This is a genomic window from Micromonospora sp. MA102, from assembly GCF_025460765.1.
Classification (GTDB): domain Bacteria; phylum Actinomycetota; class Actinomycetes; order Mycobacteriales; family Micromonosporaceae; genus Micromonospora; species Micromonospora halotolerans.
Map to the genome: position 1 here is coordinate 1 of NZ_JAMWEG010000010.1, position 111,933 is coordinate 111,933.

Consider the following 111,933-nt stretch of genomic DNA (forward strand, 5'->3'; position numbering starts at 1 on the left):
GGGGTGGGGTGGGTGGGGTGGGGGGTTAGGCCGGGGTTAGGACGGCTTCCTTCAGGAGGCGGCGGGTCAGGACCAGGCGGTCGGCGTCGTCGTCCAGGCCGGGCAGGTCGCCGACCCGGGTCACCTCGCCGGCGAGCAGTGCGCGCAGGGCCGGCTCGCAGGTGCCGGGCAGGGTGATGGTGCGGTCGACGAGGCGCAGCGCCACCTTCCCGTCCCCCGTCGGGGTGAGCTGCCAACGCAGCCCGCCCCGGGGCGCGACCCGGCTGTCCGCGTCGAGCGCGGCCAGGGCGGCGGCCTGGGCGAGGGGCCGGATCGGCGCCGGGCGGGCGGCCGGCCAGGCCCGGTCGCGCAGCCGCGCGGCCACCGCGGCCGGGTCGGCCCGCAGCAGCCAGTCGCGCAGCGCCTCGACCGTCTCGGTCAGCTCCGGCTCGATGGCGTCCGGGTCGGCCACGTCGACGCCGAACGGCAGCCCGGCCCGCAGCCGGGCGTCCTCGGTGGCGAGCGCCAGCAGCTCCTCGACCAGGGCGTACCGGGTCAGCGCCCGGATGCCGACGGTCAGGTGCAGCGAGCTGCACTCCTGGGCCTGGGCGCTGTGCAGCCAGCCGCGCGGCAGGTAGAGCGCGTCGCCGGGTTCGAGCACCACGTCCAGCGCGGGCCGCCCCTCGGCGACCGCGGAGACCTCGTCGGCCCGGCCGCCCCACGGCTGCTTCTCCAACGGGTCGGGCAGCACCGGCGGGTGGATCCGCCAGTGCTTGCGGCCGTCCACCTGGAGCACGAACACGTCGTGGGTGTCGTAGTGGGTGGCGAAGCCCTGGTTGCCGGCCGGGGTCAGGTAGGCGTTGACCTGCAACGGCTGGGCCAGCGCGGCGCCCAGGTCGCGGGCGAAGTCGACAACCGCCGGCCAGGTGCGGTGCAGGCCCTGAAGGACCAGGGTGGCGCCGTCGGCGTACAGGGCCACAATCTTCTCGTCGAGGACCTGGTCGCCGATCTCGGCGCCCGCGCCGCCGCCGCCGGTGAAGCGCGCCGCCGGCACCAGCTGGCCCTCCTTGGCGACCCGCAGGAACGGGGTACGCAGGCCGCGCCGGCTGAGCAGGTCGTCGGCGTCGGCGGGGCTGAGCAGGTCGGTGAAGCCGGCCGGGTTGGGCAGCTCGGCGGCCCGGGACAGCAGCGGGCTGCGCCCCCAGTGGTCGGCGGCGAACTTGGCCGGCTCCACCGCCACGCAGCGCGCGAGGGCGTCGGCCGCGGAAGACGGAACCGCCGGGCGGCCATGGCCGCCCGGCGGGTCGAGGTGCGTCACGGCCATCCGTCAGGCGCTGCCGTCGGCGCCGCCGTCGCGCTGACCGGGGGTCGCGCCACCGTCGGCCGGGCCCTCGGCGCTGCCGTCCGCGCCACCGTCGTGCTGGCCCGGGGTCGCGCCGCCGTCGGCCGGACCCTCCGCGCCGGTGTCGGCACCCTGGTCCCGGCCGCGCTCCGCGCCACGGTCCGCGCCGCCGTCGGCGCCGCCGTCCTGCTGGCCCGGGGTCGCCCCACCGTCGGCCGGGCCTTCCGCACCGCCGCCACCGGTGGTCTGCATGTCGTCGTCGTTGAGTGCCATGGGTGCTCCCTCGGTGTGCCGCCCCGTCGCCGGGGTCCGTGTGCAGCGGGTGGTACCCCACGCCTGATCTTCTCTAACCACACCGTAGACGCCCGAACCCCACCGCACGGACGGTTCGCCGGGCCCCGGCGAGGTCGCCGCGCGGTGGGGCGCGTCCGGTGCCAGGATGGCGGAAAGGAAAAGACGGGAAGGGGTGGCCGTGGGGCAGCCGGAGCCGTTGACGCCGCTGGCCGAGGACTGGCAGCGGGCGCTCGCCGTGGTGGCCCACCCGGACGACCTGGAGTTCGGCGCGGCCGCCGCGGTGGCCCGCTGGACCGGGCAGGGCAGGCAGGTCGTCTACTGCCTGCTCACCAGCGGCGAGGCGGGCATCGACGCCATGCCCCCGGAGCGCAGCCGCGTGCTGCGCGAGGAGGAGCAGCGGGCCTCCGCCGCCGTGGTCGGGGTGGACACCGTGGAGTTCCTCGGCCTCCCCGACGGGCTGCTGGAGTACGGCGTGGCGCTGCGCCGCGCCATCGCCGCCGTGGTGCGCCGCCACCGGCCGGACATCGTGCTCACCAACAACTTCCGGGACACCTGGGACGGGGCGTACGCGCTGAACCAGGCCGACCACATCGCCTGCGGCCGGGCCACGCTGGACGCCGTCCGCGACGCCGGCAACCGCTGGATCTTCCCCGAGCAGCTCACCGACGGGGTGGAGCCGTGGTCCCGGGTCCGCGAGGTGTGGGCGGCCGGCTCCCCGCAGGCCCGGCACGGGGTCGACGTGACGGCCAGCTTCGACCGCGGCGTGGCGTCGCTGCGGGCGCACGGCGCCTACCTGAGGGGGCTGGGCGACGGCGGTTTCGACGCCGAGGAGTTCCTCGAAGGGCTGGCCCGGCCGGCCGGCACCCGGCTGGGCGTCCGGTACGGGGCCGCCTTCGAGGTGTTCCGGATCGACCTCGCCTAGGCGGCCGCGATGATCCTGGTCGGCACGTCGGGCTGGCAGTACCGGGACTGGCGGGAGCGCTTCTACCCGGCGAAGCTGCCGCAGCGGCTCTGGCTGGAGCACTTCGCCGAGCGGTTCGCCACGGTCGAGGTCAACAACGCCTTCTACCGGCTGCCCGAGCGGGACACGTTCGTGGCCTGGCGGGACCGCACACCCGACGACTTCTGCGTGGCGGTGAAGATGAGCCGCTACCTCACCCACATCAAGCGGCTGCGGGAACCGGCCGAGCCGGTGGCCCGCTTCCTGGACCGGGCGACCGGGCTGGGCGACCGGCTGGGGCCCGTGCTGGTGCAGCTCCCGCCCACCATGCGGGCCGACCCGGCGGCCCTGGACGCGACCCTGCGGCTGTTCCCCGCGCAGGTGCGGGTGGCCGTCGAGCCCCGGCACCCGTCCTGGTGGACCGACGACACCCGGCGGGTCCTGGAGCGGCACCGGGCGGCGCTGGTCTGGGCCGATCGGCTCAGCCGCCCGATCACCCCCCTGTGGCGCACCACCGACTTCGGCTACCTGCGGCTGCACGAGGGCCGGGCCCGCCCCTGGCCCCGCTACGGTCGCGCCGCGCTGGCCACCTGGGTGCGCCGGCTGGCCACCGCCTTCCCGGGCGGCGAGCCGGCGTACGTCTACTTCAACAACGACCCGGGCGGCGCGGCCATCGTCGACGCGGTGGCCTTCGCCGGGCTGGCCCGGCGGGCCGGGCTGCCGGTCACCCGGACGCCGCCGGCCCGCCCCGCCGGTGCGGCGGAGCGGGCCGGGAACGGACCCGGTCAGGGAATCATGTGACCCAGGTCCTTCGGCATGGTGGCCTTCACGTCCTCCCACTCGCCCTGGGTCACGTGCCGGCGCAGGGTGTCCAGCACCACCTGCACCACCCGCTGCGGGCCGCCCTCCACGTCGTACGGGAAGCCCTGCCGGACCTCGTAGAGGAAGTCGTCGCGGTTCAGCTTGATCGGCACGTTCTCCGGCTGCCAGCCGTCGAAGTAGATGCCGCGCACCAGCACCGGCAACTGCTGGGCGAACTCGGCGCTCTCCTGCACCGGCATCCGGTCCCGCAGCAGGTGCAGCACCGTGCGCAGCGCCGCGTAGGACTGGTTGCGCTGTGCCTTCGGCCAGCCGTACGCCGACTCGATCTCCTTGAGGATCACGTTCGTCTTGTCCAGCGAGGACTCGAACGCGGAAATCAACTGCTCAGCCATCTGCCCACCCCCGTGGTTCGTTCTCCCAGCGTCGGTCGTCGGTGCGTCGCGGCGGCCCGCTGGGCCCCCGCCAGAGCCGGGTCGGGCTGAACCGACCGGGCCGCCCGCCGCGCCGGGGCACGTCGGGACTCCCGACCACGTGCAGCACTCCGCCGCGGCGTCGATCCGCTACGACCCGCACCGTCATGACCCCACCTCCTCCTCGGCCGCGCGGTCGCGCCGGTCGACGGACCGCGCACACCGTCCATGCTGCTGGCCTGCCGGGTGAGGCGCCCTCACCCGGGCCGGGTGAACTCCTCAGCCGGCGTCGAGCAGGTTCGCGAGGGTGGTGGCGTTGCGCTGGGCGTAGTCGCGGTAGCAGTTGTTCATCAGCACGTGGGTGCGCTCGGCCTCGCCGGCCAGCTCGCGCAGCTTCGGCGCCCAGTCGCGCAGCTCCCGGTCGGAGTAGTCGTAGCCGAACTTCTCGTGGATGTCCTTGCTGGTCCACTTGTCGCTGTGCCCGTGGAAGCGCACCACCGCGAGGTCCGCGGTGGCCGCCAGCACCGGGGGTACGGACGACTTGTGTCCCTGCGGCATGTCCACGCAGACGAACGGCAGCCGGTGCTCGCGCAGGAAGCCGAGCGTCTCCTCGGCGTTGTCGCCGTCGAACCAGGAGGCGTGCCGGAACTCGAAGACCGGGCGCAGTGGGGCGCACCGCCGGGCCACCTCGAGCAGGTACTGCTTGTTGTCCCGCTTGATGGTGAACCAGGGCGGGAACTGGAACAGGATGGCGCCCAGCTTGCCGGCCTCGACCAGGGGGTCCAGGGCGGACAGGAAGCGGGTCCACACCTCCTCGTACGCCTGCGGCGGCAGGTCGTCCGGGTAGAGGTTCTTCTTCTCCGTCTCCGGGCGCAGGTCCTTGTAGAGCGCGGAGACCCGGGTCGGGTGCCCGGTCAGCAGGCTGAACGCCTTGATGTTGAAGGTGAAGCCGGGCGGGGTGCGGTCCACCCACAGCTGTGCGGTCCGCTCGGCGGGCGGCGAGTAGTAGGTGGCGTCCACCTCGACCAGCGGGAACTGCCGGGCGTACCAGGACAGCCGCTTCTCCGGGGTGTCGGCGTTCGCCGGGTACCAGCCGGAGTCGAGCAGGGTCCGGTCGGTCCAGGAGGCGGTGCCCACCTTGATGTCACCCATGTGGTGAGTCCACCGCTACCGGGACCGACCGGCAACTCCGGGCGCCGGTCAGGCCGCCCGCCGCTCCCGGGTCTGCTTGCAGGACACGCAGGAGGTGGCGGAGGGGAAGATCTCCAGCCGCTCCACGGGGATCGGCGCCGAGCAGCCCTCGCAGAAGCCGTACGTGCCCTCGTCGAGGCGGGCGAGCGCGTGCTCGAACTGGGCGCGCCGGTCGAGGATGGTGCGCAGCAGGGACTGGGCGGTGTCCCGCTCGGCGGTCTTGGTGCCGCTGTCGGCCTGGTCGTCGCCGGCGGTGTCGCCGACCTCGACCAGCCGGAGCACCTGGCTCTGCAGCACGGCCTGCTCGTACTCCGCGGTCAGCTCGTCGTACCGCGACGTCAGGGACTGCCGGATCTGGTCGACCTCCGCCTGGGAGCGGCCCGTGGCTGTCGTGTCGTGGACGAGCATCGCTGCCTGCCTTTCCTGGGGCCTCATAACGTCTCCGGGGCGCGAACGCCCCGGAACGTGGTCCGATGGATGCACGGCCGAGATCACCCGTGCTCTGTGAGCCGGGCGATTACCCGCCCGGCGCGTCGGCCAAACCGGGGATTATCGCGTTCTTCGTGGCCGTTCGTACCCGGCTGCGCCGCCCGGACCGTTCCCGTTCCCGCCGCCCCGGCCGCGGTCGTCCCGAAGCGGGCCGATCGCCCGGGTCAGCCGGCCTCGACGAGGGCGGGGTGCCGCGGGTCGTCGGCGCGGACCACCACGTCGGCGAAGGACGCGGGATCGACCTCGTCGGCGTACCGGGCGAACGCCGGGAGGGTCCAGCGCAGCTCGGGGTCGGTCCGCCGGTCCAGCGCCGCCGGGGAGAGCACCAGGTGGACGGCGACGTCGAACGGCAGGCCACCGCCGAGCAGCAGCGCGCCGCTGACCAGGACCACCCCGCCGGGCGGCAGGTCGACGTACGGGGTGCGGCTGGCCCGGTCGGCGGCGGCGTCCCAGAGCGACGGGAGCAGCCGGCCCGACCCGTCCGGCCCGGCCGGGTCGAGGACCTCCCGACGCAGGCCGGCCTCGTCGACCCACCCCTCGTAGTAGGCATCCGGGTTGGTCCGGCCGTGTTCCAGGCGGACCGAGGCGGGCCGGAGGAAGTCGGCGGCCCGGACGTGCAGGACCGGGCGACCGGCGGCGCGCAGCGGATCCACCAGGGCGGCGGCGAGGGCGTCCGGCTCGGCGGCCGGCGGCCCGTCCACGGCCACCCGCAGCCGGCCGGGCACGGCGGCGCCGGCGAGCCGGTCGGCCAGCTCGGCGACGAGCAGCTCGGGCGTGATAGGGCGGACGCGCATCCGACCATCCTGCCCGGCGGGACGGGTCACGGTGCGATCGGCCGGGCGGTCGCGGCTCCGTCCCTGCGGAGCGGGTCACGATGCGATCGGCCGGGCGGTCGGGGCTCCGTCCGGAGGGCGATCGGCACGTGACGGCCGGACCGGGGTGGGTGTCAGCCGGTGCGGTCGATGGTGACCCGCGCGTCGTCGGCGAGCCGGTAGCCGACGCCGTAGACGGTGGTGACCAGCGGGACGTCCACCCCGACCTTGCCGCGCAGGCGGCGTACGTGCACGTCGACGGTGCGGACGCCGGCGTGCTCGTAGCCCCAGACGGCATTGAGAAGTTGCAGGCGGGTGAACACCCGGCGGGGGTGGGCGACGAGGTGCAGCAGCAGGTCGAACTCCAGCCGGGTCAGCGGCAGCGGCTCGCCGTCGCGGAGCACGGACCGGGAGGCGGCCAGGATGTGCAGGGTCGGGATGGTCGGCGCGAGCGGACGCCCCGGTGCGCGGTTGGCCGGCACCGGATCGGGGCGGCGTTCCGCCGGGGCGGCACCGGTGCTGATCACGGCGTCGCCGCGTTCGAGCAGCTCACGGGCCGCGTCGAGCAGCCGGCGGGCGGCCGGGGTGAGCGACTCCTCGCAGGCCAGCGGGATGTTCAGGGTGACCGTGAGCATGGGCGCCGAGGTGTTGGCGGGCCGGCGCTGGCCGCCGGGGGGACGACCCGGGACCGCGGGTTGGGACGTATGCCATCCGGCGCGCGACGAGGCGGGGCTGACCGACATGGTCCTCCTTGGCTGGTCCGGGTATCTCCCCACGGCCCGGGACGCCGCTTCATCGATGCTTCCCGGCGCCTGTGCGAGGGTCAAGGGGCGGCTGCGTTGCATGAATGTGACAATTGACGAACACATCGGAGCCGAATGCTCGCTCTGCGTACGAGGTCCGTTGATTACAGCAGAGCGACGGGTTGACCCGGTACGGGGGGTCCCCGCGCGGTTCACAATGGCCGGTGCCGGGCCGGCCGGCGCGGAAACGTGAACGCGGCGCACCCGGATTCCGGGTACGCCGCGCACCGGCCGGTGGCGCCTCAGCGCTCGCGGTCCACCACGATCCGGGCCTCGTCGGCCAGCCGGTAGCCGATGCCGTACACGGTGGTCACCAGCGGTGTGTCGACGCCGAGCTTGGCGCGCAGCCGGCGCACGTGGACGTCGACGGTGCGGGCCACCGCGTGCTCGTAGCCCCAGACGTTGGCGAGAAGTTGCCGCCGGGTGAACACCCGCCGGGGATGTTCGGCGAGGAACAGCAGCAGGTCGTACTCGATCCGGGTGAGGGCGACCTCGACGCCGTCGTGGCGGATCCGGCGGGTGCCGGTGAGGATGCGTACCGTGCCGGGTTCCTCGGCCCCGGCGGGCGGTGCGGGCGGCTGCGGCGGCGCGGTGGCGCGGCGCAGGTCGAGCACCGCGCGGGCGGCCTGGTGCTCCTCGGGTCGGAGCAGGCCCTCGCCGGAGGCGGCGAGCTCGTCCAGCAGGTCGACCAGCCGCGCCAGGCCGGGCGTCAGCGCGCCGGCGCCCAGGTCCAGGGTGATGGTCAGGGTCGGGGTGGTACGCGGCCGGTGCGGCGCGACGCGGTCGGGGCGGCCCGGTCGGGCCGGACGGGAGGAGATGGCGACGACGGACATGGGAGCCTCCTGTGCGGGCGGTCGCCCCGCCCCACCGGGGCGTGCGGCGGGACGGTCAGCGGGGCGCCCGGCCGGCGGTCACCGGGGGCGCGGCGGGCGAGGGTCGGAGCGGCGGGGTGGGGCCGAGGGTGGGCAGGCCGGCGATGCGCCAGGCGGCGAAGCCGCCCGCCACGTCGGTGGCCCGGTGCAGGCCGAGGTCCTGGAGGGCGGCGGCGGCCAGCGAGGAGGTGTAGCCCTCCTGGCAGAGGACGATCACCGGCACGTCGTAGCCGACGGCCTGCGGCAGGCGGGCCGCGCAGCGCGGGTCGAAGCGCCACTCCAGGACGTTGCGCTCGACGGCGAGGGCGCCCGGCACGGTGCCGTGCGCGGCACGCTGGCCGGCGGGCCGGATGTCCACGAGCAGGGCCCCGCCGCGCACCGCCAGGTGGGCCTGCTCGGGGTCGAGCCGGCGCAGCCGCGCGCGGGCGGCGGCGAGGACCTCGTCGATGCCCCGGGAGCCGGGCGGTGGGACCGGACAGCTCCCGGTGCGGGTGGGGGTGTGCGCCATCGTGGCGTCCTTTCCAGCGGCGACGGTCGGGGGTCGGAATGTGGGGCGGCTCACCAGGCGACCCCGGCCTCGGCCACCTCGGCGACCAGGAGCCGCCCGGCGTCGAGGCGGTAGCGGGTCATCCGGCGCAGCGCGGGCCGGTAGACGTGCACGCTAACCGCCGGCTGGTCGCTCCGGTTGCTGACCACGTGGACGTGCCGGGGGCCGAAGCGGCGGCCGGCGCCGGCGGCGAGCTGGTGCGGGCGCAGCCGGCCGCCGACGACGGTCTCCTCGGTGAGGGTGCCGGCGACGACCAGGAAGGCGCCCGAGGAGCCGCCGTGGTCGTGCAGGTCGGTGCCCTGCCCGGGCAGCCAGCTCAGCGCCCACACCTCGTGCTCGGCGCCGGCGGCCAGCCGCGCGTACCACCGTTCGGCGCGGTCGAAGCGCAGCACCACCGGCCAGCCGGTCGGGTCGGCCCAGCGGGCGGCGACGGCGAGCAGGTCGGACGGGTCGGCGCTGGTCATCGGCGGTGCGTCCTCACGGTACGGGTGCGGCGTGCCTCCTCAGCATAGTCTTCAAACCCTATGGGTTTAGTAGGTAATACCGGATGCTGGGACGGATGGCTCCGCGCACCGGGAGGTCAGCGAAGGACGGGCGGGTCGACCCGGTAGCCGGGGACCGACGGCCAGCGCACGGTGAGCACCACCGACTCACGCTCGGCGTACCAGGAGTGGTCCACGCCCCGGCCCCAGACCACGTAGTCGCCGGGCGCGCGCAGCAGGACGGTCCGATCCGGCAGCTCGATCCGGAAGGCCCCGCTGATCAGCACCAGCAGGGCCGTACGCCGCTCGCCGGTGGCCCACCGCGAGCGGGTCTCCCCCGCCGGGTGCACGCCCCACTTCACCTCGACCTCGCTGCTGTGCCGGACGTCGCCGGGCGGCTTGAAGTGACCCAGCAGCCAGCCCGCGTCGGCCGCCCCGTCCACCGCCGCGTTGCCGACGTACACCCGATCGTCCATCCGCGCCTCCCGTGCCGGCTCGGCAAGCTACCAGGCGCGCCCGGCGGGCTCCCACTAGCCTGGACGGATGCCCCAGGAACTCGACGCCGAGACGCTCGACTTCGCCCACCGGATGTTCGACCTGGCCCGCGCCGGGGCGACCGACGAGCTGGCGGCGAACGTGGACGCCGGGCTGCCGGTCAACCTGACCAACGACAAGGGCGACACGCTGCTCATCCTGGCCGCGTACCACGCCCACCCGGAGACCGTGGGCGCGCTGCTCGCCCGCGGCGCCGACCCCACCCGGAGCAACGACCGAGGGCAGACCGCGCTCGCCGCGGCGGTGTTCCGCCGCAACGCCGAGGCGGTCCGGGCGCTGCTCGACGCCGGCGCCGACCCCGAGCACGGCGACCCCTCGGCGGTCGAGACGGCCCGCTTCTTCGACCTTCCCGAGATGCTCACAATCCTCGGCCGGAACTGACCGGCCCGGGCGAGCCGCCGGCGCGCCCGACGCGACCGGCGGCGGGGCGGTATACAGGTGCGGTGGAGGATCCCGTACCCGAGCAGATGCGCGCGGCGGCCGGCGCGCTGCTGGCGGCGCTCGACGAACCGGCCCGGCAGCGGGCCCGGCACGACTTCGACGACGAGCCGGCCCGCCGGTGGCTGGAGTACCGGCCCCGGCCCCGGCCGGGCGCCAGCCTCGCCGACCTGGACGTCACCGCCCGCAAGGCCGCCCACCGGCTGCTCGCCACCGCGCTCAGCCCCGCCGCGTACGCCCAGGCCATGGCCGTGGTGGCGCTGGAGGAGGTGCTCGACCGGGCGGAGGGCTGGGGGCGCGGCCGGCACAGCGGCGACTACTGGGTGGCCGTCTTCGGCGATCCCGGGCGCGACGACCGGTGGGCCTGGCGGTTCGAGGGGCACCACCTGTCGGTCAGCATGACCGTGGTCGACGACCAGGTCTCCCCCGCCCCGATCTTCCTGGGCGCCAACCCGGCCACCGTCCGGCACGCCGGCCGGCCGGTCTCCCGGCCGCTCGGGCCGGAGGAGGACCTGGCCCGGGAGCTGCTCGACGCGCTCGGGCCGGCCGGCCGGACCGCCGCGGTCGTCACCGACGAGGCGCCGGCCGACATCATCAGCGCCACCCGGGCCACGGCGCCGGGGCGGCTCGACCCGCTCGGCGTGCCCCGCGGCCGGCTCGCCCCGTCCGGCCGGGCGCTGCTCGACCGGCTCGTCGCGCTCTACCTCGACCGGCTCCCGCCGGAGCTGGCCACCCGCGAGGTGCGCCGGCTCGCCGGCGGGGAGCTGCACTTCGCCTGGGCCGGCCCGGTCGGGCCGGGCCAGCGGCACTACTACCGGATCCAGGGCGACGACCTGCTGATCGAGTACGACAACACCAGCGAGGACGGCAACCACGCGCACACCGTGCTGCGCCGCCCGGCCAGCGACTTCGGCGCGGACGTGCTGGCCGACCACCACTCCGCCGCACACTGACGGCGGCCGCGTCAGGGCGGCGGCCCGGTCAGGGCGGTGGCCCGGTCAGGGCGGTGGCCCGGTCAGGGCGGCGGCCGGGTCAGCGCTGGCGGGCCTCGATGAGGAAGCGCCGGGCGTGCGCCACGAACGGGCCCTCGGCCCGGATGCGCTCGTGCAGGCGGCGCAGCTCGGCGCGGTACCGGTCGACGGTGAAGCCGGGCACCGTCCAGACCACCTTGCGCAGGAACCAGACCACCGCGCCGATGTCGTGGAACACGGTGCGCAGGGTGGCCTCGCGCAGGTCCACCACGGTCAGCCCGGCCGCCTCGGCCGCGGCGACCGCCTGCTCGGGGTGGCGGCGCTCCGGCGGCGGCAACGGCCCGAGGATGGCCTCGCTCAGCTCACGGACCGTGCCGGCGCCGATCTGCTGGGACAGGTAGCTGCCGCCGGGGCGCAGCACCCGGGAGACCTCGTCCCACCAGGTGTCCACCGGGTGCCGGCTGACCACGAGGTCGAACGCGGCGTCGCGGAAGGGCAGCGGCGGCCGGTCGGCGACCTGGACCACGGTGGCCCCGACCCGGCGCAGGGTCCGGCGGGCGACCGGCACGTTCGGCGGCCACGCCTCGCTGGCGACCAGCAGCGGCGGCGGGACCGGGATCCCGGCCAGCACCTCTCCCCCGCCGGTGTCGATGTCCAGTGCGGCCCGGACGGTGGCCATCCGTGCGCCGACCAGGCGGGCGTACCCCCAGGGCGGGCGTTCCTCGGTGGCCCGCCCGGCCAGCCAGGAGAAGTCCCAGCCCTCGACCGGCGCGGCCGCCCCCTCGGCGATCAGCTCGTCGGCGTCCCGTTCGGTGTTCACCCGGCGAGCCTGGCGGCCGGGGGCGGCCGACGGCAAGGCGTTTTCAGGCCTTCGGGCGGATGATCTCCACGGTGGCGCCGGGGATGTCCCGCAGCGCCTCGAAGCCGGTCGGCTCCGCGGCCCGGCGCCGGTCGAACTGGCGCATCAGCCGGGAGCCCAGCCTCACCCCCACCGAGCCCACGGCCAGTGCGAGCAGCTCGACGGCCACCTCGACGCCGTTGGCGCCGCGCTGCGGCGCCTGGGCCCGGATCAGGCAGGTGAGCAGGAACAGCGCCGCCATCGCGGCGTTGACCAGGTTGAAGGTGATCGCGGTCCGCCTTGTCCGGTCGGCCCGGGCGTCCCACAGGTCGACCATCCCGGCGACCGTCGTGAGCGCCGCGGCCACCAGGGCGGCGACGGCCGTCCAGTAGCCCACCTCGCCGAGGAAGGCCGGGCCGCCGGCGACGTCGGCGAGGTCGAAGACCGCGGCGCTGACGAAGAGCCCGAAGGGGAACGTCACCAGCATCGGTTGGATCGGGTTGCCCTGCACCCGCAGCCGGCTCTCCATCGGTTCCTCCCCAGGTCCGAGCAGCTCACCAGTCCAGGGTGCTACCCGGGGCCCACCGGGACGAAACGAATGTCGCTCAGTTGTCCCGGGGTCGGGAGACGGTGAGCAGGAGCCGCTCGGCCACCTCACGCAGCGGTATGTCCAACGAGGACGCGGCGCTGCGGAGGACGTCCAGCGCCTCCGGCGCGGGGCAGCCGCGCTGCGTCATGATCACGCCGACGGCCTGCCCGACGACCCCGTCGGCCAGCGCCGCGCTGTCGAGCTGGTCGGCCCGTGCGGCCAGCCGCTCCCGGTTCCGGGTGGCGGCCAGCAGCAGCCCGGCGTGCTCGGCGAGGAGCATGGCGGTGAGCTGGTGCCGGGGGGTGAGCGCGCCGGCCGACTCGGCGTAGAGGTTGATCGCGCCGATCACCTGCTCGTCCACGTCCACCGGCGCGGCGATGACCCCGTGCACGCCCAGCCCGCGGGCCCGCTCCGACCAGGCCGGCCAGCGCGACTCGCCGGTCAGGTCGCCCGCCGTGATCATCTCGCGCCGCCGGATGGCGGTCAGGGCCGGCGTGTCCGGACCGTGCCGCAGGTCGTCCAGCTCGGCCCGCTCCGGGTCGGAGGCGGCCACCCCGGCGGGCTCACCGGCACGCAGCGCGGTGAATCCGCAGCAGTCCACCCCGGGTACGGCGTCCCGGGCGATCCGGACCAGCCGGTCGAGCGCCTCGTCGAAGTCGGTGACCGCGATGAGGCCGGCGGTCAGCTCCCGCAGCAGCGCGGCGGTCTCCAGCACCCCGAGCGTGTCGGTCATGGGGTCCCGCGTGTCGAGGTTCACCGGGCCGCGGCCTCCGCCACCCCCACGCCCGTCCACGCGGTGTGCCCGTCCGGCGCCGTTGCCTGTCCCATGATCGCTCTCTCCCTGACTCGAAGCCCCGGCCTACTACCCTCCCAAACCAGGATCGAAACCGCGCAAAGGGGTCCCTTCCGGCGCGGTAAGCGCCGGAAGGGACCCCTCGCGGAGGGTCAGCGGGAGCCGGAGATGAGCCGCCGCCCCACCGAGGCGATCAGCCGGTCCAGCTCCGAGCCGAACGGGTTGTCGTGCACCAGGTACGTCCACGTCGCGGTCGGCCGCACCAGCTTGGCGGCGTCCGGCTCCCACCCGTCGGAGAACTCGGTCTCCTCGAAGGTGGCGATGGTCCGCGTCTCGATCTCGGGGATCAGCGCGTTGAACGCCGGCACCGCGCTGCGGTGGAACTCGTCCAGCGGGTCGAGCCGGCCCAGGGCCCGCAGGTGCACGCCCTCGCGGACCTCGGAGAGCTCGGCCAGGTGCTCGGCCCAGAGCCGGTCCAGGTGGTAGAGGGCGATCTTGCGGGCCACCTCGGCGAGCAGGTCCTCGTCCATCTCGCCGGCCTTCTCCGGCACCCGCTCCAGCAGCATGAGCGCGGCGATGTCGCTGGTCAGCAGCCGCTCCCGGCGCTCGGCCAGCGCCTTGCGCTGCTGCTCGATCACCTGGCTGTAGCGCCAGGTGTTGCGGTGGATCTCGTGGTTGACGCCCTCGGCGACCCGCTGGGCGTGCTCCACGGCGTAGTCGACCTGCGGGTCGGTGACCAGGCCGTCGGCGTTCATCCGGGGCGACGCCGGGACGGTGTCGCCGGCGTGCCGCACGACCAGGTCGTCCTCCAGGCTGACGAAGAAGACCGAGCCACCCGGGTCGCCCTGCCGGCCGGCCCGGCCCCGGAGCTGGTCGTCGACGCGGCGGCTGTCGTGCCGGCCGCTGCCGATCACGTAGAGGCCGCCCAGCTCGGCGACCCGCTCCCGGTCGGCCTGGTCGCTGCCGCCGAGCCGGATGTCCACGCCCCGGCCGGCCATCTGCGTGGAGACGGTCACCGCGCCGTACGCGCCGGCCTCGGCGATGATCCCCGCCTCCTCGTCGTCGTTCTTGGCGTTGAGCACGACGCAGGAGACCCCGGCGGCGTGCAGGCCGGCGGCGAGCCCCTCGGACTCCTTCACGTCGAGGGTGCCGACCAGCACCGGACGGCCGGCCTCGTGGCAGCGCCGGATCTCGTCGATCAGCGCCTCTTCCTTCTCGGCCCGGGTGGCGTAGATCCGGTCCGTCTCGTCCTCGCGGACGCACGGGGTGTTCGGCGGGATCACCGCCACCTCGAGGCCGAAGAACTCGCGGAGCTGGTCGCCGACGAGGACCGCGGTCGCGGTCATGCCGCAGACGGTCGGGTAGAGCGCGATGTAGGCCTGGACCGTGATGGTGCCGAGCACCTCGCCCTCGGCGGTGGCGTCCAGGCCCTCCTTGGCCTCGACCGCCGCCTGGAGCCCGTCCGGCCAGCGGCGGCGCTGGGCCACCCGGCCACGCATCTCGTCGATCAGCTCGACCGACTTGTCCCGCACGATGTAGTCCACGTCGCGGTGCAGCAGGGCGTGCGCGTGCAGCGCCACGTTGACCGCGGAGAGCTGCCCGACGTGCTCCTCGTCGTAGAGGTCGATGCCGCCCAGCTTGGCCTCGACCGTGGCCAGGCCGACCGTGGTGAAGGCGACGCTGCGGCCGTCCTCGGCGATCGTGTAGTGCCGGTCCCTACGCAGGCCGCGCACCAGCGCGGCGGCGGCGTGCACCGGGTCCTGCTCGCCGGGGACCGCGCCCGCCAGGACCATCGGCACCCGGGCCTCGTCGATGAGGATCGAGTCGGCCTCGTCGACGATGGCGGTCTTCAGGGCCGGCTGGACCCGCTCGGACAGGTCGGTGACGAGCTGGTCGCGGAGGAAGTCGAAGCCGGCCTCGCTGACTGCGATGTAGGTGACGTCGCAGGCGTAGGCGGCGCGCCGCTCCTCGGGGGTGGACGCCTCGTTGACCCAGCCGACGGTGAGCCCGAGCAGGGCGTAGACCGGGCCCATCCACTCGGCGTCGCGGCGGGCCAGGTAGTCGTTGACGGTGAGCACGTGCACCGGGCCGTTGCCCATCCGGACGTGCCCGTAGGCCGCGATGGCCGCGGTCAGCGTCTTGCCCTCACCGGTGGCCATCTCGGCGACCTTGCCGGACAGCAGCGCCATGGCGCCGAGCAGCTGGACGTCGTACGGCCGCTGGTCGAGGCCGCGGCGGGCCGCCTCGCGGCCGATCGCGCACAGCTCCTCGTAGCCGGCGGCCTGCCCGGCCGCCTCGGTCAGCTCCGCGTCGGAGAGCTTCTCCAGCGCGGCCTCGCGGGCCTCGATCGCCGGGAGCAGCTTCTCCAGCGGGGCCAGGTCGACGGTCGTTCCCGGGCGCTGGAGGAACCGCCGGAACCTGGTCTTCAGACGTTGCGACACACCCATGAGCGGCAACGGTACGCGAACGGGAGCCGATTGTGACACCCGTGCGGCACGGTTGCCGGGGGGTGTCCGAATTGCGGGCTGTTTCCGCAGGTCAGGGCGGTTCGGGCGGTCAGCCGACGAGGAGCTGGTGGGTGGCCAGCTCGCGGTAGAGCGGGCTGGCCGAGGTCAGCTCGTCGTGGGTGCCGACGGCGACCACCCGGCCGGCGTCCAGCACCACGATCTGGTCGGCGTCCACCACGGTGGAGAGGCGGTGCGCCACGATCAGCAGGGTGCGGCGCACCGCGACGGCGTCGATGGCCCGGCGCAGCGCCGCCTCGTTGCGGGCGTCGAGGTTGCTGGTCGGCTCGTCGAGCAGCAGCACCGGCGGCCCGGCCAGCAGCGCCCGGGCGATCGCCAGCCGCTGCCGCTCGCCGCCGGAGAGCAGCACGCCGCCCTCGCCGACCTGCACGTCCAGCCCGTCGGCGGTCCGCTCGGCCAGGTGCCCGAGGTTGACCTCGTCGAGCACGGCGTGCAGCTGGTCGTCGGTGGCGTCCGGAGCGGTGATCAGCAGGTTGTCCCGGAGCGTGCCGGCGAGCACCGGGGCCTCCTGCTCCACGTAGCCGAGCCGGGCCCGCAGCGCGTCCCGGGGCAGGTCGCGCACGTCGACCCCGTCCAGGCGCAGCGTGCCGCCGGTCACCTCGTAGAAGCGCTCGACCAGGGCGAGCAGGGTGGACTTGCCGGCGCCCGACGGGCCGACCAGGGCCGTGCGGGTGCCGCCCGGCACGGTGAAGCTCACCTCGTGCAGCACCGGCGGGCCGCCCGGGTAGCCGAAGTCCACCCGGTCGAACTCCACCGCCGCCGGGCCGGTCGCGCCGGGCCGGGCGGTGACCGGCGCCGGCCGCTCGTCCGCCCCCTCCCCCGGCACGGCGAGGATCTCCTCGATCCGGGCCAGCGCGCCGAGCCCCGTCTGCAGCTGGGTGTAGGCGTGCACCGCCTGCCCCAACGGCAGCACCAGGAAGAACAGGAACATCACGAAGGCCACCAGGTCGCCCACGCCGATCGCGCCGGACGCCACCCGCGCCCCGCCCACAGCCAGCACCAGCAGGAAGGCGCCCTGGACGGTGACCGTGCTGGCCGGGCCCACCACCGCCTGGGCCCGGGCCACCCGCAGCCCGGCCGCGTACGCCTCGGTCGCGCTCGACACCACGGTCGCCGTCTCCCGCCGCTCGGCGCGGCTGGCCCGGATGGTCCGGGCCGCCGAGATGGCCCGCTCGACGGCGGAGGTCATCTCGCCGACCCGCTCCTGGGCCTGGCGGGCCAGCCCGCGAACCCGCCGGGCGACCGTCAGGGCGAAGCCGACGCCCACCGCGACGGCGGCCAGGGTCACCCCGAACAGCAGCGGGTCGAGCAGCAGCATGGCGGTGCCGGCGCCGAGCACCATGACCGCCCCGGTGACGGTCTCGAAGAGGCCGGAGGTGACCACGGCCCGCAGCAGCGTGGTGTCCGCGCCGACCCGGGAGAGCAGGTCGCCCGTGCGGCGCCGGTCGTACTCGGCGATCGGCAGCCGCAGCACGTGCCCGGCGAGCCGCCGCCGGGTGCCCAGCACGAGCCCCTCGGCGGTGCGCTGGAGCAGGAAGTCGCGGAGCCCGCCGAGCAGCGCGCCGACCACCACGAGGGCCACCAGGACGGTGACCAGCCCCGTGGCCGGGCGGCCGGCGGTGATCCGGTCGAGCACGCCCCGGGTGAGCAGGGGCTGGGCCAGCGCCGCCCCGGCGCCGGTGAACGACAGCACGCCGACCACCACGAGGGTGCCGCGGTGGGCGCGCAGGTACGGCAGCAGGGCGGCGAGCCCCGGCGGGCGGCCGGCGTCGGTGGTCATGGCAGCACCGTAACCGGGCCGGCCCAGGCTCAGCCGGTGAGCACCACCTGCAGCTCCGAGCGGCGCCGCTCGGCCAGGTCGGTGAGCAGCGCCGGCGCCTCCTCCAGCGGCACCACCGCGGAGACGAGGTGCTTGCGGACCAGGTCGCCGTACTGGCGCAGCAGCTCGATGGTCTCCGCGGAGAGCCGCTCCCGGTCCCAGGTCGGCGCCAGCCCGCGCGGCACCCGGCCGATCTGGGCGCAGCGCAGCGCCAGCCCGTTGTGGTGGAACTCCTCCCCGAGCCGGACCGCGTCCGCGCCGGCCTGGTAGAACGCCAGGTCGATCACGGTGCCCTGGGGGCGCAGCAGGCGCAGCGCGAGCTGGAGCGCCCAGTCCTGGCCCCGGCACTGGAAGACCACGTCCGCGCCCCGGTCGCCGGCGGCGTGGTTCCAGCGGGTCTTGAGCACCACGGCCGGGTCGTCCGCCGCCGGGTCGAGGGTCTCCAGGCCCAGCGCCTCGGCCACCTCCCGCCGGGCCGGGGTGGGGTCGAGGACCACCACGGACGCGGCACCGTGCCGCCGGGCGAACAGCGCGGTGAGCAGCCCGACCACCCCGCTGCCGACCACCGCCACCCGCCGCCCGCGCACCCCGTCGCCGAGCGAGCGGACGTCGGTGCCGCAGAGGTCGGCGGCGGCGTGCAGCAGGCCGTTGGCGCAGATCGGGCCCATGTGCGCGACGTAGACGCCGAGCAGCGGGTCGAGGTCGTCGGGCAGCGGCACGAACCGTTCGGCGACCGGGTCGGCCAGGTAGCCGCTGCGGTGGCCGTAGGTCATGGCGCCGACCGTGCCCACGGCGACGGCCGGGGTGCGGCTCTCCACCACCCTTCCGACCTGCATGTAGCCGAGCCGGGTGACCGGGTACGGCGTGCTGGCCTCGCCGGGCTGGAACAGCCCGAGGCCGGCGTTCCAGGTGACGTGCAGATAGGGGTTCGTGCCCTTGACGTAGCTCAGCTCGGTGCCGGCGGAGACCCCGCTGTAGAGGGTCTCCACCCGGAAGGTGCCCTCACGCAGCTCGGCCGCGTCCTGCTCGACCAGCTCGACCCGGCCCGGCCCGCTGACCACCACCACCCGGTCACGCATCGACGGTCACCCCCGTCGGCCCGGCCGGCGTCGCGTCGGCGACCGCGGCGGTGAGCCGCGCGGCCGGCCCGGTGGGCAGCGCCACCGCCCGCCCGGTGCGCGCCGACTGGGCCACCGCGAGGGCGAGCCGCTGGGTGCGCAGCGCCTCCGCGTACGGGACCCGGACGTCGTCGCCGACCCCCCGGACCGCGTCGACGAAGGCCCGGTCGACGGCCACCCGGGCGCCGTCCGGGTCGGCGGGCAGGCGCCGCTCGCCGTCGGCGTCGCAGACGGTCAGGCCGTCCTCGGCCAGGGACAGCGCCAGCCCGTCGGCGAGGATCTCCAGGCCGGCCCGGTGCTTCCAGCCGAGCACGCAGGCCGCCGCCAGGGTGCCCACCGCGCCGGAGGCGAAGCGCAGGGTGGCCGCCGTGACCGAGTCGATGTCCGCGCCCTCCACCGGCGGTGGGCTGCCGTCGCCGTACGCGGTCACCTCGGTCGCCTCGCCGACCAGCAGCCGCACCAGGTCCAGCACGTGCGCCGCCTGTTCGACGACCGGCCCGCCGGAGCGGTCCCGCCGGGCCCACCAGGCCACCGGCGGCACCTTGTCCAACCAGGCGCCGTTGACCATCCGCACCGGCCGGTCCGCGAGCAGCTGCCGGGCCTCCTCCACCACGTGCAGGTAGCGCCAGTGGTGGCCGACCGCGGTGAGCAGGCCTCGGCGCTCGACCAGCGCGGCGACCCGCTCCGCGGTCTCCAGGTCCACCGCCACCGGCTTCTCGACGAACATCGGCACGCCCGCGGCGATCACCGCCTCCTCGACCGGGCCGTGCGCGAACGGCGGCACGCAGACGTAGACCGCGTCCGGCCCGGCGGCGAGCAGCTCGTCCACGTCGCGGAAGGTCCGCGCGCCGTGCGCGCCGGCGAGCGCCGCCGCCGCCTCCGGGGCGACGTCGGTCACCCCGAGCAGTTCCACGTCCTCGAAGCCGGCCAGCACGCGGGCGTGGCGCTGCCCCACCCCGCCGGCTCCGACGAGTCCCACCCGGCACACACGCATGCTCCGACCCCTCCACCGCGAAAAACGGACCGTCGAGACCACTCCCCGCACGGCCGCGCGGCCAAACGTGTACCGGACGCGCAATCAGACGTTCACCGGCCGGGAACCGCCCGGAACCACCTTGGTGATCAGGTGTTCGGCATGATCCGGTTAGCACGGGCGGCGGATTGGGCAAACCAGGAGCCCGTGGATCCGCCACGACCTGGGAGCGTGCCTGTGCCGGATACAGCGTCGACCGTCTCACCCGTGGTGGAGGCCTGGGCCACATACCGCACCACGTCCGCCGACGACTGGCCGGCGCGCCGCCTGCTGCGCGCCAAGGGCGCGAGCCGGGTCAGCGTGGTGCTGCCGGCCCGCAACGAGGAGGCGACCGTCGGGGCGATCGTCTCGACGATCCGCCAGCACCTGATGGACCGGGTGCCGCTGGTGGACGAGCTGATCGTGGTGGACTCGCGATCCACCGACCGGACCGCGCAGGTGGCCCGGGCGGCCGGCGCCGAGGTGGTCAGCCAGGACGCCATGACGCGCGGGCTGCCCCGGCTCAGCGGCAAGGGGGACGCGCTCTGGGCCGGGCTGGCGGCGGCGGAGGGCGACGTGGTCGCGTTCGTCGACGCCGACCTGCGGGAGTTCCGGCCGCACTTCGTCACCGGACTGGTCGGGCCGCTGCTCACCGACCCGTCGGTCGACTTCGTGAAGGGCTTCTACCACCGGCCCCTGGTCCGCGCCACCGGGGTGGAGGCCGACGGCGGGGGCCGGGTGACCGAGCTGATGGCCCGGCCGCTGCTGAACCTGTTCTGGCCGGAGCTGGCCGGCTTCGTGCAGCCGCTCGCCGGCGAGTACGCGGGCCGCCGCGAGGTGCTGGCGCAGGTGCCGTTCGTCTCCGGCTACGGCGTCGAGACGGCGATGCTCATCGACCTGCTGGAGCTGGTCGGGCTGGACGCGCTGGCCCAGGTGGACCTGGGCGAGCGCAAGCACCGCCACCAGGACACCGCCGCGCTGGGCCGGATGTCGGCGCAGATCCTGCTGACCGCCTGGTCCCGGTTGCAGCGGCGCGGCTGGGCGGTGCCCGGCCTGGAGCCGACCGCCCTGCTGACCCAGTTCCGGCGGGGCGGCTCGGAGGCACTGCCCCACCTGGACCGCGAGATCGTGGTCAGCGACGTCTCGATCGAGGAGCGGCCGCCGCTGGAGCAGCTGCGGCACCGGGTGCCGCGGCGACGGGTCGCGGCGTGAGCGCCGCCCGAGGAAGGGACGCCGCACGATGACTCTCACTGTCCTGATGAACGCGGGTCCCTGGCTGTCGGTGCCGCCGCCCGGCTACGGCGGGATCGAGAACGTCGTCGCCACGCTGGTGCCGGAGCTGCGCCGGCTCGGCGTGCGGGTGGTGCTCGCCTCGGTGGAGACCAGCACGCTGCCGGTCGACGAGCGGATCTCGGTCTTCCCGGACGGGCAGTTCCACGCCCTGCAACGGCCGTACAACCAGGTCTGCGGGGTGGCCCAGGCGCACCTGCACGGGGTGGTCCGCGCGCTGCACGCCCGCGACGACATCGACCTGGTGCACGACCACGTGGAGGCGGTCGGACTGGCCACCATGGCGGCGATGGGCCCGGACGCCCCACCGGCGCTGCACACCCTGCACTGGGACCTGGCCAAGCACCCGGAGCTGTACGGCAACCTCGACGGCGGCGGCCGGGTGCGCGTCAGCGGCGTCTCGGCCAGTCAGCTCGCCCGCGCGCCGCGGGCCCTCCAGGACCACTCGGTCGGCCACGTGCACCTGTCCACCCCGCTGGCGGTGGGCGCGGACCGCCGGCCGCCCGTGGCGAAGGGTGAGCACGTGGTCATCCTGGGCCGGATCAACCCGGGCAAGGGGCAGGACCTGGGCGCCCGGCTGGCCCGGCAGGTCGGCTTCCCGCTGGTGCTGGCGGGTCCCGTGGGTCCGTACCACCGGCCCGAGGACCTGGCCGCGGCGGGCGACGAGGCCCGGCAGAACCCGGACGTCCGGTTCTTCTACGACCACGTCGCCCCGCACGTCGACGGCGACCTGGTGCGGTGGGTGGGCACGGTCGCCGGGCCGGAGCGCGACGACCTGGTGGCGGGGGCGCGGGCCTCGCTGTTCCCGCTGCGCTGGGAGGAGCCCGGGGGCACCGCGGTGGTCGAATCACTCGCGCTCGGGACGCCGGTGGTGGCCACCGCCCGGGGCTGCCTGCCGGAGCTGATCGAGCACGGCCGCACCGGCCTGCTCACCGCCGACGAGGAGGAGCTGGGCGACCTGGTGCTGGCCGCCGGCCTGCTCGACGAGGACGAGTGCCGGCGCGAGGCGGCCACGCGGTTCACCCCGGAGCTGATGGCCCAGCGGTACGTGGAGCTGTACCAGCAGGTCCGCCGGCTCGCCGCCCGGTCGTTGCAGCTCGCCTGAGCCGACGGGTCCCCCGGGGGCGTTTGCCCCCGGTGGGTCCGGGAATGCCGCCCGGTCCCTTGTCTGGCGAGGAGGCCGGCATGACGAACTCGATGGCCCACTCCCGTGGGCGGCGCAACCCGGCCGACGGCCGGGCGCCGGTACGCCGGGCCGCGGCGACGGTCGGCGTGCTCTTCCTGGTGATCGGCGTGCTGGGCTTCATCCCCGGCATCACCACCCACTTCGGCGACCTCAAGTTCGCCGGGCACGACTCCGACGCGAAACTGCTCGGGCTGTTCCAGGTCTCGGTGCTGCACAACATCGTGCACCTGCTGTTCGGCGTCGCCGGCCTGCTGCTGGCCCGGACCGTCTCCGGCTCGCGGGCGTTCCTGATCGGCGGTGGCGCGATCTACCTCGTGCTCTGGCTCTACGGCGTGGTGGTCGACCATGACAGCGGCGCGAACTTCATCCCGCTGAACGGCGCGGACAACTGGCTGCACTTCCTGCTCGGGGTCGGCATGATCGCCCTCGGGCTGCTCACCACCCGGGGCACGAACCGACGCTGACCCGGCCCGCCCGGGCCGGGTGTCCGGTTTCGCCCGGCCCACGCGGGGGTATCTCCCAGGCCCACGACGAGATGGAAACGAGGGCCTGGATGTCCACCCGGATCAGGTGCGAGGTCCGCGACGAGACGCCGGTCACCGTCGTACGGCTGGTGGGCACGCTCGACCTGGGCACGATGCGCTCGGTGCACACGGTCCTGGACCGCTGCCTCGCCGCGCAGCCGGACGCTCTGGTGGTCGACCTGGAGAAGCTCGTCGTCACGGACCCGCTCGCCCTGTCCGTCTTCGCCGCCGCGGCCCGCCGGGCCGCGGACTGGCCGGCGGTGCCGATGGTGCTGTCCGCCCCGCCGCAGGAGACGGCCGCCTGGCTCGCCGAGACGACCGCGTGCCGGGTGGTGCCGGTCCGCCGCGACTGCACGGAGGCGACCGCGCTGGCCGGGGCGGCTGCGGCGCCGCGCCTGCGGGCCCGTTTGGAGCCGGTGGCCGACGCCTGCCGCCGGGCCCGCGAGCTGGTCACCGACGCGTGCGCCCGGTGGAACGTCCCGGAGCTGGCCGGCCCGGCCTCGCTGGTTCTCAGCGAGCTGGTCGGCAACGTGGTCCGGCACGCCGGCACCCCCATGCAGGTGACGCTGACCCTGCGCCGGCCGTACCTGCGGGTGGCGGTCATGGACGGCAGCCCGGCCGATCCGCGGGTGGCGACCGACCCCGATCTGCGCGCCGAGGGTGGACGCGGGCTCATGCTGGTCCGCGAGCTGACCCAGCGCTGGGGCAGCACCCCGGCGGGCGCGGGCAAGGTGGTCTGGGCCATGCTACCGGCGAACTGACCGAATTCTCCGCTCTCGCCTGCTTTGATGAGCTGAGGGGACGGGTACGCGTGCCCGTCCTGTCTGTCGTCACACGGGGTGAGAAGCCATGCCGAAGCAGGTAGTCAGGGAGCCACGAGACCGGGGACCTGCGATCCTCGCGCCGGCCCGCTTCGGCGGCTACCCCGGCCCGGTCCGGGAGCCGATCAAGGGCAACTCGCTGTGGCGGCTGGCGCGGACCACCGACGCGAAGCTCATCGGCCTGCTCTACCTGATCACGTCCTTCGCGTGGTTCATCGTCGGCGGGATCATGGCGATGCTCCTCCGGGCGGAGCTGGGCCAGCCCGGGATGCAGTTCCTCTCCCCCGAGCAGTACAACCAGCTCTTCACCATGCACGGCACGATCATGCTGCTGCTGTTCGCGACGCCCATGGTGTTCGGGTTCGGCAACTACATCGTGCCGTTGCAGATCGGCGCGCCGGACGTGGCGTTCCCCCGGCTCAACGCCTTCGCGTACTGGCTCTACTTCTTCGGGGGCCTGATCGTCCTGGCCGGGTTCATCACCCCGCAGGGCGCCGCGGACTTCGGCTGGACCGCCTACACCCCACTGAGCACCGCGCAGCACAGCCCGGGCGTCGGCGGGAACATGTGGGTGGTCGGCCTGGCGCTCTCCGGTCTGGGCACCATCCTCGGCGCCGTCAACCTGATCACCACGATCATCACCCTGCGCGCGCCCGGCATGACGCTGTTCCGGATGCCGATCTTCACCTGGAACCTGCTGCTCACCAGCGTCCTGGTGATCCTCGTCTTCCCGCTGCTGGCCGCCGCGCTGTTCGCGCTCGCCGCGGACCGGATCCTGCACGCGCACGTCTACGACCCGACCACCGGCGGGCCGATGCTCTGGCAGCACCTGTTCTGGTTCTTCGGCCATCCCGAGGTCTACATCGTCGCGCTGCCGTTCTTCGGCATCATCACCGAGATCATCCCGGTGTTCTCGCGGAAGCCGATCTTCGGCTACACCGGTCTGGTGCTCGCCACCATCGCGATCACCGTGCTGTCGATGACCGTCTGGGCGCACCACATGTTCGCCACCGGCCAGGTGCTGCTGCCGTTCTTCAGCATCCTCAGCTATCTCATCGCGGTGCCGACGGGCGTGAAGTTCTTCAACTGGATCGGCACCATGTGGAAGGGCCAGATCACCTTCGAGACGCCGATGCTGTTCGCCATCGGCTTCCTGGTCACGTTCCTTCTCGGCGGCCTCACCGGGGTGCTGCTGGCCAGCCCGCCGGCCGACTTCCAGGTCACCGACACCTACTTCGTGGTGGCGCACTTCCACTACGTGCTCTTCGGCACCATCGTGTTCGCCGCGTTCGGCGGCCTCTACTTCTGGTTCCCGAAGATGACCGGGCGGATGCTCGACGAGCGCCTGGGCAAAATCCACTTCTGGACCATGTTCATCGGCTTCCACGCCACCTTCCTCGTCCAGCACTGGCTCGGCGCCGAGGGCATGCCCCGCCGGTACGCCGACTACCTGCCCAGCGACGGCTTCACCACGCTCAACGTGATCTCCACCCTCGGCTCCTTCCTGCTCGGCGCGTCCACCCTCTTCGTGATCTGGAACATCTGGAAGTCCTGGCGCTACGGCGCCATGGTGACCGTGGACGACCCGTGGGGCTTCGGCAACTCCCTCGAGTGGGCCACCACCTGCCCGCCCCCGCTGCGCAACTTCGACCGGATGCCGCGGATCCGCTCCGAGCGGCCGGCCTTCGACCTGAAGTACGGCCCGCTCGTCTCCGACCTCGGCCGTGACCTGCCGCAGCGCACCACCAAGCCGCCGCAGCACTTCATGGAGGAGCTGCGCCACGTGCCGTACACGCCGGAGTCGCCGGCCGCCGAGGGCGCGCACGGCGCCCGCGAGGCCGTCGAGTACCAACCCGCGCCGCAATCCGGCGCCCGCCCGGTCGACGTGCCGGAGCCGGAGGAAGTGCGGCGGCCCAGCTTCGACGAATCCGACGAGCCGGAGCAGACCCAGTTGGGTCCACAGCGCAGCACGCCGTCGAACCCCCGCTGGGAACACCCCCGTGGGCACGGGGACACCCCGGAGAACTGACCGGACAGGGAAGGGCCGGCGCCCGTCGGGCGCCGGCCCTTCTCCGCCCCGGGTACGCGTGCGCGGGCGACCCCGCCTCGGACACGGCACCGCGCCGGCCCCCGGGACGGGAGCCGGCGCGGTCCGGATCGGTCAGTCGGCGGCGGGCAGGCCGGCCGCGGCGAGCGAGCGGCGCACCGCGGGCTGCACCCGGGTCAGCCGCAGCGGCACCCCGGTGCGGGCGGCGGCGTCCCGGCCGGCCATCAGCGCGGCGATCCCGCCCGCGTCGAAGCCGCCCGCGCCCACCAGGTCGACCACGACCTCGCGGGGCTGCCCGGTGACCGCCTCCAGCATGGCCTTCCGGAGCCGGTCCGCGCCGTCCCGGTCGACCTCTCCCCCGACCTCGACGACCACCCGGTCGCCGTTCTGCTTCACCGAGATCCTCGCCCGGGCCGGCTCGGACTCGGCCGCGCCGTTCTGCCACGGTGGCGGGGCGTCGGCGAGCATCGCCTGGCGCAGCCAGGTCAGCGCCCGGGAGAGCAGCCGCGACACGTGCATCTGCGAGATGCCGAACCGGGCGGCGATCTCCGCCTGGGTCTGGTTGCCGTAGAAGCGCATGGCGAGGATCCGCCGCTCGCGCCACGGCAACCGGTGCAGCAGCCCGCTGACCGTGACCCGGTCGTCGACCGACTCCAGGGCGTTGTCCGACTCGCCGACCAGGTCGCCGAACTCGGCGGAACTCTCCCCGCCGACCGGCGCGTTGAGCGAGGCCGGGCTGTAGCCGGCGGCCGACTCCAGCGCGGCGAGGATCTCCTCCTCCGGCGTCTCCAGCCGCTCGGCCAGCTCGGCGACCGTGGGCGCCCGCGACAGCTCGCTGGTCAGCGCCGCCGTCGCCTGCCCGACCTCGAGGATCAGGTCACGCAGCCGGCGCGGCACGTGCACACCCCAGGTGCGGTCCCGGAAGTGCCGTTTGATCTCACCGACGATGGTGATCGCCGCGTACGCGGTGAACGAGCCCCGCTCCGGGTCGTACCGGTCGACGGCGTTCACCAGGCCGAGGCGGGCCACCTGCTCCAGGTCCTCCAGCGGTTCCCCGCGACCCCGGTAGCGGCGGGCCAGCCGCCCGGCGAAGGGCAGCGCGAAGCGCACCAGGTCGTCCCGTGCCTCCTGCCGCCGCTCGGGTGGCAGGGCGGCGATCCGTGCCGCGTACGCCAGCGCCGCCGCATCGAGGTCCTCCAGGCCCCGCTCGGTCGGTGGTGGTGTGGGTGTGGTGGTCTGTCCGAACATCCGCGCCTCCCTCAGGAAGGTCCCCCGCCCGGATCGGAACCGGTCGTGCGCGTGGTCGAGCCACGCACCGGGCCGGAAGTTGGGTTACGTGACGGCACGCCGGAAGCGGCGGCCGCCCGCCGCACGGCGTCGTGGGCCGTTCCGCGGCGAGCGGTGTTCCCGCTCCGTAGGTACTCAATCACGGTCCGCAGGATCGCGAGGATGTTTCGCCAGGTTGGCCGGCGACCCGCCGGCGGCCGCGCTCAGGAGACCAGTAACCCCTGGTGGGCGCCCGCGTCGCGCAGCGCGGTGAGGGCCTCGGCCATCCGCAGCGGCGGCGGCACGGGCAGGTCGTACGCCTGGTTGCGCAACACCTCCGTGGCACGGCGGGTGGGCACCGCGGTGACCGGGTAGCCCCGCGCGGAGCCCCGGTCCAGGGCGCGCCGGCGGCGGCCGAACCCGGCCACCGCGAGCCACTGCGGCAGGCCGGCGAGGGCGGGCGACCGGACCCCGGGCGGCTCCGGCAGCACGTCCACCGAGCTGAAGGGCTCGCTGCCGGCGAGCCACCACTCCACCCCCTGCACCCGGCGGCGGGTCGCGTTCTCGCACCAGTAGGGCACCAGGCCCGCCCGGAGCACCTGCCACGGGTCGAGCAGCCGGCCGCACTCGACCACGAGGCGGTCGCCGGTCTTCCCGGCCCGGCGCAGCCAGCGCCGGTACAGGTCGGCGGTGGCCGCGCTCAACGCGTCCGGCTGCGGGACGACGACCCGGTGCAGCGGGTGCCCGTGCCGGCCGCCCCACTCCCGGGCGTCGTGCTCGAAACCGGACTCCACGCCGTTCTCGGCGAACGCCGCCGGGGACGTGACGTCCGGCGGGGTCCAGCGCGCTCCGTCACCGCCCGCCGAGCGCAGCACCTGACGCAGCGCGTGCGCGTCCGGGTGGAAGTCGACCGGGTCGAGGCCGCTGGCCGGGCAGCCGACCTGGAAGCTGTGGCCGCTCCCCTCGTCCCGCACCGGCCAGGTGCGCGCGTCGTGCAGCAGCAGCACCGGCGCCCCGGGCTCCAGCCCCTCGGCCAGGAACCGGGCGTACGCCGCGGGCAGCGCCCGCCAGCGGACCGCGAGGCTCACCGTGGCGGCCGCCGACGCGCCCCGGCTGGCGGGGCAGTGCACCTGCCGGACGTGCACGCGGGCGTTGCCGGCGAGCATCCGGCCGGCCAGCGCGGCCCCGTGGTCGAGTGCGGCGTCCGGGCGGTCCACCGAGCCCCGGGCCCAGTGCGCGGCCACCTCGAACCCGGCCGGCAGCCACGGCACCCCGAGGGCCACCGCGAGGTGCGCGGCGGCGCCGTGCGGCGATCCGAGCACCGCGCCGGGCCAGCGGCGGGCCGGGTACTGGTCGACGAACCAGGCGGCCACCCGCTCGGCGTCCAGGTCGGCGACCTGCGCGGGGGTGAGCGCGGCCCGGCCGGCGGCCCGCGCCGCGGCGGCCCGCCGCACCGGCTCCGGTGCCCCGGTGAAGCGCGACAGCGGCCCGGCGTGGCCGAGGTCGCCACAGTCGTCCCCGCGCAGCGCGCGGGCCGTCACGGCGACCAGGAGCCGGGCGGCGCTGCCCGCCGCCACCACCCGCTCGCCGGTCAGACCGGCGCCGGACGCCGCCGGCCCCACCGGCACCTTCCGACCCGGCCCCACCTTGCCTCGTTCGCTCACCACGCGGCCCGGCTTCCCGTCCCTCTGGGGTCTAAACGGCGCATCCCCCCACGGGTCGGACCAATCAGCGGGCCGGCGGCGGCACCGCGCGCGGCACGCAGCCGAGCCCTTCCGCCGTGCCCCGCCGTCCCGGGCGGAACGGGGGCGAAAGCCGCGGGGCCGGGCGGCGGCACGACAACGGCCGGCACCGCCCACGTAGGGCGGCGCCGGCCGGACGCGTGGTCCGGTCCCCGCTAGACCAGGTCCTCCGCCTCCACGGCCGTCCCGGTCTCCAGCACCCGCTCCCGGACCCGCCGGGCGGCGTCCCCGTCGGCGAACAGGCCGCGCAGGTCGGCCAGGGCCGGCTCGGGCGGGTCCAGCGCCACCGCCGGGTCGACCACGGCCTCCAGCACGCTGGGCCGGTCCGCGGCGAGCACCTCGTCCCAGGCGGGACCGATCAGGTCGGGGCGGTCCACCCGCACCCCGTGCAGGCCGAGCAGCCGGGCCCAGCCGGCGTACGGCACGTCGGGGCGCCGGTCGGCGAACGCGCCGGGCGGGCGCCCGCCGCCCATTCCGGACTGGTCACGGTTGTTCAACACCAGCACCACGAGGCGGGGATCCCGCCACTCCTGCCAGTGGTGCGCCACGGTGATCAGCTCGGCGAGCCCGTTGAGCTGCATGGCGCCGTCGCCGAGCAGCGCGATCACCGGCTCGTCGGGCCGGGCGAGCTTGGCGGCGACCGCGTACGGCAGCGCGCAGCCCATCGAGCCGAGCGTGCCGCAGAGCTGGGCCCGCACGCCCGGGGGCAGTTGCAGGTGCCGGGCGTACCAGTAGATGACCGAACCGACGTCCACCGCGACGGAGCCCTCGTGCGGCAGCCGGGCGGAGAGCTCGTGCAGCACCAGCTGCGGGTTCACCGGCTCGGCCGGGGCGGCGGCCCGCTCGGCCGCAGCGTCGCGCCACCGGTCGACCGAGCTCTCCACCACGCCCCGCCACCGGGCGTTGGGCCGGTCCGGCACCCGGGCCAACAGCGCGCGCAGGGTCTCGGCGGCGTCGCCGACCAGCGGCACGTCCACCGGGTAGCGGGTGCCGATACGCCGGCCGTCGATGTCGATCTGGACGGTGCGGACCTGACCCGGCATCGGGAACCAGTCGGTCCACGGGTCGTTGGTGCCGACCATGAGCAGCGTGTCGCAGCCGCCCATGAGCTGCGCGGCGGCGGTGGTGCCCACCTCGCCGAGCACGCCGGTGTGGAAGGGCAGCCGCTCGTCCAGCACCGGCTTGCCCAGCAGGGAGGTGGCCACGCCCGCGCTGAGCCGGTCGGCCATGGCGATCACCTCCGCGGCCGCGCCGTGCGCGCCCTGGCCGACCAGGATCGCCAGCCGCTGGCCGGTGCCGAGCAGCGCGGCGGCGGCGTCCAGGTCGGCGTCGTGCGGCAGTACGCGGGCCAGCGGCTCCCCCGGGGTCGCCGACATCACGCCGGCGGTCTGCGGCAGCAGGTCGGGCACGGCGGCGAGCTGCAACGCGTGCGGCAGCACCACGCAGGTCGGGCTGCGGGTCGCCGCCGCCGTGCGGAACGCCTGGTCCAGCAGCACCGGCACCTGGTCGGGGCTGCGGCCGTAGCGGACGAACTGGTTGCAGACGTCGCCGAAGAGCCGGCTCAGCCCGATCTCCTCGTGCGCCCCGCCGAGCGGCCCGCTGACGTCCTCGCCGACGATCGCCACCACCGGTTTGCTGTCCAGCTTGGCGTCGTAGAGGCCGTTGAGCAGGTGCACCGCGGCCGGGCCCTGGGTGGCCAGGCACACGCCGATCTCGCCGGTGAACTTGGCGTGGCCGGTGGCCATGAACGCGGCGGTCTCCTCGTGCCGGGCGGGGATGAACTCCGGATCCCCGCCCGCGGCGTCGAGGGCGGCGACCAGCGGGGCGATGGCCGCGCCCGGGTAGCCGAACGCCCGGGGCACCCGCCAGGCGCGCAGCCGTTCGACGACGAGGTCCGCCACCGTGCGGTCAGCCATTGCCCCGCCCGGGCGTGCTGGCGTCGACGTAGCGCAGCACCGCGCCCACCCCGTCGGTGAGTTCCGGCGCCTCCTCGGGCGCGAGCACGGTGAGCTCGGCGTCGGTGCCGATGAGGGCGCGCAGGAGCGCGGCGTCGGCGCGCACCTTCTGCGGGTCGGCCACGGACATGTCCCGCAGCTGTCCCGGGTCGGTGGCGATCTCGGTGGGTTCCGGACCGATCCACAGCTCGCCGTCGGCGGACGCGTCGTCGACGATCAGCATGGTGTCGACCTGGTCGCGTTGCAGGGCGGAGACCACCGCGTCGAGGCCGGCGCCGACGTCCTCCTGCACGCCGAAGCGGTCGAGCGCGGTGGCGATCCGCTGGTCGGCGACCTCGGCGACGGTCTGCACGGTGATGTCGTCCATGAGGGTGTCGTCGGCGCCGATGGGGTCGCGGGCGCCGGCGTCCGTGCGCACGAGAACGTCCTGCCAGCGCTCCGGCAGCTGGGCCGCGATCATTCCGGTGGCCCGGATGTCACCGGCCACCACCACGACGTCGGCACCGACCCGGTCGGCCAGCTCGGCGGTGGCCGCGGCGACGTCACCGGCGTTGTGGTGCCAGGCCTCCATGGCGGCCCGCTGGTAGCGGGACTGCGACCAGCCGCCCGGCTGCACCCGGCGCAGCTGTCTGCTCTCCCGCCCCTTCACGGTGGCCCGGCGTGGCACCCCGCCGGCGCTGACCGCGACCGCGTCGGCGCCGGTCCGGTCCGCCAGCACCCGCACCCAGGCGATCTGCTCACCGCGCTGGGCGACCAGCGGCATGGTGTGCGGCAGCGCGGACCAGGTGGCCAGGTCGCGCAGTGGCGGCGCGGAGAGGTATTCGGTGAGCACCACCCGCCCGTGGGCGGCGAAGACCGCGATGCCGTAGTCGCCGGGCATCGGTTGGTGCCGGCGGACCACCTCCTCGACGGCCTCGATCGTCACCGGGTCGGCGCCCTGCCCGATCAGGTCCCCCTTGAGCGCGCGCCAGCGCAGGTCGACCTGCGGGCGTGCGTCGTGGGTGTCCCGCGAGGCGTCCAGGTACACCGAGCACCAGGGCCCGGGACGGTCGTAGAGCGGGCGCAGGAAGGACAGCTGCATGCTCGACCCCTTTCCAGCTCGGCCGCACGCATACCCGCGCGACCCGGGATGTCACCTTCCGGGCCGGGCCGTGACCGCCGTTCATTCACGTCGTTCAACCCGGGGAATCGATACCATGAGTGAACACGACAGGACTCTCGGTGGTGAACATGAACACGGAGCTGCACATCCGCCGCCCCGTCCACCCGACGGAACGGATCGTCACCGGCCGGTTGGTCCGTTTCCTGGAGGGCTACGCCCGCGAGGTGCGGGTGGGGCAGCCGGTGCTGGTCGGGGTGCTGACCGCGGCGGGGGTGGTGGGGCTCCTGCTCCGCCTGGTGCGGGCACTGCTCAGCAGCGGCGGCGGAGGCGCGCGGCGCAGCTTCAAGGAGCTCAAGAAGGGGCCGGAGTTCCTGGTCACCCCGGTCCGGCTGCGCGACGCCGCCGACCGGCTGGTCGAGGTCGAGCTGCACGGCCACCTGCCGCAGAGCGCCCTGCACCCCGGCGACCTCGTGCAGCTGACCCTGCGCCCGCAGCGCGACGCCGACCTTCCGCCGCGGATCGAGCGGATCGTCAACCTGACCACCGGCCAACTGCTGACCCCGCGCACCGCGACGGTCTGGTCGCACCTGGGGCCGGCGCTGCTGCTCCAGGCGGTGCTCGGCGTGCTGCTGCTGGCGGGCGTCGCCGCCTGCTCGGCGCTCGGCTGAGGTTTCCGCCCCCGCGCGCCGGGGCACCGGCTCGGCCATGTTCCCCGGATTCACGCTGGAGCACATCGACGTCGGCCCGGTGCGCCTGCGGGTCCGGCACGGCGGCTCGGGACCGCCCGTGGTGCTGCTGCACGGCCATCCGCGCACCCACGCCACCTGGCACCGGGTCGCGCCGCTGCTCGCCGCCCGGCACACCGTGATCTGCCCGGACCTGCGCGGGTACGGCGGCTCGTCGAAACCGCCCAGCGACCCGGCGCACACGGCCTACTCGAAGCGGGCGATGGCCCGCGACGTGGTGGCGCTGCTCGACGCGCTCGGCCACCCCCGGGCGGCGGTCGTCGGCCACGACCGGGGCTGCTACGTGGCCATGCGGACCGCCCTGGACCACCCGGACCGGGTGACCCGGCTCGGGGTGCTGGACGGCGTGCCGATCGGCGAGGCGCTCGCGCGCTGCGACGCCCGGTTCGCGGCCCGCTGGTGGCACTGGTTCTTCCTGGGCCAGCTCGCGAAGCCGGCCGAGCGCGTGATCAACGCCGACCCGGACGCCTGGTACGGCGGCTCGCCGGAGGTGATGGGCGCGGAGGCGTACGCCGACTACCGCCGGGCCATCCACGACCCGGCCACGGTGCACGCGATGTGCGAGGACTACCGGGCGGGGCTCGGCCCCGACCGGGCGGCGGACGACGCGGACCGGGCCGCCGGCCGGCGGATCGGCTGCCCGGTCCTCTTCGCCTGGTCGGAGCGGGACGACATGGTCGACCTGTACGGCGACCCGGCGGCGATCTGGCGGGACTGGGCCGACGACGTGCGCGCGGCGTCGATCCCCTCCGGCCACCACATGGCCGAGGATGCTCCGGCGGAGCTGGCCGCCCTGCTCGGCGACTTCCTGGCGGGCTGACCCGCGGCGGTCAGCCGACCGGGGTGAGCGGGCGCTCGGCGGCGGCCGGGGTGGCGAGGAGGCCACGGCGGCGGGCCCAGCGCTCGAAGAGCACGGTGGCGAACGGCGGCACCGCGCAGGCCAGCGCGACGGCGGTGTGCCACCGCGACCAGCGCCGCTGCCGGGCCACGACCAGCACGAGCAGCCCGTACGCGACGAAGAGCGCCCCGTGGATCGGGCCGAACACGTGCACGCCGGTCTCGTTGCGCGGCGGCCCGTACTTGACGGCCATCCCGGCCAGCAGGGCGGCCCACGAGCAGGCCTCGGCGATGGCCGCCGCCACGAACAGCCGGGTGGTGATCTCGCGCATCCGGCCATGCTAGCCACCCGGGCCGGTCGGACCGGCCGCGACACTGTGCGACGCGACAGGGATCACCGGCCGGAGAGCTGGGTAGTAAGGGATCCCCCGGCCCTTTCCCCGCGCCACGGTGGCGTGCGAGGTTAGGGGGACCAACGGTGACAGGGTGGTGACCATGGGCGAGGACGTCGGCGCGCGCACCTTCAGCCGGGAGGACCGGGCCCGCTACCGCGACAAGGTGCGGCGTTGCCTGGACGTGTTCGCCGAGATGCTGCGCGAGTCCCGCTTCGACGTGGAGCGGCCGATGACCGGGCTGGAGATCGAGCTCAACCTGGTCGACGAGGAATCCCAGCCGGCCATGCGCAACGCCGACGTGCTGGAGGCGATCGCCGATCCCAGCTTCCAGACCGAGCTGGGCCAGTTCAACGTGGAGATCAACGTCGCGCCGCGCCGGTTGACCGGCACCGGCACGGCCCAGTTCGAGGAGCACGTCCGCGCCAGTCTCAACGCCGCCGAGGAGAAGGCCCGCGCGGTCGGCGCGCACATGGTGATGATCGGCATCCTGCCGACCCTGCGCCCGGAGCACCTGACCGCCGAGACCCTCTCGGCCAACCCGCGGTACGCGCTGCTCAACGAGCAGATCTTCGCCGCTCGGGGTGAGGACCTGCGGATCTCGATCAGCGGGGTGGAGCGGCTGGCCACCACCGCGGACACCATCACCCCCGAGGCCGCCTGCACCAGCACCCAGTTCCACCTCCAGGTCAGCCCGGCCCAGTTCGCCGACTACTGGAACGCCGCGCAGGCGATCGCCGGGGTCCAGGTGGCGCTCGGCGCGAACTCGCCGCTGCTGTTCGGCCGGGAACTGTGGCGGGAGACCCGGGTGCCGCTGTTCCAGCAGGCCACCGACACCCGCGCCGAGGAGATCAAGGCCCAGGGGGTACGCCCCCGGGTGTGGTTCGGGGAACGCTGGATCACCAGCGTGTTCGACCTCTTCGAGGAGAACGTGCGCTACTTCCCGGCGCTGCTGCCGGTCTGCGACCCGGAGGACCCGGCGGAGACCCTGGCCGCCGGCGGCGTGCCGAAGCTCGGCGAGCTGCGGCTGCACAACGGCACGATCTACCGGTGGAACCGGCCGGTCTACGACGTGCTGAAGGGCCGCCCGCACCTGCGGGTCGAGAACCGGGTGCTGCCCGCCGGGCCGACCGTGCTGGACACCGTCGCCAACGGCGCCTTCTACTTCGGCCTGGTCCGCGCCCTCGCCGAGTCCGACCGGCCGCTCTGGTCGCAGATGTCGTTCAGCGCGGCCGAGGAGAACTTCACCAACTGCGCCCGGCACGGCATCGACGCCCAGGTGTTCTGGCCGGGGCTGGGCTACCTGCCGGTGACCGAGCTGGTGCTGCGCCGGCTGCTGCCGCTGGCCCACCACGGGCTGGACCGGTGGGGCCTCGACCCCGAGGAGCGGGACCGGCTGCTCAGCATCGTCGAGCAGCGCTGCCTGACCGGCCGTAACGGCGCGACCTGGCAGGTGGAGACGCTGCACCGGCTGGAGTCGGCCGACCACCTGGACCGGCCGGAGGCGCTGCGCGAGGTGGTCCGGCACTACGTCGACCTGATGCACAGCAACCGGCCGGTCCACGAGTGGCCGATCCCCTGACCCTTGCGGATCAGAGCGGGGACGGGTCGTCGCGCAGCCGGCTGTAGAGCCAGCCGTCGCGCCAGGCACCGGCGCGGAACTCGCAGGCGCGAATGACTCCTTCGAGCTGGAAACCGGCCTTCTCCAGCGACCGCTGCTCGGCGAGGTTCTCCGGGTGGGTCCCGGCCTGGATCCGCTGCGCCGGCGTGTGCGCGAACAGGTAGTCGCAGAGCAGTGCCTGCGCCCGCCAGCCGACGCCCCGACCGCGCCACTCGGGCAGGAGCGCGATACCGATCTCCCAGTACGGCGCGCGTCCGCTGTAGATACCCCACTGGTAGCTCACGAGGCCGGCGGCGGCCTCCTCGGGCTCGACCTGGACGACGAGCCGGCCGTCCCGCTCGCCCAGGTAGCCGTCCTCGGCGTACCGGCGGGCGGGCGCGCCCGAGTCCCGGAAGCCGGCCCAGTCCAGCCCGATCAGGCCCGGCTCGGTGAGGAACCGGCGGAACATCGGCAGGTCCGGTTCGGTGACCGGGCGCAGCCGGACGGTCCCACCGCCCGCCTCGTGCGCGATGCCGGCGAGTCCCGGCCCGGCCTCGTCCATGCCCGGAAGGCTAGCGGCCAGCGTCCGGCGCCGCTGCCCCATGGGCGCACGCCGGGTAGGGCACCGTCGACGGCTCAACGTTTGCTGCACGTCCGTTCCACGCCCGGTGGCGACGCTTCTCGCACACACCAGCAGTAAGGAGAAGCGTCATGACACACCGTTTCCTCGCCACGCCGCCGACCGGACGCCGGGCCGTCTCGGTGGTCGGGGCACTCGTCCTGGCCACCGCGGGGCTGGCCGGCGCCACCGCCGCGCCGGCGTCCGCGGCCGTCGTGGTTCCCGCCGACTGCGGCCCGTACTCCGGGGCGCCGGTGCCGGCCGGGTACTCCACGCAGTTCGTTCCCCCCGGCGGGCTCTACATCAGCCCCAACAACAACGGCCAGGAGTTCATCATCGGCACGACCGGCTCGGACGTGATCGTCGGAAGCGTCAACGACGACATCATCTGCGGGCTCGACGGGAACGACAACATCCAGGCCAACAGCGGCGAGGACATCGTCTACGGCGGGTTGGTCGGCGACAGCATCTGGGGCGACCTGGGCAACGACAACCTCCACGGTGACGGCGGTGCGGACACCATCCACGGGGACCGCTTCATCGGGCCGAGCGCCCTGGACGGCAACGACCGCGTGGACGGCGGGAGCAACGACGACCACCTCTTCGGCGACCAGGGCGGGGACACCCTGGTCGGCGGCCCCGGCCTGTTCGACGACGGCGACGGCGGCCCGGACGCCGTGTTCGACGACTGCCGGCCCACCGTGGACTTCCCCACCAACTGCCCCTGATCCGATCGCCACGGCGGTCCGTGGGTCGTCAACGCACCCACGGGCCGCCGTGCCGCCGCCTGTCGGATCCTCGTCAGGCCCGCGCCGACCACTGTCGACGGCGGCTAGCGTGACAGTCCGTGGCGGTGGAGTTCCGGGTACTCGGCGACCTGGACGTCCGGATCGACGGCCGGGCGGTCGGGATCGGTCACGCCCGTCAGCAGTGTGTCCTCGCCGCCCTGCTGGTCGAGCCCAACCGGGTGGTCGCGATCGAGCAGCTCGTCAGCCGGGTCTGGGGCGACGACGTGCCGGACGCGGCCGCCGTCACCCTGCGCGGCTACCTGTCCCGGCTCCGCCAGGCGCTGGCCGGCGCGGACGAGGTCCGCATCGTCCGGCGCCATCCCGGCTACCTGCTCGCCGTCGACCCGGACCGCGTCGACCTGCACCGCTTCCAGGAGCTGGTTGACCAGGCCCGGCGCACCGACGACGCGACCGCGATCAGCTGCCTGGAGCGGGCGCTGGCACTCTGGCGTGGCGAGGCGTTCGACGGGCTGGACACGCCGTGGTTGGCGGCCTACCGGCAGACCCTCGACCGGCAGCGACTCGCGGCCGCGCTGGACCGCAACGACCTGGCCCTGCGCCACGGCCGGCACGCGCACCTGCTCCCCGACGTCCTGGCGTTGAGCAGCCGGTACCCGTGGGACGAGCGCCTCGCGGCGCAGGCGATGCTCGCGCTGTACCGGTGCGGGCGGCAGGCCGACGCACTCGAGCAGTTCCACCAGATGCGCCGCCGGTTGGCCGCCGAGGTCGGCACGGATCCCAGCCCGCCCCTGGCACTGCTGTACCAGCGGATCCTCACCGCTGATCCGGTGCTCGCGGCGCCTGACGTCCCCCCGGCGGGCGGCGCCGGACCGGCCGCGGCTCCGGGCCGACCCGACGCGGCCCGGGAGGTGGCCACCGCGCCCCGGCAGTTGCCGGCGTCGCCCGGGGTCTTCGCCGGCCGGGCAGCCCAGCTCGCGCGCCTCGACGACCAACTCGGCGACGCGGGGCACCCCGACGGCGGGTCGCCGGTCGTGATCTCGTCCATCGGTGGCGGCGGTGGGGTCGGCAAGACCTGGCTGGCCCTGCGGTGGGCGCACGCCAACGCCGATCGCTTTCCCGACGGGCAGCTCTACGTCAACCTGCGTGGCTTCGACCCGACAGCCCTCCCGGTGAGCTGGCCGGCGGCCGTGCGCGGCTTCCTCGAAGCGCTCGGTGTCGAACCGGCGCGCGTCCCGGCCGAGCCGGAGGCGCAGGCGTCGCTGTACCGCACGCTGGTCGCCGGCCGCCGCATGCTCGTCGTCCTCGACGACGCCCGCGACGCCGCCACGGTGATCCCGCTGCTGCCCGGCACCCCCACGAGCGCGGTCCTGGTGACCAGCCGCCGGCAGCTGGCCAGCCTCGTCACCACTCACGGCGCACGACCGCTGCCGCTGGACGTGCTGCCCGACGGCGAGGCACACGAGCTGCTCGTCCGGCAGGTGGGCGCCGCGCGGGTCGCGGGACAGCCCGACGCCGTCGCCGACATCCTGCGGTTCTGCGGTGGCCTGCCACTGGCCCTCGGGATCGTGGCGGCCCGCGCGGCTCTCCGCCCCGACCTCGCCCTGTCGTCGATCGCGGCGGAGCTGGCCACCGCGATCAGCCCGCTGGACGTGCTCGACGGCGACGAGGTGGCGACGAACCTGCGAGTGGTGCTGTCCAGCTCGGTGCGGGCGCTGACGCCACCCGCGGCGGAGGTGTTCACGCTGCTCGGCCTGGCCCCGGGCCCGGACATCGGGCGGGCCGCCGCGGCCAGCCTGACCGCCCGTACGCCGGACGAGCTGCGCCCGCTGCTGCGCGAGCTCACCGACGCGCACCTCGTGCAGGAGCACGTCGCGGGCCGGTACCGCATGCACGACCTGGTCCGGGTGTTCGCGGTCGAGCGGGCAGCCGGGGATCCGACCGGCTCCCGGTCCGCGCTGTGCCGGCTGATCGACCACCACCTGCACACCGCGCACGCGGCCGCCCTGCTGCTGTCCCCGCAGCGCGATCCGCTGACCCTGGCCCCCGCCGCGCCCGGGGTGACCGCCGAGCGGCTCGACGACCTCGCGGCGGCGCTGGCCTGGTTCACCCGCGAACACCAGGTGCTCCTCGCGACCATCGAGTACGCCGGCGGCAACGGTCTGGACGCCGCGACCGGGCAGCTCTCGTGGACCCTGGCCACCTACTTCGACCGGCAGGGTCACTGGCACGACTGGGCCACGGTGGCCGGCAGGGCGGTCGAGTCGACCGGGCGGCTGGGTGACCGCCCGGCACAGGCCCAGGCGCACCGGCTCCTGGCCGGGGCCTGCTCCAACCTCGGCCGGTACGAGGAGGCGCAGCGCAACCTGCTCGCGGCGCTGGACCTGTTCGCCGCCCTGGCCGACGACGAGGGGCGGGCGCACACCCACTTCGACCTCAGCATGCTCCTGGACCGGCAGCGGCGGCCCCGGGAGGCCCTGCCGCACGCGCGGCGGAGCCTCGCCCTCTACGAGCGGGTCGGGAGCCCGCTCAAGCAGGCGGTCGCGCTCAACGCGATCGGCTGGTACCACTCCCAGCTCGGCGAGCACCGCGACGCGATCACCTTCTGCCGCCGGGCGCTCGCCCTGTCCGAGCAGGTCGGCAGCGCGTACGGGCAGGCGAACACGTGGGACAGCATCGGCTTCGCCCATCACCACCTGGGCGAGCACGAACAGGCCGTCGACTGCTTCCAGCAGGCGCTCACCCTCTTCGCCGAGATGGGTGACCGGCACGCCGAAGGCATCGTGCTGGATCATCTCGGCGACACGTGGGCGGCGGCGGGCCGGCCGGCCGCCGCCCGGGACGCCTGGCGACGCTCCCTCGCGCTGTTCGAGGAGCTCGGCCACACCGATTCCGGGGCGGTACGGCGGAAGCTGGCCGTGTGCCCGGACCGGTGAGACCGGTCAGAGCGCCACGATCGCGGCGGACTCCGGGGGCAGCTCGATGCCGTCGCGCATGACCGTGACCCCCTCGGAGGTGGCGAGCAGCACGCGGCGCACCACGCCGGGCAGGTTGATGCGCTGCGCCTTGCCGGCCAGGTTGGCGACCACCAGGCAGCCGCCCCGCCGCATCAGCAGGAACTGGTCGCCGTGGCGGACGTCGACATGGCCGAGCCGGGGATCGGTCAGGTCGGGACGCTGCTTGCGCAGGGCGATGAGCCGCCGGTAGAAGTCGTACATCTCCCGGTGTTCGGGCTTGTCCAGCTCGGCCCAGTCGAGCCGGGAGCGGACGAAGGTCTGCGGGTCCTGCGGGTCGGGCACGTCCCCCGGCGGCCAGCCGTGCGCGGCGAACTCCCGCCGGCGCCCCGTCGCGACCGCGGTGGCCAGCTCGGGCTCCGGGTGGCTGGTGAAGAACTGCCACGGGGTGCTGGCCGCCCACTCCTCCCCCATGAACAGCATCGGGGTGAAGGGCGCGGTCATCAGCAGGGTGGCGCCGACGCGCAGCAGCCCGGCGGAGAGCGTGGCGGAGATCCGGTCCCCGGTGGCCCGGTTGCCGATCTGGTCGTGGTTCTGCAGGTACGCCACGAACCGGTGCCCCGGCGTGCGCTGCCGGTCGACGGGCCGGCCGTGGCTGCGGTTGCGGAAGCTGGACCAGGTGCCGGCGTGGAAGAACGCGCCGGTCAGCACGTCGGTCAGGCATTCGAGGGAGCCGAAGTCACCGTAGTAGCCCTGCCGTTCCCCGGTGAGCAGGGTGTGCAGCGCGTGGTGGGCGTCGTCGTTCCACTGGGCGTGCAGCCCGTACCCGCCGGCCTCCCGAGGGGTGATCAGCTTCGGGTCGTTGAGGTCGCTCTCGGCGATCAGCGACAGCGGCCGGCCCAGGTGGGTGGAGAGCGCCTCCACCTCGGCGGCCACCTCCTCCAGGACGTGGGTGGCCCGGGAGTCGGGCATGGCGTGCACGGCGTCCAGCCGCAGCCCGTCCACGTGGTAGTCGCGCAGCCACATGAGCACGCTGTCGACGATGTAGCGGCGCACCCCGTCGGAGTGCGGCCCGTCCAGGTTGACCGTGCGGCCCCAGGTGTTGCTCTGCTCGGTGAGGTACGGCGCGAAGCGCGGCGCGTAGGCCCCGGAGGGCCCGAAATGGTTGTAGACGACGTCGAGGATCACCCCCAGCCCTTTGGCGTGCGCCGCGTCGACGAAACGCTTGAGCCCGTCCGGCCCCCCGTACGGCTCGTGCGGCGCGTACCAGCAGACCCCGTCGTAGCCCCAGTTGTGCTCGCCGTTGAAGGCGTTGACCGGGAGCAGCTCGACCAGGTCGACGCCGAGGTCGACCAGGTGGTCGAGGCGGCCGATCGCCGCGTCGAAGGTGCCCTCCGGGGTGAAGGTGCCGATGTGCAGCTCGTAGAGGACGCTGCCGGGCAGCTGCCGCCCGGTCCAGCCCTGGTCGGTCCAGTCGAACGCGGCGTGGTCGTAGCGGCGGCTCGGCCCGTGCACGCCCTGCGGCTGCCAGGCCGACCGGGGGTCGGGCAGGGCCTGCTCGTCGTCGTCGAGCAGGAACGCGTAGTCGGTGCCCGGACCGGCGCCGGGCACCTCGACCCGCCACCAGCCGCCCGACCCGGGGCGCATGTCCTGGTCGGCGACGCCGGGCAGGCGCAGCCGCACCCGGGCGGCTTCGGGCGCCCACACCGTGAACTCGGTCATGCGGCTGCCTCCACGGAAACGGTGGGAACGAGGAGGGCGACGGGATAGCTGCTCAGCAGATCGTGCACCAGCAGGTCAGACCCACTGTAGACCCGACCGGTGAACACGTCGGTAACACTGTTGCCGGAAATCGACAGCGTCGTGTCGCGCCAGCCGCCGGCGCGGGCCAACCGCAGCGGCAGGCGGGTGGCCACGGCGACCGCGCCGCCCCGGTCGAAGGCCACCGCGTGCGCGCCGGCGGGCCCGTGCGCCGGCACCGGCCGGTAGCCGGTGAACAGCTCCGGGCGGTCCCGGCGCAGCCGCAGGGTCCGCGAGACCACGAGCAGTTTGGCCGCGCCGTCGGCGGCCACCGCGGGCCGCCAGCCGGCGTCGAGCCGGGCCAGCAGCTCCCGGCGTACGGCGAAGTCGACCGGGCGGCGGTTGTCCGGGTCGACCAGGGAGTTCTCCCACAGCTCGGTGCCCTGGTAGGTGTCCGGCACCCCGGGCATGGCGAGCTGGACCAGCTTCTGCCCGAGCGAGTTCGACCAGCCGGGCGGGGTGATCTCGTCGGCGAACGCGGTGAGCTGGGCGTGCAGCTCCGGGTCGTCGTACATGCGGTCGACCAGGGCGTGCAGCTCGTGCTCGAACGCCGGGTCGGGGTCGGCCCAGCTGGTCGACACGGACGCCTCCCGGGCGGCCTTCTCCGCGTACCCGTGCAGCCGCTCGCGCTCGATGGGCCAGGCCCCGACGGCGGTCTGCCAGAGCAGATGGGCGAAGGCCGGGTCGGCCAGCGGCACCCGGGACATCCAGTCGGCGACCCGCTCGGCCCAGCGGCCGGGCAGCTCGGACAGGACCGCGAGCCGGGCCCGGACGTCCTCGCCGCGTTTGGTGTCGTGGGTGGAGAGGGTGGTCATGCCGGCCGGCCAGCGCACCTGTCGGGCGGCGGCGGCGCGGTGGAACTCGGCGGGCGGCACGCCGAAGTGGGCGGGGCTGCCGCCCACCTCGTTGAGCGCGACGAACCGGCTCCACCGGTAGTAGGCGGTGTCCTCCACCCCCTTGGCCATCACCGCGCCGGAGAACTGCGGGAAGCGGGCGGCCAGCTCGTGGCCGGGGTCGCGGAGCCGGGCGGTGACCGCGTCCAGCACGGCGGTCAGGTCGGGGCGGCGGCGGCCGGCCTCGGAGCGGGCAGCGGCGAGGTGCCGGGCGCCCTCCGGTGGGTAGCCGCGGTAGACATTGAAGGCGGCGGCCAGCTCGGCGAGGGCCGATCGGACCTGCTCCGGGGGCAGCTCCGGGACGAGCGCGGCGAGCCGGCTCAGTTCGGCGGCGAGCAGCCGGGTGGCGGCCGCCAGCTTGGTGTCGTGGGTGAGGTCCTGCCACGAGGTGTGCCGGCCGGTGAGCCGCCCGTCCAGCGCCGTGAAGTCCGCCTCGGCGTCCGGGTCGACGAAGAGCCCGCCCGCCGCGGCCAGGGCGTCGTAGCCGGTGGTGCCGTCGACGGGCCAGTCCGGCAGCTCCTCGCCGTACTCCAGGATCTTCTCCACGACCAGCCAGGCGCCGGGCGCGGCGGCGCGCAGCCGGGCCAGGTAGCCGGCGGGGTCGCGCAGGCCGTCCGGGTGGTCGACCCGGATGCCGTCGAGGTCGCCGGCGGCGGCCCAGCGCAGGATCTCGGCGTGGGTGGCGCGGAAGACCTCCGGGTCCTCCACCCGCAGCCCGGCCAGGTCGGACACGGCGAAGAACCGGCGGTACGTCAGCTCGCTGTCGCCGCGCCGCCAGTCGACCAGCTCGTAATGCTGCCGGTCGTGCACCTCGCGCGGCGTCCCGTCCCCGGTGCCGTCGGCGATCGGGAAGCGGTGCTCGTGGTAGCGCAGCTCCCCGTCGACCACCTTGAGGTCGTCGAGGGCGTCGGGGGTGTCGGCGAGCACCGGCAGCAGGAGCCGGCCGCGGTCCCAGTCGATGTCGAACCAGTCCGCGTACGCCGAGGCCCGGCCCCGGCGCAGCACGTCCCACCAGGCCGGGTTGGCGGCCGGGCGGGCCACGCCGGCGTGGTTGGGCACGATGTCCACGACCAGGCCGAGCCCGGCCGCGCGCAGCGCCCGGACGAGGCGCTGGCGGCCGCCCTCGCCGCCGAGTTCCGGGTTGACCGCCCGGTGGTCGACCACGTCGTAGCCGTGCTGGGAGCCCGGGGTGGCGGTGAGCAGGGGCGCGCTGTAGAGGTGGGTGACGCCGAGGTCGGCCAGGTAGCCGGCGAGGCCGGCGGTGGCGTCGAGGTCGAAGCCGGGGCGGACCTGGACGCGGTAGGTCGACCCCACCCGCGTCGTCGGCGCCGTCGTGTCGTGGGGGTGGGGGGTGTCGGGCATGGTCAGGCCGTCCTCTCCAGGACCAGCAGCGAGCGGTCGGGGACGCAGACACTCCCGCCCGCCTCGACCGCCAGTGTCTTCTCCGGATCCGGGTCCGCGGTGCTGATGACCACCTCCCATCGCTGCCCGAACTCGGCCGGTGGCAGGGTGAAGTCCAGCGGCGCGTCGTGGGCGTTGAACAGCAGCAGGAACGAGTCGTCCCGGTGGCGCTGGCCGTACTGGCCGCGTTCCGGGATGCCGTCGCCGTTGACGAAGAGGGCCACCGAGCGGCCGAAGTCGTTGCCCCAGTCCTCGCCGGTCATCTCCCGGCCGTCGGGCGTGTACCAGGCCAGGTCGGGCAGGGCGCTGCCGGCGGCCCGGCCGCCGACGGGCAGCCCGGTGAAGAACCGCCGCCGCTGGAACACCCGGTGCCGCATCCGGAACTCGGTGAGTCGCTGGAGGAACGCGATCAGGTCCTCGTCGGCCCGTTCCCAGTCGACCCAGGCCAGCTCGCTGTCCTGGCAGTAGGCGTTGTTGTTGCCGTGCTGGGTGCGGCCCAGCTCGTCGCCGTGGCCGAGCATCGGCACGCCCTGGGACAGGATGAGGGTGGCCAGGAAGTTGCGCCGCTGCCGGGCACGCAGGGCAAGCACGCCGGGGTCGTCGGTGTCCCCCTCGACGCCGCAGTTCCACGAGCGGTTGTGGCTCTCCCCGTCCCGGTTCTCCTCGCCGTTGGCCTCGTTGTGCTTGTCGTTGTAGGAGACCAGGTCGTTCAGGGTGAACCCGTCGTGGCAGGTGACGAAGTTGATGCTGTGGAAGGGGCGGCGCCCGTCGTCCTGGTAGAGGTCGGCCGAGCCGGAGATCCGGGAGGCGAACTCGGCCAGGGTGGCCGGCTCGCCGCGCCAGAAGTCCCGCACGGTGTCCCGGTACTTGCCGTTCCACTCGGTCCACTGCGGCGGGAAGTTGCCCACCTGGTAGCCGCCCGGGCCGACGTCCCACGGCTCGGCGATCAGCTTGACCCGGCCGACCACCGGGTCCTGCTGCACCACCTCGAAAAAGGTGGAGAGGCGGTCCACCTCGTAGAACTCCCGCGCCAGGGTGGCCGCCAGGTCGAAGCGGAAGCCGTCGACGTGCATCTCGGTGACCCAGTAGCGCAGCGAATCCATGATCAGCTGGAGCGAGTGCGGGCTGCGCACGTTGAGGCTGTTGCCGGTGCCGGTGTAGTCGACGAAGTAGCGCCGGTCGTCCTCGGAGAGCCGGTAGTAGCTCGGGGTGTCGATGCCCTTGAAGCTCAGCGACGGCCCGAGGTGGTTGCCCTCGGCGGTGTGGTTGTAGACCACGTCGAGGATGACCTCGATGCCGGCGGCGTGCAGCGCCTTGACCATGCCGCGGAACTCCTGCACCTGCTGGCCGAGCCGGCCCAGCGCCGAGTAGCCGTGGTGCGGGGCGAAGAAGCCGATGGTGTTGTAGCCCCAGTAGTTGCGCAGCCCCAGGTCGGCCAGGCGGTGGTCGTGCGCGAACTCGTGCACCGGCATCAGCTCGACCGCGGTCACCCCGAGCCGCTGGAAATAGTCGATCATCACGGGTGAGGCGATCGCCGCGTACGTGCCGCGCAGCTCCTCGGGGATGTCCGGGTGGCGCATGGTCAGCCCGCGCACGTGCGCCTCGTAGATCACCGAGTGGTGGTAGGGCGTGCGCGGCGGCCGGTCGTTGCCCCAGTCGAAGTAGGGGTTCACCACGACCGACTTCGGCATGAACGGCGCCGAGTCGGTCTCGTTGCGCCGGTCCGGGTCGCCGCCCACCTCGTAGTCGTAGACGGCCGGGTCCCAGCTGATCTCCCCGTCGACCGCCTTGGCGTACGGGTCGAGGAGCAGCTTGTGGGGGTTGCACCGCAGCCCGTTGGCCGGGTCCCACGGCCCGTGCACCCGGTAGCCGTAGCGCTGGCCGGGCTCGATGCCCGGCAGGTAGGCGTGCCAGACGTACGCGTCGACCTCGCGCAGCTCGACCCGGCGCTCGGCGCCGGTGTCCCACTCGTCGAACAGGCAGAGCTCGATCTTCTCCGCCACCTCCGAGAAGATCGCGAAGTTGGTCCCCATCCCGTCGTAGGTGGCACCGAGGGGATAGCTCTCGCCCGGCCAGACCTGCATGTCGCTCCTTCGGCCATGATCATGAGCGCACCGGACGGGCGGACCGCCGGTGCGCACGCCGCTTATGCCCCGCTACACGCTCCGCCAATCCACCCGTTCGGACCGTAACCGATTTCCACCCACCTGACGCCGCCCGGACCTTCGGGTGTTGTCCGTCACGATCGCCCTTTTCGAGATGCGGGTTCGCGCCGGATGGCCTTTCCTGGATCGCGGACACGCGTGCCCGCGCGGGTCCACCCGGCCGTTCGGCCGCCCCACCACGCTCCCCACGCCGCCAGCGACGTCGGCGCGTACCAGCATGCATGGACGGAGATCGATGTGACCACCCTGCGGGTCGGCGCGCAGCCCGCCACCGCGACGGACCGGACCCACCGGCCCACCCTCACCTCCCGCCCGACCCTCCCCCCGCAGGCCGGCGTGCCGGCCCGGAAGCAGCGCATCCTCATGCTGTCGTGGGAGTACCCGCCGGTGCTCGTCGGTGGCCTCGGCCGCCATGTGCACGCGCTCTCCGTCGCACTGGCCGCCGCCGGCCACGAGGTCACCGTCGTCACCCGGCACGCCGACGGCGCGCCCCTGGAGGAGTACGCCGACGGCGTGCGGATCGTCCGCGCCGCCGAGGATCCGGTCACCTTCCCGCTCGCCACCGGATCGCTGCTTGCCTGGACCATGGCGTTCAACCACACCCTCACCCGGGCCGCCCTGCGCGCCGCCGAGTCCGGCGCGTACGACGTCATCCACGCCCACGACTGGCTGGTCGCACACACCGCCATGACCCTGCGCGAGCACCTGGACGTGCCGCTGGTCAGCACCATCCACGCCACCGAGGCCGGCCGGCACCAGGGCTGGCTGCCCGAGGAGATGAACCGCACCATCCACGGCGTCGAGCACTGGCTGGCCAGCGAGTCCGGTCGGGTGATCGTCTGCTCCGGCTACATGCGCGACGAGGTGGGCGCGCTGTTCGGGGTGGACCCGACCCGGGTCGACGTGGTGCCCAACGGGGTCGAGCCGCACCGCTGGCGGGTACCCGGCTCGGCGGTCGCCGCCGCCCGCGCCCGGTTCGCCGGCGACGGCCCCCTGGTCACCTTCGCCGGCCGGCTGGTCTACGAGAAGGGCGTGCAGCACCTGCTCGCCGGCCTGCCCCGGCTACGCGATCGGCACCCCGGGCTGCGCGCCGTGATCGTCGGCGACGGGCCGTACCGGGCGACCCTGGAGGACGAGGTGCACCGGCTCGGGCTCGGCGGGACGGTCAGCATGCCGGGCTTCCTCGGCGGCACCGACCTGCCCGCCGTGATGGCCGCCTCGGACTGCTTCGCGGTGCCGAGCATCTACGAGCCGTTCGGCATGGTGGCCCTGGAGGGGGCCGCCGCCGGCGCGCCGCTCGCGGTGGCCCGCACCGGCGGGCTGGCCGAGATCGTCGAACCGGGCGTCACCGGGCTGACCTTCGCCCCGCAGGACCCGGACGGGCTCGCCGAGGCGGTGCACGCGCTGCTCTCCGACCGGGACCGGGCGCGGCTGCTCGCCCGGCGCGCCCGCGCCATGGTCCACGAGCAGTACGGGTGGTCGGCCATCGCGTCCCGCACGGCCGCCGCGTACGCCGCGGCCATCGCCGGCGATCCCGCCTTCACCGCCGCCCGGACCGAGCAGCGGATGACCGCCGGCCGGGCCCTGCCCGCCCTGCCCGAGGGCAACCTGCTGGCCGCCGCCGGCCTGCGCTGACCCGACCACGACGGCCGCCGGCCCCCGCACCGGGCCGGCGGCCGATCATGGCCACGTCACCGGGACTGCTCCGCGGCCCTAGGATCGCGGTCATGCGGGAGGTTCGGCCGGCGGGCCTGGCGGATGTTCCTTCGTTGGTGGAGTTGCGGCTGGCCAACGCCGAGGCCCACCTCGCTCTCGATCCGGAGGTCTACCGCGTTCCGCGGCGTGAGGCGGTGGTGCGCCACTTCACGGTCGTGCTGGGCGACGAGGCGGGCCGGGACGGGGTTCTCGTCGCCGAGGATCGGGACGGCCGGGTGGTCGGGATGATCGAGGTGCTGCGGCAGTCCGATCCGCCGGAGCATCAGATCCTGCTTCCTGAGCCGTCGGCGCAGGTGCACACGGTCGTGCTGCCCGGTGCCAGGGGACTCGGGGTGGGAGCCGCGTTGCTGGCGGCGGCCGAACGGTGGGCGACCGACCGAGGGATCACGTACCTGTCCGCCGGCATCCACCACCGCAACGTCGGTGCGGTGCGGTTCTACGGTCGGCACGGCTACACCGACGCCGGATTCTCCCTGGGCAGGCGCCTGGGCGTCCGGTGACCAGTGGTACGCCCGGCGGCGCGTCGGCTGCGGGAGATCAGCTGGATCGTCGGCCCAGCAGCTGCGCGGCGTCGCGGAGGAAGCGGTCCTCCGCCGCGGCGGCGGCTGGTGACACGTCCCGCAGGGTCGGGAAGTCGTGGACCAGTCCGGGCTCGCGTCGGTGCGTCACCGGCACGCCGGCGGCCCGCAGGCGCGCGACGTAGGCCTCACCCTCGTCGCGCAGAGGATCGTGCTCGGCGGTCACGACGACGGCCGGCGGCAGCCCTCGCAGGTCCGCGACGAGCGGATTGGTCGACGGCGAGTCGCGGGTGTCGGGGTCGGGCAGCCACATGGCGACCCATCGGCGAAGGGTGCCGGCATCGAGCAGCCAGCCGTGCCCCTTGTCCTCGACGCTCGGACACCGGAGCGTGGGATCGGCGTTCGGGCAGAGCAGCAGCTGTGCCAGCAGGGGAACCTCGTCGCGCAGCCGCAGCGCCGTCAGGATCGCGATGAGACCGCCGGCCGAGTCCCCGGCCACGGCGACCGGTGTCCCGTCGCCGGCCACCCGCCGGACCACCCCCACCGCGTCGTCGACCGCCGCCGGCCAGGGATGTTCCGGCGCGCGTCGGTAGTCGACCGCGACCACCGACGCCGCCGTGGCCACGGCCAGCCGCCGCGCCCGCGCGTCGTGCGTGTCGAGGTCTCCCAGGACGAACCCGCCACCGTGGAGGTAGACGACCGCCGGGTTGGCGCCCGGCGCGTACACCCGCACCGGGACACCGGCCATCGTCGCGTCGGCGGTCGGGATGTCCGGTCCCGGCGTCCGCGCCGCGGCCCGTGCGCGGGACGCCTGACGCGAGGTCGCCACGTCCGGTTCGCCGACGGCAGGCTGGGCCCTCGCGGTCCGCAGGAACGCGGCCAGCTGGTCGTCAGCGATGAAGTCCTCCGGCACGAGATCATGCTAGTGGGCCGGACGGCTCCGGCTGGTCGGAAGCCCCGGGCCGACGGTCCTGCGCCGGGGGTGCCGCCGTGGAATGATTCCGCGATGGCCAGCTATGACATAGCGCTCGTCCTGCTCGTCGACCCCTCGGGCGCCGTTCTCCTGCAGCATCGCGACGAGCACGCGCCCGTCTCGCCGAACCAGTGGGGTCTGCCCGGCGGGCACATCGAGCCGGGCGAGACGCCGGAACAGGCCGCCCGCCGGGAACTGCTGGAGGAGACCGGCCTGACGGCGGGCGAGCTGCATCCCTTCTGGAGCGGCCCGCGCCCGGACGAGGAGGGCTTCCCGCACACGGTGACGGTCCACGTCTTCCGCGGCGCGACCGACGCCCGTCAGGAGGACGTGGTGCTCGGCGAGGGCCGGGCCATGGTCTTCGTCCCCCGCGACGAGGTGCTCGACCGGGACCTGGCGGTCTCCTCCGCGCTGGTCCTCCCGCTGCACCTCGGGGTCGGCCCGACGGCTCGACCCGCATGATCGTCTGGTCGTGATCGTTCGTCCGGGCTGGTCGCGGCGGGCGCGGATCGGACAGACTCGCGTGAACCTGTCGCACGAGGTTCGAGGAGACGCGGTGCGGGTGCTTCTGGTGGAGGACGACCTGCGAGTCGCGTCCGCGCTCGCCGCCGCGCTGCGCCGCCGGGGCAACTCCGTCATCACGGCCACGACCGCGTCGGAGGCGGTCGAGGCCGGGCCGGTCGACCTCCTGCTGCTCGACCTCAACCTGCCGGACCGGGACGGCCTGTCGCTGTGCCGGGAGATCCGCCGGCACAACGAGGACATCGCGATCATCGCGGTGACCGCCCGCGGTGACGAGCGGGACCGGGTGGCGGGGCTGCGGGCCGGCGCCGACGACTACGTGGTGAAGCCGTTCTCGATGGCGGAGCTTCAGGCCCGGATCGAGGCAGTGATGCGCCGCGCGGCCCGCGCCTCCCGGGCGGAGGCGGCGCTGGAGGTCGGCGACCTGCGCCTGGACCTCAACGCGCGGCGGGTCTGGCTCGCCGGCCGTGAGGTGGTCCTGACCCGCAAGGAGTTCGCGCTGCTCATGGCGCTGGCCCGGCAGGCCGGAACGGTGGTGCCCCGGGAGCGGCTGCTCATGGACGTCTGGCAGACCACCTGGGGCGGCGGCCACACCCTCGACGTCCACGTCGCGGCCCTGCGGGGCAAGCTCGACGACGCCGGCCTGGTGGAGACCGTGCGCGGGGTGGGCTACCGGCTCCGGGCGGCCTGAGCCGCCGATCCTCAGATCAACCTCAAGAAATCGGCCGCTGTCGACCATGGACGGGTGGACTCGCGTGTGCTGTCCGGACCGAGTCATCCCACCTGTTCTGGAGCCTCCATGAGAGACAGACGGACGACGGCCCTCCTCTCCGCCCTGCTCGCCGCCAGCCTCGCGGCGTTCGCCGGGCCCGTGCCCGCACAGGCCGAACCGGCCGAACCGAACCAGGTCCAGGGCCTGACGGTCGTGCAGGGCGACGGCTACGCCACCCTGGCCTGGACGCCGGTCGACGACGCCACCGACTACCAGATCGAGCGCACCCCGGTCGCCGCCGACGACACGGCGACCGGACCGGCGGTGATCACCGGGGTCTGGCGACCGAACCGCCAGATCGACAACTCCTCCCCCACCTTCGCCGACGCGGGCTTCAACCCGGGCGCCCGGTTCCAGTGGCGGGTCCGCGCCCGCCTCGACGCCACCGCCCAGCCGTACTCGGCGCCGGTCACCGGCACCACCAGGCCCCCGTGGGGCGACCCCGCCGTGCCGGGCCAGAACCTCCGGACGCAGTGGGAGACCACCCTCGCGGCGCAGTACACCAGCGACGTCAACGAGTACGCGTACACCGCGGCGGTCGACGAGCTGAGCGACCGCGTCCGGGTGACCGAGATCGGCCGGACCGCGCTGGGCCGCCCGATCAACATGTTCGTCATCGGCTACCCCGCCCCGCCGGCCACCCCGGCGGCGGTGGCGGCGACCTCACCGCTGATGGTCAACTGCAACGTGCACGGCAACGAGCCCAATGACCGGGAGGCGTGCCTGATCATGGCGCGCCAGCTGGCCTTCAGCGACGACCCCCGCACGCTGGACCTGCTGTCGCACACCACCGTGCTGATCGTGCCCACGATCAACGGGGACGGCCGGGCGGCCAACACCCGGGGCAACTCCACCGGCCAGGACCTCAACCGGGACTACTCGCTGATCCGCCAGCCGGAGACCTTCGCGCTGGTGCGCATGCTGCGCGACTACCGCCCGGTGGCCGGCTACGACGGGCACGAGTTCGGCAACTCCAGCGCCGGCGACCTGCCGATGCTGCCGCCTCGGCACCAGAACGTCGCCCAGCCGATCTTCGACGAGTCGCAGCACATGATCGAGGGCCACATGTACACGCAGGGCGCGAAGGACGGCTGGTGGCCCTGCCCGTACGGGTGCAACGGCGGCGGGAACGTGGGGCTCAGCGAGGAGACCATCCTGCGCAACACGCTGGGGCTCAAGAACGTGGTGAACTCCCTGCTGGAGCTGCGCAGCGCCGGCGGCACCACCCGGCCGGACGAGGGCAACACGGCGAACAACCGGCGGCGCAAGGCGTACTCGGCGCTCTGGACGTTCCAGCAGTTCCTCGACTACCACCGCGCCAACCTCAAGGAGATCACCTCGGCGCGGGCCGACGGGATCACCTTCCAGGTGTCGAACACCGGCCGGATCGTCTTCCGCGGCTCCCGGCCGATCCCCGCACACCCGGCGCCGCACCCGGCCGAGGCCCCGCCGCCGCTGGACGCCCCGCGCGAGGACCAGATCCTCACCGAGGCGCCGTGCGCCTACCGGCTCACCGAGGAGCAGTACCACGGGGAGCGCACCGACGGCCCGGCCGGCCAGCGGACCACCGTGGCGCAGCGCCTCGCCGCGCACGGCTGGAAGGTGGTCAAGGCCGCCGACGGGTACGTGGTGCCCCTCGCCCAGCCCGAGCGGGGACTGATCCCGCTGCTGCTCGACGGGCAGGCCGTGGAGAAGCTGGTCGACGCCGAGCGGGTGTACCCGACGGTGACCGGCCGGCACACCGGCCCGCTGGTGGTCTCCGGCTTCACCTGCCTGCGGGACGCCACGGTGACCGGCCCGGTCCGGGTCCGGCCCGGCGCCACGCTCGTCGCCACCGGCTCGTCGATCACCGGCCCGGTGGACGCCACCGGCGCGGCCGGCGTGTTCCTGACCGACAGCACGGTCACCGGCCCGGTCCGGATCGCGCAGGGCACCGGGCCCGTGGTGGTCGTCGACGCCACGGTCGAGGGTCCGGTCGACGTGTCCGGCAACCGGGGCGACGCGCCGCTGCTGGCCGCCAACACGGTCACCGGCCCGCTGCGCTGCGACGGCAACAGCCCGGCCCCGGTCGACCTGGAGCTGGGCAACTCGGCGACGGGCCCGAAGACGGGCCAGTGCGCGACCCTCTGACCCGTTGATCGTCGTACCGGCAGGTCCGGCCCCCCGGGCCTGCCGGTACGACCCGACCGACCGGAGAACGCCGTGGAACGGCCCGTCATCCTCCCGCGATCCCGACCTCTCCTCCGGCTCCGGTGGCCGGCCCGCCGGCGACGGGCCGGTGCGCTCGCCGCCGTCGCGCTGTCCCTGATGATCGCCGGCACGGGCTGCTCCGGCGCCGGCACCGCTTCGCCGGCCGCGACCGGCGGCGCCGCACCGGAGGCGGCGCCCGCAGTGAGCGGTCCGCTGTGCGACCTGCTGCCCTCCGGCAGCGACCCGGGCAACCCGGCGGCGCTGGCCGGTCAGCCGGCCGACGCGGCTCTGCGGTGGCTGCCCGTCCTCACCACGTTCGAGGCGGCGGTGCGGGCGGCCGGCATCTCCGCCGACCTGCGCGGCGGCTCCGGGGTGACGATCCTGGCCCCGACCGACGACGCGTTCGCGGCCAAGTTCTCCGAGGACGACCTGGACCATCTGCTCCTGGCCGACCAGGACAAGCTTCGCGGCCTGCTCCGCGAGCACCTCGTCGCCGGGTCGCTGTCGCTGGCCGACCTGGTGACCGCCGGTAGCGTCACCACGCTCGCCGGCACCACGGTGACGGTCACCGGGGCCGGAGGGACGGCCCGCCTGGCCGGCCAGGCCGACACCGTGTGCGCCGACTACCAGGTCGCCAACGCGCGGATCCACCTCATCAACCACGTGCTCGGCAGCCTGCCCACCACCGGCGGCGAGGGCGGGCACCGTGCCCACTGACCGCACGATCCGGGTCTTGACCCGGGAAACCGCCGGTCATACGTTCCGATCGATCTCGCTAGATCTCCACCGAGTGAAACGAGGCATCCCGATGCGCCTGTCGAAGCGTCCGCCCGGGACGGTCCACACGAGAAGAACGGCCGGCGTCGCCGCGCTGCTCCTGCTGGCCGGTCTGACGCCGTTGCTCGGAGGCGCGCCGGCCGGCGCCGCCCCCACGGCCCCCAGCTGCAGCAACGACCCCGCCGCCCGCCTGTCCACCGTGCCCAGCCCCGAGTCCGCGCTGGGCTTCCCGCTCGGCACCGGCCAGGAGCGGGTCGTCACCAACGACGAGGTCCGTGGCTACCTGAAGGCCGTCGACTCCGCCTCCGACCGTGTGGTCACCGGCGTCATGGCGACGAGCGTGCTCGGCCAGCCGCTGCCGTACGCCATCGTCTCCAACGAGCGGCACGTCCGGCCGGGCGCGCTGAAGCAGATCGCCGACGACATCCGCGACCTGCGGGACCCGCGGCGGACCAGGGCGACGAAGGCCGCCGAGACCGCGTCCGACCGCCCGGCCATCGTCTGGGTGGCCGGGAACGTGCACGGTGGGGAGAAGAGCGGCACGGACGCCGCGCTCAAGACCCTGTACGAGCTGGCATCCGGGCTGTCCTGCGCGGTCGCGGAGCGGAACGACAACCTGGTGACCGTCATCGTGCCGACCCAGAACCCCGACGGCCGCGACGCCAACCGCCGGCAGAACGAGTACGGCTTCGACATGAACCGGGACTGGTTCGCCCGCACCCAGCAGGAGACCGACGGGAAGATCGAACTCCTGCGGCAGTATCCGCCGCAGGTCTTCGTCGACGCGCACGAGATGGGCGGCCGGCAGTACTTCTTCCCGCCCAACGCGGACCCGATCCACCACGAGATCGCCAGCGAGAACGTCGACTGGATCAACCGGATCGGCGAGGCCAACAAGGCCGGCTTCGGCTTCAACGGCGCCTGCGGCGGCGCCGTCACCACCGAGTGCTACTTCAACTACTCGACGTACGACCTGTTCTTCATGGGCTACGGCGACACGGTCCCGGCCGCCGGCTTCGGCGCCGCCGGCATGACCTTCGAGAAGGGCAGCGCGTCGGCGGTGGCCGACCGGGTCCAGCAGCAGTTCCACACCCAGTGGTCGACCCTCGGGTGGGCCGCCGCGAACAAGCACGAGGTGCTGACCAGCTACTACAAGATCTGGACGGACGCGCTCGCCGAGGGCAGGGCCGGGACGCTGGAGCCCAACGAGGTGGTCCAGCCGACCAACAGCGTCCAGTTCCCGGTGCCGGACATGAGGATCCGCTCGTACTTCCTGCTCCCCGACCGGCAGCTCGCCGACGTGCGCCAGCTGGTCGAGCGGCTGCGCCGGATGGACGTCGAGGTCTACGATGTGACCAGGCCGACGACGGTGCCCACCGCCCGGGTCTTCGGCGGGCGCACCGCGACCGACGTCCCGGTGCCGGTGGGCGCGTACTGGATCCCGATGGACCAGCCGCAGAAACACTGGATCCAGGCGATCATGGGCGAGGACCCGTACGTCCCGTTCCCCTACTTCTACGACGTGTCCTCCTGGAGCAACCCGCTGCTCATGGGCGTGGACACCATCTACACCGGCGACGACGTCCGGCCGCACGCCCGGCCGGTCCGGCAGATCACCGGCGGCACATCCTCGGCGGCCGGGGCGAAGGGGTCGTACGCGTACCCGCTGGACTCGGCGGCGGCGGCCGAACTCACCTTCCGGCTGCTCGGCCAGGGCGTGCCGCTCGTCCGTGACCTCGACACCAGCGTGGTGGGCTTCCCCGCGAAGAGCCTGACCCGGGAGGTCGACCAACTGGCCCGGTCGCTCGGGGTGACCCTGCGCCCGAGCCGCGCGGCGGCCAGCGGGAGCCCGGTGGACCTGCCGGACGTCGGGCTGTTCGAGGGCACCGGCATCTCCACCACCTCCGGCTCGCACGGCGAGGCCCGCTACGTGCTCGGCAAGCGGTGGGGGCTCGACCTCACGCCGGTGACCACCGCCGACATCAACGACAACACCCCGGCGTTCACCGGCCGCAGCGTGCTGCTCGTGCCGGACGGCAGCAGCGCTACCGGCGGGCTCACCGCCGCCGGGCAGGCCAACCTGCGGAACTGGATCGCCCAGGGCCACACCTATGTCGGCCTGCGCAACGAGGGCACCCGGATGGCGCGGGCCGCCGGCCTCACCTCCACCACGGAGAAGACGAAGCCGGCGGACTACCGGATGATCGGGTCGCACCTGCGGGTCGACGTCGACGGCAGCAGCCCGGTCGCGCTGGGGCGCCCGGCCGAGGACTTCGAGTTCAACAACAGCGACTCGATTCTGAACCCGAGCAGCACCGGCACCAACGTCCTCACCTACCCGTCCGACGACACCTTCTGGGCGAACGGCTACACCACGCGCAGCGAGGTGTTGAAGGGGACGGTCGCACTGGTGGACGAGCCCACCGGTGCCGGTCGGGCCGTGCTGTTCGCGTTCAACCCGCTCTTCCGGGCGTACAACGAGAACGGGCTGCACCTGGTGGCCAACGCCCTGCTCTATCCGTCGGGTGCCGGGGCGGACCGCGCCACCCCGCGGCGTACGACAGGTGTCGAGCCCGCCCGGGCGGCCGCGGCGGCCCAGCCGGTCGCGGACAACCTGGGCGGCGAGTGGCGCCCGATCACCGTCGAGGTGGCGGCCGGTGACCGCGGTCGCGCCGAGGCGGTCGTCGCCCGGTACACCGACACCGCCCGGGTCTCCGTGGCGGACGGGTCGGCCTACCTGGTGATCCCGAATCCGGCCGGCCTGCAGGCCGACGAGCACCCGTTCCTGCGTGACCTGGTGGGCGCCCTCCGGGACGCGCAGATCCCGCTCCGTTCCCTGGTGGGCTGACGCGCCGGCCCCCTACCGACGGCGATGGCCGCCGACCCCGTGCGGGTCGGCGGCCTTCGCCGTCAGGACCGGGTTCAGCGCTCCGCGGCGGGGACGTAGTCCCGCTCGGCGTAGCCGGTGTAGATCTGCCGCGGACGGCCGATCTTGGTCTCCGGGTCGTTGATCATCTCGCGCCACTGGGCGATCCAGCCGGGGAGCCGGCCCAGGGCGAAGAGCACCGTGAACATCTTGGTCGGGAAGCCCATGGCCTTGTAGATCAGGCCGGTGTAGAAGTCCACGTTCGGGTAGAGCCGGCGGGAGACGAAGAAGTCGTCGGCGAGGGCGATCTCCTCGAGCTGCACCGCGAGGTCGAGCAGCGGGTCCGGCTTGGCCATCCGGCCGAGCACGTCCTGGGCGGCCTTCTTCACGATGGCGGCGCGCGGGTCGTAGTTCTTGTAGACCCGGTGGCCGAAGCCCATGAGCTTCACGCCGTCCTGCTTGTCCTTGACCTTCTGCACGAAGGACCGGACGTCGCCGCCGTCGGCCTGGATCTTCTGGAGCATCTCCAGCACGGCCTGGTTGGCGCCGCCGTGCAGCGGGCCGAACAGCGCGTTCACGCCGGCCGAGACCGAGGCGAACAGGTTGGCGTTGCTGGAGCCGACCAGCCGGACGGTCGAGGTGGAGCAGTTCTGCTCGTGGTCGGCGTGCAGGATGAAGAGCATGTCCAGCACGCGGGCCATCACCGGGTCGACCTCGTACGGCTCGGCCGGCACGCCGAAGGTCATCCGCAGGAAGTTCTCGACGTAGCCCAGCGAGTTGTCCGGGTAGAGCAGCGGCTGGCCGATCGACTTCTTGTACGCGTACGAGGCGATGGTGGGGACCTTCGCCATCAGCCGCACCGTGGACATCTCCACGTGGTCGGAGTCGAACGGGTCCAGGCTGTCCTGGTAGAAGGTCGAGATCGCGCTCACGGCCGAGGAGAGCACGGCCATCGGGTGCGCGTCGCGCGGGAAGCCGTCGAAGAAGCGGCGCATCTCCTCGTGCAGCAGCGAGTGCCGGCGGATCCGCTCGCTGAACTCGGTGAGCTGTGTCTGGCTCGGCAGCTCACCGTAGATCAGCAGGTAGGAGACCTCCAGGAAGGAGGACTTCTCGGCCAGCTGCTCAATCGGGTAGCCGCGGTACCGCAGGATGCCCGCGTCACCGTCGATGTAGGTGATCGCGGACGAGCAGGACGCCGTGTTCACGAAACCGGGGTCGTACGTCGTCATCCCGGTTTCCTTCAGCAGCTTGCCCACCCCGATTCCGGCGGGCCCCTCGACCGCGGACTGCACCGGCATCGACAGCTGCCCACCGGGGTGGTCGAGCTTGACTTCCGTCATCTGTTCCTCGCTTCGCCGGCAAGATCTTCGTTGAGTTGCCTTCGCTTTTACCGTAATCACGGTGGGGAGGACACCGCTCGTCATGGTTCGGTGGTGAGGTATGCGTCACCCGATTCCCGACTTGCCGGCCCGGAAACCCGGTGGAAGCGCGACCACCCCGAGCTGGGAAGGCTACCCGGCGATCGCGCGGATGATCACGAGAGGGTGAGCCGGCGCAGCGACCCGTCGGTGCCCACCCGGTAGAGGTCGAGGCGGTTGGCCCCGGCGGCGAAGAGCCGGTCGTCGGGCAGCAGCGCGGCGAAGCGCCGGCCCGCGGAGTCCGGCGGGACCACCGGGACGACGGCCCCGATCGTGCCGTTCACCGCCACGGCCAGCCGCGTGCCGTCCGGCACCGACGCGGGCACGGTCCCCCAGACCAGCGCGGGCAGCTCGCCGCTCGCCGGGTCGACGTCGCGGAACGCGGCGAGGTTGGCCACGGTCGCCGTACCCTCGGACGGTGTCGCGCCGACCGTGGTGCCCACCAGCGGGTCGGGCGCGGGTGACGGGGGCGGGGACGGGACGCCGCCGGGGAACGTCAGCGGCTGGCCGGGCGTGTCGTAGAAGCGCTTGTCGGCGCCGTCGCGCGGGGCCTGGCTCGCCGGGCGGCCGTCCATCCGCCAGGGGACCCGGATGTGGGTCTCGTCGGCGATCGTCGGCAGCAGGTCCACGTGCTGCCAGTTCCGGTCGTCGACCCGGCCGGTCCGCTGGCCCGGTTCCTTCAGGAACATCGGCACCCAGGCGACCTGGTCGGGCGCGTGGTTGATGGCGTCCAACCCCCGGCCCTGCCAGTCCTTGCGGAAGCTCACGCCGTGGTCGGCGGTGACCACCACGAGCGCCTGGTCGTAGAGGCCGGTGGCGCGCAGGGTGCGCAGGGTCTCGCCGATCAGCCGGTCGGTGTAGCCGAGCTGGGCGAGGTGCCGGGCCCGGGCCAGGTCGACCCACCCGGTCCCGTCGCTGCGCAGGTCCTCGGGGGCGACGTAGCGCGCCCCGGACGGCAGGTGAACCCAGGGCGAATGCGGCATGAGCAGGTGCAGGAAGTGCAGCGTGGGCCGGTCGGCGGGGCGCAGCCCGGCGAGGAAGGTGGTGAACCGGGCCGGCTGGTTGTCGTCGAGGGTGTCCCAGCGGAACTTCGGGTCGTTCGGCACCGGCTCGGCCGCGTCCAGCCCCGCCTCGGCCCGGGTCTGCTCCCGGTAGGAGTCCTCCGGGTCGATCCGGCTGTCCACCGGGGCGGTGACCTGGCGCAGCAGCTTGCCGCTCTCCCGGACCAGCACCCCGAGCCCCTGCTCCGGGCTGGCCGGCTGTTCGCACCGGCTGGGCGGGCAGAGCCGGGTGATGCTCTCCTCGGCCTTGATGTCGTACAGGCCGCCGAGCGCGGTGAACAGGTTGTCCGGGTACCGCGAGTAGTGCGGTGCGATCGGCTCGGCCGGGTAGCGCCCGGTGAGCATGGCCGGCAGCGCGTAGGGCGTCCAGCCGCTGACGCCGGTGGCGTTGCGGTACCAGGTCGAGCCGGCGGCCAGCTCGGCGAAGTGCGGATACCGGGTGGCGTCGATCCGGTGGTCCGGGCCCAGCAGGGAGACCAGCGGCAGCTCGTCCAGGACGATCATGACCACCGGCGGGTGGGCGCCCGCCCCGGCCACCCCGGCGGCGCCGCCGTGCCCCCGGGGCAGCACCACGGCCGAGGCCGGCGAGGCGAACACGAACAGGCTGACGAAGACCAGCGGCCCGACCGCGGCCACCCGCAGCACCCGGGCGAGGGCCCGCCACCGCCGGTGGGCGGCCGCCGCGGCGGCGCCGGCCGCGACCGCCACCAGCAGCAGGGGTACGCCCCGCAGCGGCGTGACGTGCCGGCCGACCTGCACCGCGAGCGCGGCCAGCAGCAGCCCCACGACCAGGGTGTGCAGGGCCGCGCGGGCCGGCCGGGGGGCGACCAGGCCGAGCGCGCCGAGCAGGGCGAACGGCACGGTCGGTGCGATCGCGATCAGCGCCACCAGGAGCAGCACGTCGGTCCGGGTGGCGCGGTGGAACAGGAAGAAGTCCGGGCTGCGGCCGAGCACGTCCAGCAGCGGCTGGGTGACCACCAGCCCGACCAGCGCCGCCACCTCCAGCAGCCGGCCCGCCTCGCCGCGCCAGCCGCCCCGGACGCGGGCGCGGTCCGGCGGCGCCGGCGGCGCCTGCGGTGGCGCGAGCGTGTCCTCAGCCACCCACCACCACCTGATAGAGCGTGCGGGTGCCCGAGGGCAGCTCGGTGCGGCCGACGACCCGCCCGCGTGCCGCGAGCAGCGCCTCGAACACCTCCCGGCGGTAGTCCGGGAAGAGCCCGTCCGGCTTGTTGGCCAGCAGCCGGCGGGCCATCGGGTCGTCCGGGTGCACGAACTCGACCACCAGGCTGCCGCCGGTCACGGTCAGCGCGGCGAGCTGGTCCAGCACCTCCGGCAGCGGCACGTTCCGGCCGATCGCCAGGTGGTGCACCAGGGCCAGGGCGAGCACCACGTCGGCCCGGGCGCGGTCGGCGAAGGCGGCCCGCTCGACGCCCCGCCAGCCACCGCCGGGCGAGGGGTCGGCCAGGTCCATCACCAGGGGCAGGATTCGCTCCTCCCCCTCCTCGCGCAGCGCGCGGTAGAGGGCGTCCACCACCGCCGGATCCTGCTCGACGGCGACCACGTGGTCGGCGTGGCGGGCGGCGATCCGGGCGTAGCGGCCGTCGTTGGCGCCCAGGTCGAGCACCCGGCCCGGCCCGGTGGCGGCCACCGCCCGGTCGACGAACTGCTCCTTGGCCTGCCGGTCCGGCACCGAGTAGGCGCACGTGCGCTGGTAGTCCGACCAGTGGGTCTCCCCCGGCCGGTGGTCCAGCCGGCGGACCAGCTTCGTCAGCCCGCGCACGGTGGCCAGGGCCAGCTCGCGCGAGTAGCCGGCGGACCGGAGCTGGGCGCGTACCGCGCTGGTGCTGGCCTCGGCGTTGCGGTCCTGCATCGCGCCGTGCAGGTGCACGTGGGTGAGCACCCCGGCCCGCCAGCGCCGGGCCCCGCCGAAGAGCCGGCGCATCTGGTCCGGCTCGATGCCGTCGATCCGGGCCCGCAGGAAGGGCTGGAAGTCCAGCCCGAGGTGGGCCTGGACCAGCAGCGGGTAGAGCAGCGTCTGGCAGAACTGCCGGTAGCCGGCCCAGGGCTCGCCCTCGCGGGCCGCCTCGAACGAGCCGACGTCGATGAAGACCGGCCGGGCGCCCCGCCACTGCACGTTGTAGGCGGAGCCGTCCTTCGTGGTGAAGCCGGCGGTCAGCGCGGCACGCAGCACCTCCAGGTGTAGCAGGGCGGCGTCGCGGAGCATCCAGTACGACCACTCGTAGGGGTGCGACACGAACGGGATCCGCTCGTGGCGCAGCACCGCGGCCCAGGGCACGTCGACCGGTGTCGGGAACAGCTCCTCGGTGCCGCACACCTGGCGGTTGGCGAGCAGGTCGCGGAAGAAGTCGCTGGCGGCCAGGGCGCGCCAGTCGCGGGCGGACCGCTCGTCCAGCCCGCGCAGCACCTCGCCGGAGCGGTGGAAGACCCGGTTGCCGGGGTCGCGGAAGGAGCCGGGTTCGGCGCGCAGGCCGGCGTCGGGGAGCGCCACGCCGGTCAGCCCTGGTCGGTGGGCTGCCGGCGGAACCGGGCCACCAGGCGTCTCCAGTAGAGCTTGGCGGCGACCGCCACGCCGGCCACCCCGCCGACCACCGCCTGCACGATGAGGCTGCCGGATCCCGCGTCCAGGTAGGCCAGGTGCGTCACGGCTGCTTCCTTCCCCTCGCCAGTCATCGGAGTCCGGACCGATATGTGAGCTTTACTGCTCTAAGCCGGACTTGCCCCACCGTACGCCTGTGGTCCTGATTGTGCGGGGCACACCGGCGACTCGTCCCCCGTCCGATCCGTTCAAGACGGGCCCTCCCGCCGGCCTCTACGGTGGCCGCATGACACCGCAGTTCGATCTCATCGGCATGGTCGTCACCGACATGGGACGCACCCTGGACTTCTACCGCCGGCTCGGGCTGCCGGTCCCGCCCGGCGCCGAACACGAGCCGCACGTGGAGGTGACCCTCGACAACGGCGTCCGGCTGGCCTGGGACACCGTCGAGACGATCCGCAGCTTCGACCCGGACCACGCCCCGGCAACCGGCGGGCCCCGCGCCAGCCTGGCCTTCCGCTGCGCCGACCCGGCCGAGGTGGACCGCTGGTACGCCGAGCTGACCGCCGCCGGCCACCACGGCCACCTGGTGCCGTGGGACGCCTTCTGGGGCCAGCGGTACGCGGTCCTGCACGACCCGGACGGCAACGGCGTCGACCTGTTCGCCCCGCTCAAGTCCGACTGAGCCACCACCGCCAAGCGCGTCCGCCGATCGTGGACAGTTGCCGTTCGAGCGGAACGGCACCTGTCCACGATGTCGGACGTGCCCCAGCGGCGATTCGGGTCAGGCGGCGGGCGGCAGCAGGCGGGTCGGTGGGACGCCCGCCAGTTCCTTCACCTCGCGCGTGAGGTGGGCCTGGTCGGCGTACCCGGCCAGGGCGGCGACCTCGGCCAGCGGGGTCCCGGCGCCGGCCAGGTCGAGGGCCCGGCGCATGCGCAGGATGCGGGCGAGGGTCTTCGGGCCGTACCCGAAGAGGAGCCGGCTGCGCCGGTGCAGGGCCCGCGCGCCCAGGCCGACCTCGGCGGCGGTCGCGGCGACGGTGGCGCCGGCCGCCAGCCGGGCGGCGACCGCACGGCCGAGCGGGTCCGGGCCACCGGCGGCCCGCAAGCGGGCCAGGGCGACCTCCTCCAGCAGGGCGGCGATCGACGGCCGGCGGAACGCCGAGGCGGCGGGGCTGCCACCGGCGCGGCCGGAGGTCACGCCGGCGCCTCGCCCATCCTCCGCCGCGACGCGGTCGACCAGGTCGGCGGCGGCCCGTCCCCACAGGTCGGCGAGGGGCACGCGCCGGTCCCGCAGCTCGTCGGCGGGCACCCCGAACACGGCGGGTCCGGTGCCCGGCGGCAGCCGCAGCCCGACCCACCGCTCCCCCGGAACGCTCCGCGACAGGTGCGCGGTGCGGTCCGGCCCCGCGACGAGCAGCCCGGACCGGCTGGACCAGAGCAGGTCCAGGCACCCGTCCGGCAGCACCCGCACCGGCCCGTCGCCGCGCGAGACGCTCGCCCACCGCACGCCGCCGGGGATCCCCGGCGCCGGTCCCTCCCGGTACATCCCTCCACCCTGCCCCGCCGTCGCGGGATCCCCGTTCGGGATCTGGGCGCGTTCCCGTCCGGGGCGGACGGGAACGCGCCAGGACCGGGCGGTCAGGGGCGGTGGTGCAGGGCCAGGCGGGGCAGGGTGAAGCGGAGGACGGTCGCCGCGAGGTTGGCCGCGATCAGGACGGTCAGCTCCAGGGCGCGGGGCGGTGTGCCGGCGGTGGCGCCGGGGTCACGGCCGGTTCCGGGGCGGGCGCGGGGACCGGGTCGGTCGCGGGCGACCCGGCCGCGGGAGCGGTCAGCAGGCTCTCTGTTCTGTCCATGCCGGCAAGCCTTGGGCGACCCGCTGACCCGCCCCCGTGCGCGACCTATGCGTCGGCTGTGGATCCGGGCAGCCGCACCGTGAAGACGGTCGCGCCGGGCCGGCTCGCCACCGCGACCTCGCCGTGGTGGGCCTCCACCACGGCGGCCACGATGGCCAGGCCGAGGCCGGTGCTGCCGTGCGCCCGGGAGCGGGAGCTGTCGCCGCGGGCGAACCGCTCGAACACCTCGGGTTGCAGCTCTTCGGGGATGCCGGGGCCGTCGTCGGTGACGCTCAGCTCGACGCCGCCGGCCACCGGCGCGAGTCGGGTGGTCACCGTGGTGCCGGGCGGGGTGTGCACGCGGGCGTTGGCGAGCAGGTTGGCCAGCACCTGGTGCAGCCGGTGGGCGTCACCGGTGACGCTCACCGGCTCGTCGGGCAGGTCGAGCTGCCAGCGGTGCTCCGGGCCGGCCGCGTGCGCGTCGCTGACCGCGTTGACCACCATGGCGGTGAGGTCGACCGGCTCGGCCGCGAGCGGGCGGCCGGAGTCGAGGCGGGCGAGCAGCAGCAGGTCGTCGACGAGGCTGGTCATCCGGGTGCTCTCCGACTCCACCCGGCGCAGGGCGTGCGCCACGTCCGGCGGCACCTCGTCCCGCCCCCGCCGGGCCACCTCGGCGTAGCCGCGGATGGCGGCGAGGGGGGTGCGCAGCTCGTGGCTCGCGTCGGCGACGAACTGGCGTACCCGCGTCTCGCTGGCCTGCCGGGCGGCGAGCGCGGCGGCGACGTGGCCGAGCATCCGGTTGAGCGCGCCGCCGACCTGCCCGACCTCGGTGCGCGGGTCGGTGTCCGCCGCCGGCACCCGCACCGACAGGGCGACCTCGCCCCGGTCCAGCGGCAGCTCGGTGACCCGGGTGGCGGTGGCGGCGACCCGGTTCAGCGGGCGCAGCGCGGCCCGGACGATCAGCGCGCCGAGCCCGCCCGCGATGACCAGCCCGGCGGTGACCAGCCCGGCCTGGGCGACCAGAACCCACATGACCGTGTCCTGGATCCCGGCGAGCGGGATGGCGACGGCCCCCACCTCGCCGTTCGACGACCGATGCGCCACCGCGCGATAGTCACCCAGGTCACCGACCTCGACGGTGCGGGGCCGCCCGTCGAGCGGTAGCGCGGCGAGCGCGGCGATGTCGGCTGCCGGCACCGTCTGCGCCTCTCCGGACTCGGTCCGGGCCGTGGCGCCGGTGGCTCCGCAGGCGGTACGCAGGGCGATCGAGCCGGGCGGGAAGCCGCGCGGCGGCTCCAGTGTCGACAGGTCGCACGGGTCAATCCGACGCGGGTCACCGGGCGGACGCAGCCACGGCGGGCCGCCGCCGGCGCGCCCGTCGGCGATGGCGAGCTGGTTGTCCACCTGGCCGACCAGGAAGTGGCGCAGGGCGATCGTGGTCAGGCCGCCGATGCCGATGCTGACCAGGGCCAGCAGCGCCACCACGGAGAGGACCAGGCGCCGGCGCAGCGACCACCCGGCGAGCCACCGCCGCAGCCGCCCGCCCCGGTCACTCGGCGGGCTTGAGGACATAGCCCGCGCCGCGCAGGGTGTGGATCATGGGCTCGCGGCCCGCGTCGATCTTCTTGCGGAGGTACGAGATGTACAGCTCGACCACGTTGGCCTGGCCGCCGAAGTCGTAGTTCCAGACCCGGTCGAGGATCTGCGCCTTGCTCAGCACCCGGCGCGGGTTGCGCATGAGGTAGCGCAGCAGCTCGAACTCGGTGGCGGTGAGGTTGATGAGGTCGCCGCCGCGGCGTACCTCGTGGCTGTCCTCGTCGAGGCTGAGGTCGCCGACGGTGAGCACGGCCTCCTCGCGGGCGGCGACGGCGAACCCGGAGCGGCGCAGCAGGGCGCGCAGCCGGGCGATCACCTCTTCGAGGCTGAACGGCTTGGTGACGTAGTCGTCGCCGCCCACGGTCAGCCCGGCGATCCGCTCCTCGACCGCGTCCCGCGCGGTCAGGAAGAGCACCGGCACGGTGGGCGCCTGCTCGCGCAGCCGGCGCAGCACCTGGAAGCCGTCCAGGTCCGGGAGCATCACGTCGAGCACCACGGCGTCGGGCTTGACCTGGCGGGCGGCGCTGATCGCCGCCATCCCGCTGCCGGCGGTGGTCACCTGCCAGCCCTCGTAGCGCAGCGCCATCGAGAGCAGGTCGGTGAGCGTCGGCTCGTCGTCCACCACCAGCACCCGCACCGGTTCGCCGTCCGGTCGCCGCAGCTCGATGCGGCCCTGCGCGGCCTGCCCGTTCATGACCATGCTCCCCATCGTGGGCGCACCCGCTGTGCCGGGCCTGTCCCGATCCTGTGTACCAGCTGTGCGGGCCGGCCGTCGGGATTGACGCTCACCGGACGGCCCTTCCCCAGCACGCTACCCGGTGGTAACTTGCCGGCATGTCCATCGACGGTCGTCCCGCCGGCCGGCTGGCCGGCAAGGTGGTGCTGGTGACCGGGGCGGCCCGGGGCATCGGCGAGCACACCGCCCGGCTCGCCGCCGCCCGGGGCGCGCGGCTGGCCCTGGTCGGCCTGGAACCCGACCGCCTCGCCGCGCTCGCCACCGAGCTGGGTCCCGGCCACGTGTGGTTCCCCGCCGACGTCACCGACCAGGCCGAGCTGGCCGCCGCGGTCGACGGCACGGTCACGGAGCTGGGCGGCATCGACGCCGTGGTGGCGAACGCCGGGGTCGCCAACCGGGGCACCATCGCCGTCGGCGACGTCGAGGCGCTGGTCCGCACGGTCGAGGTGAACCTGATCGGGGTGATGCGCACCGCCGCGGCGACCGTGCCGGCGCTCACCGCCCGCCGCGGCTACCTGCTGATCGTCTCCTCCGCCGCCGCGTTCGCCGCGCTGCCCGGGATGGCCGCCTACTGCGCCTCCAAGGCCGGCGTCGAGCACTTCGGCACGGCCATCCGGCTGGAGCTGGCGCACCGCGGGGTGGCCGTTGGCACGGCGCACCCGTCCTGGGTGGACACCGACCTGGTCCGGGAGGCGCGGGCCGACCTGCCGGCGTTCGAGACGGCGCTGGCGAAGCTGCCCTGGCCGATGCGGCGCACCACCACCGTGCAGGAGTGCGCGGCGGCCTTCGTCCGGGCGATCGAGCGCCGCAGCCGCCGGGTCTACGTGCCGCGTGCCGTCGCCGGCGTGCAGGCGGTCCGGTCGCTACTGGTCAGCCCTCTCGCCGACAAGCTGGTCGGGCGGACCGCGAAGGAGACCGTCCCGCTCATCGAGGAGCAGTCCCGGGCGTTGGGGCGGGGCTTCGGCGCGAGCACCCCGGAGGTGGCGGCCAGCGCGGGGAGTGAGCCGATTTCGCGAGCCCCGCGGTCGCGAGCGGAGGGGACGCGGCGTTGAGCGCTCCCGTGGAGGTGGTCTTCGAGCGGCGCGGGGCCGGAGCGCCACTGGTGCTGCTGCACGGCATCGGCCACCACTGGGCTGCCTGGTCGCCGGTGCTGGACCGGCTCGCCGAGGCGCACGACGTGATCGCCGTCGACCTGCCCGGGTTCGGCCGCTCGCCGGTGCCCGCGGCCGGCCTGCCCGCCGACATGCCCGGCCTGGTGGCCGCGATCGCCGAGCTGTTCGCCGCGCTCGGGCTGGACCGCCCGCACGTGGCGGGCAACAGTCTCGGCGGCGCCATCGCCCTGGAGCTCGCCGCCGCCGGGGCGGTCTCCTCCGCCACGGCCCTCTCCCCCGCGGGCTTCTGCACCCCGCGTGAGCTGCGGTGGGCGCTCACCGTGCTCAGCCTGCACCGCAACGCGGCCCGGCTGCCGGAGCCGGTGCTGCGGTCGCTGTTCGCCAACCCGGCGCTGCGCACCCTCGCGCTGGGCATGATCCTGGCCCGGCCTAACCGGATGGCGCTGGCCGAGGCGCTCGCCGACGCGCGGGCGCTGCGCGAGGCGCGGGCGTTCCGCGCGGTGGCCCGCGCCGGCCGGGGCTACGCCTTCGCCGGCACGCCGGCCGTTCCGGTGACGGTCGCCTGGGGCACCCGGGACCGGATCCTGCCCTACCGGCAGGCCGCGCTGGCGCGGACCCGGCTGCCGGCTGCCCGGCACCTGGAGCTGGCCGGCTGCGGGCACGTGCCGATGCACGACGACCCGGACCTGGTCGCCTCGGTCATCCTCGACACCACCGGCGCGCGGGCGGCCTGACCGGGCTCACTCGGTGGCGCCGAACGGGTCGGTGCGCACGTACCGCATCGTCCAGTCGCCTCCCCCGGCGTGGTGGTCGCGCTCGTAGAGGTGGTCGGCCTCGCCACCGGGCGGCCGGTCGGGGTGGCGCAGGATCCACCGCGGCGGCGGCGCCCCGTCCGGGTCGGCGGGCAGGTCCCGGACCAGGTCGTCGGCGGGCCCACCGACGAACCGCACGCGCACCAGAGCCACGGTCACCCTCCGTCTCGCCGTCGACACAGTCCCCTGCTCGCGAAGCTACCCCGCGCCGGGGCCGCCCGGTGGCCGGAATCCCCGGCGGTTTGCCCTGCTCCGGGGCCGGGTAGCGAAGCCGGAGGGGACCGACGAGTGCGAGGAGTGGTCGATGAGGACGCTGGGCGAGCGGTACGAGCTCGAACGGCGGATCGGCATCGGCGGGATGTCCGAGGTGTGGCGGGCGCACGACCTCGTGCTCGACCGGACGGTCGCGGTGAAGCTGATCTCGCCGGGGCTGGACGGGGAGTCCACCTCGGTGGACCGGATCCGGCGTGAGGCCCGCTCGGCGGCCCGGCTCGTGCACCCGAACGTGGCCAGCGTGCACGACTTCGGCACGGCCGCCCTGCCGGACGGCCGTGCGGTGCCCTACATCGTGATGGAGCTGGCCGAGGGTGAGACGCTCGCCGCCCACCTCCGCCGCGGCCGGCTCGACTGGCGGATCGCCGTGCGGGTCTGCGCCGAGGTGAGCGCCGCGCTGGCCGCCGCGCACACGCACGGCATCGTGCACCGGGACGTGAAGCCGGCGAACGTGATCCTCACCCCGGCCGGTGTGAAGGTGCTCGACTTCGGGATCGCCAGCCCGGCCGGCGCACCCGACCACACCCCGGACGGGATCGTGGTCGGCACGCCGGCGTACCTGGCGCCGGAGCAGCTCGACCGGCAGCCCGCCACCCCGGCCGCGGACATGTACGCCCTGGGCGTGCTCCTCTACTACTGCCTCACCGGCCGGCTGCCGTACACGGCGGACAGCACCACCCAGCTGCTGGGCTCGGGCCGGCGTCGGGCGCCGGAGCCGCTGCCCGACATCGACGGGTTGCCGGCCGAGGCGGCCGACCTGTGCCGCCGCTGCCTCGCCGAGGACCCGACCGCCCGGCCGACCAGCCTGATGGCGGCGCTGCTGCTCGCCGAGGTGGTGGACGCCCGGGTCTACGTGCCGATGGTCGCCCCGGCGCCCCGCCAGCGCGGCGAGGTGTCGGCGTGGACCGACCAGGCGGCGGCCGAGGCGACCGAGGCGTTCGCCGTCGACGCGCAGCCGACCGGCCCGGCCCGCTGACGGCCTGCCTGCTCAGGCACGGTTTCGCCGGCCCGGGGCCGGGTAGCCGGGCGGGTGAGTGACGGGAGGAACGCGATGCCGGATCCGAGTTCCTGGCTGGCCGAGACGGCCACGGCGACCGCCGCGGGCGGTCACGTACGCACCGACGACGGCGGTCTCTCCTCCGCCCTGGCGTCGCCGTTGGCGCCGCACTGCACCGGCCTGACGCCCGAGCAGCTCCTGGCGGCCGCGTTCGCCTCCTGCCTGCACCACGCGGCGGTGGAGGCGGCCGGTGAGATCACCGACGAGGCGCACACCGTCGAGGTGACCGCGGCGGCGAAGCTGGGGCGCGACGACGACGGCCGCTACCGGGCCGATGTGCACGCCGAGATCTCCTCGGCCGGTCTCACCCGGGAGCAGCTGGCCGACCTGGTCGCGCACGCCGACCGGCTCTGGCCCTTCTCCAGCGGCGACAACAGCCGGCACCGGCTGACCGTCACCCCGGCGGAGAACGGCCGGCACTGATCGCTCACCAGCGGAAACCGGCGGTCACCGCGCGGTGGTCGCTGTCCGGGGTGTGCAGCACCCCGGCCGCGGTGGGGGTGAGCCCCCGGTAGAGGACGTGGTCCGGGCGGGTCACCGGGAGGTCCGCCGGCCAGGTGAAGCCGAAGCCCTGCCCGGCCTCGGCCTGGGCGTCACCGAGCAGGCGGGTGAGGGGTCCGAAGACCCGGTCGGTGGTGGCGGTGTTCAGGTCGCCGAGCACCACCAGTCGCGGCGCGTCGTCGGCCCGGACGGTCGCGGCGAGCGCGGCGAGGGTCTCGTCGCGGGTGGCGGTGTGCCCGGCCCGGGCCGAGCCGAGATGCACCACGTAGACCGCCAGGTCGCCCTTCGGGGTGGCGACCACGGCCCGGAGCGCGCGGTCCCATCCGAGGCCGGTGTCCACGCCGTGCGCCTCGCGGATCGGCCAGCGGCTCCACAGCGCGACCGTGGAGACCGCGGCCCGGTGCGGGTAGCGCCCGCCCAGAGCCCCGGCGACCCGTTCCCCGTCGTCGACCTCCTGGAGCCCGATGAGGTCCGGGGCGGCGTCGGCGAGGGCGTCGACCGTGGCGGCCGGGTCGGGGTTGCCGGAGCGCAGGTTCTGGCTGGCCACCCGCAGCGAGGCGGCGCCCGCGCCGGCTGCCGGCGGCAGCCAGGCGCCGCCGTAGAACGCCAGCCACACCACCGCGGGCAGCAGGACCACGAGCAGGGCCCGGCGGGACCGGCGCAGCAGCGCCGCGAGGGCGAGCAGGGGTACGCCGAGCCCGAGCAGCGGGGTCGCGCTGTCCACCAGGCTGCCCAGGCCGTGCACGTTGGGCACCGCCCGGTGGCCGACGATCAGCAGGGCGAGCAGGACGGCGCACAGGGCGACGACCAGCCCCCGCCGGCCCTGGCGGCCGGCGGGTTCGCCGGCGGCCCGCTCATCGACCATCTGCTCCGTCACCGTCCGCATCGTATCGAGCGGCGGGACCTCCGGTGGGGGCGATCCGGACACCCGCGGTCACCGGCGCCCTGGGCTTTCCGGCCCAGGCGCGTACGCCCAGGTGAGGGGCATATCCCTCCCCCGAACGGAGGAGGGCGGGCGGAACTGCGGAAAAGAGGATCATGCGCGTAGTCTGTCCGGTGGTTTCCGACATGAACGGAAAATGCGAAAGACGCGGATGATCGAATTCGTGGTCCACCGAGCGTAATGTGCGGGCCGATCATGGCAAAGTGTGGCGCATGCCACCAATCACCCCGATGGCAAGCGCCGGGAAGCTTTCTAGCCTCGGCGGGTGCATCCCGACCACCCCGATACGCAGCAGTCGACCGAGACACGACCCGTTCGCCGTACGATCGACCCGGCATCAGCCGAACGGAGGATCGGGCGGCACCGGGCCCCGGAGCCGGCCCGGCGCGGACCGGTCCGCTCCACCCCCGCCCGGGTCGCCGTCGCCACCGGCGTCACGTGCTGCCTCGGTCTGATCGGCGTCGTCGGCGCGCGCGAGCCCGGGCAGCGGCACGAGCCGGTCCAGCAGGCGCTCAGCGACCGGGCTGCCGCGGCCGCCGAGCAGCGGGCGTCCCGGGACTTCGAGCGCGCCGCGCCGCCGGTCGCCGTGCCGGTCACCCCGATACCGGCCGCCACCCCGAGCCCGACGCCCACGAAGAAGAAGACGCCGAAGAAGCCGGTCCGGCCCAAGCACCCCCGGCCCGTGGCCGGGCTGGACCAGCAGCAGATGGACAACGCCAAGGCGATCGTCGACGCCGGCCTGGCCATGAAGATGCCGCGCCGGGCGCTCGTGGTGGCCGTGGCCACCGCCATGCAGGAGAGCAACCTCTACAACCTGGCCAGCGACGTGCTGCCCGAGTCGTTCGACTACCCGCACCAGGGCAGCGGCTCCGACCACGACTCGATCGGCCTGTTCCAGCAGCGGCCCAGCAGCGGCTGGGGCACCGTCGCCGAGATCATGCGCCCGGCGTACGCGGCCCGCGCCTTCTTCACCGCGCTGGAGGAGGTGCCCGGCTGGACCGAGATGAGCCTCACCGCGGCGGCCCAGGCCGTGCAGGTCTCCGCCTTCCCCGACGCGTACGCGCAGCACGAGGATCGGGCCACCACCGTGGTGGCGGCGCTCGTCTGAGCGGTGCTCAGGCGGCGCTGCGCTCGGTGGCGCCGCCGCTCGGCACGCCCGCGGCGGCGGTCGGCGTGTCCGGGGGCACCGTGTCGCCCCGCGCCCCGGCGAGGATCTCGTCGACGCGGGCCTCCCGCCGGCGGCGCGCCAGCAGCGCCGCCTCGAAGTCCCGGCGCGCCCGGACCGCGTCGGCGTACGCCTGTTCGCGTACCCGGCGGGCCTCCTCCCGGGCGGCCTCCAGCTCGCTGCGGGCCTCGTCCAGCAGCGCGGCGGCCTCCCGCTCGGCGGCCGTCCCGGCGGCCTCCGCGCCGTCCACGACGGCGGTCCGGCGGCGCAGGAAGTCGCAGAGGTGGGTGGCGTCCTCCCGGACCTGATCCCACTCGCGTCCGGCGCCGGCGTTTTCCGCGCGGGCGGCGAGCCGGACCAACCGGATTTTCAGCTCGTCCAGGCAGGAGTCCACCTGCCGCTGGTCGTAACCGGTCTCGACCACGGAGAACCTCATCTGTGTCGCCCCCCAGGCAGCTGGTGTCACGTCCCCCACCTGACGATCCTGGGCGGCCGGCGCCGCGGCCGCGGCGCTTCCCGCAAATTGTTCAGCATCCGGACGCCCGGACGAAGCGCTCAGGGGTGCTTGGGGAGCACGACCACCCGGCCGAAGAACTCGTCGATGCGGCGCACCACGTCGTTGAAGTCGTCCAGGTCGATCGGCTTCGTCACGTACGCGTTGGCCTGGAGGGTGTAGCTGCCGAGGATGTCGGTGTCGGCGTTGGAGGTGGTGAGCACGACGATCGGGATGGTGCGCAGGTCCTCGTCCCGCTTGACCTCGCCGAGCACCTGACGCCCGTCCATGCGCGGCATGTTCAGGTCGAGCAGGATGACGTCGGGACGCTTGGCCTCGGTGTGCCGGCCCTCGCGGCGGAGGAACTCCATCGCCTCCTGGCCGTCGTTGACCACGTCGATGACCTTCTCGACGTCCGAGTCCTCGAGGGCTTCCTCGATCATCAGGACGTCACCCGGGTCATCGTCCACCACCAGGATGCGAACGGGGCTCGGGGTGCCATGACCCATGGGACTACCTGCTTCGTCTCGGGAGGCGGAACGCCGACGGCGGGGTCGACGCCTGGCGGGGCAATCTATCCGATCAGGAGGCGGCCGGCGTGGCCGGGTCGGCCACCTCCGCCTCGTGGCTCAACACCTCGGCCAGCCCGGTCACCTGGAGCACCCGGGCCACCCGCCCGGTCGCGCCGGTGATCCGCAACCAGCCACCCGCCGCGGCGGCGAGATTGTCGCCGCGGACGAACGCGGCGATGCCGGTGGAATCGCAGAAGGTCAGCTCGGTGAGGTCCAGGAGGATCTCGCGGTGCCCCTCGGCGGCCAGCCGGTCGATGGCGGCGTTGAGCTCCGGCGCGGTGCCCAGGTCGAGCTCGCCCGCGAGCCGCAGGCAGGCCGGAACGCCCTCCTGCTGGCCGTGCGTGACGGTGAACGTCACCGTGGCCCCTCTCGCTCCCACCGCAGGCCGACCCTTGCAGTGCGGCAAGTATACGCGGGTCTCCCCGGTGCGCCCGCGACCGACGGTCAGCGCTCCGACGCGGCGGACAGCCCGCCGACCAGCGCGCGGGCCCGGTCGAGGAACCGGCCGGCCCGGGGAAAGTCGCGCAGCCGCTGTCCATAGTGGTCGAGGGTCAGCCCGACCGCACCCGCCGGAACCCGGCGGCTGACCAGGATCGCCACCAGCCACTCGACGAACTCGGTGAAGAGGGTCTCGTCGTCGACGTAGAGGGCGGCGGCGAGGAAGTCGACGATGTAGCCCAGGTCGCTGACGGTCGAGTCGAGCTGCGCCGGGCTGTAGTCGCGCACACCGGGCACCCGGTCCCGCAGGTCGGCCAGCGCGCTGTCGATCAGCTCACCGCGCCGCTTGGCCAGGCTGGCGTACTCGTCGTCGGCGAGGTGGTCGAGCCGGGCCGGCGGCACCGCCCGCAGCGCCCGCTCGTCGGCGACCAGGTCCGCCGCGGTCGGCGCGTCCGGCGCCCACGACACGCCGAGCACCCGGGCCCAGCGCCCGTCGCCGCCGAAGCCGCGCCCGCCGACGACCACCGGCACGTCCGAGCGGCGGCACGCCTCGATCATGCGGTGGGCGTGCGGCAGCCGCATCGGCAGCGCGCAAGCGAGGGCCACCGCGTGCGCGTCGTAGCGGTGCAGGTAGGACACCAGGTGCGCGGCGGGCACGCTGGCCCCGAGGAAGGTGATCTGCCAGCCGCGCAGCCGCAGCACCTCGGCGACCAGCCGGGCCGGCAGGGCGTGCCACTCGCCGTCCATGCAGGCGACCACGATCCGGCCGCGGGTCGGGCGCGGATTCGCGTACGCGGCGACGGCCGCCACCACCCGCTCGCTGATGTGGGTGGCGGCGTGCTCCTGGGCCACGCTCCACTCGTCGCGCGCCCACCGCTCCCCCACCTCGGCCTGCGCCGGGGCGACCAGGTCCAGCAGCACCCGCTCGGCCGGCACGCCGGACTCCAGCAGCCCGAGGGCCACCTCGACCGCGGCGTGCTCGTCGGCGTCCGCCAGGCATTCCAGGTAGCCGGAAAAGGCCTGTGCGGGGTCGGCCTCGGTGGTCGTCGCGGTCACGCGTCGGTCTCCCTTGTTCGCTCGGCGTCGGTCGGGCCGGGCACGGCGTGCAGGTGGCGGCCGGGACGGACCGGGCCGGTCGCCCGCAACGCGAGCACGGCGATGTCGTCGTGGTCGCCGTGGCCGAGCCAGTCGCAGGTCACCTGCTCGACGCGCTCGGCCAGCGCAGGGGCGGGCATCCGGTGACAGCCGGTCACGGTTTGCACCAGCCGCTCGGCGCCGAACTGCTCGTCACCCCGCCGGCCGCCGCGCGCCTCGGTGACCCCGTCGCTGTAGAGCAGGCAGGTCTCGCCCGGCTCCAGGCGCACGGTCACCTCACCGATCCGGGGATCCGGCACCACACCGATCAGCATCCCGCTCAGCGGCACCGCCTCGACCTCACCGGAGGCCCGCAGCACCAGGGGCGGAAGGTGGCCGCCGCCGGCCAAGGTCAGGGTGAGGCCGCCGTCGCGCTGCGGGCGCACCACGCCCAGCACCACGGTGGCGAACCGGCCCTGCCCGTTCGCCTGGGTGGTCTCCAGCAACGCGTCGTTGAGCAGCTTCAGCAGCCGGCCCGGCTGCGACTCGACCCGGTGCAGCGCCTGCAGGCACTGGCGGAGCTGGCCGGTGAACACGGCCGCCTCGACGCCCTTGCCGGAGACGTCGCCGAGGAAGAAGACCGAGCCGCCGTCGACGAGCCGGTGCGAGCCGTAGAAGTCCCCGCCGATCCGCAGCCCGGCCTGCGCCGGCCGGTAGGCGGTCCCCCACTGCACGCCGGGGGCCGCCGCCGGCTCGACGGGCAGGAGGCTGGCCTGGAGGGTGTCGGCGACCTCGGCCTGGTCGCGGTAGAGCAGCGCGGTGGTGAGCGCGGCGCCGGCCCGGGCCGCGAACGCGCGGACCAGGTCGAGGTCGGCGTCGTCGTACCAGCGGTCGGCCCGGCGGGCGACCAGCAGCACCCCGGCCGGGGCCTCCCGGCCGGGCAACGGCACCACCCGCGCGGTGGCGCCGGCCGCGTCGAGACCGGGCAGCCAGCCCGCCTCGACGGCCTGATCCACCAGCCAGTCCAGAGCGTGCGGCTCGACACCGCCGAGCCCCTCCCCGATCGCCGACGGCAGCGCCGCGGTGGCGAGCACCCCGCTGTCCACGGCGGGCGCCTCGTCGTCCGCGCACACGGCCCGCCACCAGCGGGCCCGGCCGGCGCGCGGGGTCAGCACCAGCACGGCGACGTCGGCCACGGTCGGCACGGCCAGCCGGACCACCGCCGCCGCGGCACGGTCGGGGTGCAGGGGGTTGCCGAGCTTCTCGCCGACCACCGCGAGGAACGCCGAGCGGGCCCGCTCGGCGAGCAGCGCGTCGGCCCGGCTGACGCTCTCGGTGACGTCCTCGACATACCAGCAGCGGCGGCCGGCGGAGAGCCCGACCCGGCGCAGGCGCAGTCGCCGGCCGTGATGGGTGAACTCGCCCGAGTCGTCGCCGCGCAGGGCGGGCACGCCGGCCGCGGCGAGCACCTCCCCGGGCACCAGCTCGGGGACCAGCCGCTCGGCGACCGGGCTGAGGTGCCGCACCACGCCGTCGGCGTCGCAGACGATCAGACCCTCGCGGAAGTGCTCCACCACCTCCGACCAGGCCGGGGTGGCCGCGCCGCGGTCCGGGGCCAGGGGCGGCAGGGCCGGCGCGGCGGGCGACCGCCCCCGAGCCCGTCGGGCACCCGGCGTGGAGATCCGTCCGTCGCCCGGGTCAGCGCCCCTGACGTCGGCAGCAGTCAACAGCTGAGCCCCACTCCTGTCGATACCCGCGGTCCCGGCGAAACGGCGCGTATGGTCAAATCTTCCTTCGCCCACCCTACGCCGGTGCGCCGGTACCGCCACCCCACGCTCGTGCCCCGGCCTGCGGACGCGCCGTCCGGCGGGGCGGTCGGGGGGTTGTTACGATCCGGGCGACCCGGCCCGACCGGCAGCCGCGAAAGGCGTGATGGTGGCACCCCGACGGAGAACCCCCGAGGCGACGCCGCTGCGCATCTCCGTGGACCGTTCCGACCCCACCGCGCCGGCCATCCGGATCGGCGGGGACCTCGCCTTCACCACGGCCGCCCCGCTGCGCGCCGAGGTCGACCGGCTGCTGGCCCAGACCCCCCGGACGCTCGTGCTGGACTTCCGCGACCTGCTCTTCATCGACAGCACCGGCCTGTCGCTGATCGTCCACGCCTGGCGGGACGGCCAGCGGGGCGGCACGGCCATCCAGCTCCGGGAGACGCCCCGCTTCCTGGCCATCATCCTCGACATGACCGGGGTCACCGGCCTGCTGTCCCGGCCGCAGCCCGACCGGCCGCCCACCCGGCCCACGACCAGCCCGTCCGCCCGTGTCTGAGCACCCTGGGCTTTGCGGGTCCGGCTCGGGCTGGAAACATGGCGGCATGCGCCCGCAGCTGTTGACCATCCAGGTGGACCGGCTCGACGCCGGACGTGCCCGGCTTCGGCTGACCGGCGAGCTGGATTTCGACAGCGCGCCGGAACTCGTCGCCGCCGCCGCCGAGCTGCGCCGCGACGGCTGCCGGGAGCTGCTCCTCGACTTCTCCGGCGTGGCGCTCTGCGACTCCTCCGGCCTGAGCGCCCTGGTGGTCATCCACCGGGCCGGCGCCGGCCCGGTACGGCTGGACGCCGTGAGCCCCCAGGTGCGGCAGCTGCTCGACCGCACCGGGCTGGACGAGCTGCTGGCCGTCCCGCCCCCCGGGGAGACGGCGGCGACCCGCGACGTCGGCTGACGGCGAACGGGGGGTGGCCCCCGACCCTGGGACCAGGGGCCGGGGGCCGGGGAGGGTGGCTCAGGCGGCGGGGACGGCCTGCAGGCGCGGGCCGGACTCGCGCAGTTCCCCCACCGTGGGCGACGCCGCGTCCTCCGGCGTGCCCGAATCGGGCGTCTGGAACAGGTAACGGACGAACTCCCCACCCACCTCGTTGTCGTCGGCTCCCGGCCACTGCCCCACACAGTCGACGCCGACGACCTCGCGTCCGCTGCCGTCGTTCTCCTCCAGCAACGCCCAGAGGGTCACCGGGTAGCTGCGGGTGGCCTCCCGGTCGAGCTGCCACCTCGCGTACCAGCCGGGCCGGGCGGGGACGATCTCCACGATCCGTTTCATGACGACCTGCCCTTCCGCGTGCGTCGGAAGTTCTTCCGGTCCACCACGATCGTGCGGCCCCCCGGGGTGACCGGCCCTCACCCGCGGGGAGTGAAGCCGGCCGGTCCGCCGGCGGCCGTTTCCTTCCCGGCAGCGCCGGGAAGGCCACCGGCGCAAGCGCAACCGACCAGGAACGAGGTGCGACGATGCGCAAGCAGATGGAGGGCGACAACCAGCGCCGCCGGGCTCTGGCCCGGGACGCCCGGGAACGCGGTCGGCTTCCCAGCCAGACCGGCGCCAGCCTGAGCGCGTCCAAGCAGATCACCTCGCTGGACCGACGCGAGCGGTCCGGCCCGCCGCCGGCCGGCCGGCGCAAGCCGGACACGACGCGCGGCGGTCCCGCCCCGCCGCCCGCGGCCGTGGCGGAGCGCCCGCGCCCGCTGCCCGACGAGCGGCCGGCCCGGGTGACCACGCTGGGCTACCGGGATCTCGTCGACGACGTGAGCCGGCGGGCCGGGGTGGACTTCGTCACCGCCAAGGTGGCGGCCGAGGCGACCGTGCTGGCGCTGGCCTGGGCGCTCGACGAGGCCGAGCGGGAGCGGCTGCTCGAGGCGGTGCCGGTGAAGCTGCACGACGTGGTGCCGGTGGACGGCATCGAGCGGCGGCGGGATCTGCCCGGCTTCCTGGCCGAGGTGGGCCGGCGCAGCCGCCTCACCCCGGAGCAGGCGCGGTACCAGGCCGAGGCGACCCTCGCGGCGCTGGCCGACGCGGACGGCGAACTGGTCGAGTCGCTGCGCGTACCGGACGGGTTGCGGGATCTGCTCGAGCCGCCGGAGCCCGGCGGCGGCCTGGTGGGTCCGACGTCCGCCACCGCCCCGCTGGACGAGCAGGAACTGCGCGCCGCGCTGGGCCGGTTGCCGTACTGGTCCAGCGACCGCCAGTCGCTGGTGCGCACCATCGAGCTCCCGAACGGCAACCTGGACCGGGTGCTCGACCGGCTCGACCAGCTCCGGGGCGAGACCGGGCGCGGCCCGCAGATCGGCCGTCCCGACCCGGACAACGCCGTGCTCACCGTGCGCAGCCAGCAGGTCGACGGGGTGACGGCGGCGGACGTGGACCTGGCCCGGCGGGTCGACGACGCGATCGACGAGGCCGGCGCCGGGATGGCCGCCGGCTGAGCCGCGGCCGGTCCGGGCCGGCGGGCGCCACGCCCGCCGGCCCGGGCTGCGCCGGGTACCGTTGCCGGCCGTGGACAGCGACGCCGACGCCCTGGAGATCGTCGTGGACCCGGCCCGCCCGACCGGCCGGACGCTGCTCGCCGCGGGGGTCGAACAGTCGTACGTCGACCTGGCGGACCCTCGCCACCTGCACTTCGAGTACGTACGGCGGATGGCCGCCGTGGTCGACCTGGCCGCCCCGCCGGGTCGGCCGTTGGCCGTCCTGCACCTGGGCGGCGGGGCGCTCACCCTGCCCCGCTGGCTGGCCGCCGCCCGGCCCGGCTCACCCCAGCGGGTGATCGAGCGGGACCCGGCGGTGGTCGAGCTGGTCCGCCGCGAGCTGCCCCCGGTGCCGCCCGAGGTGGTCGTCGAGATCGGCGACGCCCGGGACGCGGTCACCGCTTCGCCGGCCGGGGCTTACGACGTGGTGCTTGCCGACGTCTACCGGGCGGCCCGGATGCCCCGGCACGTGGCCAGCGTGGAGTTCGCCGCCGAGGTGGCCCGGGTGCTCCGCCCGGACGGCGTCCTCCTGGTCAACGTCACCGACCTGCCGCCGCTCGTGCACACCCGGACCCAGGTGGCCACCCTGCGGGCGGTCTTCGCCGACGTCCTACTGGTGGCCGACCGGCGGATGCTGCGTGGCCGGCGGTACGGCAACCTGGTCCTCGCCGCGTCCACCCGTCCCGACCGGCTGCCGGTACGCCGGCTCGTGGCCCGCGCCGCCGGTGACCCGGTGCCCGGGGGCGTACTGCACGGCGCGACGCTCGACGCGTTCGTCGCCGGCACCCGGCCGGCCACCGACGCGACGCTAACCGAGCGCTGACCGGCGGGGTTTCCACGCATCCGGTGCGGGTAGCCGCGCCGGATGAGCAGAGCCGACGACCGGTCCACCGCCCGCCGGGCGCTGATCGTGATCGGTCTGGTGCTCGCCACGCTGATCGTGCTGGCGCTGGTCTGGGCGACCCGGCGGGTGCTGGTCTGGGGCCTCGTCGCGGCGTTCTTCGCGGTGGCCCTGAACCCCCTGGTCGACCGGGTGGAACGGCGGCTGGTCCGGCGCCGGGCGCTGGCCACCCTGCTGGTCTTCCTGGCCACCTTCGTGCTGCTGGCCGCGCTCGGCGCGATGATCGTGCTGCCGCTGGCCGACGAGCTGGGCCGGTTCGCCGACCGGGCGCCGGGGCTGCTCCGCGAGGCGCGCGCCGGGCGGGGACCGGTCGGCGAGGTCCTCAACCGGTTCCACCTGCTCCGGTACGCCGACACCCACGCCGACCAGATCGAGCGCTACGGCTCCCGGCTCGGCCAGCCGGCGGTCGGGGTGCTCCGGGGCGTGCTGGAGATCGTCGCCGCGGTGCTCACCGTGGTGGTGCTGGCATACCTGATGGTGCTGGAAGCCCCGAAGATCATCGGGGGCACGCTCCAGCTGATCGGCGACGGCGCGGCGGAACGGCTGCGGCGCATCGGCCGGGACTCCTCCCGGATCATCACCGGCTACCTCAGCGGCAACCTGCTCATCAGCGTCATCTGCGGCGGCCTGACCTTCGCGGTGCTCTTCCTCGTCGGGGTGCCGTTCGCCGGGGTGATCGCCCTGGTGGTCGCACTGGCCGACCTGGTGCCGCTGGTCGGGGCCACCATCGGGGCGATCGTCGCGGCGGGGGCCGGGTTCCTGCACTCCCCCACGGCCGGCGTGGTGGTGCTGGTCTTCTTCGTGATCTACCAGCAGGTCGAGAACCACCTGCTGCAACCGGTCATCATGGCCCGCGCGGTCCGCCTGAACCCGTTGACCGTGCTGGTGAGCGTGCTGCTCGCCGCCGAGCTGGCCGGCCTGGTGGGTGCCCTGCTGGCCATCCCGATGGCCGGCATCGGGCAGGTGCTGCTGCGCGAGTTCGCGCGGACCGGCCGGCAGGCCCTGCCCGTCCCGGCGCCCGGGGGGCCGGACGCCGCGGCCGGCGGTCGGGCTCCCGGGGACGGGAAGCCGCCGCCGGCCGGCGGTTGAGCCGCGCGGACCGGAGTCAGCGGCGCCGCACCATCTCGGGCGACTCGCTCTCCAACGGCACCGCGTTCGCCGGGACCAGGCCGAGCTGCACGGCCGGCCGGGTCAGGGTGGCGTCGAGCAACCAGTCCGCGCCGACCCGCGCCCGGTTGCTCGGCATGGCGTAGAGGTGGTAGCCGCGGGTGACCGCCTTGGCCGGCAGGCCGCCCAGTGGCACGTGCAGCGGGTTGGCCGCCGCCTCCTTGCCGCCCAGGTCGACCACCCAGCCCAGGTCGCGGTGCTTGTACGTCTTCCGGGTGCCCTTCCCGTAGGAGGCGGCGATGTTGTGGGCCGCGAGCTTGCCCTGCCGCTGCGCGTGCTGGGCGGTCATGGCGCAGATCTGCCCGGGGCGGGTCGGATCGGGCACGGCCGCCGCGTCGCCGCAGGCGAACACCTCCGGGTAGCCGGGGACGTTCAGGTACTCGTCCACCACGAGGCGGCCCCGCTCGGTACGCAGCCCCAGTTCGGCCACGAACGGGTCGGGGCGCACCCCCACGCACCAGACCAGGCTGCACGTCGGGACGTACTCGCCGTCGGTGAGCAGCACCCCGTCCGGGGTGGCCTCGGAGACCGAGGTGCCCATGCGCACATCGACGCCGCGCCGGCGCAGCACCCGGTCGGCCGTGACGGACAGGCGCTGGTCCAGCTCGGGCAGCACGCGCGGGGCGACGTCCAGCAGCATCCAGCGGGGCCGCACCTTGAGGTGGGGTCGCTGGGCCATCAGCCGGTCGGTGAAGAGCTGGCCGTGCGCGGCGACCTCGGTGCCGGTGTAGCCCGCGCCGACCACCACGAAGGTGGTCCGGGACCGCTGCTCCGCCGGGTCCTCGGCCAGCTCGGCCAGCTCGATCTGGCGGACCACGTGGTCGTGCAGGTAGAGCGCCTCGGGCAGGCCCCGGAAGCCGTGCGCGTACTCGGTCACCCCGGGGATCGGCAGCAGCTTGTTCACGCTGCCCACGCAGAGCACCAGCCGGTCGTACGCGAGCTGGCCGTGGTCCCCCTCGACGGAGCGGTAGCCGACCCAGCGGTTCTGCAGGTCGACCCGGTCCGCCTCGCCGATCACCACGCGGACGCCGTCGAGGGTGCCGGCGAGCGGCACGGCGATCCGGGTGGGCTCGACCACGCCGGCGGCGACCTCGGGCAGCAGCGGCAGGTAGAGGAAGTAGTCGGTCGTGTTCAGCACGACGATCTCAGCCCGCTTGCCGGCCAGCCGGCTCAACGTCTTCGCCGCGTGGTATCCGGCGAACCCGGCCCCCACGATCACCACACGAGGTTTCGTCATGCCTGCTGCCGTTCCCGTCGAGGACCCCGACAAACGTGGCGTCAGGAGGGGGCGATCCGGACGTATCCCGTCCGGCCGACCGCCTCGAGGTCCCAGCAGCGGCCGAAGGCGCGGACCCGCTCGGCGGTGATCCGGCCCAGCTCGGGCGGCACGTCCGGGTCGAGCTGCAACCGCCCGTCGACCGGGTTGAGGTCGAGCATGGCCCGGACCAGGGCCAGCGGGGCGCCGGCCGCCCAGGCCTGCGGGCTGCACGCGGTCGGGTACGGCACGGCGAACATGGTCCGGTGCCGCGAGTACCCACTGAGCGCCTCCGGCAGCCGGTAGCCGAACTGCTCGGCCACGTCGAGCAGGGCCAGGGCGACCCGGTTGGCCTCGGCCCGGTAGCCGTAGCGGACCAGCCCGAGCGCCGCGATCGAGTTGTCGTGCGGCCACACCGTGCCGAGGTGGTAGCCGAGGGCGTTGTACGGCCGGTCCTCGCGGGACAGGGTGCGGATGCCCCAGCCGGAGAACATGTCCTCGTGCATGAGCTGGCGCACCACCGCGCCGGCGCGCTCGGGCGGGACGATGCCGCTCCACAGCAGGTGGCCCATGTTGGAGGTCTTCGAGTCGATCGGGGTCTTGTCGCCGTCGAGGCCGACCGCGTAGAAGCCGCCCCGCTCGTCGAGCCAGAAGTCCCGGTTGAACCGCTCGTAGAGCCGGGCGGCGTCGGCGCGCAGCCGGGCGGCCAGCGACGCGTCGGCCAGCGGGCCGTCCGCCAACTCGGCCAGGCGCAGCTTCGCGTCGTAGGTGTAGCCCTGGATCTCGCAGGTGGCGATCGGCAGCACCGGGATCCGGCCGTCGGAGAAGCAGACCCCGTCCGGGGAGTCCCGCCAGCACTGGTTGCCCAGCCCTTCCGGCGAGCGGGTGGCGTACTCGACGTAGCCGTCGCCGTCCCGGTCGCCGTAGGTGTCGATCCAGTGCAGCGCGGCGAGCGCGTGCTCGCGCAGGCGGCGGACGAGGTCGTCGTCCCGGCTCCACCGCCAGTACTCGGACAGCAGGATTAACCAGAGCTGGGTGGCGTCCGCCGTCCCGTAGTACGGGGTGTACGGCTTGGCTCCGGTGCGGGTCAGTTCGCCGCTGCGCACCTCGTGGAGGATGCGGCCGGGCTCCTCGTCGGTGAAGTCGTCGCACCGGGTGCCCTGGAGCCGGGCGAGTGCCAGCAGCGCGCCCTGGGCCAGGCCCGGCCCGGCCACCAGCGTCTGGTAGGCGGTGATCAGGGTGTCCCGGCCGAACACGGTCAGGAACCATGGCAGCCCGGCGCCGGGCAGCATGACCCGCTGGCCCTTGACCTCCAGGTCGAGCCGGAGCGCGGCCAGGTCGTGACGGGACCGGCGGGTGATCCGTTCCAGCACCGGGTTGTCGCTGTCCAGCATCGCGCGGGTTTCCATCCAGCGACGCAGCGGGTCATCGGCCCGCCGGTGCAGCACCTCCGCGATGTCACCGCGCACGGGCTCCACGACGCCCAGTCCCGGCGGCAGCGGCACCTCCAGGTCCACCTGCCAGCCCTCACGGGGGTCCAGTTCGACCTGCCAGACCAGATCGTCGCCGTCGATCCGGTCCGGCGGCCGGCTGGAGCGCAGCTCGGTGGCGGCCGTGAAGCCGTCCCGGTCGTACCGGAAGAAGAGCGTGGAGCCGTCGGCGCCGTGCCGGCGGACGATGTCGGCGGAGCGGTCCCGCACCCCGGATTTGACCTCGAACAGGTCGGCGAAGTCCGCGGCGACGGCCAGCCGGACCTCGAACCGGACCGGTTCGGTGCAGAACGACACGAATTCGATGCGCTCGTGGAACCCGTCGCCGACGTAGCGCAGCCGGCGGGCGGTCAGGCTGTCCGGCGGCAACCCGGGCAGCTCGGGATTGGTGAGCATGAACTGGGCGGAGTAGTGGTCGATGGTCTCCGAGCGCAGCACCGGAAACCGGTGCCCGTCGATGGTCAGCACCCAGCCACTGACCAACCGGGTGTCCAGGTGGACCAGCCCGCCGATGCTGCCCGGGGGCACGTCTCCGGCGGGGTCGGAGTACATGAAGGTAGGCCCGCTGAGCACCGCGAGCGACTCGGGCCCCAGTTCGGGCGGGACGGCTCGCTGGTCGCCGGGTCCGGTGGTGACCGCCAGGCCGGGGTTCGGGTTGGCGGGGGTCGGACGCGCGACAGCCATGCCGCCCACCGTAGGAGGAGGGCGGGCGAGTCCCGCCTCACCCGTTCCGGGTGAATTCCGGTCATCAATCATTGCCTATATGGACAACTGTCACGATCGCGGGCGAGGATGCCCTGATGGGAACCAACGAGACCGCCGGGGGCCGGCCCACAAGGTCCACCCGGCGCACCTTCCTCACCGCCTCCGCCGCGGCCACGGCCGCCACCGTCGCCGTGCCCCTGACCGCCACGCCGGCCACCGCCGGCGGCACCCACACGCCGCCCGGCCCCGGGCACCCCGTCCGGCCCCAGCCGCCGGGCCGCGACCTGACCGCGCTGCTGCGCGAGATCGACCGGGACCGCATCGAGGCCACCGTCCGCCGGCTCGCCGCGTTCGGCACCCGGCACACGCTCTCCGCCCAGGACGATCCGGTACGCGGGATCGGCGCCGCCCGGGACTGGATCCACACCCAGCTCACCGGGTACGCCGGCGCCTCCGGCGGCCGGATGACCGTCGCACTCCAGTCGTACGTCCAGCAGCCCGCCTCCCGCATCCCGACTCCCACCACCATCACCAACGTGGTGGCCACCCTGCGCGGCGACACCGCACCGGGTCGCGTCTACGTGATCACCGGCCACTACGACTCGCGCGCGACCGACGTGATGGACGCGGTCAGCGACGCCCCGGGCGCCGACGACGACGCCTCCGGCGTGGCGGTCGTGATGGAACTGGCCCGGGTGCTGGCCACCCGGCGCACCGAGGCCACCATCGTCCTCGCCGCGGTGGCCGCCGAGGAGCAGGGGCTGTACGGCTCGGCGTACCTGGCCGGGCAGCTCAAGGCCGCCGGGGTGGACGTCCAGGCCATGTTCAGCAACGACATCGTCGGGAGCAGCACCGCCGACGACGGCACCCGCGACCCGCGGACCGTCCGGCTCTTCGCCGAGGGCGTGCCGACCGCCGAGACCCCGGCCGAGGCGAGTGTGCGCCAGTCCGTCGGCGGCGAGAACGACTCCCCGTCCCGGCAGCTCGCCCGGTTCGTGTCGGACGTGGCCGACAACGGCGCGACCGGGATGCGGGTCCGGGTGATCTACCGGCGGGACCGCTACCTGCGCGGCAGCGACCACATCTCGTTCCTGCGCGAGGGCTGGCCGGCCGGCCGGTTCACCGAACCCAACGAGGACTTCGCCCACCAGCACCAGGACGTCCGGGTGATCGACGGCGTCCAGTACGGCGACCTGCCGGAGTTCTGCGACTTCGACTACATCACCCGGGTGGCCCGGGTGAACGCGGCGACGCTGTGGTCCCTCGCGCAGGCGCCGGGCACCCCGAAAGGGGTCACCGTCGTCACCACCAACCTGACCAACGACACCACCCTGCGGTGGCAGCGCGGCACCGAACCGGACCTCGCCGGCTACGAGGTGGTGTGGCGGGAGACCACCGCCCCCGCGTGGCAGAAGGTGCTGCCGGTAGGCGACGTCACCGAGGTGACCATCGACCTGTCCAAGGACAACGTGTTCTTCGGCGTCCGGGCGGTGGACCGGGCGGGGCACCGCAGCCCGGTGGCGTTCCCCAGGCCGGGCAGCTGACCCGGCGAGGCGACGAGACCGGTGGCGGCCGCCGTTGGGGCGGCCGCCACCGCGCCGTCAGCCCCGCCCCGGCTCCGGCGCGGTGATCGCCCAGCGCTCGTGGTCGCGCCAGGCGCCGTCGACGAACAGGTAGTCCGGCGAGAAGCCCTCCCGCCGGAACCCGAGCCGCTGGGCCAGCTTCTTCGACAGCTCGTTGCCGGGCTGGATGTTCGCCTCCAGCCGGTGCAGCCCCAGCGCGGTGAACGCGTGCTCGACCACCAGCCGGACCCCGGCCGAGGCGTGCCCGGTGCCGGCGTACGGCAGGAAGGCGGCGTAGCCCAGGTAGCCGCCGCGCAGGGCGCCCATCACGATGCCGCTGATGTTCGCGTACCCGGCGATCTCGCCGGTGGCCCGGTCGCAGAGCAGGTACCCGGTGCTGTTCCGCGCCCGGATCTTGCGCAGGTAGGCGGCGTACCGCTCGGCGTCGTCGGGCGCGGCGAGCCACGGGTGGTGCAGGTCGCGGCTGCGCCGGGCGGCGGCGATGAACTCCGCCTCGTCGGCGGGACGGGGACGGCGGATCGCGACGCGGCCGTCGCTGCGTAGGTACCTCACGGTGATCCACTCTCGGTCACCCGCCCGCCCGATGTCCAACCGGGGTCGCGCCGCCCGCCGGGGTGTCCTAGCGTGGCACCCGAGGACGGGAGGTCGATCATGAGGACTGCTCCACTCGGCACGGTGCTGGTTCCCGCTTCGCCGGTGGGCGACCCGGTGTCCTGACCTGACCGGCGCGGTCTCCGCGCCCACCCGGCGCTTTTCGCCGGCCCGACACCGCCACCCTCATCGCGAAGCGATCCGGTGATCCGCCCTGCGCGGGTCCCGACGTCCCGGCGTGCCCGCACGCCACCACATCGCTTCCGAGGGAGTTCCTCGTGTTTCCGGACGACCCGTCCGGGTGCCGCGTCGCACCCGGACCACGTACCCCTGCCCGGTGGCCGGCATGACGGCCACCCGTCCCGCCGACCGGCTCGGCCCCGACTTCCGGCGGCTCTGGACCGCCTCCGCCGTCTCCAACCTCGGCGACGGCATCACCCTGGTGGCCGCGCCGCTGCTGGTCGCCTCGCTCACCCCGGACCCGGCGGCGGTGGCCGCGGCGGCGCTCGCCCCGCAACTCCCGTGGCTGCTCCTCGCCCTGGTCAGCGGAGCGCTCGTGGACCGGCTCGACCGCCGCCGGCTGGTCGTCGCGGTCAACCTGGGTCGGGCCCTGGTGCTGGCCGCGCTGGCCGGGACCGTGCTCGCCGGGGTGGCCACGGTGCCTCTGATCTGCCTCGCGTTCTTCCTCACCGGTGTCGGCGAGACCCTGGCCGACACCGCGGCCGGGGCGCTGCTGCCGTCGGTGGTGCCCGCCGATCGCCTGGAGCAGGCCAACAGCCGGCTCTCCGCCACCTTCGTGATCGGCAACCAGTTCGTGGCAAAGCCGCTCGGGGCGTACCTCTTCGTGTGCGCGGCGGCGCTGCCGTTCGGGGTCGACGCGGCCAGCTTCGGGCTGGCCGCGCTGCTGCTGGCCCTGCTGCGCCGGCGACCCGTCCCGTCCGCGGAGCCGCGGACGCCCGCTGCTCCGCGCCGGTCGCTGCGGGCCGACGTGCTGGAAGGTGTACGCGCGCTGTGGGCCGTGCCGGTGCTGCGCACCCTGGCCGGCTGCATCGCCGTCATGAACGTCGCCTTCTGCGCCGCGTTCGCCGCCTTCGTGCTGTACGCCCGCCAGCGGCTCGGCCTCGCCGAGGTCGGGTACGGGCTGCTGCTGACCGCCTTGGCGCTCGGCGGGCTGGCCGGCAGCGCGCTGGCCACCCGGCTGCGCGCCCGGTTCGGCACCCCCGCGCTGCTGCGGGTCGGCCTGCTGATCGAGGTCGGGCTCCAACTCGTCCTGGCCGGCACCCGAAGCCCGGCGGTCGCCGGCGTGGCGCTGTGCGTGTGGGGCGGGCACGCCATGGTCTGGGGCGTGCTGGTCGTGTCGCTGCGGCAGCGCCTCGTGCCGGACCGGCTGCACGGCCGGGTGACCAGCGTCTACGCCCTGGCCGACCTGGGTGGGGCGGCGCTGGGCACCGCCACGGGCGGCGTCCTGGCCCGGGCGACCGGGAGCATCCTGGCGCCGTTCTGGCTGGCCGCGGCGGCACTCACGGTGCTCACCGTGCTGGTGTGGCGCCGGCTGGGCGACACCGGGCGCTGATCCGCCCGGCGCCGGTGGGGAGGCCGTCCGGTCTCCCCACCGGCATCCCCCAACCGCCTCCTCTCGGTCACCTCGGCGTCATGTCGGTGTCGCCGCGCCGACCGATGCCTCCAGCAGGTTGGGGTCACGCCGGAGCGGCCGGCCGACCAGCGGAGGACCAGCAGTGGCACACGACGAGGCGACACCGCCGCGCCGCGGCCGGATCGTCATGCTCGTCGACAACAAGGTCGAGGGCGACTCCCGGGTGCAGAAGATCGCCCGGTCCGCCGCCGAGGCCGGATGGAACGTCACCCTGCTCGGCCGCTCCCCGGACGGCGTCGAGCGGACCTGGCGGCTGGGCGCCGCCGAGGTGCGGCTGCTGCCGGTCCCGGAGCCGCTGCACCGGCGCCGCCATGAGTTCCGCCGCTCGCTGCGGTGGCCGCTGGCGTACCGGTCGGACGGCGTCGCCGAGCACCGGGCCCAGTGGGTCCGGGCCTGGCGGGCCGACCTGGCCGTCCGCGACGCCCTGGTGGCGCGGCGGGCCGCCGACGGCGAGCTGGCCGGCGCGCGGCTGGGCCGGGCGCGGCGCGCGCTGCGCCGGCGGGAGGTCGCCGCCCGGCTGCTCGACCGCTGGGTGTGGCTGCGCACGAAGATGATGAACCGGGTCCGGTACGGCCGCCGCTTCCGGGGACCGTGGGACCGGGCCTACACGCTGTTCTGGCAGCTCGTCCAGGGTGACCGGGCGTGGCGGCGGCTGGAGCCGGGGCTCTGGGACTTCGAGCTGGCGTACGGCCCCGAGGTGGACCGGCTGCGCCCGGACCTGATCCACGCGCACGACTTCCGGATGCTCGGCGTCGGCGCCCGCGCCAAGATCCGGGCCGCCGGCCAGGGCCGCCGGATCGCGCTGGTCTGGGACGCCCACGAGTTCCTCCCCGGGATCAAGCCGTGGCGGGACCACGCGCGCTGGCTGCCCGCCCACCGGGCCCACGAGCGGGAGTACGCCCCGCACGCCGACGCGGTGCTCACCGTCTCGGCGGACCTGGCCGAGCTGCTGCGCCGCGAGCACCGGCTCGCCGAGACGCCGGGCGTGCTGCTCAACGCCCCCGCCGACGAGCACCGCCCGGCCGACGACGCGCCGCCGCCGGACCTGCGGGCCGAGTGCGGGCTCGCCCCCGACGTGCCGCTGGTGGTCTACAGCGGCGCGGCGGCCCCGCAGCGCGGCCTGGACACGCTGGTCGAGGCGTTGCCGCGGCTGCCGGGCGTGCACCTCGCGCTGGTGGTCAACCCGGCGCTGCGGTACGTCGAGCGGCTCGCCGAACGGGCCGCCCGGCTCGGCGTCGCCGACCGGCTGCACGTGCTGCCGTACGTGCCGCACTGGCAGGTGGTGCCGTTCCTGTCCGGCGCCGACGTCGGCGTGATCCCGATCCACCACTGGCCCAACCACGAGATCGCCCTGATCACCAAGTTCTTCGAGTACGCGCACGCGCGGCTGCCGGTGGTGGTCAGCGACGTGCGGACCATGGCGGCGACGGTGCGGGAGACCGGCCAGGGCGAGGTGTTCCGGGCCGGCGACGTCGACGACCTCGTCCGCGCGGTGACCGCCGTGCTGGCCGACCCCGCCCGGCACCGCGCCGCGTACGACCGGCCGGGCCTGCTCGCCGCCTGGACCTGGTCGGCGCAGGCCGAGGTGCTGGAGGCGGCGTACCGCCGGCTGCTGCCCGACGCCCCGCCCCCGCCCGACACGGACCCGTCCGAATCGTCGACTTCCCGAGGAGCGCTCCGGTGCCCACCCCAGACGTGAGCGTCGTCATCCCGGTCTACAACACCCGGCCCTACCTGCGGGCCTGCCTGAACTCGCTGCTGCGCCAGACGATCGGCCGCGACCGCCTGGAGATCGTGGCGGTGGACGACGGCTCCACCGACGGCAGCGGCCGGCTGCTGGACCGGCTCGCCGCCCGCCACCCCGGCACCGTCAAGGTGCTCCACCAGGCCAACTCCGGCGGCCCGGCCGCACCCTGCAACCGCGGCCTGGAGGTGGCGACCGGCCGGTACGTCTTCTTCCTCGGCTCCGACGACCACCTCGGCCCCGAGGCCCTGGAACGGCTGGTCGCCGCCGCCGACCGGTACGGCTCGGACGTGGTCCTCGGCAAGGTGGTCGGGGTCAACGGCCGGCACGTCTTCTCCGACGTCTTCGCCGCCGGCAACGCGGTCGACGTGAGCCTGTTCGACTCCGCGTTGCCCTGGTCGCTGGCGAACACCAAGCTGTTCCGCCGGGACCTCGTGGACCGGCTCGGGCTGCGCTTCCCCGAGGACATGCCGGTGCTCAGCGACCAGCCGTTCACCCTCGCCGCCTGCTACCACGCCCGGCGGATCTCGGTGCTCGCCGACTACGACTACTACCACGCGGTGCGCCGCCTGGACGCCCGCAACATCACCTACCACAGCCGCGTCGACAAGCGCCTGGTCAGCGTGGAGCGGCTGTTCGCCTTCGTGGCCGGGCTGATCCCGGCCGGACCGCGGCGGGACGCGGTGCTGCGCCGGCACGTCGGGCTGGAGCTGGCCAACCTGGTCGGCGACGACTTCCGCCGCCTGGACCGCGCCGCGCAGGAGCGGGTGCACGCGGCGGTGCGCCGCCTCGTCGAGCGGTACGTCACCGACGGGCTCCGCGACCGGCTCGACATCGAGGCCCGCCTGCGGCTGGGCGCGGTGACCGCCGGGGGCGTCGACGAGCTGCTGGCGATCATCGAGCAGGACGCCGAGCGGGGCGTCCCGGCCACGGTGGTGGCCGACGGCCGCTGGCACGCCGGCTACCCGGGCACGCCGGCCGACTGGACCGACGTCACCGAGGTACGCGCCGACTGGCTGGCCCGGCTGGACACCGTGACGGTGAGCTGGACGGACGGCCACACGCTCGCGGTGACCACGCGCAGCCCGTACCCCCGCTTCGCCGCGGAGGCGGGACCGGTGCGGCTGGTGGCCGGCCCGGTCACCGGCACCACCCTGCTGGACGCCACCGACCCGACCGGCCGGACGGTGCGGACCGACTTCCCCGTCGACCGGCTCCTCGCCGGCAGCGCGGCCAGCGGCCAGCGCCACCCGGTGCGGGCGGAGGTCGACGGGGGCCACGGCCGGGGCAGCGCCCCGGTCCGCGCGCCCCGGCTCGCCGCCGGCCGCCCCCGGCTGCTGCGCCAGGGCGCCCGCCTGTACGGGATCGCCGCGACCGTCGACCCGCGCAACGGCCAGCTCGTGCTGTCGGTGGTGCCGGTGACCGCCGGGCAGCTGGTCAGCCGCCTGCGCCGGCGGTGGCGGCGGACCGCGCCGGCCGCCGCCCGCCCGGTCCCGGCGCCGGCCCGGCCGGCGGGCGCCCCGGCGCCGCTCAACCCGACGAACCACGCCGAGCCGACCCCCAGCCAGGTGGGTCAACTCACCGTCGCGTCCTGAGCCGCGGACCCGGTCGCTCGCGGCGGCGTCAGAGCGGGCGGGGGTGCGGCTGGTCGAGGGCCATGGGCACCTGGAGGAACGTCGTGCCGCGCAGGTCGAGCCAGGCCCGGTCGGGAGCGCGGACCAGGCGCACCATCACCTCGGAGCACACCGGGCAGCGTCCGATCAGCCCGGGCGCGTGCGAGTAGACGTGCAGCCCCGCCACCGGTCCGGTCATGCCGCAGTGGTCGCAGCGCCCGGTGGCGGAGCTCAGGTCGACCGCGAAGAGGTCGCGCAGCGGCCCGTCGAGCATGTTGCCGTCCAGGTAGGACATGTCGGTCATGCGCTCTCCTCGGGTGGTCAGCCGGTCGGGCCGAACCGCTCGGTCTTCACCCGCCGGGTCGGATGGCCCAGCCCGACCAGCAGGTCCGCCACGGTCTCCACGAAGCCGGTGGGGCCGCAGACGTAGCAGAGCGGCTCCAGGTCGGGCGGCCAGCCGTGGCTGTTCACGTCGGCAAGGCCAATCCGGTGCGGCTCCCCCCGCCAGCCCTCCGGCGCCGCCCGGGTGTAGACGTACGCGACGTCGAGGCCCTGGTCGTCGCGGGTGCGGCGGCGCAGCTCGTCGGCGTAGATGACGTCGTCGGGGGTGCGCACCGAGTAGATGAGCCGGAACGGCGCCCGGCTGCCGGCGGCCCGCCGGGCCCGGACCATCGCCATCAGCGGCACCACGCCGGAACCGCCGGCGACCAGCAGCACCGGCGCGCTCTCGTCGGTGCGCCAGACGAACCAGCCGCCGACCGGCCCGCGCACCTCCACCGGGTCGCCCTCGGCGTAGGTGTCGGTGAGGTACGGCGACACCTCCCCGTCGGGCACCCGCTGCACGGTCACCGCGATCCGCTCCCCCTCGGCCGGCCCAGCCAGCGAGTACGAGCGGGCCGCCTGGTAACCGTCGGCGGCGGTGAGCCGGATGTCGAGGTGCTGCCCGGGCTCGTGTCCCGGCCAGCCGGGCACGTCCAGCACCAGGGTCTGCGCGCTCGGTGTCTCGACCCGCCGCTCCACCAGCCGGGCGACGCGCCAGGTCAGGGGGGCGACCATCCGGCCGCCGGTCGTCGGGGCGGCCACCTCAGTCGCCCTGGTAGCGCTGCTCACGCCACGGGTCGCCGTAGTCGTGGTAGCCGGCGGTCTCCCAGAAGCCCGGCTGGTCGTCGGCGAACAGCCGGACCCCGCGCACCCACTTGGCCGACTTCCAGAAGTAGAGGTGCGGCACGAGCAGCCGGGCCGGGCCGCCGTGCTCGGCCGGCAGCGGGCCCCCCTCGTAGGTGTGGACCACCCAGGCCCGGCCGCCCCGCAGGTCGTCCAGCGGCACGTTGGTGGTGTAGCCGCCGTACGAGTGGGCCAGCGCGTACCGGGCGGCGGTGTCGACGCCGTCGAGCAGGGTGTCCAGCGACACCCCCTGCCAGTCGGTGCCCAGCTTCGACCAGCGGGTGACGCAGTGGATGTCCACGTGCGGCGTCTCCTGCGGCAGGCCCATCAGCTCGTCCCAGGACCAGCGGTACTCGGCGCCCGTCTCCGTGGTGAGCACGAACTCCCAGGTGTCCAGCGGCACCCGGGGTGTCGGCCCGGCGGAGAGCACCGGGAAGTCCTGGGTGAGGTACTGGCCCGGCGGCAGGGCCGGTTCGGCCGTACGGGGCCGGCCCTGAAAGCCTGGCGAGACGATTCCCACGCGTCAGTCGTACCACCTGCGGTGGGTCGGGGCCACGGGTTCGGCCGGGTCACTGCCGCTCGACGACGACCTGCCGCTCGCCGGGGGCGCGGTCGCGGGTGGCGCGCAGGCTGGTCAGCGTCACGATCACCAGGATGCCGATGATGACGCCGAGCGAGGCCAGGGTGGGGATCTGCGGCACCCCGGGCCAGATGCCGTGCGCCCAGTGCAGGCCCAGCTTGAGGCCGATGAAGGCCAGGATGGCGGCCAGGCCGTAGCTGAGGTGCACGAGGCGGCTCAGGGCGGCGTGCAGGACGAAGTAGAGCGCGCGCAGACCGAGCAGGGCGAAGGCGTTGGTGGCGAAGACCAGGTAGGGGTCCTCGGTGATGCCGTAGACGGCGGGCACCGAGTCGACGGCGAAGACCACGTCGGTGGCGAGCACCGCGACCACCACGAGGGCGAACGGGGTGAGCGCCCGCCGGCCGTTCCGCCGGATGGTCATCCTCGGGCCGTGGTACTCGTCGACCACCGGCATGACCTTGCGCAGCAGCCGGACCGACCGCATCTTGTCGATGTCGACCTCCTGCTCGTGCCCGGTGAGGGCGTCACGCAGCAGCTTGACCGCGGTGGCGACCAGGATGAGCGCGAAGAGCAGGAAGGCGAAGTCGAGGGTCTGCAGGGCGGCGGCGCCCAGGGCGATGAAGATCGCGCGCAGCACCAGCGCGCCGGCGATGCCGTAGAGCAGCACCCGCTGGGCCAGCACGGCGGGCACCGCGAACGCGGCCAGCAGCAGCATGAAGACGAAGAGGTTGTCGACCGAGAGCGACTTCTCCACCAGGTAGCCGGTGAGATACTGGACGCCCTGCTCCGAGCCGTAGCGACCCCACACCCAGGCGCCGAAGGCCAGCGGCAGGGCGACGTAGAAGGCCGACCAGCCCAGCGCCTCCTTCAGGGAGACCTCGTGCGGCTTCCGGGTGACCAGGAAGTCCAGCACCAGCAGCGCCAGCACGCCGGCGATGGTCACCGCCCAGAGGGTGGGGGTGCCGACCGACGACAACTCGGCGGCGGACAGGTATGACAACTCGGTCATGGAGCCTCCTCGAACACGGTGCCATGTCCGAGGTCTCCTTCACCCACCGATCGTGGGCAACCACCCGAGGCGGACCCGGGGCCCGCCGTACTGACCGGAATGGTTCGTGGGAAGTACTCCCCTCGCGGCTCCAAGGTTAGGGCAACCTCAACCCGCGCGCCAAGTCTCGGCGCCGATGATTGCCCTGGTCAACCGCTGTGCGAGACGATGGGGCGTGGTGCCCCGCCGGCCGGGGCCCTATGGTGGCGCGATGAGCAGTCAGGGGCCGCTGACCGGCGTACGGGTGATCGAGCTGGCCGGCATCGGCCCCGGGCCGTTCGCCGCCATGATGCTCGCCGACCTCGGCGCGGACGTGGTGCGGGTGGACCGGATCGGCGGTGGCGGCTTCGGCGACGTCCCGGGCGACCTGCTGAACCGCAACCGCCGGTCGGTCGCCGTCGACCTCAAGACGCCCGAGGGACGCGAGGTGGTGCTCGCCCTGGTCGTTGGGGCGGACGCGCTGATCGAGGGCTTCCGGCCCGGGGTCACCGAGCGGCTCGGCCTCGGCCCGGACGACTGCCGCGCCGCGAACCCCCGCCTGGTTTACGGGCGGATGACCGGCTGGGGGCAGGACGGCCCGCTCGCCCACACGGCCGGCCACGACATCGACTACCTGGCGCTGACCGGCGCGCTGCACGGCGTCGGCCGGGCCGGCGAACGCCCGGTGCCGCCCATGAACCTGCTCGGCGACTTCGGCGGCGGCGGGATGATGCTGGCCCTCGGCGTCGTGGCGGCGCTGTACGCGGTCCGCGCCGGCGCGCCCGGCCAGGTGGTCGACGCGGCCATCGTGGACGGCGTGTCGGTGCTGTCCACCCAGATCCACGCGCTGCGCCGCGCCGGCATGTGGCAGGACCCGCGCGGGGTGAACCTGCTCGACGGCGGCGCGCCCTTCTACGACACCTACGAGTGCGCCGACGGGCGGCACCTCGCGGTCGGCGCCCTGGAGCCGCGGTTCTACGACGAGCTGGTCCGGCTCACCGGTTTCCCGCTCGACGGCGACGAGGCCCCCGACCGGCACGACCCGGCGAACTGGCCGGCGCTGCGGGCGGCCTGGGCGCGGCTGTTCCGCACCCGCACCCGCGACGAGTGGGCCGCGCTGCTGGCCGGCACCGACGCCTGCGTGGCGCCGGTGCTCGACTGGGCCGAGGCCCCGGAGCACCCGCACCTGGCCGCCCGGGAGGTCTTCGTCGCGCCCGACGGGGTTACCCAGCCGGCACCCGCGCCGCGCTTCTCGGCCACCCCCACCTCCGTACGCCGGCCGCCGCCGCGGCCCGGTGAGCACACCGACGAGCTGCTGGCCGAGGCCGGTCTCGACACCGCCCGGATCGACGCCCTGCGCGCCGCCGGCACGGTCGCCTGACGGGCGGCCGGGTCAGCGGCGGGTGGCGCCGGGCGCCAGGGCGGGTTCCACCATGTCCCGGTAGTCGCGGGGCATCTGGACCACCACGTCGTCGAACTCCCCACCGGTGACCGCCTCGCGCAGGGTGACGAACACCGCGCACACCGCCTCCCGGGCGAGGTTGCCGTCCACCCCGGCGCGCCGGCTCACCCGGGCCACGAACTCGGCCGCGCCGAACCGGTCCGCCGCCTCGGTGGCCGGGTGCGGCTTGAGCACCCGTTGCAGCTCCTTCGGGAGCTGCGCGGCGAGGTCCAGCACCTCACCCCCGGTCAGCCGCTCGGTCAGCGTCTCCAGCGTGGCCCGGGTCAGTTCGGCGGCCCGCTCCGGCGCCGTCCGGGCCCGCCCGGCCACCCGGTCGACGAAGGTCTGGTAATCCATCGGTGTACCCCCTCAGGGCTGCTCACGCGCCCCGCGGCGTACCCGCCCGGGCGGGTCGGAAACTGCCGCATTTTCCGCCCCACGGGTGCGTGACCGGCGCGGCGCCGGGTAACCGCCGCCGGTCGTGACCGCAACTACAGGCGCGAGGAGCCCGACCCATGGCGAGTTACACCGACGTCCTCGAGTACCTGTCCGCGCTGGACTACCCGGCCGGCAAGGACGACGTCATCCAGGAGGCCGAACGGGAGGGCGCGCCGCCGGAGGTGTTGAAGGCGCTGCGGGCGCTGCCGCCGGTGGACTACGCCAACGGCACCGAGGTGGCCCGCTCGGCGGGTATCGACGCCGCCCCCGAGGTGGGCCGCTCCCAGCGCGCCGCGCAGGCCCGGGAGCCGCACACGCGGGTTTCACAGCACCTGCGCGGCATCTGACCGCGCCCGGTGCCCCGCCCGACGGCCGCGCGGGTCCACGAGCACATCCCGGCGGCGGTCCAGCTCGTGGTGATGGCGCTGGTCGGCGTCTTCGCCGCCGCTGCCGCCGCCGCCATGCTCGCACCGGTCCTCGCTCCGCTCGTCGGCTGGGACGGCGCCGCGTTGAGCTGGCTCATCCTCCAGTGGGGGCGGCTGTCCCGGCTGGACGCGGTCCGGACCGCACGGTTGGCGAAGCTTGAGGATCCCAACCGGGCGACACGCGACGCCCTGCTGCTGGCCGCCTGCCTGGCCAGCCTGCTGGCGGTCGGCCTGGTGCTGACCACCGCGCACAACGTCCCGCCCGGACTGCCCCGGGACCTCTACGGAGGGCTCGGTGTGCTGAGCATCCTGGTGTCCTGGTTCGTGGTGCACACCGTCTTCACCACCCGGTACGCCCGCCTGTACTACAGCGGCGAGCCGGGCGGGATCGACTTCCACCAGGCCGAGCCGCCCTGCTTCTCCGACTTCGCCTACGTCGGCTTCACGGTCGGCGCGACCTTCCAGGTCTCCGACACCGACCTGTCCAGCTCCGAGATGCGCCGCACGGCGCTGCGGCACCTGCTGCTGTCCTACCTGTTCGGCGCGGTCATCATCGCCGCCACGGTGAACCTGCTCGCCAGCCTCGCCCAGTGAGCGCGCCCCGGGTAGGCCCCCCAGGCAGGCGGGCGCCCCGGGTCACGAACCGCGACCTGGGGCGCCACGCAGCACCTGTCCCCGCCGGTCCGCGCCCGAACCGGGTCGCGACCGACAGGCGGTGGATGTTCGCCCGAACCGGGCGGGCATCGCTGCCACGATCATCATACGACAGGGCATCAGCCGAACGGGTGAGTATCGCGTTATTGTGGCCCGCGGCACGTCCCGCTCCCGACGACGACCCCGGCTCGGCGCGTCATCCGCCGCGCCGCGACCTGGAACCGTCGGCCGTCACCTCGGCGTACCGCTTCTCCAGATCCACCCGCGCCAGCGCCCCGACCAGCCAGGCCAGGCGCTCCGACTCGCCGCTGCCGGCCAGCCCCGCCAGGTCGTCGGCGGAGCGGCCCAGCCCCAACCGGCGGGCCGCCGCGAGCGCCCGCCGGTCGGCCACCGGCGCCACCTCGCGCCACACCGCCTGCACCTCGCGGAGGAACAGGTCCGCGACCTCGTCGTCCACACCGGGCAGCCCGGTCAGCAACCGCCGCTCCCGGCCCGGATCCTGGTGCGCCTCGGTGCGCAGCCGGCGCAGGTCCCCCCGGTACGCGTCGACCACGTTCTGCGCCAGGTCACCGAGCGTGGCGGCCAGCGCGTCCACATCACCGCGCTGGCCCGCGGCGCGCAGCACACGGACCCGGTCGGCGTGCAACGAACGGGCGAGCCGGGCCGCGCTGTCCCAGCCGGCGTCCCGCAACCCCGTCGCCGCGTCGATCGCCTTGTGGAAGTCGCCCCGCCGGGCCAGCAGAACGGACAGGTAGAGCACCTGGAACAGCTGGGACGGGTTGTTCGTGACCCGGAACCCGTACCGTTCGGCGAACCCCCGGTCCCCGGCGAGCCGGCGGACCAGCCGCTTCTTGTCCTCGATACTGGAAATCGCACTGGTGGTGGGCATGCCCGCCGTCTACCCGGGGCGGGCCGGGGCATTCAGCCGACCATGCCGCCGCGCCGGTCCCGCGCCTTGAGCCGGGTGGTGGGCAGCGCCGGGGCGGGCAGCGGAGGCGCCGCGTCGTCGGCGACCGTGCCGAACCGCCGGCCCGCCATCCAGTCCTCGCGGGCGGCCACGACCTCCTCGTGCGAGCGGCCAACGAAGTTCCACCACATCACCAGCGGCTCCTCGAACGGGGTGCCGCCGAGCAGCAGCAGCCGGCTGCCCGGGGCGGCCCGCAGGGTCAGCGCGTCCCGGCCGACGCCCAGGTAGAGCAGCGCGCCGGGGGCGAAGGCCACGCCGTCGACCTCGGCGGAGCCGGACATGGCGAGCAGCCCGTACTCGAAGTCGCGGCGCAGCGGCAGCGTGGCCGGCGCCGGCCCGCGGACCTCGAGCTGCGCGCCGACCAGCGGCGTGTGCACCACGGCCGGGGAGCGTTCCCCGCCCACCTCGCCGACGAGCAGGGTGACGTCCAGGTCGCCGTCGCGCCACCGGGGCAGCTCGGCGTGATGGGCGAAGTCGGCAGCGCCGCCCCGCGCGGGGTCCGGCAGCGCCACCCAGAGCTGCACGCCGTGCATCACCGGCGGATGCACGAGGGGTGAGCGTTCCGAGTGGGCGATGCCGTGCCCCGAGGTCATCACGTTGAGCTGGCCGGGCCGGATCGGCTGGACGTTGCCCAGGCTGTCCCGGTGCAGGATCTCACCGTCGAGCAGCCAGGTGACCGTCTGCAGCCCGGTGTGCGGGTGCGGCGGCACCTCCATGCCGGGGCGCTCGGCCACGTCGTCCGGTCCGAAATGGTCGACGAAGCACCAGGCGCCGACCAGCCGCCGCTGCCGCTGTGGCAGCAGGCGACGCACCGTCGTGTAGCGCCCCAACGGCACGTCGTGGCCGGGCAGCAGCACGCTGCCCGGGTCCGTGGGGCCCACGCCAGGTGGGAGGGTCTGCCCGGGCAGGGATTCGGTACGGTCCACCGCCCGACTGTACGCTCAGCCGACCGCGACGCTCACGGCGTTCCCCCCGCTCAGCCTGCTGAAATGCGCACCGTGTTCGCGCCGGCCGCAAGGTCGAGGTCGAGCCGGTCCCGGGCCTCGTCCCAGCCGGGTGAGCTGATGAGCTGGCCGGCGGCCACGCCGGTGCGGCGGACGTCGTACACGGCCACCGAGCCGGCGCCGGCCGCGACCCGGACCCGGGCCGGCGACCCGCCGGGAACGGTCACGGTCAGCTCGCTGACGCCGCCGCTCACCCGTACGGTCAGCGCGCTGCGCAACGGGGGCAGCCGCAGCCCGGTCCGGGACGCCCCGCCGGCCAGCTCGATCCCGGTCAGCCGGGCCGAATCCAGGTCGAGCTGCTGCTCGCTGACCCCGCCGGCCAGGCGCAGCCGCCAGGTCACCCGGGAGTTGAGCACCACCTCCACGGCGGCCGGCCCCGACCGGCCGTTGCCCTGGACGCGCAGCCGGACCAGGTCGCCGGTCACCTCGGGCCGCGGGGCGACGCCCGCACCGTCCGGCGCGCCGACCCGGTACAGGTCGTCGCCCAGGTCGGCGGCCCGCAGGGTGAAGCTCGCGAGGGGGTCGACCAGCTCGAAGTCGGCCTGCCGCCGGTCACCGCGCGGGGCGGTCAGCGTCTCCTCGGCCGCGGTGGTCACGCCGCCCGGCTGCCGGCCCTCCCCCGGCGGGGGACGGTGACCGTCGGCGGGGGTCAGTTCCGGCGGCGTGGACCCGTGGCCCTCGGCCGGCGCCGGATCGTGGCACACCGAGGGCGTGGGATCGTGGCACACCGTGGGCGTGGGCGCGTGGTCCCGGGCCGGCGGGGGCGCCTCGCCGGAGAAGGCGATCCCGAGTCGGGTCGGGTGGGACAGCGTCACGACCACGGCCGCCACACCGAGCGCCACCACCAGCACGGCGGCGGCGGCCAGCAGGCGGCTGGTTCGGGACCATCCCGACCCGGTCGGCTCGGTGTCGGTCATGGTTGTCCCCTCTCGCCGGTCCCCGTCGGCTGATACGTCTCCGTTCCGGGCGCAGTTCATTCCTCGGAGACGCCGCTGGCCGGCACCCCGTGTTTCGGGGGTGCCGGCCAGCGCGTTGTTCGCGGTCAGCTGTTCCAGTGCTGGTGGACGATGTCGGTGGCCTGCTGCTCCCACTGGGCGTAGGCGTCCGGGTAGGCCGACACCTGCACGGTCTGGGCGGCCTCGGTCAGCGGCATGGTCTCCCAGCCGTCGACCTGCTTGAGGCCCTTCTCGAACGCCAGGGTGGCGTACTCGGGGTTGGTGATCTGCTCCGGCGTGCCCCAACCCGAGCTCGGGCGCTGCTGGAACAGGCCCAGGCTGTCGTGGTCGTTGGCGTCGCCGAGGTGCCCGAGGTTTTCCAGCTTCGACTCCTGCAGGCTCGTGGCGATGGAGATGACCGCGGCCCGCTCGGGCAGGCCGGCCTTCTTCGTCGCCGCGATGATCGCCTTGGCGTTCGCGGTCTGCTCGTCGTTCAGGTCGATGTGCGACTGGGCGCCCTGCACGGTCGCCACGGCGGCCGGCTTGCCCTCGACGGGGCGGGCGTCGGCGTGGGCGGCGACGGGACCGGCGAAGACGCCACCGGTGAAGGCCAGACCAGCAATACCCAGCACGCTCTTACGCAGCATCGTGTTCATGGGGGTAGCTCCATTCGGGGGTTGGCGCACACGCCGATGGGGATCGGCTCAGGTGTGCGCAAGCACCGTCAGGCGCTCAAGAAAGTCTTGGGGGGATCATCCAGGCGGACGGGGCGGGGGGCCTCTTCGTCGCGCCGGGACCATGTACAACGACCGGCCGGCCACCATCATTCCCGGCGGCTGGGGCACCGCGTCGGCGGGCCGTCCTTCCTCGGTCGTGCACCAGGTATAACGACCCCCACCGGCCGGCCATTCCGCCGCCGGGATGCCGCCGGTCACTCGCCGAACCGGACACCACGCCCACCCGCGCACGGCCGGTGGAACGCCATGGGTGCATGTTCCACTCAGCGGCCGAGGCACCGCGCGAACCGGACATTCACCCACCCAGAACCCGGTGCCGGTGAACCGGACGACGGTGATGATCCGTACCCCAGGGCGGTGACGGCGACGAGGCCGGCACCGGAACCGGAAGGGGCGTGTCCGTGATGCCGGAGACCGTCGAGACGGTGTTCGCGAACGTGGTCAAGCGGAACCCGGGTGAGCCCGAGTTCCACCAGGCCGTCCGGGAGGTGCTGGAGAGCATCGGGCCCGCCCTGGCCCGCCACCCCGAGTACGCGCACGCGTGCGTCATCGAGCGGATCTGCGAGCCGGAGCGGCAGGTCATCTTCCGGGTGCCGTGGGAGGACGACCACGGCCGGGTCCGGGTGAACCGCGGCTTCCGGGTGGAGTTCAACAGCGCCCTGGGCCCGTTCAAGGGCGGGCTGCGGTTCCACCCGTCGGTCTACCTGGGAATCGTGAAGTTCCTCGGTTTCGAGCAGATCTTCAAGAACGCGCTGACCGGCCTGCCGATCGGCGGCGGCAAGGGCGGCGCGGACTTCGACCCGAAGGGCCGCTCGGACCGGGAGGTGATGCGGTTCTGCCAGAGTTTCATGACCGAGCTGTACCGGCACATCGGCGCGCAGACCGACGTGCCGGCCGGGGACATCGGGGTGGGTGGCCGGGAGATCGGCTACCTGTTCGGCCAGTACAAGCGGATCACCAACCGGTACGAGTCGGGTGTGCTGACCGGCAAGGGGCTGGCGTACGGGGGCGCGCAGGTGCGGCGGGAGGCGACCGGTTACGGGGCGGTCTTCTTCGCCGAGGAGATGCTGCGGCAGACCGGGGACAGCCTGGACGGCAAGCGGGTGGTGGTCTCCGGTTCCGGCAACGTGGCCATCTACGCGATCGAGAAGGTGCACCAGCTCGGCGGCACGGTGGTGGCCTGCTCCGATTCGGACGGTTACGTGCTGGACGAGAAGGGCATCGACCTCGCTCTGCTCCGTGAGCTGAAGGAGGAGCGCCGGGCCCGGCTCGACGACTACGTGCGGCACGTGCCGCACGCGGTGGCGGTCTCCGGTCGTACCGTCTGGGAGGTGCCCTGCGATCTGGCGCTGCCCTGCGCGACGCAGAACGAGATCGGCGGCGCGGAGGCCGCGGCGCTGGTGGCCGGCGGCTGTATCGCGGTGGTCGAGGGGGCCAACATGCCCACCACGCCGGAGGCGGTGCGGATCCTGGGCCGGGCCGGGGTGCGGTTCGCCCCGGGCAAGGCCGCGAACGCCGGCGGGGTGGCGGTGAGCGCGCTGGAGATGCAGCAGAACGCGAGCCGCGACTCGTGGACGTTCGCCCAGTCGGAGCAGCGCCTGCGCGAGACGATGCGGGACATCCACGCCCGCTGCTGGGCCACCGCGGAGGAGTACGGCCTGCCGGGTGACTACGTGGCCGGCGCGAACATCAACGGCTTCCGGCGGGTGGCGGAGGCGATGCTGGCGCACGGCCTGGTGTGAGCGGCCACTGTGGGCGGACCGGCCGGATCTGGCTGACCGTTCGGTCAGTCAGCGATTGACACGCTTCGAGGCCCGTCCTAGGTTCAGGGCGCTACCGGCCGGTAGGCATCCGTCCCGCCTGGCCGCCCCGGTCCGGGGCGGCACCCGTCCCCGGGGGAGCACCGATGCTGACCTCATCCACCCGCCTCCTGCGCCGGCTGCTCGCCGCCGGCGCGACCCTCACCCTCGCGGTCGGCCTCGCCGGCGCCGCGCCCGCCGTCGCCGCCGAGCGTGACGACGGCACCCAGCCACTGCCCGGCTACACCATCAGCAATCCGCCGCTGGCACCACTGGTGATCGACGGCGCCACCACCACCGTCCGGCAGGGCGTGCACGCGCACGCCGGCTACATCATCGAGACCCCCGCCAGGTGGAACGGCGAGCTGGTGATGTGGGCGCACGGCTACCGCGGCCAGGGCACCGTGCTCTCCCCCGAGCCGCCCGCCTACAATCTGCGGCAGCGGATGTTGGCGCAGGGGTACGCGTGGGCGTCGTCCTCCTACGACCGCAACGGCTACGACATCCGCTCCGGCGTGCTCGGCACCCGCGAGCTGGCCGACTATTTCGCCGACACGGTGAAGCGGCCCAAGCAGGTGCTCATCGCCGGCGTCTCGATGGGCGGGCACATCATCGGCCGCTCCCTGGAGCAGTACCCGGGCTACTACGACGGCGCGCTGCCGATGTGCGGGGTGCTCGGCGACCAGGAGCTGTTCGACTTCTTCCTCGACTACAACCTGGTCGCGCAGGCCCTCGCCGGGGTGCGCGCGTACCCGACGCCGGACGACTACCTGACGAACGCGGTGCCGCGGATCCAGGTGGCCCTCGGGCTGGCCGACCTGAAGCCGGGCGGCCCGGACACCACCAACGACCTCGGCAAGCAGCTGCGGGCCATCACGGTCGAGCGGTCCGGCGGCCCGCGGCCCGGCGCCGACGCCGCCTTCGCGGTCTGGAAGGACTTCCTGTTCAGCATCACCGTCACCGACGGCGGGGACTCCCCCGCCCAGCGGCCGGGCCAGCTCGCCACGAACCTGCTGACCCGGTACTCCCCCAACAGCCCGGTGAACGTCAACGCCACCGTGCAGCGGGTCGCGCCGGAGAACCTGTGGCAGCGGCTGTCCCCGACGCTGACCGAGGTGCCACGGATCAGCGGCCGGCCCACCGTGCCGGTGCTCAGCCTGCACGACCTGGGCGACCTGTTCGTGCCGTTCGGCATGGAGCAGGCCTACGCCCGCGACGTCGCGTGGCACGGCCGCAGCCGGCTGGTGGTGCAGCGGGCGATCCGGGCCGCGCAGCACTGCGAGTTCAGCCCGGCCGAGGCCGGCGCCGCCTGGGACGACCTGGTCTCCTGGGTACGCACCGGCAAGCGCCCGGCCGGCGACGCGGTCACCGATCGGAAGGCGGTGGCGGCTCCGGACTTCGGCTGCCGGTTCAGCGACCCGGCCGCCTGGGCCGCCGGCTCGGGAACCCGTCGCCTGTACGCGCCCTGCTGACCGCCCGTCGGACCCGCCGCCGGCCGGCACCCGCGTCCCGGGGTGCCGGCCGGCGGTCCGTCCGCCCGGCGGCGTCAGCGGTCGTCGGGCTCCTCGGGGGTCCACCAGCCGCCCCGGTAGAGGGTGCCGCGGGGCGGCTCCGCCGGGGCGGGGCGGGGGCGGCGCGCCCGGCGTACCCGGCTGAACACGAACCAGCCGACCGCGCCCACGCAGACCACGATGACCACGTTCTGCAGCGTCCCGACGTACGCCTCCACGACGTGCCAGTTCTCGCCGAGCAGGTAGCCGGCCAGCACGAACGCGCTGTTCCAGATGAGGCTGCCCAGCGTGGTGAAGAGCAGGAAGACCGGCACGGGCATCCGTTCCACGCCGGCCGGGATGGAGACGAGACTGCGAAAGATCGGAATCATCCGGCCGAAGAACACCGCCTTGACGCCGTGCCGGAGGAACCACGCCTCGGTGCGGTCGACGTCGTCCAGTTTGACCAGTGGCAGCCGGCCCACGAGGGCCCGCATCCGGTCCCGGCCGAGGGCCGCGCCGATCTGGTAGAGGGCCAGCGCGCCCAGCACCGACCCGAGGGTCGTCCACACGATCGCCCCGATGAGGCTCATCCGCCCCTGGCTGGCCGTGAACCCGGCCAGCGGCAGGATCACCTCGCTGGGGATCGGCGGGAAGAGGTTCTCCAGGGCCACCGCGAGGCCGGCCCCGGGGCCGCCGAGCCGTTCGACCAGGCCGGTGACCCAGCCGACGGGTCCTTCGCCGGCCGGCTCCGCGGCGCGCGGGGCCGCCACCCGGGGACCGACGAGGAGTTGCGCGTTTCCGATCATCCGACAACGTTACGAGGGGACGGGACCGGCGACCACGAAAACCTCCGCGGGCGGGGTCGTGGTTCGGCGTCCGGTCCGGACGGGCGGCGTCGGACCGGTGACCTACGGTGGGGCGATGGGGCGGCCGGGGGACGGGGAGCCGATGACGGGCAGCATGCCGGGTGGGTGGGAACGACCCGGGACGACGGGTGGCGGGCCGGTGCTCGGGCGGGTGGCGCGCATCCGGCGTTACCCGGTGAAGTCGCTGCTCGGTGAGGATCTCGACGCCGCCGCCGTGGACGAGGCCGGGCTGGCCGGAGACCGGCGGCTCGCCCTGCTGCACCGGGAGACCGGGCGGGTGGCGAGCGCGAAGAACCCGTACCGGTGGCGGGCGCTGACCACGCTGGCGGCCACGGGCGGCGTCGGCGCGGTGCGGATCACGCTGCCCGACGGCCGCAGCGTCTCGGCCGGCGACGACGGCGTGGACGATGTGCTCTCCACGCTGCTCGGTGAGCCGGTGACGCTGACCGACACCCCGCCGCCGGACGCGGTGCTCGAACGGTCCCGCCCCGAGGAGGTGCTCGCCGCCGGGGTGGCCGTGCCGGTGTCGGTGGAGGAGGGGCGGCTCGGGGGCGCGGCGCCAGCGGGTGGTTTCGTCGACTTCGCCCCGGTGCACCTGCTCACCACCGCGACGCTGCGGCGGATCGGCGCCGAGCTGCCGTCCGGCGTCGTGGACCCGGTGCGGTACCGGCCGAACCTGGTGGTGGACACCGCCGGCGCCGGGTTCGAGGAGAACGACTGGCCGGGGCGGGAGCTGCGGATCGGCGCCGATCTGGTGCTGCGGGTGCTGGCACCGACACCCCGCTGCGCGGTGCCGACCCTGGCGCACGGCACGCTCCCCCGGGAGCCGGGCGCGCTGCGCGTACCGGCCCGGCTGAACCGGGTGGTGCCCCTGGACGGGATGGCGCCGCAGCCGTGCGTCGGCGCGTACGCGCAGGTGGTGCGCGCCGGGCAGGTCCGGGCGGGTGACCCGGTGCGGCTGACCTGAGCCGGGCGGCTAGCCCTCGCCCCGGCCGCCCTCGCGCAGACCCGCGTACGCGTCGAGCAGGTCCTGGAGGGCGGCGGCCGTGCCGTCGTCGAGCTTGCCGTCGCCGGCCAGGTCGTCGATCCGCTCCCGCAGGTCCTCGGCCCGCTTGGCCCGGTCCCTGGGCTTGCCGCGGTCCAGTTGGGCGGCCTTCTCGCGCAGGTCGTTCGCTGTCTTCCGGTCGAGCCGGCCGTCGGCCACCGCCCGGTCGAGCACGTCGGCGAACTGCGCGGTGAGCTGGCGCAGGGTGACCGGCGCGGGTCGGGTGTCGGCCGGGCCGGAGGTGGCCGGCGTGGACGGCTCCGACGGGCTGGGTTCCTCGGCCGGCCCCGTGCCGGTCGAGGGTCCGGTCGGCAGCCCGACGACCGGCCCGCCGCCCGTGGTGTCGGGGTCGTGGTCGAGCAGCAGCGTGCCGACCAGGGCGAGCAGCAGCACCACCCCGGCGGCGACGAGCGCCCCGACGAGCCGGTTCGACCGGGCGGCCGGGCGGGCGGGCGGCGGCGGGACCGGGCGGGGCGCCCGCTCGATCAGCGTCGGCGGGTGCTCCGGCCGGGACACGGTGGGCAGGATCGCGGTGGGCGGGTCGGCCGGGCGGCCGGCGCCGAGCCGGGTGGCGAGCTGGGCGGCGGTGGGCCGGCGCGCCGGGTCCACGGCCAGGCAGGCCAGGGTGAGCTCGGCGACGTCGGCGGGCAGCCCGGGGATGCGCAGCGGCGGCACCGGCGGGCGGTGGGCCTGTACGTCGAGCACGTCGTCCCAGGTCTGCACGGGCAGCGGTGCGCGCCCGGTGAGGGTGCGGTAGAGCAGGGCGCCGAGGGCGTAGATGTCGCTGGCCGGGTTCGCCGGGCCGGGGGTCATCCGTTCCGGTGCGAAGTACGCCGGGGTGCCCATCAGCAGCTCGCCGGTCTGCCCGGCGAGGGGGTGCCGCGGCCCGGCCAGGGTGGCGATGCCGAAGTCGAGCACCTTCGCGCCGGTCTCGGTGAGCATCACGTTGCCGGGCTTGATGTCGCGGTGCACCACGCCGATCCGGTGCGCGGCGGCCAGGGCGGCGGCGATCTGCCCGGCCAGCCGGACGGCCTCCGGCCAGGCGAGCGGCCCCGCGGTCAGCCGGTCGGTGAGGGTCTGGCCCTCGACAAGCTCCATGACCAGGTAGGGCACCACCGAGGCGTCGGGAAGGGTGGCCTCGCCGTAGTCGTACACCTGGGTCACGTGCGGGTGGGTGAGCCGCGCCGCGGCGCGGGCCTCGCGCTGGATGGTGGCGCGCAGCTGCGGGTCGGCGGCGAGCTGGGTGGCGAGGGCCTTGACCGCGACGGGGCGGTGCAGGACCTCGTCGTCGGCCCGCCACACCTCGGACATCCCGCCGAGGCCGATGCGCTCGCGCAGGACGTACCGGTCGTGCAGCCGGAGCGAGGGCGTGAACGGCGACATGGTGGTCCAGTGTGCCTGGCCGGAGGGGCGACGCACCAACCCGGTGCCCGGTTCCGCGCCGATCGGGCGCTTCTCGACCCAATGGGACGCGGGCCGGGTGGTGTGGGCCACCCGGCCGGGTGGTCGACCGGGGTCAGGACCGGCAGGTGGGCATCGCGGCCGGGCGGGGTTCCATCCGGTCGGCGAGGCGGCGCAGGGCCGCCGCGGCGGCCAGCCGGGAGGGTGCCAGCCGGGGCGTGCGGGGCCGGTCGGGACGGACCGGGGCGTCGGGGCGGGCGGAGTTCGCGTGCCGCGTCACGGCGTCGACGGCGAGGACGAATCCCGTGGACTGTTCCATGGTCAACTCCTGGGGACGGGACCGGTGGAGGTCCGGACGACGAGGTCGGTGGGGAGCAGGAGGTGGCCGGCCGCCGGGTCGGCCGGCGGCTCCAGCAGCAGCGCGGCGGCGAGCCGACCCTTCTCCTCGGCCGGCTGCCGGACGGTGGTCAGCCCCGCGTCGGCGGCCTCGGCGACGTCGTCGAAGCCGGTGACCGAGAGGCCGGGATGCGGGCCGGCCGCGTCGAGCACTCCGAGCGCCAGCACGTCGGAGCAGGCCAGCACGGCCGTGGGCGGGTCGTCGCCGGCCAGCACCGGTGCGATGGCCGCGGCGGCGGCGTCCCGGCTGTTGCCGGCGGCGTTGACCACGGTGATCTCCGACCAGGGAACGCCGACGGCGGCGAACGCGTCGGCGAAGCCGGCGAGCCGGCCGTGGGTCGTGGGGCGGGGGGCGTCGCCGGGATCGGCCAGCCGCAGCGGCCCGGGCGGCGCGTCGGGCAGCACGGTGTCGCCGAGCAGGGCCACCCGCCGGTGCCCGAGGCCGGCGACGTGGGCGGCGACGGACCGGGCGGCGGCGCGCTCGTCGATGCCGACGAAGCGGTCGGCGGGGCCGGCCGCGGCGGGGGCGGTGGTGACGAGGGGCAGCCCCCGGTCCCGGATCGCCCCGAGCACGTGCTCCTCGTCGCCGACGCAGTAGACGCAGAAGCCGTCCACCGCGGCGTTGTCGACGGCGGCCCGGGCCCCCTCGCGGTCGCGGGGCAGGGGCACCAGCAGCAGGCTGGCGCCGTGCTGCTCGGCCACCTGGCCGACACCGGCGAGGAAGCGCACCGCGAACGGGTCGGTGAAGGCGTAGGACAGCTCGGAGGTGAACAGGACGCCGATCGCGCCGACGAAGCCGCGGCGCAGTGAGCGGGCGGTCGGGTCGGGGCCCGGGTAGCCGAGGCGGCGCGCGGCGTCGAGGATCTTCGTCCGCAGGGCGGCGGACAGCTGGTCCGGCCGGCTGTAGGCGTTGGAGACGGTGCTGCGGGAAACGCCCACCGCGTTCGCGACGTCCTGCAGGGTCGGCTTCACCGTTCTGCCCTTCTGGATCGATTCAGTACTGTATCGATTCAGAAGCTACTCCGCCGCTCGGCGGACGTCAATCGGAAAGGTTCCGGTCAGGCCGGGTAGAGCTCGTCCCGGATGCGGGCCAGCAGCTCGGGGGTGCGCTCGGGCGGCGCGGCCTCGCCGCAGAGCCGTTCCATCGCCGTCGCGTAGTGGTCGAGGTCGTCGCGCTTGTCCAGATAGACCGCGCTGGTCAACTGCTCGATGTAGACGATGTCCGGCAGGTCCTGGTCGCCGAAGCGCAGGATGCTGAAGGCCCCACCGGCGGCGGCGTGCCCGCCGGCGTCGAACGGGACGATCTGGAGCCGGACGTGCGGCGCGGCGGTCGCCTCGATGAGCGCGTCCACCTGCTCGCGCATCACGGCGGCGCCGCCGACGGGCCGCCGGAGCACCGCCTCGTCGAGCACCGCCCAGAGCTGCGGCGGATCGCCGCGGCGCAGCAGTCCCTGGCGCTCCATCCGCAGGCGCACGCGCCGGTCGACCTCCGCCGGCGGCGCGTCGTGGTGGCCCAGCAGGACCACCGCCCGGGCGTACGCGGGGGTCTGCAGCAGCCCCGGGACGAACTGCACCTCGTACGTGCGGATCAGCGTGGCGGCGGCCTCCAGCCCCAGGTAGGACTGGAACCAGCCGGGCAGCACGTCACCGTAGCGCTGCCACCAGCCGGGGCTGTTCGCGTCGCGGGCCAGCCTCAGCAGCGCCGCCCGCTCGTCGGCCGCGGTGACGCCGTAGAGGGTGAGCAGGTCGGCGACGTCGCGCTCCTTGAAGCCGACCCGGCCCAGCTCCATCCGGCTGATCTTCGATTCGGAGGAGCGGATCTCCCAGCCGGCGCTCTCCCGGCTCACCCCGGCGCCCTCCCGGAGTCGGCGCAGCCGCACCCCGAGCAGCATGCGCAGCACGGTCGGACCGCTCGTCGGGCCTCCCTCGACGGGTACCGTCGTCACCTGACCGTCCTTTGCCGACTGTCCGCACCGGACGCCCCAGCCCGGCGAGGAGTAAGCATGCCATGGACCGACAGTGAGGTGAACTCCTCCGGACGGAGGATGCGGTCCCGTCAGCGGGACGGTCGGCGGGCGATCAGGTGGTCGAAGTCACCGTCGCGGGCGCCGAGCACGAACGCGGCGATCTCGTCGACCGTGTAGATGAGGGCCGGCCCCTCGGGGTGGCGGGAGTTGCGCACCGCGATGCCGCCGCCGTCCGGCAGCTCGGCCAGCTCGACGCAGTTGCCGCTCGGGTTGCTGCGGCGGCTCTTCAGCCACCGCACCGGCGGCAACTCGGAGGTGGGCACGCCGTTCGCGGGGTGGGGCACAGGGGCGTCCTTCGTGGAAGAGCCAGCCGATGCCGCGGGGAGGAGCGGTGGGGTGGCGACGGGGAACTGTCGACAGAGGACGGATGCACGTGCATCTGCTATTGCATCTGCAATGGACAGCGAGCATGATATCGCACGTGCGGTGTACCCGGACGTTCACGTTCGGTTACCCGGATCCCGGTTGCGAGCAGACAGAACAGGTCCGGCCCGGCACCGTCCGGCGAGGCCGGGGCCGCGGTGAGGGAGGGCGCGTGCCGGATCCGATGACCGTCGCCTCCGGCATCTCCGCGGCTGGCGCCCTGGTCTCCGCCTGGCAGCTGCGCCGCCGGGCGCTGCGCGCCGAGGCCGAGATCGAGCTGCTCCACGCCGAGCTGGCGGCCGAGCGGCACGCGGCCAGCCACGACCCGCTCACCGGGCTGCCCAACCGGCGGGCCTTCTTCCGGCTGGCCGCTACCCTGCTCACCGACGCCGCCGGCAAGCCGCTCGTGGCGATCGTGCTCGACCTCGACGACTTCAAGCAGGTCAACGACCGCTACGGCCACGCCGCGGGCGACCAGGTGCTGGTCAGCGTGGCGCAGCGGCTGGCCGCGTTCGCCGGGGACAACCTGGTCGCCCGGCTCGGCGGCGACGAGTTCGCCGGCCTGCTGGTCAGCCCGACGGTGGACCGGCGCTGGATCGAGCACGCCACCCGCCGGCTCTGCGAGGCGCTCGCCGCGCCCATCCCGCTGGGCGCCCGCAGCGTACGGGTGACCGCCTCCGTGGGGCTCGCCCCGGTGCACGGCCCCACCCAGCTCACCGACGCGCTGTGCCGGGCCGACGCCGCCATGTACCAGGCGAAGACGGTCGGCGCCGCCCGCGCGGCCCGCCAGCTTGTCGGCGAGTGCTGAACCGCCGTCAGCTCCAGCCGTAGCCGGCCCGCAGCGCCTGGCCCACCCGGTCGAACCGGCGCCGGTCCAGCACCGCGCCCTCGCGGCGGATGCTGTCCTCGCGCATGGTGAGCACCCGGTCCAGGCGGACCCAGCTCGGCCGCTGGTCCCGGTCCCACTCCCCCGGGCCCAGCGCCAGCCAGTGCCGCTGGCCGTCACGGTCGCTCTGGCTGGACAGCATGAGCCCGAACAGCGTGCGGCTCTGCCGGCCCACCACCAGCACCGGGCGGTCCTTGCCCTGGCGGGGGTCGTCCTCGTACGGCACCCAGGTCCAGACGATCTCCCCCGGGTCCGCCTGCCCGTCCGGCTCCGGCGCGTACGCCAGCTCGCGCCGCTGCAGCACGGTGACCTGGCGGCGCCGGGCGACCTGGGCGGGGATCGGCCGGGCGGTACGGGTGGGCGCGGCGGCGCCCCCGGCGATCCGGCCGAGCCGCGACGCCACGTTCCTCAACAGACCTGCCACGGCGGGCAGCCTATCCCGGCCGCGCGAGGGCGCGAGGCGGGGGAACACCCGCTCCTCGCCGCAGCGGCGCCGGCTCCCCGGTGCGGCCACAATTGGGATGCCCGATGGTGGTGCACGGGCGACCATGGTCGGCATGGGGGGACCGAGTGTGCGAACACCTCTGCAGGGCGGGCTTCCGCCGATCGACGCGGTGGTCGGCGCCGTCGTAGAGGTCGCCTGCGACGAGTCCGGATTCTCGGGCACCAATCTGCTCCACTCGGCCAGCCCGGTGATCACGCACGCGAGCGTCGACCTGGACGTGGACGAGGCCGTCGGGCTGATCACCGAGCTGCGGTCCGGGTTCCGGTTCTCGCCGCACGAGCTCAAGTCCGGGCAGTTCCTTCGCGGCCCGGGAGCGGTCGAGGCGCGGAAGTGGTTCCTCCGGGCGCTGGAGGGACGCGCGTCCGTCCAACTCGTCGACAAGGAGTTCTTCCTCGTCACCCGGATCGTCGACCTGCTGCTGACCGAGCCGTCGTACGCGGCCGGTACCCGCCTGACGCAGGATCAACGTCCGGCCGCTCTCGCCCTGTACCGGGCCGGGCGCTCGGCCGGGAGCGACTGGGCTGTCTTCCTGGCAGCCTTCGTCGACCTGGTCCGGACCAGACGCCGGCATCCGGACCACCGGACCGTGCCGCGGTTCGTCGCGGCCCGGGATGCGCTGCTGGGCAGCGGCCTCGGCACGCCGGCCGATGGCGTCCTCACCGCGCTCACCCAGGCCCGCGTGCGGGCGGTGGTGACCAGGCTCGACAACGACGACCGGTCGATCCCGCCGCCGCTGGAACCGATGCTGCCGGCGCTGGCGGAAACGGTTCTGTCCTGGAGCGGCGGGCAGCGGCAGGTGCTGGTGACCCACGACGAGCAGAGCGCCCTCACGGCCGACCGGTTGACCCGTCTCCAGCGGGCGCTGGCCGACCACGGCGGCCCGCCGGCGGCGGGCGCCGACCCGGCCGGGGCGTTGCCGGCCGGAGTATCGCCCCTGGCGGGCCTCGTGATGGTCGACTCCCGCGACGATCCACGGGTCCAGGTCGCCGACCTCCTCGCGGGGGTGGCCCGGCGGTCACCGGGGATGATCGACGACAGCCTGCTTCAGCCGCTGCTGTCCCCGACGTCACTGCGCGACCC

The 111,933-nt window shown here is 74.6% G+C and carries 106 protein-coding genes (1 of these 106 only partly in view); 44 read left to right on the top strand and 62 right to left on the bottom strand.

The window, feature by feature from the left end:
• Nucleotides 1-25: 25 nt before the first annotated feature.
• Nucleotides 26-1,297, bottom strand: coding sequence for a cupin domain-containing protein (locus NFX44_RS20490; RefSeq protein WP_262285367.1), 1,272 nt, complete (start codon nucleotides 1,295-1,297; stop codon nucleotides 26-28).
• Nucleotides 1,298-1,306: 9 nt separating this feature from the next.
• Nucleotides 1,307-1,594: a hypothetical protein gene (locus NFX44_RS20495; RefSeq protein ID WP_262285180.1), complete on the bottom strand. Its 288-nt coding sequence runs from the start codon at nucleotides 1,592-1,594 to the stop codon at nucleotides 1,307-1,309.
• 199 nt (nucleotides 1,595-1,793) lie between these two features.
• Here NFX44_RS20495 and NFX44_RS20500 point away from each other — a divergent pair, with 199 nt between their 5' ends.
• A complete protein-coding gene (locus NFX44_RS20500; RefSeq protein WP_262285181.1) occupies nucleotides 1,794-2,537 on the top strand; it encodes a PIG-L deacetylase family protein in 744 nt (247 codons plus the stop codon).
• A 9-nt stretch (nucleotides 2,538-2,546) separates the two neighbouring features.
• Nucleotides 2,547-3,356 carry a DUF72 domain-containing protein gene (locus NFX44_RS20505; protein WP_262285182.1) on the top strand — a complete coding sequence of 270 codons (810 nt, stop codon included), beginning with the start codon at nucleotides 2,547-2,549 and terminating at the stop codon, nucleotides 3,354-3,356.
• Here the strand turns inward: NFX44_RS20505 and NFX44_RS20510 are convergent.
• From NFX44_RS20510 to NFX44_RS20550, 9 genes are all read right to left on the bottom strand, one after another.
• Nucleotides 3,341-3,769, bottom strand: a complete 429-nt coding sequence (locus tag NFX44_RS20510) for a DUF2267 domain-containing protein (protein WP_151461720.1) — start codon at nucleotides 3,767-3,769, stop codon at nucleotides 3,341-3,343. The genes NFX44_RS20505 and NFX44_RS20510 overlap by 16 nt on opposite strands.
• Before the next feature lie 297 nt (nucleotides 3,770-4,066).
• Nucleotides 4,067-4,939: a DUF72 domain-containing protein gene (locus tag NFX44_RS20515; protein ID WP_262285183.1), complete on the bottom strand. Its 873-nt coding sequence runs from the start codon at nucleotides 4,937-4,939 to the stop codon at nucleotides 4,067-4,069.
• A 48-nt stretch (nucleotides 4,940-4,987) separates the two neighbouring features.
• Entirely contained in the window at nucleotides 4,988-5,386 is a 399-nt protein-coding gene (locus tag NFX44_RS20520; RefSeq protein WP_091266032.1) for a TraR/DksA C4-type zinc finger protein, read from the bottom strand.
• A gap of 245 nt (nucleotides 5,387-5,631) precedes the next feature.
• Nucleotides 5,632-6,261 carry a uridine kinase gene (locus NFX44_RS20525; protein ID WP_262285184.1) on the bottom strand — a complete coding sequence of 210 codons (630 nt, stop codon included), beginning with the start codon at nucleotides 6,259-6,261 and terminating at the stop codon, nucleotides 5,632-5,634.
• Between the two features lie 152 nt (nucleotides 6,262-6,413).
• The gene (locus NFX44_RS20530; RefSeq protein ID WP_262285185.1) at nucleotides 6,414-7,022 is read right to left on the bottom strand and encodes a winged helix-turn-helix domain-containing protein; all 609 of its coding nucleotides are present in this window, start codon (nucleotides 7,020-7,022) and stop codon (nucleotides 6,414-6,416) included.
• A gap of 302 nt (nucleotides 7,023-7,324) precedes the next feature.
• Nucleotides 7,325-7,828 (bottom strand): winged helix-turn-helix domain-containing protein, encoded by a 504-nt coding sequence (locus NFX44_RS20535; RefSeq protein ID WP_262285368.1) that lies wholly within the window; start codon nucleotides 7,826-7,828, stop codon nucleotides 7,325-7,327.
• 142 nt (nucleotides 7,829-7,970) lie between these two features.
• Nucleotides 7,971-8,462, bottom strand: coding sequence for a rhodanese-like domain-containing protein (locus tag NFX44_RS20540; RefSeq protein ID WP_262285186.1), 492 nt, complete (start codon nucleotides 8,460-8,462; stop codon nucleotides 7,971-7,973).
• A gap of 50 nt (nucleotides 8,463-8,512) precedes the next feature.
• Complete coding sequence (locus NFX44_RS20545; protein ID WP_262285187.1) at nucleotides 8,513-8,965, bottom strand: cysteine dioxygenase family protein; 453 nt, start codon at nucleotides 8,963-8,965, stop codon at nucleotides 8,513-8,515.
• A 116-nt stretch (nucleotides 8,966-9,081) separates the two neighbouring features.
• A complete protein-coding gene (locus NFX44_RS20550) occupies nucleotides 9,082-9,459 on the bottom strand; it encodes a signal peptidase I (protein WP_262285188.1) in 378 nt (125 codons plus the stop codon).
• A 67-nt stretch (nucleotides 9,460-9,526) separates the two neighbouring features.
• Here NFX44_RS20550 and NFX44_RS20555 point away from each other — a divergent pair, with 67 nt between their 5' ends.
• Both NFX44_RS20555 and NFX44_RS20560 read left to right on the top strand, forming a co-directional pair.
• Entirely contained in the window at nucleotides 9,527-9,919 is a 393-nt protein-coding gene (locus NFX44_RS20555) for an ankyrin repeat domain-containing protein (RefSeq protein ID WP_262285189.1), read from the top strand.
• A 62-nt stretch (nucleotides 9,920-9,981) separates the two neighbouring features.
• On the top strand, nucleotides 9,982-10,929 hold the full coding sequence (locus tag NFX44_RS20560; protein WP_262285190.1) for a DUF3500 domain-containing protein: 948 nt from the start codon (nucleotides 9,982-9,984) through the stop codon (nucleotides 10,927-10,929).
• A gap of 79 nt (nucleotides 10,930-11,008) precedes the next feature.
• Here NFX44_RS20560 and NFX44_RS20565 read toward each other — a convergent pair whose 3' ends face one another.
• From NFX44_RS20565 to NFX44_RS20595, 7 genes are all read right to left on the bottom strand, one after another.
• The gene (locus tag NFX44_RS20565) at nucleotides 11,009-11,767 is read right to left on the bottom strand and encodes a class I SAM-dependent methyltransferase (RefSeq protein ID WP_262285191.1); all 759 of its coding nucleotides are present in this window, start codon (nucleotides 11,765-11,767) and stop codon (nucleotides 11,009-11,011) included.
• Nucleotides 11,768-11,810: 43 nt separating this feature from the next.
• The gene (locus NFX44_RS20570) at nucleotides 11,811-12,314 is read right to left on the bottom strand and encodes a DUF2231 domain-containing protein (protein ID WP_262285192.1); all 504 of its coding nucleotides are present in this window, start codon (nucleotides 12,312-12,314) and stop codon (nucleotides 11,811-11,813) included.
• Between the two features lie 76 nt (nucleotides 12,315-12,390).
• Nucleotides 12,391-13,131, bottom strand: a complete 741-nt coding sequence (locus NFX44_RS20575; protein ID WP_262285193.1) for a GAF and ANTAR domain-containing protein — start codon at nucleotides 13,129-13,131, stop codon at nucleotides 12,391-12,393.
• Nucleotides 13,132-13,319: 188 nt separating this feature from the next.
• Entirely contained in the window at nucleotides 13,320-15,614 is a 2,295-nt protein-coding gene (gene secA2 / locus NFX44_RS20580; protein ID WP_262285194.1) for an accessory Sec system translocase SecA2, read from the bottom strand.
• A gap of 109 nt (nucleotides 15,615-15,723) precedes the next feature.
• Entirely contained in the window at nucleotides 15,724-17,472 is a 1,749-nt protein-coding gene (locus NFX44_RS20585; protein ID WP_262285195.1) for an ABC transporter ATP-binding protein, read from the bottom strand.
• Between the two features lie 29 nt (nucleotides 17,473-17,501).
• The gene (locus tag NFX44_RS20590) at nucleotides 17,502-18,590 is read right to left on the bottom strand and encodes a zinc-binding dehydrogenase (RefSeq protein ID WP_262285196.1); all 1,089 of its coding nucleotides are present in this window, start codon (nucleotides 18,588-18,590) and stop codon (nucleotides 17,502-17,504) included.
• The gene (locus tag NFX44_RS20595) at nucleotides 18,583-19,623 is read right to left on the bottom strand and encodes a Gfo/Idh/MocA family protein (RefSeq protein ID WP_262285197.1); all 1,041 of its coding nucleotides are present in this window, start codon (nucleotides 19,621-19,623) and stop codon (nucleotides 18,583-18,585) included. The genes NFX44_RS20590 and NFX44_RS20595 overlap by 8 nt, the downstream gene beginning before the upstream one ends.
• A gap of 249 nt (nucleotides 19,624-19,872) precedes the next feature.
• Here NFX44_RS20595 and NFX44_RS20600 point away from each other — a divergent pair, with 249 nt between their 5' ends.
• The 5 genes from NFX44_RS20600 to ctaD all read left to right on the top strand — a co-directional run bounded on the left by NFX44_RS20600 (nucleotide 19,873) and on the right by ctaD (nucleotide 25,491).
• Nucleotides 19,873-20,853, top strand: a complete 981-nt coding sequence (locus NFX44_RS20600) for a glucosyl-3-phosphoglycerate synthase (RefSeq protein ID WP_262285369.1) — start codon at nucleotides 19,873-19,875, stop codon at nucleotides 20,851-20,853.
• 28 nt (nucleotides 20,854-20,881) lie between these two features.
• Entirely contained in the window at nucleotides 20,882-22,036 is a 1,155-nt protein-coding gene (locus NFX44_RS20605) for a glycosyltransferase (protein WP_262285198.1), read from the top strand.
• An 80-nt stretch (nucleotides 22,037-22,116) separates the two neighbouring features.
• The gene (locus NFX44_RS20610; RefSeq protein ID WP_262285199.1) at nucleotides 22,117-22,581 is read left to right on the top strand and encodes a DUF4383 domain-containing protein; all 465 of its coding nucleotides are present in this window, start codon (nucleotides 22,117-22,119) and stop codon (nucleotides 22,579-22,581) included.
• Between the two features lie 89 nt (nucleotides 22,582-22,670).
• Nucleotides 22,671-23,402: an ATP-binding protein gene (locus NFX44_RS20615; RefSeq protein ID WP_262285200.1), complete on the top strand. Its 732-nt coding sequence runs from the start codon at nucleotides 22,671-22,673 to the stop codon at nucleotides 23,400-23,402.
• 88 nt (nucleotides 23,403-23,490) lie between these two features.
• Nucleotides 23,491-25,491, top strand: coding sequence for a cytochrome c oxidase subunit I (gene ctaD, locus NFX44_RS20620; protein WP_262285201.1), 2,001 nt, complete (start codon nucleotides 23,491-23,493; stop codon nucleotides 25,489-25,491).
• A gap of 132 nt (nucleotides 25,492-25,623) precedes the next feature.
• On the opposite strand, the gene NFX44_RS20625 is transcribed toward ctaD, so the two are convergent.
• From NFX44_RS20625 to NFX44_RS20640, 4 genes are all read right to left on the bottom strand, one after another.
• On the bottom strand, nucleotides 25,624-26,757 hold the full coding sequence (locus tag NFX44_RS20625) for a SigB/SigF/SigG family RNA polymerase sigma factor (protein ID WP_262285202.1): 1,134 nt from the start codon (nucleotides 26,755-26,757) through the stop codon (nucleotides 25,624-25,626).
• A gap of 242 nt (nucleotides 26,758-26,999) precedes the next feature.
• Nucleotides 27,000-28,397 (bottom strand): hypothetical protein, encoded by a 1,398-nt coding sequence (locus tag NFX44_RS20630; protein ID WP_262285370.1) that lies wholly within the window; start codon nucleotides 28,395-28,397, stop codon nucleotides 27,000-27,002.
• A 275-nt stretch (nucleotides 28,398-28,672) separates the two neighbouring features.
• The gene (locus NFX44_RS20635) at nucleotides 28,673-30,433 is read right to left on the bottom strand and encodes a thiamine pyrophosphate-binding protein (RefSeq protein WP_262285203.1); all 1,761 of its coding nucleotides are present in this window, start codon (nucleotides 30,431-30,433) and stop codon (nucleotides 28,673-28,675) included.
• A complete protein-coding gene (locus NFX44_RS20640; RefSeq protein WP_262285204.1) occupies nucleotides 30,426-31,553 on the bottom strand; it encodes a Vms1/Ankzf1 family peptidyl-tRNA hydrolase in 1,128 nt (375 codons plus the stop codon). The genes NFX44_RS20635 and NFX44_RS20640 overlap by 8 nt, the downstream gene beginning before the upstream one ends.
• Before the next feature lie 140 nt (nucleotides 31,554-31,693).
• Between NFX44_RS20640 and NFX44_RS20645 the strand changes: the two genes are divergently transcribed.
• Nucleotides 31,694-32,242 carry a hypothetical protein gene (locus NFX44_RS20645; RefSeq protein ID WP_262285371.1) on the top strand — a complete coding sequence of 183 codons (549 nt, stop codon included), beginning with the start codon at nucleotides 31,694-31,696 and terminating at the stop codon, nucleotides 32,240-32,242.
• Between the two features lie 37 nt (nucleotides 32,243-32,279).
• Complete coding sequence (locus tag NFX44_RS20650; RefSeq protein WP_262285205.1) at nucleotides 32,280-33,140, top strand: alpha/beta fold hydrolase; 861 nt, start codon at nucleotides 32,280-32,282, stop codon at nucleotides 33,138-33,140.
• 10 nt (nucleotides 33,141-33,150) lie between these two features.
• On the opposite strand, the gene NFX44_RS20655 is transcribed toward NFX44_RS20650, so the two are convergent.
• The gene (locus NFX44_RS20655) at nucleotides 33,151-33,489 is read right to left on the bottom strand and encodes a DUF3817 domain-containing protein (RefSeq protein WP_262285206.1); all 339 of its coding nucleotides are present in this window, start codon (nucleotides 33,487-33,489) and stop codon (nucleotides 33,151-33,153) included.
• A 163-nt stretch (nucleotides 33,490-33,652) separates the two neighbouring features.
• Between NFX44_RS20655 and NFX44_RS20660 the strand changes: the two genes are divergently transcribed.
• Nucleotides 33,653-35,131, top strand: coding sequence for a glutamate--cysteine ligase (locus NFX44_RS20660; RefSeq protein ID WP_262285207.1), 1,479 nt, complete (start codon nucleotides 33,653-33,655; stop codon nucleotides 35,129-35,131).
• A 10-nt stretch (nucleotides 35,132-35,141) separates the two neighbouring features.
• On the opposite strand, the gene NFX44_RS20665 is transcribed toward NFX44_RS20660, so the two are convergent.
• On the bottom strand, nucleotides 35,142-35,711 hold the full coding sequence (locus NFX44_RS20665; RefSeq protein WP_262285208.1) for a GNAT family N-acetyltransferase: 570 nt from the start codon (nucleotides 35,709-35,711) through the stop codon (nucleotides 35,142-35,144).
• A 149-nt stretch (nucleotides 35,712-35,860) separates the two neighbouring features.
• Between NFX44_RS20665 and NFX44_RS20670 the strand changes: the two genes are divergently transcribed.
• Both NFX44_RS20670 and NFX44_RS20675 read left to right on the top strand, forming a co-directional pair.
• Complete coding sequence (locus tag NFX44_RS20670; RefSeq protein ID WP_262285209.1) at nucleotides 35,861-36,496, top strand: calcium-binding protein; 636 nt, start codon at nucleotides 35,861-35,863, stop codon at nucleotides 36,494-36,496.
• Between the two features lie 119 nt (nucleotides 36,497-36,615).
• Complete coding sequence (locus NFX44_RS20675) at nucleotides 36,616-39,450, top strand: BTAD domain-containing putative transcriptional regulator (RefSeq protein ID WP_262285210.1); 2,835 nt, start codon at nucleotides 36,616-36,618, stop codon at nucleotides 39,448-39,450.
• A gap of 6 nt (nucleotides 39,451-39,456) precedes the next feature.
• Here the strand turns inward: NFX44_RS20675 and treZ are convergent, their stop codons facing one another.
• The 3 genes from treZ to glgX are packed head-to-tail and all read right to left on the bottom strand — an operon-like array spanning nucleotide 39,457 to nucleotide 45,646.
• Nucleotides 39,457-41,190 (bottom strand): malto-oligosyltrehalose trehalohydrolase, encoded by a 1,734-nt coding sequence (gene treZ / locus NFX44_RS20680; RefSeq protein ID WP_262285211.1) that lies wholly within the window; start codon nucleotides 41,188-41,190, stop codon nucleotides 39,457-39,459.
• Entirely contained in the window at nucleotides 41,187-43,523 is a 2,337-nt protein-coding gene (treY, locus tag NFX44_RS20685) for a malto-oligosyltrehalose synthase (RefSeq protein ID WP_262285212.1), read from the bottom strand. Before treY ends, treZ begins: the two co-directional genes overlap by 4 nt.
• Nucleotides 43,524-43,525: 2 nt before the next feature.
• Nucleotides 43,526-45,646, bottom strand: a complete 2,121-nt coding sequence (gene glgX / locus NFX44_RS20690) for a glycogen debranching protein GlgX (RefSeq protein WP_262285213.1) — start codon at nucleotides 45,644-45,646, stop codon at nucleotides 43,526-43,528.
• Nucleotides 45,647-45,964: 318 nt separating this feature from the next.
• On the opposite strand from glgX, the gene NFX44_RS20695 reads away from it, so the two are divergent.
• On the top strand, nucleotides 45,965-47,362 hold the full coding sequence (locus NFX44_RS20695; protein ID WP_262285214.1) for a glycosyltransferase family 4 protein: 1,398 nt from the start codon (nucleotides 45,965-45,967) through the stop codon (nucleotides 47,360-47,362).
• Nucleotides 47,363-47,454: 92 nt separating this feature from the next.
• On the top strand, nucleotides 47,455-47,943 hold the full coding sequence (locus NFX44_RS20700; protein ID WP_262285215.1) for a GNAT family N-acetyltransferase: 489 nt from the start codon (nucleotides 47,455-47,457) through the stop codon (nucleotides 47,941-47,943).
• Between the two features lie 37 nt (nucleotides 47,944-47,980).
• Here the strand turns inward: NFX44_RS20700 and NFX44_RS20705 are convergent, their stop codons facing one another.
• Nucleotides 47,981-48,874, bottom strand: coding sequence for an alpha/beta hydrolase (locus NFX44_RS20705; protein ID WP_262285216.1), 894 nt, complete (start codon nucleotides 48,872-48,874; stop codon nucleotides 47,981-47,983).
• 93 nt (nucleotides 48,875-48,967) lie between these two features.
• Between NFX44_RS20705 and NFX44_RS20710 the strand changes: the two genes are divergently transcribed.
• The 5 genes from NFX44_RS20710 (at nucleotide 48,968) to NFX44_RS20730 (ending at nucleotide 56,043) form a co-directional block, all read left to right on the top strand.
• Nucleotides 48,968-49,396, top strand: a complete 429-nt coding sequence (locus NFX44_RS20710) for an NUDIX domain-containing protein (RefSeq protein WP_262285217.1) — start codon at nucleotides 48,968-48,970, stop codon at nucleotides 49,394-49,396.
• A 94-nt stretch (nucleotides 49,397-49,490) separates the two neighbouring features.
• Nucleotides 49,491-50,147, top strand: coding sequence for a response regulator transcription factor (locus tag NFX44_RS20715; protein ID WP_262285218.1), 657 nt, complete (start codon nucleotides 49,491-49,493; stop codon nucleotides 50,145-50,147).
• Nucleotides 50,148-50,255: 108 nt separating this feature from the next.
• Entirely contained in the window at nucleotides 50,256-52,358 is a 2,103-nt protein-coding gene (locus NFX44_RS20720) for a M14 family zinc carboxypeptidase (RefSeq protein ID WP_262285219.1), read from the top strand.
• Nucleotides 52,359-52,535: 177 nt separating this feature from the next.
• Nucleotides 52,536-53,135 (top strand): fasciclin domain-containing protein, encoded by a 600-nt coding sequence (locus NFX44_RS20725; RefSeq protein WP_262285220.1) that lies wholly within the window; start codon nucleotides 52,536-52,538, stop codon nucleotides 53,133-53,135.
• 91 nt (nucleotides 53,136-53,226) lie between these two features.
• Nucleotides 53,227-56,043, top strand: a complete 2,817-nt coding sequence (locus NFX44_RS20730) for a M14 family zinc carboxypeptidase (RefSeq protein ID WP_262285221.1) — start codon at nucleotides 53,227-53,229, stop codon at nucleotides 56,041-56,043.
• A gap of 74 nt (nucleotides 56,044-56,117) precedes the next feature.
• Here NFX44_RS20730 and NFX44_RS20735 read toward each other — a convergent pair whose 3' ends face one another.
• The 4 genes from NFX44_RS20735 to NFX44_RS20750 form a co-directional block, all read right to left on the bottom strand.
• Nucleotides 56,118-57,401: a citrate synthase gene (locus tag NFX44_RS20735; protein ID WP_262285222.1), complete on the bottom strand. Its 1,284-nt coding sequence runs from the start codon at nucleotides 57,399-57,401 to the stop codon at nucleotides 56,118-56,120.
• A gap of 194 nt (nucleotides 57,402-57,595) precedes the next feature.
• Nucleotides 57,596-59,641: a sulfatase-like hydrolase/transferase gene (locus NFX44_RS20740; protein ID WP_262285223.1), complete on the bottom strand. Its 2,046-nt coding sequence runs from the start codon at nucleotides 59,639-59,641 to the stop codon at nucleotides 57,596-57,598.
• Nucleotides 59,634-61,058 carry a class I SAM-dependent methyltransferase gene (locus NFX44_RS20745; protein ID WP_262285372.1) on the bottom strand — a complete coding sequence of 475 codons (1,425 nt, stop codon included), beginning with the start codon at nucleotides 61,056-61,058 and terminating at the stop codon, nucleotides 59,634-59,636. The genes NFX44_RS20740 and NFX44_RS20745 overlap by 8 nt, the downstream gene beginning before the upstream one ends.
• Nucleotides 61,055-61,204: a hypothetical protein gene (locus NFX44_RS20750; RefSeq protein WP_167364301.1), complete on the bottom strand. Its 150-nt coding sequence runs from the start codon at nucleotides 61,202-61,204 to the stop codon at nucleotides 61,055-61,057. Before NFX44_RS20750 ends, NFX44_RS20745 begins: the two co-directional genes overlap by 4 nt.
• A gap of 179 nt (nucleotides 61,205-61,383) precedes the next feature.
• On the opposite strand from NFX44_RS20750, the gene NFX44_RS20755 reads away from it, so the two are divergent.
• Nucleotides 61,384-61,782 carry a VOC family protein gene (locus NFX44_RS20755; protein ID WP_262285224.1) on the top strand — a complete coding sequence of 133 codons (399 nt, stop codon included), beginning with the start codon at nucleotides 61,384-61,386 and terminating at the stop codon, nucleotides 61,780-61,782.
• Nucleotides 61,783-61,881: 99 nt separating this feature from the next.
• Here the strand turns inward: NFX44_RS20755 and NFX44_RS20760 are convergent, their stop codons facing one another.
• The 3 genes from NFX44_RS20760 to NFX44_RS20770 form a co-directional block, all read right to left on the bottom strand.
• Nucleotides 61,882-62,646 (bottom strand): helix-turn-helix domain-containing protein, encoded by a 765-nt coding sequence (locus tag NFX44_RS20760; protein WP_262285225.1) that lies wholly within the window; start codon nucleotides 62,644-62,646, stop codon nucleotides 61,882-61,884.
• 352 nt (nucleotides 62,647-62,998) lie between these two features.
• On the bottom strand, nucleotides 62,999-64,504 hold the full coding sequence (locus NFX44_RS20765) for a cell wall metabolism sensor histidine kinase WalK (protein WP_262285226.1): 1,506 nt from the start codon (nucleotides 64,502-64,504) through the stop codon (nucleotides 62,999-63,001).
• On the bottom strand, nucleotides 64,482-65,237 hold the full coding sequence (locus NFX44_RS20770; protein WP_315974614.1) for a response regulator transcription factor: 756 nt from the start codon (nucleotides 65,235-65,237) through the stop codon (nucleotides 64,482-64,484). The genes NFX44_RS20765 and NFX44_RS20770 overlap by 23 nt, the downstream gene beginning before the upstream one ends.
• Before the next feature lie 125 nt (nucleotides 65,238-65,362).
• Between NFX44_RS20770 and NFX44_RS20775 the strand changes: the two genes are divergently transcribed.
• Nucleotides 65,363-66,316, top strand: a complete 954-nt coding sequence (locus NFX44_RS20775) for an SDR family oxidoreductase (protein WP_262285227.1) — start codon at nucleotides 65,363-65,365, stop codon at nucleotides 66,314-66,316.
• Entirely contained in the window at nucleotides 66,313-67,110 is a 798-nt protein-coding gene (locus NFX44_RS20780; RefSeq protein ID WP_262285228.1) for an alpha/beta fold hydrolase, read from the top strand. Before NFX44_RS20775 ends, NFX44_RS20780 begins: the two co-directional genes overlap by 4 nt.
• Nucleotides 67,111-67,116: 6 nt before the next feature.
• Here NFX44_RS20780 and NFX44_RS20785 read toward each other — a convergent pair whose 3' ends face one another.
• Nucleotides 67,117-67,341: a hypothetical protein gene (locus NFX44_RS20785; RefSeq protein ID WP_262285229.1), complete on the bottom strand. Its 225-nt coding sequence runs from the start codon at nucleotides 67,339-67,341 to the stop codon at nucleotides 67,117-67,119.
• Between the two features lie 151 nt (nucleotides 67,342-67,492).
• Here NFX44_RS20785 and NFX44_RS20790 point away from each other — a divergent pair, with 151 nt between their 5' ends.
• Nucleotides 67,493-68,437 (top strand): serine/threonine-protein kinase, encoded by a 945-nt coding sequence (locus tag NFX44_RS20790; protein ID WP_262285230.1) that lies wholly within the window; start codon nucleotides 67,493-67,495, stop codon nucleotides 68,435-68,437.
• A gap of 75 nt (nucleotides 68,438-68,512) precedes the next feature.
• Nucleotides 68,513-68,941, top strand: coding sequence for an OsmC family protein (locus tag NFX44_RS20795; RefSeq protein ID WP_262285231.1), 429 nt, complete (start codon nucleotides 68,513-68,515; stop codon nucleotides 68,939-68,941).
• A 4-nt stretch (nucleotides 68,942-68,945) separates the two neighbouring features.
• On the opposite strand, the gene NFX44_RS20800 is transcribed toward NFX44_RS20795, so the two are convergent.
• On the bottom strand, nucleotides 68,946-69,896 hold the full coding sequence (locus NFX44_RS20800; protein ID WP_262285232.1) for an endonuclease/exonuclease/phosphatase family protein: 951 nt from the start codon (nucleotides 69,894-69,896) through the stop codon (nucleotides 68,946-68,948).
• A 331-nt stretch (nucleotides 69,897-70,227) separates the two neighbouring features.
• On the opposite strand from NFX44_RS20800, the gene NFX44_RS20805 reads away from it, so the two are divergent.
• The gene (locus NFX44_RS20805) at nucleotides 70,228-71,070 is read left to right on the top strand and encodes a hypothetical protein (protein ID WP_262285233.1); all 843 of its coding nucleotides are present in this window, start codon (nucleotides 70,228-70,230) and stop codon (nucleotides 71,068-71,070) included.
• A gap of 7 nt (nucleotides 71,071-71,077) precedes the next feature.
• On the opposite strand, the gene NFX44_RS20810 is transcribed toward NFX44_RS20805, so the two are convergent.
• The 5 genes from NFX44_RS20810 to NFX44_RS20830 all read right to left on the bottom strand — a co-directional run bounded on the left by NFX44_RS20810 (nucleotide 71,078) and on the right by NFX44_RS20830 (nucleotide 75,431).
• Nucleotides 71,078-71,563 carry an ATPase gene (locus NFX44_RS20810; RefSeq protein WP_262285234.1) on the bottom strand — a complete coding sequence of 162 codons (486 nt, stop codon included), beginning with the start codon at nucleotides 71,561-71,563 and terminating at the stop codon, nucleotides 71,078-71,080.
• A 119-nt stretch (nucleotides 71,564-71,682) separates the two neighbouring features.
• A complete protein-coding gene (locus NFX44_RS20815; RefSeq protein WP_262285235.1) occupies nucleotides 71,683-72,129 on the bottom strand; it encodes a response regulator in 447 nt (148 codons plus the stop codon).
• A gap of 73 nt (nucleotides 72,130-72,202) precedes the next feature.
• Nucleotides 72,203-72,550 carry an STAS domain-containing protein gene (locus NFX44_RS20820; RefSeq protein ID WP_262285236.1) on the bottom strand — a complete coding sequence of 116 codons (348 nt, stop codon included), beginning with the start codon at nucleotides 72,548-72,550 and terminating at the stop codon, nucleotides 72,203-72,205.
• 86 nt (nucleotides 72,551-72,636) lie between these two features.
• Entirely contained in the window at nucleotides 72,637-73,686 is a 1,050-nt protein-coding gene (locus tag NFX44_RS20825; protein ID WP_262285237.1) for a B12-binding domain-containing protein, read from the bottom strand.
• Nucleotides 73,683-75,431, bottom strand: a complete 1,749-nt coding sequence (locus tag NFX44_RS20830) for a PP2C family protein-serine/threonine phosphatase (RefSeq protein ID WP_262285238.1) — start codon at nucleotides 75,429-75,431, stop codon at nucleotides 73,683-73,685. Before NFX44_RS20830 ends, NFX44_RS20825 begins: the two co-directional genes overlap by 4 nt.
• 205 nt (nucleotides 75,432-75,636) lie before the next feature.
• On the opposite strand from NFX44_RS20830, the gene NFX44_RS20835 reads away from it, so the two are divergent.
• On the top strand, nucleotides 75,637-76,032 hold the full coding sequence (locus tag NFX44_RS20835; protein WP_262285239.1) for an STAS domain-containing protein: 396 nt from the start codon (nucleotides 75,637-75,639) through the stop codon (nucleotides 76,030-76,032).
• A gap of 46 nt (nucleotides 76,033-76,078) precedes the next feature.
• Nucleotides 76,079-76,426, top strand: coding sequence for an STAS domain-containing protein (locus NFX44_RS20840; protein WP_262285240.1), 348 nt, complete (start codon nucleotides 76,079-76,081; stop codon nucleotides 76,424-76,426).
• Nucleotides 76,427-76,486: 60 nt separating this feature from the next.
• Here NFX44_RS20840 and NFX44_RS20845 read toward each other — a convergent pair whose 3' ends face one another.
• Nucleotides 76,487-76,801 carry a hypothetical protein gene (locus NFX44_RS20845; protein ID WP_262285241.1) on the bottom strand — a complete coding sequence of 105 codons (315 nt, stop codon included), beginning with the start codon at nucleotides 76,799-76,801 and terminating at the stop codon, nucleotides 76,487-76,489.
• Nucleotides 76,802-76,986: 185 nt separating this feature from the next.
• On the opposite strand from NFX44_RS20845, the gene NFX44_RS20850 reads away from it, so the two are divergent.
• From NFX44_RS20850 to NFX44_RS20860, 3 genes are all read left to right on the top strand, one after another.
• Nucleotides 76,987-77,958, top strand: a complete 972-nt coding sequence (locus NFX44_RS20850) for a DUF2267 domain-containing protein (protein WP_262285242.1) — start codon at nucleotides 76,987-76,989, stop codon at nucleotides 77,956-77,958.
• A 70-nt stretch (nucleotides 77,959-78,028) separates the two neighbouring features.
• Complete coding sequence (locus tag NFX44_RS20855; RefSeq protein ID WP_262285243.1) at nucleotides 78,029-78,820, top strand: spermidine synthase; 792 nt, start codon at nucleotides 78,029-78,031, stop codon at nucleotides 78,818-78,820.
• Between the two features lie 42 nt (nucleotides 78,821-78,862).
• Complete coding sequence (locus NFX44_RS20860; RefSeq protein ID WP_262285244.1) at nucleotides 78,863-79,987, top strand: AI-2E family transporter; 1,125 nt, start codon at nucleotides 78,863-78,865, stop codon at nucleotides 79,985-79,987.
• A 16-nt stretch (nucleotides 79,988-80,003) separates the two neighbouring features.
• Here NFX44_RS20860 and NFX44_RS20865 read toward each other — a convergent pair whose 3' ends face one another.
• Nucleotides 80,004-81,302, bottom strand: a complete 1,299-nt coding sequence (locus tag NFX44_RS20865) for an NAD(P)/FAD-dependent oxidoreductase (protein ID WP_262285245.1) — start codon at nucleotides 81,300-81,302, stop codon at nucleotides 80,004-80,006.
• 41 nt (nucleotides 81,303-81,343) lie between these two features.
• On the bottom strand, nucleotides 81,344-83,494 hold the full coding sequence (locus tag NFX44_RS20870; RefSeq protein ID WP_262285246.1) for a glycogen debranching N-terminal domain-containing protein: 2,151 nt from the start codon (nucleotides 83,492-83,494) through the stop codon (nucleotides 81,344-81,346).
• A 116-nt stretch (nucleotides 83,495-83,610) separates the two neighbouring features.
• On the opposite strand from NFX44_RS20870, the gene NFX44_RS20875 reads away from it, so the two are divergent.
• Entirely contained in the window at nucleotides 83,611-85,059 is a 1,449-nt protein-coding gene (locus tag NFX44_RS20875) for a M20/M25/M40 family metallo-hydrolase (protein ID WP_262285247.1), read from the top strand.
• A 57-nt stretch (nucleotides 85,060-85,116) separates the two neighbouring features.
• On the opposite strand, the gene NFX44_RS20880 is transcribed toward NFX44_RS20875, so the two are convergent.
• The gene (locus tag NFX44_RS20880; RefSeq protein WP_262285248.1) at nucleotides 85,117-85,650 is read right to left on the bottom strand and encodes a GNAT family N-acetyltransferase; all 534 of its coding nucleotides are present in this window, start codon (nucleotides 85,648-85,650) and stop codon (nucleotides 85,117-85,119) included.
• Between the two features lie 385 nt (nucleotides 85,651-86,035).
• On the opposite strand from NFX44_RS20880, the gene NFX44_RS20885 reads away from it, so the two are divergent.
• From NFX44_RS20885 to NFX44_RS20895, 3 genes are all read left to right on the top strand, one after another.
• A complete protein-coding gene (locus NFX44_RS20885; RefSeq protein WP_262285249.1) occupies nucleotides 86,036-87,262 on the top strand; it encodes an MFS transporter in 1,227 nt (408 codons plus the stop codon).
• A 208-nt stretch (nucleotides 87,263-87,470) separates the two neighbouring features.
• Nucleotides 87,471-89,042, top strand: a complete 1,572-nt coding sequence (locus tag NFX44_RS20890) for a glycosyltransferase family 4 protein (RefSeq protein ID WP_262285373.1) — start codon at nucleotides 87,471-87,473, stop codon at nucleotides 89,040-89,042.
• Nucleotides 89,024-90,682, top strand: coding sequence for a glycosyltransferase family 2 protein (locus tag NFX44_RS20895; RefSeq protein WP_262285250.1), 1,659 nt, complete (start codon nucleotides 89,024-89,026; stop codon nucleotides 90,680-90,682). Before NFX44_RS20890 ends, NFX44_RS20895 begins: the two co-directional genes overlap by 19 nt.
• 28 nt (nucleotides 90,683-90,710) lie before the next feature.
• On the opposite strand, the gene NFX44_RS20900 is transcribed toward NFX44_RS20895, so the two are convergent.
• Genes NFX44_RS20900 through NFX44_RS20915 form a run of 4 tightly spaced genes read right to left on the bottom strand, consistent with a single transcriptional unit; the run spans nucleotide 90,711 to nucleotide 93,453 of the window.
• Entirely contained in the window at nucleotides 90,711-91,004 is a 294-nt protein-coding gene (locus NFX44_RS20900; RefSeq protein WP_262285251.1) for a DUF6510 family protein, read from the bottom strand.
• A 17-nt stretch (nucleotides 91,005-91,021) separates the two neighbouring features.
• Nucleotides 91,022-91,783, bottom strand: coding sequence for a ferredoxin reductase (locus NFX44_RS20905; RefSeq protein WP_262285252.1), 762 nt, complete (start codon nucleotides 91,781-91,783; stop codon nucleotides 91,022-91,024).
• Nucleotide 91,784: 1 nt separating this feature from the next.
• Nucleotides 91,785-92,384, bottom strand: coding sequence for a molybdopterin-dependent oxidoreductase (locus NFX44_RS20910; protein ID WP_262285253.1), 600 nt, complete (start codon nucleotides 92,382-92,384; stop codon nucleotides 91,785-91,787).
• 49 nt (nucleotides 92,385-92,433) lie between these two features.
• Complete coding sequence (locus NFX44_RS20915) at nucleotides 92,434-93,453, bottom strand: TerC family protein (RefSeq protein ID WP_262285254.1); 1,020 nt, start codon at nucleotides 93,451-93,453, stop codon at nucleotides 92,434-92,436.
• 250 nt (nucleotides 93,454-93,703) lie between these two features.
• Between NFX44_RS20915 and NFX44_RS20920 the strand changes: the two genes are divergently transcribed.
• A complete protein-coding gene (locus NFX44_RS20920) occupies nucleotides 93,704-94,852 on the top strand; it encodes a CaiB/BaiF CoA-transferase family protein (RefSeq protein WP_262285255.1) in 1,149 nt (382 codons plus the stop codon).
• 12 nt (nucleotides 94,853-94,864) lie between these two features.
• Here the strand turns inward: NFX44_RS20920 and NFX44_RS20925 are convergent, their stop codons facing one another.
• Nucleotides 94,865-95,269: a DUF2267 domain-containing protein gene (locus NFX44_RS20925; RefSeq protein ID WP_262285256.1), complete on the bottom strand. Its 405-nt coding sequence runs from the start codon at nucleotides 95,267-95,269 to the stop codon at nucleotides 94,865-94,867.
• Between the two features lie 158 nt (nucleotides 95,270-95,427).
• On the opposite strand from NFX44_RS20925, the gene NFX44_RS20930 reads away from it, so the two are divergent.
• A complete protein-coding gene (locus NFX44_RS20930) occupies nucleotides 95,428-95,697 on the top strand; it encodes a DUF2795 domain-containing protein (RefSeq protein ID WP_151465257.1) in 270 nt (89 codons plus the stop codon).
• 9 nt (nucleotides 95,698-95,706) lie between these two features.
• Nucleotides 95,707-96,369 carry a DUF1345 domain-containing protein gene (locus NFX44_RS20935; protein WP_262285257.1) on the top strand — a complete coding sequence of 221 codons (663 nt, stop codon included), beginning with the start codon at nucleotides 95,707-95,709 and terminating at the stop codon, nucleotides 96,367-96,369.
• Between the two features lie 256 nt (nucleotides 96,370-96,625).
• Here the strand turns inward: NFX44_RS20935 and NFX44_RS20940 are convergent, their stop codons facing one another.
• The 4 genes from NFX44_RS20940 to NFX44_RS20955 all read right to left on the bottom strand — a co-directional run bounded on the left by NFX44_RS20940 (nucleotide 96,626) and on the right by NFX44_RS20955 (nucleotide 99,991).
• Complete coding sequence (locus NFX44_RS20940; RefSeq protein ID WP_262285258.1) at nucleotides 96,626-97,318, bottom strand: hypothetical protein; 693 nt, start codon at nucleotides 97,316-97,318, stop codon at nucleotides 96,626-96,628.
• A gap of 32 nt (nucleotides 97,319-97,350) precedes the next feature.
• Nucleotides 97,351-98,322 (bottom strand): pirin family protein, encoded by a 972-nt coding sequence (locus NFX44_RS20945; RefSeq protein WP_262285259.1) that lies wholly within the window; start codon nucleotides 98,320-98,322, stop codon nucleotides 97,351-97,353.
• A 50-nt stretch (nucleotides 98,323-98,372) separates the two neighbouring features.
• Nucleotides 98,373-99,317, bottom strand: coding sequence for a cell wall-active antibiotics response protein (locus tag NFX44_RS20950; RefSeq protein ID WP_262285260.1), 945 nt, complete (start codon nucleotides 99,315-99,317; stop codon nucleotides 98,373-98,375).
• A gap of 125 nt (nucleotides 99,318-99,442) precedes the next feature.
• Nucleotides 99,443-99,991, bottom strand: coding sequence for a hypothetical protein (locus tag NFX44_RS20955; protein ID WP_262285261.1), 549 nt, complete (start codon nucleotides 99,989-99,991; stop codon nucleotides 99,443-99,445).
• Nucleotides 99,992-100,476: 485 nt separating this feature from the next.
• Between NFX44_RS20955 and gdhA the strand changes: the two genes are divergently transcribed.
• Nucleotides 100,477-101,814 carry an NADP-specific glutamate dehydrogenase gene (gene gdhA, locus NFX44_RS20960; RefSeq protein ID WP_262285374.1) on the top strand — a complete coding sequence of 446 codons (1,338 nt, stop codon included), beginning with the start codon at nucleotides 100,477-100,479 and terminating at the stop codon, nucleotides 101,812-101,814.
• A gap of 164 nt (nucleotides 101,815-101,978) precedes the next feature.
• A complete protein-coding gene (locus NFX44_RS20965; protein ID WP_262285262.1) occupies nucleotides 101,979-103,343 on the top strand; it encodes a S9 family peptidase in 1,365 nt (454 codons plus the stop codon).
• 74 nt (nucleotides 103,344-103,417) lie between these two features.
• On the opposite strand, the gene NFX44_RS20970 is transcribed toward NFX44_RS20965, so the two are convergent.
• A complete protein-coding gene (locus NFX44_RS20970) occupies nucleotides 103,418-104,170 on the bottom strand; it encodes a DedA family protein (protein ID WP_262285263.1) in 753 nt (250 codons plus the stop codon).
• Nucleotides 104,171-104,285: 115 nt separating this feature from the next.
• Here NFX44_RS20970 and NFX44_RS20975 point away from each other — a divergent pair, with 115 nt between their 5' ends.
• A complete protein-coding gene (locus tag NFX44_RS20975) occupies nucleotides 104,286-105,197 on the top strand; it encodes an MOSC domain-containing protein (RefSeq protein ID WP_262285264.1) in 912 nt (303 codons plus the stop codon).
• Nucleotides 105,198-105,206: 9 nt separating this feature from the next.
• Here NFX44_RS20975 and NFX44_RS20980 read toward each other — a convergent pair whose 3' ends face one another.
• The 5 genes from NFX44_RS20980 to NFX44_RS21000 all read right to left on the bottom strand — a co-directional run bounded on the left by NFX44_RS20980 (nucleotide 105,207) and on the right by NFX44_RS21000 (nucleotide 109,383).
• Nucleotides 105,207-106,658 (bottom strand): serine/threonine-protein kinase, encoded by a 1,452-nt coding sequence (locus NFX44_RS20980; protein WP_262285265.1) that lies wholly within the window; start codon nucleotides 106,656-106,658, stop codon nucleotides 105,207-105,209.
• 133 nt (nucleotides 106,659-106,791) lie between these two features.
• Nucleotides 106,792-106,995 (bottom strand): hypothetical protein, encoded by a 204-nt coding sequence (locus NFX44_RS20985; protein WP_262285266.1) that lies wholly within the window; start codon nucleotides 106,993-106,995, stop codon nucleotides 106,792-106,794.
• 2 nt (nucleotides 106,996-106,997) lie between these two features.
• Complete coding sequence (locus NFX44_RS20990; protein ID WP_262285267.1) at nucleotides 106,998-108,044, bottom strand: LacI family DNA-binding transcriptional regulator; 1,047 nt, start codon at nucleotides 108,042-108,044, stop codon at nucleotides 106,998-107,000.
• A gap of 86 nt (nucleotides 108,045-108,130) precedes the next feature.
• Nucleotides 108,131-109,018 carry a helix-turn-helix transcriptional regulator gene (locus NFX44_RS20995; RefSeq protein ID WP_262285268.1) on the bottom strand — a complete coding sequence of 296 codons (888 nt, stop codon included), beginning with the start codon at nucleotides 109,016-109,018 and terminating at the stop codon, nucleotides 108,131-108,133.
• A gap of 110 nt (nucleotides 109,019-109,128) precedes the next feature.
• Entirely contained in the window at nucleotides 109,129-109,383 is a 255-nt protein-coding gene (locus NFX44_RS21000; protein ID WP_262285269.1) for a DUF397 domain-containing protein, read from the bottom strand.
• Nucleotides 109,384-109,634: 251 nt separating this feature from the next.
• Here NFX44_RS21000 and NFX44_RS21005 point away from each other — a divergent pair, with 251 nt between their 5' ends.
• A complete protein-coding gene (locus NFX44_RS21005) occupies nucleotides 109,635-110,270 on the top strand; it encodes a GGDEF domain-containing protein (RefSeq protein WP_262285270.1) in 636 nt (211 codons plus the stop codon).
• Nucleotides 110,271-110,277: 7 nt separating this feature from the next.
• On the opposite strand, the gene NFX44_RS21010 is transcribed toward NFX44_RS21005, so the two are convergent.
• Complete coding sequence (locus NFX44_RS21010) at nucleotides 110,278-110,772, bottom strand: type II toxin-antitoxin system PemK/MazF family toxin (RefSeq protein WP_262285271.1); 495 nt, start codon at nucleotides 110,770-110,772, stop codon at nucleotides 110,278-110,280.
• Nucleotides 110,773-110,920: 148 nt separating this feature from the next.
• On the opposite strand from NFX44_RS21010, the gene NFX44_RS21015 reads away from it, so the two are divergent.
• Nucleotides 110,921-111,933, top strand: partial view of a hypothetical protein gene (locus NFX44_RS21015; protein ID WP_262285272.1) — the 5' portion only. It continues 43 nt past the right edge of the window; 1,013 of the gene's 1,056 nt are visible here — the first part of the coding sequence; it begins with the start codon at nucleotides 110,921-110,923; the stop codon falls past the right edge of the window.

Coding starts and splice junctions, on each gene's coding strand:
- NFX44_RS20940 (WP_262285258.1), bottom strand. CDS start 97,318: ATGCCCACCACCAGTGCGATTTCCAGTATCGAGGACAAGAAGCGGCTG.
- NFX44_RS20730 (WP_262285221.1), top strand. CDS start 53,227: ATGCGCCTGTCGAAGCGTCCGCCCGGGACGGTCCACACGAGAAGAACG.
- NFX44_RS20760 (WP_262285225.1), bottom strand. CDS start 62,646: ATGTACCGGGAGGGACCGGCGCCGGGGATCCCCGGCGGCGTGCGGTGG.
- NFX44_RS20530 (WP_262285185.1), bottom strand. CDS start 7,022: ATGTCGGTCAGCCCCGCCTCGTCGCGCGCCGGATGGCATACGTCCCAA.
- NFX44_RS20950 (WP_262285260.1), bottom strand. CDS start 99,317: ATGACCGACACCGAGCCGACCGGGTCGGGATGGTCCCGAACCAGCCGC.
- NFX44_RS20930 (WP_151465257.1), top strand. CDS start 95,428: ATGGCGAGTTACACCGACGTCCTCGAGTACCTGTCCGCGCTGGACTAC.
- NFX44_RS20590 (WP_262285196.1), bottom strand. CDS start 18,590: ATGCGTGACCGGGTGGTGGTGGTCAGCGGGCCGGGCCGGGTCGAGCTG.
- NFX44_RS20850 (WP_262285242.1), top strand. CDS start 76,987: ATGCGCAAGCAGATGGAGGGCGACAACCAGCGCCGCCGGGCTCTGGCC.
- NFX44_RS20845 (WP_262285241.1), bottom strand. CDS start 76,801: ATGAAACGGATCGTGGAGATCGTCCCCGCCCGGCCCGGCTGGTACGCG.
- NFX44_RS20765 (WP_262285226.1), bottom strand. CDS start 64,504: ATGTCCTCAAGCCCGCCGAGTGACCGGGGCGGGCGGCTGCGGCGGTGG.
- NFX44_RS20550 (WP_262285188.1), bottom strand. CDS start 9,459: ATGGACGATCGGGTGTACGTCGGCAACGCGGCGGTGGACGGGGCGGCC.
- NFX44_RS20920 (WP_262285255.1), top strand. CDS start 93,704: ATGAGCAGTCAGGGGCCGCTGACCGGCGTACGGGTGATCGAGCTGGCC.
- NFX44_RS20595 (WP_262285197.1), bottom strand. CDS start 19,623: ATGCGTGTGTGCCGGGTGGGACTCGTCGGAGCCGGCGGGGTGGGGCAG.
- gdhA (WP_262285374.1), top strand. CDS start 100,477: ATGCCGGAGACCGTCGAGACGGTGTTCGCGAACGTGGTCAAGCGGAAC.
- NFX44_RS20975 (WP_262285264.1), top strand. CDS start 104,286: ATGGGGCGGCCGGGGGACGGGGAGCCGATGACGGGCAGCATGCCGGGT.
- NFX44_RS20790 (WP_262285230.1), top strand. CDS start 67,493: ATGAGGACGCTGGGCGAGCGGTACGAGCTCGAACGGCGGATCGGCATC.
- NFX44_RS20900 (WP_262285251.1), bottom strand. CDS start 91,004: ATGACCGACATGTCCTACCTGGACGGCAACATGCTCGACGGGCCGCTG.
- NFX44_RS20510 (WP_151461720.1), bottom strand. CDS start 3,769: ATGGCTGAGCAGTTGATTTCCGCGTTCGAGTCCTCGCTGGACAAGACG.
- NFX44_RS20965 (WP_262285262.1), top strand. CDS start 101,979: ATGCTGACCTCATCCACCCGCCTCCTGCGCCGGCTGCTCGCCGCCGGC.
- NFX44_RS20625 (WP_262285202.1), bottom strand. CDS start 26,757: ATGTTCGGACAGACCACCACACCCACACCACCACCGACCGAGCGGGGC.
- NFX44_RS20555 (WP_262285189.1), top strand. CDS start 9,527: ATGCCCCAGGAACTCGACGCCGAGACGCTCGACTTCGCCCACCGGATG.
- secA2 (WP_262285194.1), bottom strand. CDS start 15,614: ATGGGTGTGTCGCAACGTCTGAAGACCAGGTTCCGGCGGTTCCTCCAG.
- NFX44_RS20870 (WP_262285246.1), bottom strand. CDS start 83,494: ATGGCTGTCGCGCGTCCGACCCCCGCCAACCCGAACCCCGGCCTGGCG.
- NFX44_RS20890 (WP_262285373.1), top strand. CDS start 87,471: ATGCTCGTCGACAACAAGGTCGAGGGCGACTCCCGGGTGCAGAAGATC.
- NFX44_RS20755 (WP_262285224.1), top strand. CDS start 61,384: ATGACACCGCAGTTCGATCTCATCGGCATGGTCGTCACCGACATGGGA.
- NFX44_RS20640 (WP_262285204.1), bottom strand. CDS start 31,553: ATGCAGCTGTCCTTCCTGCGCCCGCTCTACGACCGTCCCGGGCCCTGG.
- NFX44_RS20650 (WP_262285205.1), top strand. CDS start 32,280: ATGTTCCCCGGATTCACGCTGGAGCACATCGACGTCGGCCCGGTGCGC.
- NFX44_RS20980 (WP_262285265.1), bottom strand. CDS start 106,658: ATGTCGCCGTTCACGCCCTCGCTCCGGCTGCACGACCGGTACGTCCTG.
- NFX44_RS20955 (WP_262285261.1), bottom strand. CDS start 99,991: ATGAACACGATGCTGCGTAAGAGCGTGCTGGGTATTGCTGGTCTGGCC.
- NFX44_RS20585 (WP_262285195.1), bottom strand. CDS start 17,472: ATGACCACCGACGCCGGCCGCCCGCCGGGGCTCGCCGCCCTGCTGCCG.
- NFX44_RS20795 (WP_262285231.1), top strand. CDS start 68,513: ATGCCGGATCCGAGTTCCTGGCTGGCCGAGACGGCCACGGCGACCGCC.
- NFX44_RS20810 (WP_262285234.1), bottom strand. CDS start 71,563: ATGAGGTTCTCCGTGGTCGAGACCGGTTACGACCAGCGGCAGGTGGAC.
- NFX44_RS20915 (WP_262285254.1), bottom strand. CDS start 93,453: ATGACCGAGTTGTCATACCTGTCCGCCGCCGAGTTGTCGTCGGTCGGC.
- NFX44_RS20840 (WP_262285240.1), top strand. CDS start 76,079: ATGCGCCCGCAGCTGTTGACCATCCAGGTGGACCGGCTCGACGCCGGA.
- NFX44_RS20860 (WP_262285244.1), top strand. CDS start 78,863: ATGAGCAGAGCCGACGACCGGTCCACCGCCCGCCGGGCGCTGATCGTG.
- NFX44_RS20985 (WP_262285266.1), bottom strand. CDS start 106,995: ATGGAACAGTCCACGGGATTCGTCCTCGCCGTCGACGCCGTGACGCGG.
- NFX44_RS20735 (WP_262285222.1), bottom strand. CDS start 57,401: ATGACGGAAGTCAAGCTCGACCACCCCGGTGGGCAGCTGTCGATGCCG.
- NFX44_RS20505 (WP_262285182.1), top strand. CDS start 2,547: ATGATCCTGGTCGGCACGTCGGGCTGGCAGTACCGGGACTGGCGGGAG.
- NFX44_RS20885 (WP_262285249.1), top strand. CDS start 86,036: ATGACGGCCACCCGTCCCGCCGACCGGCTCGGCCCCGACTTCCGGCGG.
- NFX44_RS20775 (WP_262285227.1), top strand. CDS start 65,363: ATGTCCATCGACGGTCGTCCCGCCGGCCGGCTGGCCGGCAAGGTGGTG.
- NFX44_RS20835 (WP_262285239.1), top strand. CDS start 75,637: ATGGTGGCACCCCGACGGAGAACCCCCGAGGCGACGCCGCTGCGCATC.
- ctaD (WP_262285201.1), top strand. CDS start 23,491: ATGCCGAAGCAGGTAGTCAGGGAGCCACGAGACCGGGGACCTGCGATC.
- NFX44_RS20770 (WP_315974614.1), bottom strand. CDS start 65,237: ATGGGGAGCATGGTCATGAACGGGCAGGCCGCGCAGGGCCGCATCGAG.
- NFX44_RS20570 (WP_262285192.1), bottom strand. CDS start 12,314: ATGGAGAGCCGGCTGCGGGTGCAGGGCAACCCGATCCAACCGATGCTG.
- NFX44_RS20665 (WP_262285208.1), bottom strand. CDS start 35,711: ATGGACGAGGCCGGGCCGGGACTCGCCGGCATCGCGCACGAGGCGGGC.
- NFX44_RS20660 (WP_262285207.1), top strand. CDS start 33,653: ATGGGCGAGGACGTCGGCGCGCGCACCTTCAGCCGGGAGGACCGGGCC.
- NFX44_RS20545 (WP_262285187.1), bottom strand. CDS start 8,965: ATGACCAGCGCCGACCCGTCCGACCTGCTCGCCGTCGCCGCCCGCTGG.
- NFX44_RS20925 (WP_262285256.1), bottom strand. CDS start 95,269: ATGGATTACCAGACCTTCGTCGACCGGGTGGCCGGGCGGGCCCGGACG.
- NFX44_RS20495 (WP_262285180.1), bottom strand. CDS start 1,594: ATGGCACTCAACGACGACGACATGCAGACCACCGGTGGCGGCGGTGCG.
- NFX44_RS20515 (WP_262285183.1), bottom strand. CDS start 4,939: ATGGGTGACATCAAGGTGGGCACCGCCTCCTGGACCGACCGGACCCTG.
- NFX44_RS20725 (WP_262285220.1), top strand. CDS start 52,536: ATGATCGCCGGCACGGGCTGCTCCGGCGCCGGCACCGCTTCGCCGGCC.
- NFX44_RS20635 (WP_262285203.1), bottom strand. CDS start 30,433: ATGGCTGACCGCACGGTGGCGGACCTCGTCGTCGAACGGCTGCGCGCC.
- treY (WP_262285212.1), bottom strand. CDS start 43,523: ATGCCCGACACCCCCCACCCCCACGACACGACGGCGCCGACGACGCGG.
- NFX44_RS20670 (WP_262285209.1), top strand. CDS start 35,861: ATGACACACCGTTTCCTCGCCACGCCGCCGACCGGACGCCGGGCCGTC.
- NFX44_RS20610 (WP_262285199.1), top strand. CDS start 22,117: ATGACGAACTCGATGGCCCACTCCCGTGGGCGGCGCAACCCGGCCGAC.
- NFX44_RS20865 (WP_262285245.1), bottom strand. CDS start 81,302: ATGACGAAACCTCGTGTGGTGATCGTGGGGGCCGGGTTCGCCGGATAC.
- NFX44_RS20970 (WP_262285263.1), bottom strand. CDS start 104,170: ATGATCGGAAACGCGCAACTCCTCGTCGGTCCCCGGGTGGCGGCCCCG.
- NFX44_RS20615 (WP_262285200.1), top strand. CDS start 22,671: ATGTCCACCCGGATCAGGTGCGAGGTCCGCGACGAGACGCCGGTCACC.
- NFX44_RS20815 (WP_262285235.1), bottom strand. CDS start 72,129: ATGGGTCATGGCACCCCGAGCCCCGTTCGCATCCTGGTGGTGGACGAT.
- NFX44_RS20520 (WP_091266032.1), bottom strand. CDS start 5,386: ATGCTCGTCCACGACACGACAGCCACGGGCCGCTCCCAGGCGGAGGTC.
- treZ (WP_262285211.1), bottom strand. CDS start 41,190: ATGACCGAGTTCACGGTGTGGGCGCCCGAAGCCGCCCGGGTGCGGCTG.
- NFX44_RS20525 (WP_262285184.1), bottom strand. CDS start 6,261: ATGCGCGTCCGCCCTATCACGCCCGAGCTGCTCGTCGCCGAGCTGGCC.
- NFX44_RS20710 (WP_262285217.1), top strand. CDS start 48,968: ATGGCCAGCTATGACATAGCGCTCGTCCTGCTCGTCGACCCCTCGGGC.
- NFX44_RS20720 (WP_262285219.1), top strand. CDS start 50,256: ATGAGAGACAGACGGACGACGGCCCTCCTCTCCGCCCTGCTCGCCGCC.
- NFX44_RS20875 (WP_262285247.1), top strand. CDS start 83,611: ATGGGAACCAACGAGACCGCCGGGGGCCGGCCCACAAGGTCCACCCGG.
- NFX44_RS20540 (WP_262285186.1), bottom strand. CDS start 8,462: ATGGCGCACACCCCCACCCGCACCGGGAGCTGTCCGGTCCCACCGCCC.
- NFX44_RS20700 (WP_262285215.1), top strand. CDS start 47,455: ATGCGGGAGGTTCGGCCGGCGGGCCTGGCGGATGTTCCTTCGTTGGTG.
- glgX (WP_262285213.1), bottom strand. CDS start 45,646: ATGCAGGTCTGGCCGGGCGAGAGCTATCCCCTCGGTGCCACCTACGAC.
- NFX44_RS20655 (WP_262285206.1), bottom strand. CDS start 33,489: ATGCGCGAGATCACCACCCGGCTGTTCGTGGCGGCGGCCATCGCCGAG.
- NFX44_RS20605 (WP_262285198.1), top strand. CDS start 20,882: ATGACTCTCACTGTCCTGATGAACGCGGGTCCCTGGCTGTCGGTGCCG.